At 71.6% G+C, this 114,929-nt stretch carries 97 protein-coding genes and 2 pseudogenes (2 of these 99 only partly in view); 53 read left to right on the top strand and 46 right to left on the bottom strand.

Going from position 1 to position 114,929, the window contains the following annotated elements:
- From RFN52_RS04630 to RFN52_RS04615, 4 genes are all read right to left on the bottom strand, one after another.
- Positions 1-2,785, bottom strand: the 5' portion of a protein-coding gene (locus tag RFN52_RS04630) for a beta-L-arabinofuranosidase domain-containing protein (protein WP_184842701.1). 38 nt of this gene lie to the left of the window's left edge; 2,785 of the gene's 2,823 nt are visible here — the first part of the coding sequence; its start codon is at positions 2,783-2,785; the stop codon falls past the left edge of the window.
- Between the two features lie 109 nt (positions 2,786-2,894).
- The gene (locus RFN52_RS04625; protein ID WP_184842698.1) at positions 2,895-6,830 is read right to left on the bottom strand and encodes a wHTH domain-containing protein; all 3,936 of its coding nucleotides are present in this window, start codon (positions 6,828-6,830) and stop codon (positions 2,895-2,897) included.
- A 139-nt stretch (positions 6,831-6,969) separates the two neighbouring features.
- Positions 6,970-7,656, bottom strand: coding sequence for an HAD family hydrolase (locus tag RFN52_RS04620; RefSeq protein ID WP_184842695.1), 687 nt, complete (start codon positions 7,654-7,656; stop codon positions 6,970-6,972).
- Positions 7,657-7,675: 19 nt separating this feature from the next.
- Entirely contained in the window at positions 7,676-8,152 is a 477-nt protein-coding gene (locus RFN52_RS04615; RefSeq protein ID WP_184842692.1) for an Lrp/AsnC family transcriptional regulator, read from the bottom strand.
- A 198-nt stretch (positions 8,153-8,350) separates the two neighbouring features.
- On the opposite strand from RFN52_RS04615, the gene RFN52_RS04610 reads away from it, so the two are divergent.
- Together RFN52_RS04610 and RFN52_RS04605 are read left to right on the top strand one after the other, a co-directional pair.
- A complete protein-coding gene (locus RFN52_RS04610) occupies positions 8,351-9,841 on the top strand; it encodes an FUSC family protein (protein WP_184842688.1) in 1,491 nt (496 codons plus the stop codon).
- Positions 9,842-10,173: 332 nt separating this feature from the next.
- Positions 10,174-11,199 (top strand): lactonase family protein, encoded by a 1,026-nt coding sequence (locus RFN52_RS04605; RefSeq protein WP_184842685.1) that lies wholly within the window; start codon positions 10,174-10,176, stop codon positions 11,197-11,199.
- A gap of 104 nt (positions 11,200-11,303) precedes the next feature.
- Here the strand turns inward: RFN52_RS04605 and RFN52_RS04600 are convergent, their stop codons facing one another.
- The 4 genes from RFN52_RS04600 to RFN52_RS04585 all read right to left on the bottom strand — a co-directional run bounded on the left by RFN52_RS04600 (position 11,304) and on the right by RFN52_RS04585 (position 15,239).
- Entirely contained in the window at positions 11,304-12,227 is a 924-nt protein-coding gene (locus RFN52_RS04600) for a sirohydrochlorin chelatase (RefSeq protein WP_033307137.1), read from the bottom strand.
- 110 nt (positions 12,228-12,337) lie between these two features.
- Positions 12,338-13,324, bottom strand: a complete 987-nt coding sequence (locus RFN52_RS04595; RefSeq protein ID WP_184842682.1) for an N-acetylglucosamine kinase — start codon at positions 13,322-13,324, stop codon at positions 12,338-12,340.
- On the bottom strand, positions 13,321-13,998 hold the full coding sequence (locus RFN52_RS04590; protein ID WP_184842679.1) for a uracil-DNA glycosylase: 678 nt from the start codon (positions 13,996-13,998) through the stop codon (positions 13,321-13,323). The genes RFN52_RS04595 and RFN52_RS04590 overlap by 4 nt, the downstream gene beginning before the upstream one ends.
- Positions 13,999-14,081: 83 nt before the next feature.
- Positions 14,082-15,239, bottom strand: coding sequence for a WD40/YVTN/BNR-like repeat-containing protein (locus RFN52_RS04585; RefSeq protein ID WP_184842676.1), 1,158 nt, complete (start codon positions 15,237-15,239; stop codon positions 14,082-14,084).
- Positions 15,240-15,452: 213 nt separating this feature from the next.
- On the opposite strand from RFN52_RS04585, the gene RFN52_RS04580 reads away from it, so the two are divergent.
- Positions 15,453-16,037, top strand: a complete 585-nt coding sequence (locus RFN52_RS04580; RefSeq protein ID WP_184842673.1) for an Rv1733c family protein — start codon at positions 15,453-15,455, stop codon at positions 16,035-16,037.
- A gap of 9 nt (positions 16,038-16,046) precedes the next feature.
- Here the strand turns inward: RFN52_RS04580 and RFN52_RS04575 are convergent, their stop codons facing one another.
- Both RFN52_RS04575 and RFN52_RS04570 read right to left on the bottom strand, forming a co-directional pair.
- Positions 16,047-18,062, bottom strand: a complete 2,016-nt coding sequence (locus RFN52_RS04575) for a HEAT repeat domain-containing protein (protein ID WP_184853790.1) — start codon at positions 18,060-18,062, stop codon at positions 16,047-16,049.
- Positions 18,063-18,226: 164 nt separating this feature from the next.
- Positions 18,227-19,912 carry a DNA alkylation response protein gene (locus tag RFN52_RS04570; RefSeq protein WP_184842669.1) on the bottom strand — a complete coding sequence of 562 codons (1,686 nt, stop codon included), beginning with the start codon at positions 19,910-19,912 and terminating at the stop codon, positions 18,227-18,229.
- Between the two features lie 74 nt (positions 19,913-19,986).
- On the opposite strand from RFN52_RS04570, the gene RFN52_RS04565 reads away from it, so the two are divergent.
- On the top strand, positions 19,987-20,745 hold the full coding sequence (locus RFN52_RS04565) for a PaaX family transcriptional regulator C-terminal domain-containing protein (RefSeq protein ID WP_184842666.1): 759 nt from the start codon (positions 19,987-19,989) through the stop codon (positions 20,743-20,745).
- Between the two features lie 74 nt (positions 20,746-20,819).
- On the opposite strand, the gene RFN52_RS04560 is transcribed toward RFN52_RS04565, so the two are convergent.
- Positions 20,820-21,608 carry a pectate lyase gene (locus tag RFN52_RS04560; protein WP_184842663.1) on the bottom strand — a complete coding sequence of 263 codons (789 nt, stop codon included), beginning with the start codon at positions 21,606-21,608 and terminating at the stop codon, positions 20,820-20,822.
- A 356-nt stretch (positions 21,609-21,964) separates the two neighbouring features.
- Between RFN52_RS04560 and RFN52_RS04555 the strand changes: the two genes are divergently transcribed.
- Complete coding sequence (locus tag RFN52_RS04555; protein ID WP_311240889.1) at positions 21,965-23,305, top strand: extracellular catalytic domain type 1 short-chain-length polyhydroxyalkanoate depolymerase; 1,341 nt, start codon at positions 21,965-21,967, stop codon at positions 23,303-23,305.
- A gap of 21 nt (positions 23,306-23,326) precedes the next feature.
- Here RFN52_RS04555 and RFN52_RS04550 read toward each other — a convergent pair whose 3' ends face one another.
- Complete coding sequence (locus tag RFN52_RS04550) at positions 23,327-24,406, bottom strand: NADH:flavin oxidoreductase/NADH oxidase (protein WP_184842657.1); 1,080 nt, start codon at positions 24,404-24,406, stop codon at positions 23,327-23,329.
- Positions 24,407-24,526: 120 nt separating this feature from the next.
- On the opposite strand from RFN52_RS04550, the gene RFN52_RS04545 reads away from it, so the two are divergent.
- Positions 24,527-24,877, top strand: a complete 351-nt coding sequence (locus RFN52_RS04545) for an ArsR/SmtB family transcription factor (protein ID WP_184842654.1) — start codon at positions 24,527-24,529, stop codon at positions 24,875-24,877.
- 173 nt (positions 24,878-25,050) lie between these two features.
- Here RFN52_RS04545 and RFN52_RS04540 read toward each other — a convergent pair whose 3' ends face one another.
- The gene (locus tag RFN52_RS04540) at positions 25,051-26,394 is read right to left on the bottom strand and encodes an FAD-dependent oxidoreductase (RefSeq protein WP_184842651.1); all 1,344 of its coding nucleotides are present in this window, start codon (positions 26,392-26,394) and stop codon (positions 25,051-25,053) included.
- A gap of 209 nt (positions 26,395-26,603) precedes the next feature.
- Between RFN52_RS04540 and RFN52_RS04535 the strand changes: the two genes are divergently transcribed.
- Positions 26,604-27,062, top strand: a complete 459-nt coding sequence (locus RFN52_RS04535; protein ID WP_184842648.1) for a DUF6214 family protein — start codon at positions 26,604-26,606, stop codon at positions 27,060-27,062.
- Positions 27,063-27,175: 113 nt separating this feature from the next.
- Here RFN52_RS04535 and RFN52_RS04530 read toward each other — a convergent pair whose 3' ends face one another.
- Positions 27,176-27,829 (bottom strand): DUF305 domain-containing protein, encoded by a 654-nt coding sequence (locus RFN52_RS04530; protein WP_184842645.1) that lies wholly within the window; start codon positions 27,827-27,829, stop codon positions 27,176-27,178.
- A 190-nt stretch (positions 27,830-28,019) separates the two neighbouring features.
- Between RFN52_RS04530 and RFN52_RS04525 the strand changes: the two genes are divergently transcribed.
- The gene (locus RFN52_RS04525; RefSeq protein ID WP_184842642.1) at positions 28,020-29,522 is read left to right on the top strand and encodes an LVIVD repeat-containing protein; all 1,503 of its coding nucleotides are present in this window, start codon (positions 28,020-28,022) and stop codon (positions 29,520-29,522) included.
- Here RFN52_RS04525 and RFN52_RS04520 read toward each other — a convergent pair.
- From RFN52_RS04520 to RFN52_RS04505, 4 genes are all read right to left on the bottom strand, one after another.
- A complete protein-coding gene (locus RFN52_RS04520; RefSeq protein ID WP_184842640.1) occupies positions 29,510-30,196 on the bottom strand; it encodes a TetR/AcrR family transcriptional regulator in 687 nt (228 codons plus the stop codon). The genes RFN52_RS04525 and RFN52_RS04520 overlap by 13 nt on opposite strands.
- Before the next feature lie 245 nt (positions 30,197-30,441).
- The gene (locus tag RFN52_RS04515; RefSeq protein WP_184842637.1) at positions 30,442-31,110 is read right to left on the bottom strand and encodes a phosphatase PAP2 family protein; all 669 of its coding nucleotides are present in this window, start codon (positions 31,108-31,110) and stop codon (positions 30,442-30,444) included.
- 157 nt (positions 31,111-31,267) lie between these two features.
- Positions 31,268-32,203 (bottom strand): M56 family metallopeptidase, encoded by a 936-nt coding sequence (locus tag RFN52_RS04510; RefSeq protein WP_184842634.1) that lies wholly within the window; start codon positions 32,201-32,203, stop codon positions 31,268-31,270.
- Between the two features lie 172 nt (positions 32,204-32,375).
- Positions 32,376-32,924 carry a DUF5134 domain-containing protein gene (locus tag RFN52_RS04505; protein WP_184842631.1) on the bottom strand — a complete coding sequence of 183 codons (549 nt, stop codon included), beginning with the start codon at positions 32,922-32,924 and terminating at the stop codon, positions 32,376-32,378.
- A 149-nt stretch (positions 32,925-33,073) separates the two neighbouring features.
- On the opposite strand from RFN52_RS04505, the gene RFN52_RS04500 reads away from it, so the two are divergent.
- Together RFN52_RS04500 and RFN52_RS04495 are read left to right on the top strand one after the other, a co-directional pair.
- Complete coding sequence (locus RFN52_RS04500) at positions 33,074-34,738, top strand: FUSC family protein (protein WP_184842629.1); 1,665 nt, start codon at positions 33,074-33,076, stop codon at positions 34,736-34,738.
- Positions 34,735-35,409: a MarR family winged helix-turn-helix transcriptional regulator gene (locus RFN52_RS04495; RefSeq protein WP_184842626.1), complete on the top strand. Its 675-nt coding sequence runs from the start codon at positions 34,735-34,737 to the stop codon at positions 35,407-35,409. The genes RFN52_RS04500 and RFN52_RS04495 overlap by 4 nt, the downstream gene beginning before the upstream one ends.
- Positions 35,410-35,465: 56 nt before the next feature.
- Here the strand turns inward: RFN52_RS04495 and RFN52_RS04490 are convergent, their stop codons facing one another.
- Entirely contained in the window at positions 35,466-36,227 is a 762-nt protein-coding gene (locus RFN52_RS04490) for a VOC family protein (protein ID WP_184842624.1), read from the bottom strand.
- 185 nt (positions 36,228-36,412) lie between these two features.
- Between RFN52_RS04490 and RFN52_RS04485 the strand changes: the two genes are divergently transcribed.
- On the top strand, positions 36,413-37,348 hold the full coding sequence (locus tag RFN52_RS04485) for a GNAT family N-acetyltransferase (RefSeq protein WP_184842621.1): 936 nt from the start codon (positions 36,413-36,415) through the stop codon (positions 37,346-37,348).
- On the opposite strand, the gene RFN52_RS04480 is transcribed toward RFN52_RS04485, so the two are convergent.
- Entirely contained in the window at positions 37,330-37,722 is a 393-nt protein-coding gene (locus RFN52_RS04480; protein ID WP_184842618.1) for a VOC family protein, read from the bottom strand. The genes RFN52_RS04485 and RFN52_RS04480 overlap by 19 nt on opposite strands.
- A gap of 71 nt (positions 37,723-37,793) precedes the next feature.
- On the opposite strand from RFN52_RS04480, the gene RFN52_RS04475 reads away from it, so the two are divergent.
- Positions 37,794-38,339, top strand: a complete 546-nt coding sequence (locus RFN52_RS04475; RefSeq protein ID WP_184842615.1) for a GNAT family N-acetyltransferase — start codon at positions 37,794-37,796, stop codon at positions 38,337-38,339.
- On the opposite strand, the gene RFN52_RS04470 is transcribed toward RFN52_RS04475, so the two are convergent.
- Positions 38,336-39,019, bottom strand: a complete 684-nt coding sequence (locus RFN52_RS04470) for a glycerophosphodiester phosphodiesterase (RefSeq protein ID WP_184842613.1) — start codon at positions 39,017-39,019, stop codon at positions 38,336-38,338. The two genes, RFN52_RS04475 and RFN52_RS04470, sit on opposite strands and share 4 nt — an antisense overlap.
- Positions 39,020-39,268: 249 nt before the next feature.
- On the opposite strand from RFN52_RS04470, the gene RFN52_RS04465 reads away from it, so the two are divergent.
- The 5 genes and pseudogenes from RFN52_RS04465 (at position 39,269) to RFN52_RS04445 (ending at position 43,696) form a co-directional block, all read left to right on the top strand.
- Positions 39,269-40,666, top strand: a complete 1,398-nt coding sequence (locus tag RFN52_RS04465; RefSeq protein ID WP_184842610.1) for a DUF6421 family protein — start codon at positions 39,269-39,271, stop codon at positions 40,664-40,666.
- Positions 40,667-40,707: 41 nt separating this feature from the next.
- A complete protein-coding gene (locus RFN52_RS04460) occupies positions 40,708-41,454 on the top strand; it encodes an SDR family NAD(P)-dependent oxidoreductase (RefSeq protein ID WP_184853789.1) in 747 nt (248 codons plus the stop codon).
- Positions 41,451-42,521 (top strand): threonine aldolase family protein, encoded by a 1,071-nt coding sequence (locus tag RFN52_RS04455; protein WP_184842607.1) that lies wholly within the window; start codon positions 41,451-41,453, stop codon positions 42,519-42,521. The genes RFN52_RS04460 and RFN52_RS04455 overlap by 4 nt, the downstream gene beginning before the upstream one ends.
- A gap of 20 nt (positions 42,522-42,541) precedes the next feature.
- Positions 42,542-42,982, top strand: a pseudogene (locus RFN52_RS04450) (transglutaminase domain-containing protein); the annotation flags it as partial.
- A 12-nt stretch (positions 42,983-42,994) separates the two neighbouring features.
- Positions 42,995-43,696, top strand: coding sequence for a B3/B4 domain-containing protein (locus RFN52_RS04445; RefSeq protein WP_184842604.1), 702 nt, complete (start codon positions 42,995-42,997; stop codon positions 43,694-43,696).
- 19 nt (positions 43,697-43,715) lie between these two features.
- On the opposite strand, the gene RFN52_RS04440 is transcribed toward RFN52_RS04445, so the two are convergent.
- Together RFN52_RS04440 and RFN52_RS04435 are read right to left on the bottom strand one after the other, a co-directional pair.
- The gene (locus tag RFN52_RS04440; RefSeq protein ID WP_184842601.1) at positions 43,716-44,444 is read right to left on the bottom strand and encodes a lysophospholipid acyltransferase family protein; all 729 of its coding nucleotides are present in this window, start codon (positions 44,442-44,444) and stop codon (positions 43,716-43,718) included.
- 188 nt (positions 44,445-44,632) lie between these two features.
- Positions 44,633-45,049: a DUF4395 domain-containing protein gene (locus RFN52_RS04435; protein WP_184842598.1), complete on the bottom strand. Its 417-nt coding sequence runs from the start codon at positions 45,047-45,049 to the stop codon at positions 44,633-44,635.
- A 77-nt stretch (positions 45,050-45,126) separates the two neighbouring features.
- On the opposite strand from RFN52_RS04435, the gene RFN52_RS04430 reads away from it, so the two are divergent.
- The 4 genes from RFN52_RS04430 (at position 45,127) to RFN52_RS04415 (ending at position 48,139) form a co-directional block, all read left to right on the top strand.
- Positions 45,127-45,540: a thioredoxin family protein gene (locus RFN52_RS04430; RefSeq protein ID WP_184853787.1), complete on the top strand. Its 414-nt coding sequence runs from the start codon at positions 45,127-45,129 to the stop codon at positions 45,538-45,540.
- 83 nt (positions 45,541-45,623) lie between these two features.
- Positions 45,624-46,115 (top strand): flavin reductase family protein, encoded by a 492-nt coding sequence (locus RFN52_RS04425; RefSeq protein WP_184842595.1) that lies wholly within the window; start codon positions 45,624-45,626, stop codon positions 46,113-46,115.
- 220 nt (positions 46,116-46,335) lie between these two features.
- Entirely contained in the window at positions 46,336-47,124 is a 789-nt protein-coding gene (locus RFN52_RS04420; RefSeq protein WP_184842592.1) for an electron transfer flavoprotein subunit beta/FixA family protein, read from the top strand.
- Between the two features lie 52 nt (positions 47,125-47,176).
- Positions 47,177-48,139, top strand: a complete 963-nt coding sequence (locus tag RFN52_RS04415) for an electron transfer flavoprotein subunit alpha/FixB family protein (protein ID WP_184842590.1) — start codon at positions 47,177-47,179, stop codon at positions 48,137-48,139.
- Positions 48,140-48,196: 57 nt separating this feature from the next.
- On the opposite strand, the gene RFN52_RS04410 is transcribed toward RFN52_RS04415, so the two are convergent.
- Positions 48,197-49,102, bottom strand: a complete 906-nt coding sequence (locus RFN52_RS04410) for an endonuclease/exonuclease/phosphatase family protein (RefSeq protein ID WP_184842587.1) — start codon at positions 49,100-49,102, stop codon at positions 48,197-48,199.
- Between the two features lie 194 nt (positions 49,103-49,296).
- On the opposite strand from RFN52_RS04410, the gene RFN52_RS04405 reads away from it, so the two are divergent.
- Both RFN52_RS04405 and RFN52_RS04400 read left to right on the top strand, forming a co-directional pair.
- A complete protein-coding gene (locus RFN52_RS04405) occupies positions 49,297-50,598 on the top strand; it encodes a DUF6986 family protein (protein WP_184842584.1) in 1,302 nt (433 codons plus the stop codon).
- Positions 50,599-50,753: 155 nt separating this feature from the next.
- Positions 50,754-52,811, top strand: a complete 2,058-nt coding sequence (locus tag RFN52_RS04400; protein WP_184842581.1) for a serine/threonine-protein kinase — start codon at positions 50,754-50,756, stop codon at positions 52,809-52,811.
- Here the strand turns inward: RFN52_RS04400 and RFN52_RS04395 are convergent.
- Both RFN52_RS04395 and RFN52_RS04390 read right to left on the bottom strand, forming a co-directional pair.
- Positions 52,757-53,572 carry a hypothetical protein gene (locus tag RFN52_RS04395; protein WP_184842579.1) on the bottom strand — a complete coding sequence of 272 codons (816 nt, stop codon included), beginning with the start codon at positions 53,570-53,572 and terminating at the stop codon, positions 52,757-52,759. The two genes, RFN52_RS04400 and RFN52_RS04395, sit on opposite strands and share 55 nt — an antisense overlap.
- A gap of 7 nt (positions 53,573-53,579) precedes the next feature.
- Positions 53,580-54,644, bottom strand: a complete 1,065-nt coding sequence (locus tag RFN52_RS04390; protein WP_374050150.1) for a LacI family DNA-binding transcriptional regulator — start codon at positions 54,642-54,644, stop codon at positions 53,580-53,582.
- A 195-nt stretch (positions 54,645-54,839) separates the two neighbouring features.
- Between RFN52_RS04390 and RFN52_RS04385 the strand changes: the two genes are divergently transcribed.
- The 12 genes from RFN52_RS04385 (at position 54,840) to RFN52_RS04330 (ending at position 67,845) form a co-directional block, all read left to right on the top strand.
- Positions 54,840-55,793 (top strand): ROK family protein, encoded by a 954-nt coding sequence (locus RFN52_RS04385; protein ID WP_184842576.1) that lies wholly within the window; start codon positions 54,840-54,842, stop codon positions 55,791-55,793.
- Between the two features lie 215 nt (positions 55,794-56,008).
- On the top strand, positions 56,009-56,452 hold the full coding sequence (locus tag RFN52_RS04380; RefSeq protein ID WP_184842573.1) for a helix-turn-helix transcriptional regulator: 444 nt from the start codon (positions 56,009-56,011) through the stop codon (positions 56,450-56,452).
- 10 nt (positions 56,453-56,462) lie between these two features.
- Complete coding sequence (locus tag RFN52_RS04375; protein WP_184842571.1) at positions 56,463-56,879, top strand: VOC family protein; 417 nt, start codon at positions 56,463-56,465, stop codon at positions 56,877-56,879.
- 118 nt (positions 56,880-56,997) lie between these two features.
- Positions 56,998-59,400: an ATP-binding cassette domain-containing protein gene (locus RFN52_RS04370; protein ID WP_184842568.1), complete on the top strand. Its 2,403-nt coding sequence runs from the start codon at positions 56,998-57,000 to the stop codon at positions 59,398-59,400.
- A 342-nt stretch (positions 59,401-59,742) separates the two neighbouring features.
- Positions 59,743-59,979: a hypothetical protein gene (locus tag RFN52_RS04365; protein WP_184842565.1), complete on the top strand. Its 237-nt coding sequence runs from the start codon at positions 59,743-59,745 to the stop codon at positions 59,977-59,979.
- Between the two features lie 63 nt (positions 59,980-60,042).
- Entirely contained in the window at positions 60,043-60,243 is a 201-nt protein-coding gene (locus RFN52_RS04360) for a hypothetical protein (protein WP_184842562.1), read from the top strand.
- Between the two features lie 147 nt (positions 60,244-60,390).
- A complete protein-coding gene (locus RFN52_RS04355; RefSeq protein WP_184842559.1) occupies positions 60,391-61,434 on the top strand; it encodes an NUDIX hydrolase in 1,044 nt (347 codons plus the stop codon).
- Positions 61,435-61,740: 306 nt separating this feature from the next.
- Positions 61,741-62,772, top strand: a complete 1,032-nt coding sequence (locus tag RFN52_RS04350; RefSeq protein WP_184842556.1) for an ABC transporter permease — start codon at positions 61,741-61,743, stop codon at positions 62,770-62,772.
- A gap of 79 nt (positions 62,773-62,851) precedes the next feature.
- A complete protein-coding gene (locus tag RFN52_RS04345) occupies positions 62,852-64,528 on the top strand; it encodes an ABC transporter substrate-binding protein (protein ID WP_184842552.1) in 1,677 nt (558 codons plus the stop codon).
- Positions 64,529-64,602: 74 nt separating this feature from the next.
- Positions 64,603-65,595 (top strand): ABC transporter permease, encoded by a 993-nt coding sequence (locus RFN52_RS04340; RefSeq protein WP_184842549.1) that lies wholly within the window; start codon positions 64,603-64,605, stop codon positions 65,593-65,595.
- Positions 65,596-65,620: 25 nt separating this feature from the next.
- On the top strand, positions 65,621-66,721 hold the full coding sequence (locus RFN52_RS04335) for an ABC transporter ATP-binding protein (RefSeq protein WP_184842546.1): 1,101 nt from the start codon (positions 65,621-65,623) through the stop codon (positions 66,719-66,721).
- A gap of 26 nt (positions 66,722-66,747) precedes the next feature.
- Positions 66,748-67,845 (top strand): ABC transporter ATP-binding protein, encoded by a 1,098-nt coding sequence (locus RFN52_RS04330; protein WP_184842544.1) that lies wholly within the window; start codon positions 66,748-66,750, stop codon positions 67,843-67,845.
- A 97-nt stretch (positions 67,846-67,942) separates the two neighbouring features.
- On the opposite strand, the gene RFN52_RS04325 is transcribed toward RFN52_RS04330, so the two are convergent.
- Complete coding sequence (locus tag RFN52_RS04325) at positions 67,943-69,424, bottom strand: non-reducing end alpha-L-arabinofuranosidase family hydrolase (RefSeq protein ID WP_184842541.1); 1,482 nt, start codon at positions 69,422-69,424, stop codon at positions 67,943-67,945.
- A 603-nt stretch (positions 69,425-70,027) separates the two neighbouring features.
- Here RFN52_RS04325 and RFN52_RS04320 point away from each other — a divergent pair.
- Together RFN52_RS04320 and RFN52_RS04315 are read left to right on the top strand one after the other, a co-directional pair.
- Entirely contained in the window at positions 70,028-71,455 is a 1,428-nt protein-coding gene (locus tag RFN52_RS04320) for an endo-1,4-beta-xylanase (RefSeq protein WP_184842538.1), read from the top strand.
- 31 nt (positions 71,456-71,486) lie between these two features.
- Positions 71,487-72,869: an RICIN domain-containing protein gene (locus tag RFN52_RS04315; RefSeq protein WP_374050149.1), complete on the top strand. Its 1,383-nt coding sequence runs from the start codon at positions 71,487-71,489 to the stop codon at positions 72,867-72,869.
- Positions 72,870-73,002: 133 nt separating this feature from the next.
- Here the strand turns inward: RFN52_RS04315 and RFN52_RS04310 are convergent, their stop codons facing one another.
- Positions 73,003-74,358 carry a dipeptidase gene (locus RFN52_RS04310; protein WP_184842535.1) on the bottom strand — a complete coding sequence of 452 codons (1,356 nt, stop codon included), beginning with the start codon at positions 74,356-74,358 and terminating at the stop codon, positions 73,003-73,005.
- Between the two features lie 190 nt (positions 74,359-74,548).
- Here RFN52_RS04310 and RFN52_RS04305 point away from each other — a divergent pair, with 190 nt between their 5' ends.
- Positions 74,549-75,790, top strand: a complete 1,242-nt coding sequence (locus RFN52_RS04305) for a geranylgeranyl reductase family protein (RefSeq protein WP_184842533.1) — start codon at positions 74,549-74,551, stop codon at positions 75,788-75,790.
- Here the strand turns inward: RFN52_RS04305 and RFN52_RS04300 are convergent.
- The gene (locus RFN52_RS04300; RefSeq protein WP_184842530.1) at positions 75,774-76,223 is read right to left on the bottom strand and encodes a nitroreductase family deazaflavin-dependent oxidoreductase; all 450 of its coding nucleotides are present in this window, start codon (positions 76,221-76,223) and stop codon (positions 75,774-75,776) included. The two genes, RFN52_RS04305 and RFN52_RS04300, sit on opposite strands and share 17 nt — an antisense overlap.
- Positions 76,224-76,393: 170 nt before the next feature.
- Between RFN52_RS04300 and RFN52_RS04295 the strand changes: the two genes are divergently transcribed.
- The 3 genes from RFN52_RS04295 (at position 76,394) to RFN52_RS04285 (ending at position 79,098) form a co-directional block, all read left to right on the top strand.
- Complete coding sequence (locus RFN52_RS04295) at positions 76,394-77,086, top strand: TetR/AcrR family transcriptional regulator (protein ID WP_184842527.1); 693 nt, start codon at positions 76,394-76,396, stop codon at positions 77,084-77,086.
- 105 nt (positions 77,087-77,191) lie between these two features.
- Positions 77,192-78,436 carry a sensor histidine kinase gene (locus RFN52_RS04290; protein WP_184842524.1) on the top strand — a complete coding sequence of 415 codons (1,245 nt, stop codon included), beginning with the start codon at positions 77,192-77,194 and terminating at the stop codon, positions 78,434-78,436.
- Positions 78,433-79,098 carry a response regulator gene (locus tag RFN52_RS04285; protein ID WP_184842521.1) on the top strand — a complete coding sequence of 222 codons (666 nt, stop codon included), beginning with the start codon at positions 78,433-78,435 and terminating at the stop codon, positions 79,096-79,098. The genes RFN52_RS04290 and RFN52_RS04285 overlap by 4 nt, the downstream gene beginning before the upstream one ends.
- On the opposite strand, the gene RFN52_RS04280 is transcribed toward RFN52_RS04285, so the two are convergent.
- Both RFN52_RS04280 and RFN52_RS04275 read right to left on the bottom strand, forming a co-directional pair.
- On the bottom strand, positions 79,059-79,343 hold the full coding sequence (locus RFN52_RS04280) for a DUF6332 family protein (protein ID WP_184842518.1): 285 nt from the start codon (positions 79,341-79,343) through the stop codon (positions 79,059-79,061). The two genes, RFN52_RS04285 and RFN52_RS04280, sit on opposite strands and share 40 nt — an antisense overlap.
- Positions 79,344-79,425: 82 nt before the next feature.
- A complete protein-coding gene (locus RFN52_RS04275; RefSeq protein WP_184842516.1) occupies positions 79,426-80,919 on the bottom strand; it encodes an MFS transporter in 1,494 nt (497 codons plus the stop codon).
- Positions 80,920-81,005: 86 nt separating this feature from the next.
- Here RFN52_RS04275 and RFN52_RS04270 point away from each other — a divergent pair, with 86 nt between their 5' ends.
- Positions 81,006-81,398: a MarR family winged helix-turn-helix transcriptional regulator gene (locus RFN52_RS04270; protein ID WP_184842513.1), complete on the top strand. Its 393-nt coding sequence runs from the start codon at positions 81,006-81,008 to the stop codon at positions 81,396-81,398.
- An 85-nt stretch (positions 81,399-81,483) separates the two neighbouring features.
- Here the strand turns inward: RFN52_RS04270 and RFN52_RS04265 are convergent, their stop codons facing one another.
- The 3 genes from RFN52_RS04265 to RFN52_RS04255 all read right to left on the bottom strand — a co-directional run bounded on the left by RFN52_RS04265 (position 81,484) and on the right by RFN52_RS04255 (position 84,439).
- The gene (locus RFN52_RS04265; RefSeq protein WP_184842511.1) at positions 81,484-82,212 is read right to left on the bottom strand and encodes a maleylpyruvate isomerase family mycothiol-dependent enzyme; all 729 of its coding nucleotides are present in this window, start codon (positions 82,210-82,212) and stop codon (positions 81,484-81,486) included.
- Between the two features lie 64 nt (positions 82,213-82,276).
- Positions 82,277-83,155, bottom strand: a complete 879-nt coding sequence (locus RFN52_RS04260) for an SDR family oxidoreductase (protein WP_184842508.1) — start codon at positions 83,153-83,155, stop codon at positions 82,277-82,279.
- 102 nt (positions 83,156-83,257) lie between these two features.
- Positions 83,258-84,439, bottom strand: coding sequence for an MFS transporter (locus tag RFN52_RS04255; protein WP_184842505.1), 1,182 nt, complete (start codon positions 84,437-84,439; stop codon positions 83,258-83,260).
- Between the two features lie 140 nt (positions 84,440-84,579).
- Here RFN52_RS04255 and RFN52_RS04250 point away from each other — a divergent pair, with 140 nt between their 5' ends.
- A complete protein-coding gene (locus RFN52_RS04250) occupies positions 84,580-86,058 on the top strand; it encodes a glutamate-cysteine ligase family protein (protein WP_184842502.1) in 1,479 nt (492 codons plus the stop codon).
- A gap of 2 nt (positions 86,059-86,060) precedes the next feature.
- On the opposite strand, the gene RFN52_RS04245 is transcribed toward RFN52_RS04250, so the two are convergent.
- From RFN52_RS04245 to RFN52_RS04235, 3 genes are read right to left on the bottom strand one after another with little or no spacing between them, the layout of a single operon-like run.
- Entirely contained in the window at positions 86,061-87,170 is a 1,110-nt protein-coding gene (locus tag RFN52_RS04245) for a Gfo/Idh/MocA family protein (protein ID WP_184842500.1), read from the bottom strand.
- Positions 87,140-87,850: a ThuA domain-containing protein gene (locus RFN52_RS04240; protein ID WP_184842497.1), complete on the bottom strand. Its 711-nt coding sequence runs from the start codon at positions 87,848-87,850 to the stop codon at positions 87,140-87,142. The genes RFN52_RS04245 and RFN52_RS04240 overlap by 31 nt, the downstream gene beginning before the upstream one ends.
- A 51-nt stretch (positions 87,851-87,901) precedes the next feature.
- A complete protein-coding gene (locus RFN52_RS04235; protein ID WP_184842494.1) occupies positions 87,902-88,753 on the bottom strand; it encodes a class I SAM-dependent methyltransferase in 852 nt (283 codons plus the stop codon).
- Between the two features lie 77 nt (positions 88,754-88,830).
- On the opposite strand from RFN52_RS04235, the gene RFN52_RS04230 reads away from it, so the two are divergent.
- The 4 genes from RFN52_RS04230 to RFN52_RS04215 all read left to right on the top strand — a co-directional run bounded on the left by RFN52_RS04230 (position 88,831) and on the right by RFN52_RS04215 (position 92,789).
- A complete protein-coding gene (locus RFN52_RS04230; RefSeq protein WP_184842491.1) occupies positions 88,831-89,262 on the top strand; it encodes a helix-turn-helix domain-containing protein in 432 nt (143 codons plus the stop codon).
- Positions 89,263-89,357: 95 nt separating this feature from the next.
- Positions 89,358-90,626 (top strand): MFS transporter, encoded by a 1,269-nt coding sequence (locus RFN52_RS04225; RefSeq protein WP_184842488.1) that lies wholly within the window; start codon positions 89,358-89,360, stop codon positions 90,624-90,626.
- Between the two features lie 261 nt (positions 90,627-90,887).
- Entirely contained in the window at positions 90,888-91,655 is a 768-nt protein-coding gene (locus RFN52_RS04220; protein ID WP_184842485.1) for a carbonic anhydrase, read from the top strand.
- A gap of 114 nt (positions 91,656-91,769) precedes the next feature.
- Entirely contained in the window at positions 91,770-92,789 is a 1,020-nt protein-coding gene (locus RFN52_RS04215) for a LacI family DNA-binding transcriptional regulator (protein WP_184842482.1), read from the top strand.
- Positions 92,790-93,019: 230 nt separating this feature from the next.
- Here the strand turns inward: RFN52_RS04215 and RFN52_RS04210 are convergent, their stop codons facing one another.
- Positions 93,020-96,964, bottom strand: a complete 3,945-nt coding sequence (locus RFN52_RS04210) for a glycosyl hydrolase (protein WP_184842479.1) — start codon at positions 96,962-96,964, stop codon at positions 93,020-93,022.
- A 210-nt stretch (positions 96,965-97,174) separates the two neighbouring features.
- On the opposite strand from RFN52_RS04210, the gene RFN52_RS04205 reads away from it, so the two are divergent.
- Both RFN52_RS04205 and RFN52_RS04200 read left to right on the top strand, forming a co-directional pair.
- The gene (locus RFN52_RS04205; RefSeq protein WP_184842476.1) at positions 97,175-98,461 is read left to right on the top strand and encodes an MFS transporter; all 1,287 of its coding nucleotides are present in this window, start codon (positions 97,175-97,177) and stop codon (positions 98,459-98,461) included.
- 2 nt (positions 98,462-98,463) lie between these two features.
- Positions 98,464-99,927 carry an L-fucose/L-arabinose isomerase family protein gene (locus RFN52_RS04200; protein ID WP_184842473.1) on the top strand — a complete coding sequence of 488 codons (1,464 nt, stop codon included), beginning with the start codon at positions 98,464-98,466 and terminating at the stop codon, positions 99,925-99,927.
- A 148-nt stretch (positions 99,928-100,075) separates the two neighbouring features.
- On the opposite strand, the gene RFN52_RS04195 is transcribed toward RFN52_RS04200, so the two are convergent.
- The 5 genes and pseudogenes from RFN52_RS04195 to RFN52_RS04175 all read right to left on the bottom strand — a co-directional run bounded on the left by RFN52_RS04195 (position 100,076) and on the right by RFN52_RS04175 (position 105,951).
- Entirely contained in the window at positions 100,076-101,182 is a 1,107-nt protein-coding gene (locus RFN52_RS04195; protein ID WP_184842470.1) for a branched-chain amino acid aminotransferase, read from the bottom strand.
- A gap of 37 nt (positions 101,183-101,219) precedes the next feature.
- Positions 101,220-101,780: pseudogene (locus RFN52_RS04190) on the bottom strand (isocitrate/isopropylmalate family dehydrogenase); the annotation flags it as partial.
- Between the two features lie 17 nt (positions 101,781-101,797).
- Positions 101,798-103,588 carry a 2-isopropylmalate synthase gene (gene leuA, locus RFN52_RS04185; RefSeq protein WP_184842467.1) on the bottom strand — a complete coding sequence of 597 codons (1,791 nt, stop codon included), beginning with the start codon at positions 103,586-103,588 and terminating at the stop codon, positions 101,798-101,800.
- Positions 103,589-103,626: 38 nt separating this feature from the next.
- Positions 103,627-104,460, bottom strand: coding sequence for a phytanoyl-CoA dioxygenase family protein (locus RFN52_RS04180; RefSeq protein ID WP_184842464.1), 834 nt, complete (start codon positions 104,458-104,460; stop codon positions 103,627-103,629).
- Between the two features lie 807 nt (positions 104,461-105,267).
- Positions 105,268-105,951, bottom strand: a complete 684-nt coding sequence (locus RFN52_RS04175; RefSeq protein ID WP_184842461.1) for a LysE family translocator — start codon at positions 105,949-105,951, stop codon at positions 105,268-105,270.
- Positions 105,952-106,199: 248 nt separating this feature from the next.
- Between RFN52_RS04175 and RFN52_RS04170 the strand changes: the two genes are divergently transcribed.
- A complete protein-coding gene (locus RFN52_RS04170) occupies positions 106,200-107,210 on the top strand; it encodes a LysR family transcriptional regulator (RefSeq protein WP_184842458.1) in 1,011 nt (336 codons plus the stop codon).
- 4 nt (positions 107,211-107,214) lie between these two features.
- Here RFN52_RS04170 and RFN52_RS04165 read toward each other — a convergent pair whose 3' ends face one another.
- On the bottom strand, positions 107,215-107,733 hold the full coding sequence (locus RFN52_RS04165; RefSeq protein ID WP_229856879.1) for an alanyl-tRNA editing protein: 519 nt from the start codon (positions 107,731-107,733) through the stop codon (positions 107,215-107,217).
- 702 nt (positions 107,734-108,435) lie between these two features.
- On the opposite strand from RFN52_RS04165, the gene RFN52_RS04160 reads away from it, so the two are divergent.
- Entirely contained in the window at positions 108,436-109,881 is a 1,446-nt protein-coding gene (locus tag RFN52_RS04160; protein WP_184842452.1) for an amino acid permease, read from the top strand.
- 98 nt (positions 109,882-109,979) lie between these two features.
- Here the strand turns inward: RFN52_RS04160 and RFN52_RS04155 are convergent, their stop codons facing one another.
- Both RFN52_RS04155 and RFN52_RS04150 read right to left on the bottom strand, forming a co-directional pair.
- A complete protein-coding gene (locus RFN52_RS04155; protein WP_184853784.1) occupies positions 109,980-110,960 on the bottom strand; it encodes a DMT family transporter in 981 nt (326 codons plus the stop codon).
- A 127-nt stretch (positions 110,961-111,087) separates the two neighbouring features.
- Positions 111,088-111,840, bottom strand: a complete 753-nt coding sequence (locus RFN52_RS04150) for an MmyB family transcriptional regulator (RefSeq protein ID WP_229856881.1) — start codon at positions 111,838-111,840, stop codon at positions 111,088-111,090.
- Positions 111,841-112,371: 531 nt separating this feature from the next.
- Between RFN52_RS04150 and RFN52_RS04145 the strand changes: the two genes are divergently transcribed.
- Positions 112,372-114,204: a non-ribosomal peptide synthetase gene (locus RFN52_RS04145; RefSeq protein ID WP_184842446.1), complete on the top strand. Its 1,833-nt coding sequence runs from the start codon at positions 112,372-112,374 to the stop codon at positions 114,202-114,204.
- Between the two features lie 66 nt (positions 114,205-114,270).
- Positions 114,271-114,929, top strand: the 5' end (the start) of a protein-coding gene (locus tag RFN52_RS04140; protein WP_184842443.1) for a type I polyketide synthase. Its footprint extends 2,341 nt past the window's final position; only the first 659 of its 3,000 coding nucleotides appear in the window; the start codon lies at positions 114,271-114,273; its stop codon lies beyond the right edge, outside the window.

Here is a 114,929-nt window from a genome sequence, read left to right as displayed (position 1 = left end):
CCTTGTCCGCGTCCGCCCTGACCAGCAACCCCGCCGACACCCACACGTCCACCGTGGCCCGCACCCGCGCCACCAGCGCCCCCTTGTCCCGGAACGGCGCCCCCGCCCAGATCTCGTCCAGCAGCGTGGTGCCGCCGGACTTCGCCGGATTGGCCACGCCCGCGTCCCGGCCGCCGAACACGACCCTCGGTTCCGTGCGCCGGAAGTAGGCGTGCGTCGGGTCCTCCGTCCCCTCGGCGAAGGGCGCCCACTCGGTCCCGTCCAGTGTGAAGTGCAGCGGCTTGTCCGGCACCGGCGTCAGGGCGGACGAGAGATCGCCGGACAGGCCGGCCCCGCGGTACAGCCCGACCTTCAGGTATTCCGTGGCCACGTCGCGGGCGACGAGGTTGACCGGCCCGTGGAACAGGGTCTGCAGGGACGCGTCGTCCGGCGCCTTCTCCACCCGCGTCCGGAACGGCATGGCGATCCGGACGGTGTCGCCGGCCCGCCAGCTCCGGGACACGTCGAAGTAGCTGCCGGGCTGCGGAGTCCCGGACACCGCCCGCCCGTTGACGGTCACCCGGAACCCCGCGGTCGCCCAGGACGGCACCCGCAGCCGCAGCGTGAAGGAGGCACTCCTCCCCCCGAAGGTCAGCGTGCTGCCCTGCTCCTGCGGGAAGCGGGTGGTCTGCGTGACCGTGACGCCCTTCTCCGCCCAGGTCAGCGTGGACGGGCTGTACAGGTTGACGTACAGCGCGCTGCCGTCGGACTTCGCGAAGTACACCGAGTCCTGGTACTTCGTGGCGCTCTCCATGCCGGTGCCCTCGCAGCAGGTCGTGCCCTGCTTGGGCGTGTAGTCCCGGACATGACCGGGTGTCAGCCCGATGAAGTACGTGACGAGCGGCTTCTCCGCGTCCGGCTTGTCCTGCTTCGAGCCGAGCACCTGGTTGTACAGGGCCCGCTCGTAGTAGTCCATGTACTTGGGGTCCTGCTCGTGGAAGAACAGGGTCCGGCTCAGCTTGAGCATGTTGTAGGCGCAGCAGGTCTCGGCGGTGGTCGCACCGATCGTGCCCGCGATCACGTCCCGGGCCTTCCAGAACTCCTGGGTGCTGGTGCCGCCGATGCCGTACATGCGGTGCGGGACGACCATGTCCCAGAAGTTCTTCGCCGAGTCGAGGTACCGCTCCTCGCCGGTCTCGTCGTAGAGCCGCACATAGCCGGTGAAGATCGGGATGTGCTGGTTGGCGTGCAGCCCGTCGAGGATGTCGGTGTTCGCGGCGCACGCGTCGATCAGCCGGTCCAGGTCGAACAGCCTTGCCAGCGCCAGGTGTTCGGCCTTTCCGGTGATCGTGTGCAGATCACAGACCGCCTCGACGATGCCGCCGAACTCACCGCTGGAGAAGATCCCCCACATGCGCTGGAGCGTGGCCTCGGGCAGCTTCGACAGCCGGGCGTACATCCAGTCGCACATGCCGGACGCGAGGTCGAGCGCCCGGTCGTCGTCCGTGGCGGTGTACGCGTCGAGCAGCCCCCTGAGGATCTTGTGCGCGGTGTAGTACGGCGCCCACACCTTGGTGTAGTCGGGCGTGGTCCTCGATTCCAGGTCGATGAACTGCGTCTCCGGGTACGCCGCGAGGAACCCGGGGTGGCTCGGCCCGCCCCAGGTGCGGCGCAGGACGCCGTTCAGGCCCCGGCCGGAGGCGTCCGCGAAGGTCCCGCCGGCCGTCTCGTCGAAGGCGTACGACGCCAGATCGCCCCGGCCCGTCGACGCGTCGGCGGCCCGGCGGGTCTGCAACTCCGTGACCTCGGCGGCGCTCAGCGCCCGCGCGAAGACGTCGAACTCCTCGAAGGCACCCGCGAAGACCGGGTCGGCGGAGTAGTTCGAGCGGCCGAGCCAGTTGTTCTTGAGTGTGCCGAGGGCCGCCGGGGTGAGGCTCATCGCGGTGTTGCGCGCCACGGCGGCGCCGTTGACGTACAGGGTGCCGGTGCCGTCCGCGATCGTGACCGCCAGGTGGCTCCACTGGTTCAGCGGCAGCGCGGCCGTGCCGTTCAGCGCCTGCTCGCCGCCGGCTCCCGACGTGGTGACGGCGAAGCGCGGCACCCCGGCCTGATTGCGGGCGGCCAGGTACAGGTAGCGGCTGGTGTCGTCGCCGAAGTCGAAGATCCGCGCCCAGGCGGCGTCGTGCGTGGGCCGGACCCACAGGGCGAGAGTGATCGCCGGGGCACCGCCGAGCACGGCGGCCGGCAGGTCCACGTACTGGTAGGAGCCCCGGACCTGATCCGCACCGGTCCCGAACTTCCCGGGGACGCTCAGCACCGCCGGTTCCCGCCGCAGCGCCGAGCGCACCTCGGTCAGCGCCCCGACCATGGTGCCGATCCGGTCGGCGAACACCTGCTCCTTCGTCCCGCGGTACGCCTGCGCCAGCATGGTCAGGAAGTGGCCGGTGTAGTGGCCCCGCAGGTTGCCGTTGGCCTCGCCGTCCAGGCCCTCCCAGCCGCCGGGCGCGACCGCGCCACCGGTGGAGAGGCCGGCGTTGGCGCGGAACACCTGGAGCAGCCGGTTCACGTCGTAGCCGCGGGCGTGATCCAGCATCAGCTTCCGCTTGTCGGCGAACGGTCCGGGCCTGAGGGCCACGTCTTCGAGGGCGAAGGGTCGGACGGTCCATGCGGACGGGGCCGCCGTCACGGCTGTTGCCTCCTGAACAGTGGCCGCGGCTCGGCCGGCCGTGGTGAGAGACACCGCAGGGGTCGCCGCCGCCAGCGCCGCGGCCTGGAGAAGGGATCGTCTGGAGAGGGGCCGGGCCATGTGCTCCTCCACGAGGGGCTTCGTTCGTCATCACGAACAGTGTGCGGGGGGTCGGCCAGACGTTATGCGTGGGGTGAGAGGGCGTCAACGCTGCGGACGGGATTGGTGCTCAGAACTGATCGGGACGGGGAACGCGTGCCAGGGCGGCCCTGACGGTCTCCGCGGGGTCGCGGACGGGGATGCCGAGGTCGTTGAGCAGGGAGACGACGTGCCTGATGCCGGTGCGTTTACGGAGGGCCGTCTTGACCAGGAACTCAAGCGGGAAGCCCTCGGCCCCGGGAACTTCCCCCGCATCCAGCTCATCCGCGCGGATGAGTCGAAGAGCTTCGCTGAACGAGAGACCCTTCGGGAGGCTGTCGTGCGACGTCGCGATGTTGCAGGCGCGCAGACGCTTCGCGATCGTCGTGGGCAGGGCCCCCAACTCCCGTGCCGCCAAAAGGATGTAACTGAACGGCACTGCTGCGTCAGTCGACGTGTACCACCAGTTGATCGGGCTGCTCTCGCGCAATATCTCCCGGTCCAGTGGAGTGGGCCGGCGGGGGACCTCCAGAGCTGTGTCGAACCCATAGGCACGCAGGCGGTGGAGCTTGTAGCGGAGGTCGTCGAGGTCCTCGACACCGCTGAAGACGTCTGCGTAGGACAGCGGCCCCGGGGGGACGAGATACTCGCCGTACGCCTCGTCGTCAAGGGCCCAGAGGTCATCCGTCGTGGCATCCGCCGGAAAGGGTTCCGGCGGGGCGACTCCGAGCGCGGCCAGCTTGGCCACTACTTCTGCCGGTGCCAGTCGGAGTTCTTCCGCCGCACGAAGGATCAGACCGGGTGGCGTCGCCCGCGCGGGGTTCAACCAGGGCGGCCTTCCGTTCACATTCAGGCTCAGCAGTGCGACGGTCTCTGTCGTGGGGCGGTCCGGCAGGCGGCCGGATTCGGCGCGGAGGCCCTGGGCTGCGAGCCGTCGGCACACTTCCGGCACGGAGAGACCGGACCGGAGGCTTGCGCGCGCCACGTGCCCTGGGGGGACCGCCACACCGGGATCCAGGCAGCCTTCTGTCACTCTGTCCGGGTTGAGCCAGAGCAGGTCGTCGTTTTCCGCGGCCTTGCACAGTGCCACCACGCTGTCCGGTACCACGAGCCCGAAACGCCGCAGAAGTTCGGCCGTTGCGTCGATGCTGTCGTTCGCGCGTGCCACCATCTCCATCAGTTCTTCGGTGGACAGAGGTTTCTGCCTGCCCAGAAGGCTTTCACCGTGGAGCGGCCGGAAGACACCGCTGTTCGCCCTCGTGAGCTGAGCATCGGACGACCAGCGCCGGGGATCGGCGTCCGGGTAGCCCAACGCGGCCAGTCGCATGGCTACGTCGCGTGAGGTGCACTGGAGGGTTTCGGCGGCATCGGCGAAGTTCCAGTGGTTGTTCAGAGGGCTGCTGTGCCAGCTGCGTGACTGACGGGCCATCAGTAACCACTGGTCGGACGGCGTCGGCCGCCGGACCGGACGGGTGTCGTCCGCCTCCGGGCACACCTCGACGAGCTTCCGGAGTGCCCGCGCGGAACGGCGGGCGAGGATCCGCCAGAGGAACAAGTGGTCCGGCGTGTCACCGCTGGGGTCACTCCAGGCGCCGGCACCATAACGCGGCTCGCCATGAGGATCGTGTGGGACGAGGGAGAAATCCGCCGGAAAGTATCCGACCTGCGGACTGCCGAACCGTACGCCCCTGAACGCGAGTTCTCGACCACGGTCGGAGAGCGCCTCGGACACGACGTCGGCCAGAACCGCGCTACCGCCGGCCACCTGACAAAGCCAGGGAAAGCCCGGCACGTCGTCATCGCCCTCCGCGAGGACGCTGCCGGCCCTTTCCACCAGCTCCCTCACCGGCACGCTGACATCGTCCAGGACATGCCGCCGGTCCACCGACAGCTTCGCCGGAGACCACGGACCGCGCAGGTTCACCACCGCCCCGGTCAGCCCCGGGCCCGTCGCCGACAGGACACCTTTGCGTACCGTCGGCTCCACGACCAGCCCGTCCACGAGCAGCGCCCCGCCGTTCTCACACCAGACGACCTGCGCGCCCCTGCCGTCCTCGGACCAGGCCACCAGGCTTCCGCTCGCGTTGAGACCGGGGTCGGCAGGACCGGATTTCTGCCGTCCCTTCAGCCGCCCCGGCTCCCACGCACTGCTCAGCACCCCTTTCCGTGCCGTCGTGGGGAACTCCGCGATCGCGAGCACCCGTTCGAGAACGTCGATCACGGACCAGCCCGCCGGTTCGATCTCGGGCCGCAGGTACAGCCGGACCCGGGTGCCGGGCTCGCGCCCGCGCGCGGCCTTGCGCACGATCCTGAAGAGGTGGCCCGGCCCGCAGATGGACACCTCGTGGACGGGCCCGGGAACGCCGTCGGCGTCCATGCGGCAGGTGGTGACCCGGATCTCCTCGGCGAGCATGAAGTAGCTGAGCACACCGATCCCGAACCGGCTGTTCGGATACAGCGTCACCGGTGGGTCCAGGGACTCCCAGCGGGCACGCTCCAGCTTGAACTCCAGTTGCTCCGCGAAGCGCGCGCCGGCGTGGGAGAACACACCGCGCAGCTCGGCCTCGCCCATGCCGATTCCGTCGTCCTGACAGTCCAGATACGCCCGGCCGTCGTCGTCGGTGTCCTGCGTGAAGGAGATGCGGCCGGTGTACGGCGTGCCGGACGGTTCCGTCGTGCGGTCGAGGTACTCCTGCCGGGCGCGCCGGTAGCGGCAGGCGTCGAGCGCGTTCTGGTACAGCTCCCGGACGGCCAGGTCGCGGTCCTTGTACAGCTCGATCCCCATCGCCAGATCGAGGACCCGGCGTCCGTCGCTCCGGAACCTCGCGTACCCGTCGAAGGTGCCGCGGCTGGGAACCACGCCGTCGGCGGAGAGCCGGGTGGGGAGGTCCGGCATGGGCTGGTTGACCCGGTCCCTGACGGTCCGCCGTATCGCGTGCAGCATGGCGTCGGCTCGGGCGGTGTACTCGCGCAGACCCTCCACGACCGCCTCGTGGTGGCATTCGGCGCGGAGCACCGGCAGGTCGCGCGACCCTCCCCAGTGCGCTTCGGCGAGGGTGCGGCGCAGCAGGGGCAGATCCACCGGATACGGGATGGCGAGGTGCTCGGCGACGATGTCCGGCAGCGCGGTCGTCTCGACGGACATGCCGTAGGCGAGGGCGACGAGGAGGCCGACGCGTTGGAAGCGGATCTGCTGGTGACCGGGTCCGCAGCGGACCCGGTCGTCGGCGGGCAGCAGGTTCAGGAACTCGGGATGGCAGATGTCGGGGCCTCGTCGGAGGCCGTGCAGAAGCACGGTCACCCGGTCGGCGGCGAGCGCCGCGCCCAGCTCCGCGGCGGAGTCGCCCAACTCCTCCACGAGCGCGTGGACGGAACCGGTGTCCGAGAACTCCCCGTGCTGGGCGAGGCGGCGGTGACAGAGCCACCAGCCGACGAGCGGTTCCGCCTCCGGGTCCCGCAAGGCCCGCTGGGCGAGGCCCTCGCTCTCCTCGGCGAAGACCTCGAACGCCTGCCTGTCCGGGTCGGCGGTGTCCGCCGGCCGCAGGGACCAGGGACGGACCTGCGCGAGCCGTACCGCCCGCCGCAGGTAGTGGACCCGGTGCAGGAAGGGGAACAGGACGAGCAGGGACGCCTCGGCCGGATACAGGTCGAGGCCCTTCGTCCCGTCCGCGGGCGGCTCGCCGAGCAGCCACTCGACGTTGTCCAGGAACGCGGTCGCGATCCGGGAGTCGCACCAGGGGTCCTGCTCCAGCGACCGTTCCAGTTCGTCCCGCATGCGGGCCAGCCGGGCCGCGAGGGCGGCGACGTGCCGCCTGTGGTGGCCGGTGTCCCGGCCCTGCGGCACGTGCCGCCAGACGCAGGAGTCACCGACCCGGCGCTCCCACGCGTCCACGGCGACGGACGCGGGCGCGGACCCCGTCGCCGGGACGGACGTGTGCACGTGCAGTGCCCCGATCGACCCGGCCTGGACGACCGTGCCCGCCACCGTGTCGCCGCCCACGACGTTGCGGGTGCCACCCTCCGCCACTGTGCCGCTCCCCTCTGGCGCTTCCGATGAATCTACGAGGAGCGCAGCCAGGGTGCGGCCGGTTTCGGCTGATTGAGCAACCGCTGGTCAGCGTCTCGGTGAGGCCGGCGGGGCATGCGTCGTACGGCTGCCCGCGGAGCTACTCCGTCCGGCATAGCCAGTCGAACGCCGCCTGCCCCGTGAACTCCTTCTGGCCGCCCCGCAGCAGCAGGCCTGCGGTCGCGAACTCCGGGGCGTCCACCTGGGCCGGGACGTACGGGATGGCGATGCACCGCATGCCGGCCGCGTGCGCGGCGGCGGCACCCGGAGCGGCGTCCTCCAGTACGACACAGTCGGACGGGTCCGCGCCGAGCCTGCGGGCCGCCTCCAGGAAGACGTCAGGAGCCGGCTTTCCGTGCGTGACCTCGTCGGCGGAGACCACGGTGTGCAGATGTGCGTCCAGTCCGGTTCCGGTCAGCACCGCGGCGATGGCCTCCGGGGAGGAGCCCGAGGCCACGGCCATGGGCACGCCCTCGGCCGCCAGCAGTTCGACGAACGTGCGCATCTCGGGGTAGGCGCGGGTGGCGCTGCGGGCCAGTTCCAGATAGCGGCGGTTCTTGGTGGCGAACAGTTCGTCCACCGAGGCGGGCAGGTGGTAGCGGTCCTTCCAGTCCGCGACCGTCTCCTGCGTGCTGATGCCGACGTACCGCTCGTGGTCCGCCCAGGTGAAGTCCGTGACGCCGTACGCCGCGAGCGTCTGGCGGCCCGCCTCGTAGTAGTTCGGCTCGCTGTCCACGAGTGTTCCGTCGAGATCGAAGATGACCGATATTCCGCGGAGCTTACTCATGCGGCCATGCTCTCAAAGATCATCTGCGAGCCGACCGCCCGATCGACTCCACCAGCGGCAGCATCCGGTGGGACACGCGCTCGCGCAGGGCGACCTCGGTACGGGTGCGCACCACCCCGGGCATGCTGATCAGCTTCTGGACGACGTCCTCCAGGTGTGCGTTGTCCCGCGCCACCACGCGGGCCAGCAGATCCCCGCCGCCCGTGATCGAGAACGCCTCGACGATCTCCGGCACGGCCGCCAGCGCGTCACCCACCTCGTCGAGATGGCCCTGGGTGACCTCGATGTGCACGAACGCCAGCACCGGATGCCCGAGCGCGGCGGGGGAGAGGGCCGGTGCCGTGCCGGTGATCACGCCGTCGCGCTCCAGCCGGTCCAGCCGGGCCTGCAGCGTGCCGCGGGCGACGCCGAGGATCCGGGCGTACTCGCGCACGCTCGTGCGCGGCTGCTCCAGGAGCAGCCGCAGGATGCGGGTGTCGAGCTCGTCCACGGGCATGACGCGTCCTCCTCGTCCGTTGGCTCTGCCGCGGCCGTCTCCGGACGGCTCCGGCTGTACCAATGGACCAGTCTAGAAGTGCCCGGTTGAGCCAGTGGCACCCGAGATGCTGATATGGGTGCGTCGATGGCGCTGCGGACCCCGCGGCGCCTTTTTCATGCGTACTCGTGGCCGGTGTGGCGAAAGGGGCGGTAAGCGGTGCTGAAGAGGGTGTTCATGGCTCCGGATCCGGGGCGGACGCGGTTGCGGTTCGCCGTGCGGGCCGTGCTCGGCATCGCGCTCGCGGTCGCCCTGTGCGGCCTCGCCGGGCACTCCCTAGCGGGCACCGTCACCGGCGGTCTCGCCGCCCTGCTCGCCCTGTTCACCGTCACCGACGCGACGGTGCGCGGCCAGGCCGTCACCACCGCGCTGCTGCCCGCCGTCGGCCTGCCCGTCCTCACCGCCGCGGCCGAGCTGCACGACCACCCGGTGGCGCGGGACCTCACCTTCCTCGCCGTGGTGGGTGCGGGTGTGTACGCGCGGCGCTGGGGCCCGCGCGGGCACAGCCTCGGCGTGTTCGCGTTCATGACCTTCTTCGTGGCGCAGTTCCTGCACGCCACCACCGACCAGCTGCCCCAGCTGTACGCCGCGGTCCTGCTGTCCGTCCTCGCCGCCGCCGCGGTGCGCTTCGGCCTGTGGTGCTACGAGCGGCGCCTGCCCCCGCCCGCAGTGCCCGCCCCGCCCGGCGGCACCGGTCTGGCCCGGGTCACCACCCGCCAGGCGGTCCAGGCGACCGCCGGAGCCGGCTTCGCCCTCGTCGTGGGCCAGCTGGTGTCCGGGCAGCGCTGGTACTGGGCCGTCGGCGCCACCTGGTGGATCTTCGTCAACACCACCTCGCGCGGCGAAACCCTGGTCCGTGGCTTCCGGCGGCTGCTCGGCACGGTCATCGGCATCGGCCTCGGCCTGCTCGTGGCCATGCCCGTGCACGGTGATCCCGCCGTCACGGCCGCCCTCGCCGCCGTCTGCGTCTTCGGCATCTTCTACACGGCCGCCGTGTCCTACACGTGGATGATGCTCTGGGTCACCCTCCTCGCCGGACTGCTCTACGGCCTCCTGGGCGTGCTCGGCCCGGACCTGCTCGCCCTGCGGCTCGCCGAGACCGGTGTCGGGGCGCTCGGCGCCGCCCTCGCCGTGATCCTCGTCCTGCCCGTCACCACCCACAGCATCACCGACGCCTGGATCCGGCGGGCCCTGCGCTGTGTGCACGCCTGCGCCGTCGAGACCGCCCGGCGGCTCGCGGGTGCCACCGACGCCGACCCCGCCCCGCGGGTGGCGGAGCTGGAGCAGCTCCTCGCCCGGGTACGGCTCTCGGTCGCCCCGCTCGTGCACCCGCTGAACCCGATGCTCGGCCGCAAGCGCCGGGCCCGGCACGTCCTGGACCTCCTCGACGACTGTGCCCGGGAGATCCGCGGCCTGGTCGCCGTCGCCGCCGACCCGGAGGCCTCCCACGACACCCGCCTGGCCACGGCCTGCCGACGGGTGGAGGCAGCCGTCGAAGCCCTCACCGAGGGCAGGGACATCGCGATCCACGCGGACGGGCTGCCTCACGCGGAACCCGCCCTGGCCCACCTGCACGGCCTGGAACGAGCCCTGACCGAACTGGCCCGCCCCCTGCGCACGCCCTCGGGTTCGCCGCTGGTGGGGGCCTGACGGACGGGTCAGCGTGCCATGGGGGTTCTGTTGAGCTGACCCGGCTGCGGCTGCGGCTGCCGCCGGTGGGGCGTGGTCAGGTGCTCCTGAGCGGCTTGGGAGCGGCAACTCGTCGGCGCCTGGTCTGACCGGGACCTCCACGCGCCCAGAAGGGGAGCTGTGCCGGGCTGACCGGGTCCCGCGCCCACGGCGGCCCGAACCCCACGGCGGCCCGCGTCCCCCGGCCGGCGGCCCGGGGCCGACCGGACCAACCACCCCTTGACCGCTTGGTCTAGACCTTGCATGATCGGCTGCGCGGTCCTTCCGGGCGGCGCGGGCGAAAGGGGACAGCGGTGGCGGACGGCAGGCGACGGGCGTTCATCGGGTCGTTCACGGCGGCCGGCGGCCCCGGGATCGTGACGGCGGAAGTCGACCCCGGCAGCGGCGCGCTGACGGTGCTGAGCAGCGTGCAAGCCGTCCCGGACCCCTCCTACCTGGCCCTTGCCCACGATGGGGAAACGCTGTACGCGGTCAGTGAGACGGCCGAGGGCACGGTGGCCGCGTACCGGGTGGCCGGGGACAAGCCCGAGCCGGTCGGGCGGCCCGTGCCGGTCGGCGGCGGCGGACCGACCCACCTGAGCCTGTTCGCGGGGCACGTCCTGACCGCCAACTACGGCTCCGGCAGTGTCACCGCGGTCCCCGTCCACCCCGACGGCGGCCTCGCGCGGTCCGCTTCCGGCGTGCTCCGTCACACCGGCGCCGGGCCGCACACGCCCCGCCAGCAGGGGCCGCACGCCCACCAGGTGCAGCCCGACCCGAGCGGACGCTGGGCCGTCAGCGTGGATCTCGGCACGGAATCGGTGCGGGTGTGCACGCTGGTGGACGGCGCCCTCGCCCTGTACCGGGAGACCGCCTTGCGCCCGGGCTCGGGGCCGCGCCACCTGGCCTTCCACCCGGACGGCACGCAGGCCTACGTCGTCAACGAACTGAGCCCCTCCGTCACCGTGTGCCGCTGGGACGCGGCGGAAGGCGTCCTGACGCCGCTGTCCGAGACCCCGGTCCTGGCCGGTGCACCGGCGCGCGACGCCTACCCCTCGGGCATCGTCACCTCGCCCGACGGGCGCTTCGTCTGGACCGCCACCCGCGGTGAGGACGTCCTGTCCGTGCTCGCCGTGCAGGGCGAAGAGCTGCGGCTCGTCACCACGGTGCACTGCGGCGGCCACTGGCCCCGCGCCCTGGCCGCCTCCGACGGCTTCCTGTACGTCGCCAACGAGCGTTCCGGTGACGTGACGTGGTTCGCGGTCGACCCGCTCACGGGCGTCCCACGACGAGGCGGCTCGATCAGGGTGACGGCGGCGTCCTGCGTGGCCCTCGCCTGAGCCGGAGTCACACTCCACCCCACCGGACACCCACCCCCGACGGCGAAGGCCCGCTCCGAACCAACCGGAGCGGGCCTTCACGGCGTTGCGCGCAGCGCCCCGCGTCAGCGCACCGGCGTGCTCTGCGCCTGCTGCGGGGCGATGCCCAGCGCCGTCGTGTACTTGGCCAGGGCGAGCTTGCCGATCGCCGGGTACGCGCCGAGCGACTCGGCGGCGGAGCAGCCGGCCTCCTTCGCGGCCTCCTCGATCAGGCCCTGCTCGATCTCCGGGCCGATCAGATACGGGGCGAGCGCCAGCTGCTGAGAGCCGGAGGAGCGCAGCTGCTCGGCGACGGACGCGATGGAGCCCTCCTGGTCCAGGGCCGCGGCCATCACCGGCACGGCGAGGCGTGCGGCCAGCAGCATGCCTGTGATGCCGGCCGCCTGCACGGCCTCGTCACCGCCCACCGACGCCAGGACGATGCCGTCCGCGGCGGTCGCCACGGTGAACAGCCGGGCACGGTCCGCACGGGCCAGGCCGGCCTCGGACAGCCGCACGTGCAGCGCCTCGGCGAGCAGCGGGTGCGGACCGAGGACGTCGGTCAGCTCGGCGGCGACCCGGCTCTCCATGAGGGCCTGGCGGACCTGGCGCAGCAGCGCGCTGTCCGGGCCGGCGAGCAGCGGCACGACGACGGCGACGGGGCCGTCGGGCATCTTGACGTCCATGCCGGCGGCGCGGGCCTGCTCGAAACGGGCGGTGCGCTCCTCGGCGGCGTGCACGAGCACGGCCTGCAGCGTGGGGAACTCCGCGTTGTCCCCGTCGAGGTAGCCGATGCGGGCATCGAGGCCGGGCAGCTCGGAGCGGGCGATGCTCACGACCTCCTCGGCGAGGCTGCGCGTGGCGCTACTGGGCGTCCCCGGCACGGCGAGGACGAGCGCCGGCGCGCCCTCGGGAGCAACCAGCGGCTCGGGACGGCGGTGCCGTCCGGGCTGGCGGGGGCGCGGCATTCGTACGGGCAGGCCATCCGCGGGCCCAGTGGGGGAACTCATGGCGCCGCATGTTACTGGCTTCTTGGGTTCCCCTGTTCGGGGAGGGTGCAGGTGAGCGGTATCCGTCCTGTTTTGTCTGATGTGTTACGTGCCGATGGGATGTGATCGGATCAATCACCCGGACGGGTGGTCACGGACAGCATCGTCTCGTCACCCGGCAGCGTGAGCGGACCCGTGCTCAGTTCCGCCGCGATGCGTACCGCGCCGTGCAGCGGGTCGCCCTCGGCCGGCACCCGCCGAACCTGCGGGAGCCGCCGCGTCAGTTCCTCGTCCAGTGGCCCGAGCAGCGGGTCGCCCAGCTTGAACAGGCCGCCGGTGACGGCGACACGCGGCTCACCGCCCGCGGGGCACACGGCCGCGGCGGAGTCGGCCATGTGCCGGGCGGCTTCCCGCAGGATGCCCGCGGCGACGGGGTCCTCGCCGGCGCAGGCGGCCACGCGGGGTGCGAAGGAGGCGAGTGCGGCGGGCCGGTCGGGACGGGGATACAGCGCGCCGGGCAGCCCGACGACGGGCCCGAACACCTCCTGGGCACAGGACAGCAGCCGGGCCGAGCCGCCCTCGCGCCCGTCGTGGGCGCGCAGCGCCGCCTCCAGGCCGGCCCGCCCGATCCAGGCGCCGCTCCCGCAGTCGCCGAGCAGATGCCCCCAGCCGTCCGCACGCCGCCAGCCGGTCAGGTCGGTGCCCACGGCGATCAGTCCCGTGCCGCCGGCGATCACGGCACCGGGCCGCGGCCCCAGCGCGCCCATGTAGGCGGTCACGGCGTCGGCGGCCAGGGCGACCCTGCGCACGCCCCACTCCCGGGCCAGGGTGCCCGGCAGTTCGGCGCGCAGTCCGGCACCCAGGGACGCCAGCCCGGCAGCGCCGACGGCGACGGCGGTCAACGTCACCGCTCCCGCCTCGGCGGTCAACGCGCGCACCAGCGGCACGAGTTGCTCCATGAAGTGCCCGGGATCGATGCCCCGGTCACCGGTGCGGACCGGCTCACCGGACGCCCGCCGGGCCAGCGGTCCGCGCTCGGCGGTCCCCACCACGGCCCGGAGCCCGGAGCCGCCGGAGTCCACGGCGAGGAACCCGGACTCCTCCGACGCCCCGCTCACGGCAGGCGCCAGTCCACCGGTTGGCCGCCCTGGCGGATCAGCAGGTCGTTGGCCCGGCTGAACGGGCGGGAGCCGAAGAAGCCCCGGTCGGCCGACATGGGGGAGGGGTGAGCGGACTCGACGGAGGGCAGGTCGCCGAGGAGCGGACGCAGATTGCGGGCGTCACGGCCCCACAGGATGGACACCAGCGGCTTGCCGCGCGCCGCCAGGGCCCGGATGGCCTGCTCCGTGACCTCCTCCCAGCCCTTGCCGCGGTGGGCGGCGGGCTTGCGCGGGGCGGTGGTCAGGGCCCTGTTGAGCAGCAGCACGCCCTGCTGCGTCCACGGCGTGAGGTCACCGTTGGACGGCTGAGGGAGCCCCAGGTCGGTGTTCAGCTCGCGGTAGATGTTGATGAGGCTGCCGGGCAGCGGCCGCACCTCGGGCGCGACCGAGAACGACAGCCCCACCGCGTGCCCCGGAGTGGGGTAGGGGTCCTGACCGACGATCAGGACCCGTACGTCGTCGAAGGGCTGCTGGAAGGCCCGCAGGACGTTCGCCCCGGCCGGGAGGTAGGTGCGTCCCGCGGCGATCTCCGCGCGGAGGAAGTCCCCCATCGCGGCGACGCGTTCGGCCACCGGCTCCAGGGCTTTCGCCCAGCCCGCTTCGACGATCTCATGCAAGGGTCGTGGTGCCACGGGCGTCACCCTACTGCCGTACGGGCAGCGGCGATCAACCGGTGGCCAACGCCTGTGCGCAACTTTCCCCCCGCGTCCGCGCCTCAGCCGACGAGCGCGGCCCGCACGCAGAGCACGTCCGGCAGGTGCGAGGCGAGCTGCTGCCAGCTGTCGCCGTCGTCCGCCGACGCGAACACCTCGCCGTTGCGGTTGCCGAAGTAGATGCCCGCCGGGTCGGCGTCGTCCGTGCACATCGCGTCGCGCAGCACCGTGCCGTAGTGATCCTCCTGGGGCAGGCCCGCCGAGAGCGGCTCCCAGCTCTTGCCCGCGTCCGCCGTCCGGTAGACCCGGCACCGGTGGTCGGCCGGGACCCGGTCGGCGTCGGCGTTGATCGGGAACACGTACGCCGTGTCGCCCCTGTGCGGATGCGCCACCGCCGCGAAGCCGAAGGTGGACGGCAGGCCCTCGCCGATGTCCGTCCAGTGCGCGCCCGCGTCGTCGCTGCGGTACACCCCCCAGTGGTTCTGCAGATACAGCCGGTCCGGGCTGGCGGCATCCCTCGCGACCTTGTGCACGCACTGGCCGAACTCCGGGTTCGGGTCGGGCAGGAACACCGCGGACACACCCGAGTTGGAGGGGGTCCAGCTCGCGCCGCCGTCCAGCGTGCGGAACACACCGGCGGTCGAGACGGCGACCGTCACCGCCCGCGGGTCGCGCGCGTCGGTGAGCACGGTGTGCAGCCCCTCACCGCCGCCGCCCGGCACCCACTTCGACCGCGTGGGGTGCTCCCACAAGGGCCGGACCAGCTCGAACGTCTCCCCGCGGTCCTCCGAGCGGTACAGCGCGGCCGGTTCCGTCCCCGCGTACACCACGTCCGGCTCGGCGGCGGCCGGGTGCAGCTGCCACACCCGCTCCAGGGACGCCCCGGTGTCCTGGGGGAACTTGACCGCCGGGCTGGCCGGTTCGGTCCAGGTGCGGCCCAGGTCGTCGGAGTGGAACACGGACGGGCCCCAGTGCGAGCTGTCGCCGCCGGCCAGCAGCCGCGGGGTCCCGGCCCGGGTGTCGATGGCGACCGAGTACACGGCCTGCGCGTTGAAGTAGGGGCTCTCGTCGAACTCCCAGGTGCCACCACCTCGCCGGCGCCCGATGAACAGGCCTTTGCGCGTGCCCACGGCGAGCAGTACCTCGGTCATGCCGATCACCTCCGCGGCGTCTTCGTCGACGCCTTCGTCCCGGACATCGGCCAGTCTGCACCCCGCCACTGACAGTCACCTCCGGGCCGTGCTCCGCCGCAGGTCAGCGGGGTGTCGGCGGCGCGGGGGCAGAGGCCTGCGCGACCCCGTCCCGCAGGGTGCGGGCACGTGCGGGGACCGTGGGGACCGTCACGCCGGGTAGGTGCAGTGAGCATCCAGGCGCCGCCGTCCGTATGGGGAGGGCGGCGAGATGGTCGTGGGCTCGTGAGGAGGAGGCCTTCGATGGCGTTACGTGGTCCGAAGGTGTGGCTGTGGCGCTGGCGGCGCAATCCGCTCAAGCGCCGTGCCGACAGGGTGGAGGCCTGGGTCGTCCTGGGCGTGTGGACGCTCACCGTGCTCACCGGGGTGCTGGCCGGGACGTCGGTGAGCCGTTCCGTGGAGGACGGACTGGCCCGGGAACGCGTCGAGTGGCGCCCGCTCGTGGCACGGCTCGCCGAGCGCGCTCCGGGGACGGCCACCGAGAACGCCCGGGTGTCCCGCGCCGAGCAGGTGTGGGCGACGGCACGGTGGACCGCCGCGGACGGCTCCCGGCGCTCCGGCCAGCTGCGGGTCCCGGCGGGCAGCGCGGCCGGCGCCCCGGTCACCGTGTGGACGGACTCCGAGGGCCGCCAGGTCACCCGGCCCGTCACCGCGTCCCAGGCCCGCGTGCGGGCGCTGCTGATCGGCGGCGTGGCGGGCCTGTGCGGCGCGGCCGTACCCCTGATCGCCGGCCGTGCCCTGCGCGGCCGCCTGGAGTGCCGCCGGATCGACCAGTGGGACGCGGAGTGGGCCCGCTTCGGCCCGATGTGGGGGCGTACGGCGGGGTGAGGCGAGGCCCTACCGGTGCGCCTGCCCGGCCAGCGCCTCCCGGCACTCCCGCAGCAGCCCCAGGTCCTCGCGTATGCCGTGGCTGCCGGAGCCGGGGCGGTGCCGCCGGGGAGAGGCGAGCTCCGCCCGGAGCATGTCGTGCAGGGGAGCCCCCGCCGGTCCCAGTGCCGAGACGTTCGCGGCGATCGTTCTGCGGGTGCGCGGGTGTTCCGCCCACATGGAGCGCAGCACGGGGAGGAACCCTTCCGGTTCCCCGGTGGTGCGCCACACCGCGCACGCGGCCGTGGCCCGCGCCCACGCGTCCCCGGAGCCGGCCATCTCGCGCAGCCCGGGCAGGGCCGGACGGGCCGCGGGGCCCAGCCGCCCCAGTACGGCCGCGGCACCGCGCCGCCGGCCGCTCGTGGGGCCCGTCAGCTCCCGCAGCAGCACCGGCAGCACGGCACCCGCGTCGCCCGTGACCGACCACAGCGCGTCCGCCGCCGCGACGGCGCAGTCCGTCTCCAGCAGTCCGCGCAGATCCGGTATCGCCTCGCGCGCGCCGCCGCCGAACACGCCGAGGGCACGGGCCGCGGCTTCCATCACGGCATCGCGCCGCCGCAGCCCGTCCGGCAAGCCGCGCAGCAGACGCAGGACCGTGGGCAGGGAGTCGGCGTCGCCCAGTGCGGCGAGGGCCGACAACAGGGGAACCGCCCGCTGGTGGACGTCGGGCGCGTCGAGCGGCACGCGGGCGAGCCGTCGCCGCAGCGCCGGGGCGAGCGGCAGGGCGGCGCGGCCCAGGTGGGGAATCACCAGCCCCAGGTCGTCCGGTACGACCGGGCCCGCCAGCACCTCGGCCAGCACCGGTGTGGCCCGCGGGTCCCCGGTCCCGGCCAGGGCCTTGAGCGGACCGCCCAGGGCGGGAGCATTCCGCTCCCGGTGCCGTATGCGCAGCCCGGGACGGTACGTCACCAACGCGTGCAGGTGGTCGGCGGCGGGTGCGGCCAGCTCGCCGAGCTCCACCAGGACGGTGACCGCCGCGTCGTGCAACCGGCCCTCTTCCGCGCCCAGTTGGCCGCCGATGAGGATGACCGGCTCCACGTGGCCGGCACGCCACTCGCGGAACAGCCCGGCCGACATCCACACGCCGTTGCACCGGTCGAGGGGATCAGGACTGGTCAACTGCCCACACAGCAGAGCTGTGCGGTCGGCCACCCGGCCGCCGAGCGCGGAGTGCAGGGTCCGCAGCAGCCGGGAGCCCTCCTCGTCCGAGGGACGCAGCCGCTGCAGCCGGCCGGCGAGCGTGTCCGGTCCGGGACAGCCGTCCGCGTGTCCCGCGGAAGTCCGCCGCCCGGATCTGTCCCTGAGCAGCCGGACGACGGCCGGTACGAGATCGGCGGGGAGCAGTTCCGGGGCACACCCCGCGAGCTGGCCGAGTGCGGCGAGCCGGAGCCCGGGGCCGTACGGGGGCCTGCTCAGCTCGGCCAGCAGGCGCACCGCCTCGGCGGCGTGGGCATCGCTGGTCAGGCGGTACCGCTGCGCGAACAGGCCGAGGCTCTCCGTCAGGGCGAGCAGGACCCGGTCGTCCCGCTCCACGGTGATCCGCTCCCGCACCAGGGCCAGCACCCGCGCCGGTGGGCCGAGGAACCGCACCAGCGCCCCGGGAACCGCCCCGCGCACCGCCGGGTCCGCGTCCCCGGCGAGCCGGACGAAGACACCGGCCCGCGCGCGCAGCGCCGCGCGGGCCCGCGCGGCGAGATCACCGCGGGCACCACTCGCCTCGCCGATGCTGACGAGGAGCTCCACGATCCCCGCCCGGTCCCGCACTTCCTCCCGGACGGCGAGCGCGAGGAGAATCGGAACACAGGCGAGCGTCGAGTCGTACACCTCGCCCCGGTGGTGCACTGCGCCGTACATCCCGTCGAGCGCGGTCTGCCGCTCGGCCGGGTCGGCGGAGGCCAGTCCCCGCAGTAATCCGGGAACGTCCTCCGCACTGCCGTACGCGTGGCGCAGCGAGGCCCAGTCGACCTCGTCGATCCCCCTGAACACCTTGTCCTCCCCCAGACGATGTGCCATCTGACGGGGAGTCTGCACCACGGCACTGACAACGAAGCGGAACCGCGAAGTGACTGTGCGCGAACTGTGCGCATGATGGCTGGAGTTCGAGTGGGCCAACCCCGCCCCCGTGAGCCCGCCCCCGTGGGCCCGCGTCGTCAGCCCGCCCCGGCGGCCGGGCCTTCGCCGGGCAGCGCCCGCTCCACGATGGTGTCCAGGCCGGCCGTACGGGGCAGCGTCCCGAACGCGTGCCCCCAGTCACCCCCGAGCCGCGTGGCGCAGAACGCGTCGGCCACCGCCGGCGGGGCGTGCCGGACGAGGAGCGACGCCTGGAGCGTCAGCGCCATCTGCTCCACGAGACGGCGGGCCGTCGTCTGCGATGCCTCGGACAGCCCCGTCCTGAGCCGCGTCACGGCCCCGTCCAGCCGGGCGTCCGCCCCCCGGGCGAGATCGAGCTCGTCGAACAGGGCCTCGGCGGTGCCCGGTTCGCGGCTCAGCGCCCGCAGCACGTCGAGGGCGTTGACGTTGCCCGAGCCCTCCCAGATCGACAGCAGGGGAGCCTCGCGGTAGTGCCGGGGCATGCCCGAGTCCTCCACGTAGCCGTTGCCGCCGAGGCATTCCAGGGCCTCCGCGGTGAACGCCGGGCCCCGCTTGGTCACCCAGTACTTGCCGACGGCGGTGGCGATCCGGCGGAAGGCGGCCTCACCCTCGTCCCCGCGGATCGCCCGGTCGGCCGCCCCGGCCAGCCGCAGGGTGAGCGTCGTCGCGGCCTCGGACTCCAGCGCCAGATCGGCGAGAACGTTGCGCATCAGCGGCTGGTCCACGAGCCGTGCGCCGAACGCGCTGCGGTGGCGCGCATGGTGCCCCGCCTCGACCAGGGACGTGCGCATCAGCGCGGCCGACATCATCACGCAGTCCAGCCGGGTGCAGTTGACCATCTCGATGATGGTCTTCACGCCCTGGCCCTCCGGCCCGACCAGCCAGGCCACCGTCCCGTCGAACTCGGGCTCGGAGGAGGCGTTGGACCGGTTGCCCAGCTTGTCCTTCAGCCGCTGGATGCGGAAGGTGTTGCGTGTGCCGTCGGGCAGCACGCGCGGCACCAGGAGGCACGACAGCCCGCCCGGAGCCTGCGCCAGGACCAGGAACACGTCGCACATCGGCGCCGAGGTGAACCACTTGTGCCCGCGCAGCGTGTACACCCCGGGCTCCGCCGAGGGCGTGGCCGTCGTGGTGTTCGTCCGGACGTCGGAGCCGCCCTGCTTCTCCGTCATCCCCATGCCCGCCAGCAGCCCCCGCTTCTCCGTGGGCTCCCTCAGGACGGGGTCGTACTCCCGGCTCGTCAGCAGCGGCTCGTAGAGCTTCGCCAGCTCCGGCTGGGTGCGCAGCGCGGGGATCGCGGCGTAGGTCATCGACGTGGGGCAGCCGTGCCCCGCCTCGGTGTGGCCCCAGACCAGTCCGCCGGCGGTCCTCGCGACATGGGCGCCGGGCCGGTCGTCCGCCCAGGGCGAGGCGGCCAGACCCTCCGCGATCGCCGTGCGCATCAGGTGGTGCCAGCTGGGGTGGAACTCGACCTCGTCGACGCGGTTGCCGTACCGGTCGTGCGTCCGCAGCTCCGGCTCGTGCCGGTTGGCCAGGTCGGCCCACTCCTGCGCCTGGGCACTCCCGGCCTGCCGGCCGAGCCGCCGCAGGTCCTCCTCGGCCCACTCGGCGCCCTCCCGCCGCAGCCCCTCCAGCAGCGCCGTGTCGTCCGAGGCGTCGTACGGGGTGAGGGGCGGGGCCTGGTTGGTGACGTCGTGCGTGGCGGATCCGCCGTACGCCTGATGTTCGTCCGGTGTCGAGACCATGCCCGAGTGTTGCACTCTGGCTGCGGTCGCAGCAATACTGCAACACGGAAGGGTGCCGCGTACAGTACGTGACCATGCCGATGAACGTCCCGGCGCGGTCCGGCGCGCTGGATCTGCGCCCGCTGTCCGCCCGGTCGGCCGTGCTGAGCCTGCTGCTCGGGGCCCATCCCCCGGAGCTGCCGGTCAGGGAACTGGTGCGGCTCATGGAGGGATTCGACGTCGGCGGCTCGACCCTGCGGGCGGCGCTCAGCCGGATGGTGACCGCCGGAGACCTGCGGCGTACGGACGGCGGCTACCGCCTCAGCGACCGGCTGCTGGACCGCCAGCGCCGCCAGGACGACGCCGTGCACCCGCGCACGCGCGCGTGGGACGGCGACTGGGAGATGGCCGTGATCACCGTGACGGGACGCGGGCCCGCCGAACGCGCCGACCTGCGCACGAGGCTGACCGCCCTCCGGCTCGCCGAACTGCGCGAGGGTGTCTGGCTGCGACCCGCCAACCTGACCCGTGCCCTCCCCGGCGACCTGGAGCAGGTGGTCCGGCACTACACGGCCCGCCCCGCCCGGCCCCCGGCCGAACTGGCCGAAACGCTGTGGCCGCTGGAGGGCTGGTCCGCCACGGCACGGGCCCTGCTCGCCCACATCGCCGATGAGACCCGCCCGGCCGGCCGCCTGACCGCCTTCGCCGCCGTGGTACGGCACCTGCTCGCCGACCCCGTGCTGCCGCCCGGGCTCCTGCCCGCAGGCTGGCCCGGCGCCGAACTGCGCGCCGCCTACACCGACTACCAGCGGGATCTGATCGGAGAGGTACGCGCGCGCGTGCGCGGCACCTGACGCGAACGGCCGTGCGCAGCGCCCGCCGGGACGCTCCGCACGGCCGCCTTCACCGTGGGGGGAACCGCTGCGGACTACCTGTAGGTGATGTCCGAAGTGCTGTAGAGGCAGTTCTTGCTGTCGGGTCCCGAGCCGACGGCGCTGTTGTTGTTGTACTTCTGGCAGGGCACGACCTTGCGGCCGGCATCGTTGCGGATCGTGATGTTCCGCAGGGTCGCCACGTCGTTGCGGTTGACGTTGATGCCGACGAGCCGCGCTGTGGAGCCGGTGCCGGTCACGTCGACGGTGTTGAGGTTGACCTTGCGCGTGTACTGCGTGGAGCAGTCACCGCAGGAGCGGTAGAGCGTCTTGAACTCCTGCACCGCGAAGTTGGAGACGGTCAGCGTGCCGCCGCCGTTGTGCTGGAAGACCTTGTCGGCCGCCTTCTTCGCGCCGCCGCCGATCACCTGGTAGGTGGCGCCGTTGCCGCCGCGGAAGGTGGCGGCGTCCTCGCCGACGTCCTCCCACCAGACGTTCTGCAGTGTGCAGCTGCCCTCGCAGTGGACGCCGTCGGCCGCGGGGGCGCCCAGGATGACGTTCTTCAGCACCGCGCCGTCCGCGAGCTTGAAGATCGGGTCCTGGCCCTCCTCCTGGCCGTCGCCGGCCAGTTCCCCCGTGCCGTAGTACCGCTTCATCCCGTAGTCCTTGGTGCCGGACACGGAGATGGTGGAGGAGGTGCCCTGACTGCCGTTGGGGGTCGGCCAGGTCGCGGCGCTCGCGGTGGGCGCGTGGGTAGTCATGATCATGCCAACCGACAGGCCGAGTGTGGCCAGTGCGCCGGTCAGTGCGCGCCTGCGGGCGCGCGGACGTGTCGCAGAAGTCATGTCCCGATTCCTTCTGTCGTGGGGGTGGATGGGGGTCTGGGGCCTCCGGCGCCCGGGCGTCCCGTGGGGGGTGTCGTCATGGAGCCTGGCAGAACATGTACATGAACGTCGTTCACGGATCTGCTGATTGCGCGCGCTGAATGTGCCCCGCTTGCGCTGACGGGTCACACTGCTGAACGGAACGTAGGGGGCAAGCGCTTTCTAGTCAACGCCTCGCGCAGAACACTTTCGGCCGCTCCTGGTCAGGTCGCCGACGGTGTGGGAGCGCTTCCATGCGAGCCATGTCCATGTCACCATGCCGAGCGGACCGCTTCCCTTCACGAGAGGGCGAGTCGATGAACCGAAGGAACCCGGACGTGCCCGCCACCGCCCGCCCCGCCGCGAGGAGACGCCCGTGGCCGGCACTCCTCGGGCTCGTCGCCGCGCTGCTCTCGCTGCTCACGGCCACCGCGCTCACAGCGCCCGCGGCCGTCGCCGACGAGCCGGCCCGCGAATCCGGCCGCGCCGGGGCCGTGCCCGCCGCGGCCCTCACCGAAGTCACGAACTTCGGAACCAACCCCAGCAACCTGCGGATGTACCTGTACGTACCGGAGAGCGTCACGCCGAAGCCTGCCGTCGTGGTCGCGGTGCACTGGTGCACCGGCTCGGGCCCGGACATGTACAACGGCACCGAGTACGACACGCTCGCCGACCGGTACGGGTTCATCGTGCTCTACCCGTCCGTCACCCGCAGCAGCAAGTGTTTCGACGTGTCCTCGCCCCAGGCCCTGCGCCGCGGCGGCGGCAGCGACCCCGTCGGCGTCAAGTCGATGATCGACTGGGTCACCCGCACCTACGACGCCGACACGAGCCGGGTGTTCGCCACCGGCATCTCCTCCGGCGCGATGATGACGAACGTCCTGCTCGGGGTCTACCCGGACGTCTTCGCGGCGGGCGCCGCCTTCTCGGGCGTCCCGTTCGGCTGTTTCGCCACCACCGACGGCTCCGAGTGGAACAGCGCCTGCTCGGGCGGCACGATCACCCGCACCCCGAAGGAATGGGGCGACCTGGCCCGGGGCGCGTACCCCGGCTACACCGGCCCCCGGCCCCGGATGCAGATCTGGCACGGCACCCAGGACGACGTCCTGCGCTACCCCAACTTCGGGGAGCAGATCAAACAGTGGACGAACGTGCAGGGCGTGAGTCAGACGCCCACCGGCACCGACACGCCCCAGTCCGGCTGGATCCGCACCCGCTACGGCGGTACGGGTGACCGGCCCCCCGTGGAGGCCGTCAGCCTCCAGGGCGTCGGCCACAACCTCTACGCCCAGGGCATGGCCTCCCGCGTGCTCACCTTCTTCGGCCTGGACGGCTCGGGCCCTGCTCCCCAGCCCCAGCCCGGCGCGTGCAGGGTGAAGGTGTCGGTGAACGCCTGGAACACCGGCCTGACCGCCTCCGTGACCCTCACCAACACCGGCACGACGACCGTCGACGGCTGGAAACTCGCCTTCACGCTGCCCGCGGGGCAGACGGTCACGGGTGGCTGGGGTGCCACGTACACGCCGTCGTCCGGCTCGGTCACCGCCGCCAACGTCGCGTACAACGGCACCATCGCGCCGGGCGCGAGCGTGAGCATCGGATACCAGGCGAATCACGGCGGCGACAGCGCCGCCCCGGCCGCGTTCACGCTCAACGGGACGGCGTGCGCGGCCGGTTGACGTACCTTGCGGGGTGCGGGATCAGACCGACCGGTGGTACTGGTCCGGCACCCGCACCTCACCGCCGAGTTCCCGTGCCGCGTGCCGGGCCCAGGAGGGGGTGCGCAGCAGCTCGCGGCCCAGCAGGACCGCGTCCGCCTCGCCGTTGGCCAGGATCTTCTCGGCCTGCTCGACGTCGGTGATGAGTCCGACGGCGGCGACGGGCAGGGACGTCTCGTTCCGCACCCGGGCGGCGAAGGGCACCTGGTAGCCGGGGGTCGTGGGGATGCGGACCCCGGAGGCGTTGCCGCCGGTGGAGACGTCCAGCAGGTCGATGCCGTGGGCTCGCAGATCGGCCGCGAAACGGACCGTGTCGTCCGCGGTCCAGCCGCCGTCGTCGAGCCATTCGGTCGCCGAGACACGGAAGAACAGCGGCTTGTCGTCCGGCCAGACCTCCCGCACGGCGTCGACGACTTCGAGGGCGAAGCGGGTGCGGTTCTCGTACGAGCCGCCGTAGGCGTCGGTGCGGTGGTTGGAGTGCGGGGAGAGGAACTCGTTGATCAGGTAGCCGTGGGCGCCGTGGATCTCGGCGATCTCGAAACCGGCGGCGAGTGCGCGGCGGGCCGCGGCGGCGAACTGCTCGACCACATCCTTGATCTGGCCGGTGGTCAGCTCGTCCGGGACCGGGTGCCGGTCGTCGAAGGCGAGCGGGCTCGGGGCGACCGGCTGCCAGCCGTGCTCGTCCGGACCGACCGGGGCCCCGCCCTTCCAGGGGCGGTCCGTGGATGCCTTGCGGCCCGCGTGCGCGAGCTGGATCGCCGGCACCGTGCCCTGTGCGGTGAGGAAGCGGGTGATGCGACGGAACGCCTCGACCTGGGTGTCGTTCCAGATGCCCAGGTCGTAGGGGGAGATGCGGCCCTGCGGGGACACCGCGGTCGCCTCGACGATGATCAGGCCCGTGCCGCCGGCGGCACGGGCGGCGTAGTGCGCGAAGTGCCAGTCGGCGGGGACTCCGGCCTCCGGGCCCTCCGGCGCCGCCGAGTACTGGCACATCGGGGGCATCCACACGCGGTTCGGGATCGTCAGCTCGCGCAGGGTGAAGGGTTCGAAGAGCGCGGTCACGGCGGACTCCATTCGTCACGGGGGGCCGATGTCGACTCGTACGATAGGCATCGTAGTACGGCGGATGTCAAACTACGATGCTTCTCGTACTATGGGGGTTCCCGAGGAAGTGGAGCCGCCGTGTCGTCGCCCGCCGTCAGCAGTCGTGACCTGCCGCATCCCGCGCGTGACGAGATCCGGCTGGAGGGGGTGCTGCACGCGCTCTCGGATCCGATGCGGTTGCGGATCGTGCTGGAACTGGCCGGGGCGCGGGGTGAGTTGTCCTGCTCGGACTTCGAGCTGCCCGTCACCAAGTCGACCACCACCCATCATTTCCGGGTGCTGCGGGAGAGCGGGGTGATCCGGCAGGTGTACCGGGGGACGGCCAAGATGAACGGGCTGCGGCGGGACGAGCTCGACGAGCTGTTCCCGGGGCTCATGGGTGCCCTGCTCGCTGCGGCGGCCCGGCAGGCCGTCCGTCTGGCTGGCTGAGGTACCCGCGGGGCATGCGGCCCAGGTGACTCCGGCATCTTGGGAGCGCGGCGCCACACTCACGCCTTGATCGGGCATCCATGGTGCAAGGGGCCAAGGGGCCAAGGGGCCAAGGGGCCAAGGGGCCAAGGGGCCAAGGGGGCAAAGGGCTAAGGAGCTGAAGATCTAGAGGGCTAAGGGGCCTTGCCCTCCGCGGCCTGCAACAGCGACTGCCAGTCCGGGAGTTTGACCACACCGCGGCCCAGCGAGGCTCCCAGTTCCGCCTCTGCCCGCTCGATCGACTGCCAGCCCTGCCAGGCGACCGGGTCGGTCCCCGCCGCACGCAGGGCCGGGAGGGGGTCGTCGGGCACGGCCCGCAGGGCGAGGGCCGGTGCGTCCTCCAGGAGCGCCGTGGCCGTCTCCTTGGCGCAGGGGCGGTTCGTGCCGATGACGCCCGTGGGGCCCCGCTTGATCCAGCCCGCCACGTACTCGCCCGGAGTCACGACGCCCCCGCGCAGGACGCGGCCGGACCGGTTCGGGACGGTGCCGGTGGCCGGATCGAACGGAAGGCCCTCCAGGGGGACGCCGCGGTAGCCCACCGAGCGCAGGACCAGCTGTCCCCCGACGATCTCGTGGCGGCCCGTGCCCGTCACACCGCCGTGACCGTCCGGGGCCGTCCGCTCGAACCGCACCGCGCTCACGCGGCCCTGCTCGGCGAGCAGTTCGGCCGGGCGGAGGAAGAACCGGAGACGGATGCGGCGCGGGGCGCCTGTCGGGGGTGCCTCGGCCCAGCCGCGCAGGACCTCCACGTTGCGGCGCTGCGGGGCGGGCAGCGCGGAGGGGTCCGTGCAGTCCGGGTCCAGGGCCAGCTCCGCCGGGTCCACGACCACGTCGGTCTCCGGCAGGGTGCCCAGTTCGCGCAGCTCCTTGGTGGTGAACCGGGCCTGGGACGGGCCGCGCCGGCCCACCATGTGGATCTCGGTCACCCGGCTCTCCGTGAGGGTCGTCAGGGCCGCCTGCGGCATGTCGGTCGGGGTGAGTTCGGCCAGTCCCCGGGCCAGCATCCGCGTGACGTCCACGGCGACGTTCCCCACGCCGATGACTACGGCTGACCGGGTGTCCCGCAGGAATCCGGAGTCCACGGCGTCCGGGTGGGCGCTGTACCAGGACACGAACTGCGTCGCCGACCAGCTCCCCGGCAGGTCCTCCCCGGGGATGCCCAGGCGCCGGTCGGTTGCGGCGCCCACGCAGTACACCACCGCGTGGTAGAGCTCCCGCAAACGGGTGACCCGCACACCATCGGGGCCGATCTGCACGCCGCCGAGGAACCGGACCCGGTCGTGCTCCAGGACCGCGCGCAGGGTGTTCTGCAGCGACTTGATCTTCTCGTGATCGGGTGCCACGCCGTAGCGGACGAGGCCGTACGGGCACGGCAGCCGGTCCAGGACGTCGACGCGCACCTCGGAGTCCAGCTGGACGAGGCTCTGGGCGGTGTAGCACCCGCTCGGCCCGGAGCCTACGACGGCGACTCGCAGCACGGCGGAACTCCTTACCCGGGGGATCCGGCGGATCCCAGGAGAGCGCTGACGCCTCCAGCATCGCACCGGGCGGGCTCCGCTGACAGGGTGCAGTGCTCCACCCGCGGCGCGTGTCCGATCTATAGGGAATGTGATCATGCGGTTACGTTCAGTGTGTGCTGGAAGCATCCTTTCTGAATCTTTCTGATCGCTCTCCGGCGGACGGTGCGGTGTCCGTGCGCCCCGCATGGGAAGTGCGGGAGAACGAGGGCGCCACGCGGTGGTTCGAGTTCCGGCTGGCCTTCCCGGACGGCGCCCGCGTCGACGCGCTGGCCGTCGTGGGCGGCGGATGCGTCTGCGTCGAGGAGGTGCGCGCCCAGCCCGCGCTGTCCCTCGACGACCTGGCCGTGCTCGCCGACTGGATCGAGGAGGCGGTGGCGCGGGCGTGCGGTGCCGGACCCGGGCCGGAGGGCTGCGGGGCGCAGCGGCGCCGTGCCCGGCCGGCCTGGCCGCAGGGGGCGGAGGGGCGGCGGCTGGTGGCGCAGGAGTACCGCGCGGCCCAGCGGGGCGGTGCCGACCCGGTCCTCGCCGTGATGGGTGCGACCGGGCACAGCCGCCGTACCTCCCTCAGGCTGATCGGCCAGGCCCGGGACGCGGGCCTGCTGCCACCGCGCCGCGCCCGCCGCTGACCGTGCCGCGCCTGCCGCTGACCGCGCCGCGCCCGCCGCTGGCCGTGCCGCGCCTGCCGCTGGCCGTGCCGCGCCCGCCGCTGACCGCGGCGGGGCCCCGCCCCGGGGCGTGCTCAGAGCATGTTCCGCATCCGCGTGATCTCGCTCGTCTGCTGCGCGATCACCTCGTCGGCCATCTCCTCGACGCGGATGTTGTTGCCCTGCCCCTTCACGTCCGTGGCCATGGTGATCGCGCCCTGGTGATGGGTCGTCATCAGGGTGAGGAAAAGCCGGTCGAAGGCCTTTCCGTCTGCCGCGCGGAGTTTCTTCAGCTGGGCCTTCGTCGCCATGCCGGGCATCGTGGCGTGCTCGTGCCGCTCGGCCTTCAGTGGTCTGCCGTACGACTTCAGCCAGCCCTTCATGGCCTCGATCTCGGGCTTCTGCCCTGCCGCGATGCGCTCGGCGATCCGCTTCACGGCCGTCGACTCGGCACGCCGCGGGGTGAGTTCGGTCATCACCAGGGCCTGGGCGTGGTGCTCGATCATCATGCGGACGTAGGAGACGTCGGCCGAGTTGGGGGAGTCGTTCTCCGAGCGCTGGTCGGCGGCCTCCTCGGCGGACAGGGTGCGGTTCGCCTCGCCGGGCTCGCCCGGCGCGATCACGGCGGGTCCGTCCGCCGCGGCCGGCTCGCGGTCCGGGCCGGAGTCACAGCCTCCGGCCGCGAGCACGGCCAGGGCGACCAGCCCCGTCGTGACGGCGGACGCCCGAGACGCACGGCGGAAGAGCACAACGACCTCCTGTGGCAGGTGGGTTGGGACGCACCTCGTGTTGCGGACGACGTACTGGCACGCTTCCGCGGGTCATTGATCGGGAAACTTCATTGCGATTCTGTTGCCCCCTGTTGGTATGTGCATGGCGAAGACGATACTGCGTGGTGCGTGAACCGTTCCGCAGTGAACGGAACCAGGGAGGAAAACAGTGATCCTGTTGAACGACCGTAGAACACGCCGCAGACGCGTGGGAGTTGTGGCTGCCGCCGGTGGGCTGCTGGCCGCGCTCCTCACCGCGGCACCGGCAGCGGCCACCCCCGACCCGGGGGACGCGCCGTCCGCGCCGAAGAAGGTTTCCAAGAGCGCTCAGGCCGAGGTCCGCGAGGCCATCCAGAGCGGCGAGATACCCGGCCAGGACGAGATCGTCCACTCCGACAACATCCAGCACCTGGCCCACGTCCCCAAGGACGTGCTCCAGGGCACGAACTCGGACCTCGCCTTCCAGGGCAGGTACGCGTTCGCGGGCAACTACGACGGTTTCCGCATCTTCGACATCAGCAATCCCAAGGTGCCGAAGACCGTCGCCCAGGTGCTGTGCCCCGGCTCGCAGAACGACATCTCCGTCTCCGGCAACCTGCTGTTCCTGTCCACCGACTCCTCGCGCAGCGACAGCAGTTGCTCCAGCACCACCCAGCCGGCGACCGAGAAGTCCTCCTGGGAGGGCTTGAAGGTCTTCGACATCAGCGACAAGCGCAACCCCAGGTACGTCGCCGCCGTCGAGACCGCCTGCGGCTCGCACACCCACACGCTGGTGCCCGAGCGCCGGAGCGTCTACGTGTACGTCTCCTCGTACTCGCCGAACGCCGCCTACCCCGACTGCCAGCCGCCGCACGACGGCATCTCCGTCATCAAGGTGCCGCGCAGCGCCCCCGAGAAGGCGGCGGTCGTGGGCTTCCCCGTGCTGTTCCCCGGTGAGGGGCCGGACGGCGGCGGCAACCCGGGCGGACCCACCAACCCGGGCGTCTCCAAGACCACCGGCTGCCACGACATCACCGTGCTGCCGTCGAAGGACCTGGCGGCGGGCGCCTGCATGGGTGACGGCATCCTGTTCTCCATCAAGGACCCGGAACGCCCGAAGATCATCGACCGCGTGCAGGACAACGTCAACTTCGCGTTCTGGCACTCGGCGACCTTCAACCAGAAGGCGAACAAGGTCGTCTTCACCGACGAGCTGGGCGGCGGCGGCGCGGCCACCTGCAACGCGGAGATCGGCCCGGACCGCGGTGCCGACGGCATCTACGACGTGGTCGGCAAGGGCGACAAGCGCAAGCTCGTCTTCCGCAGCTACTTCAAGATCCCCCGCCACCAGGCGGACACCGAGAACTGCGTCGCCCACAACGGCTCGCTGATCCCGGTCAAGGGCAAGGACATCATGGTCCAGGCCTGGTACCAGGGCGGCGTCTCCGTCTGGGACTTCACCGACTCGGCCAAGCCGAAGGAGATCGCCTACTTCGACCGCGGCCCGCTGACCACCGACACGATCAAGTCGGGCGGTTCGTGGTCGGCGTACTACTACAACGGCTACATCTACTCGAACGAGTACGCGCGGGGCTTCGACGTCCTGAAGATCAAGGACCGGCGCACGGACCCGGCCCGCTGGGTCCACCAGCGTGAGCTCAACGTCCAGACCCAGCCGGACTACTTCGACTGACCCCGCGGGTCGCACTCCGGTGCGGCCCCGGTCGCGAAGAACCGCGACAGATCCATGTCGCCCCTCCCGCCGCAGGCTCCGGTCTCCGGCGGGAGGCCCAGCTCCCAGCCGAGCCGGTAGCGCTTGAACAACTCGGCGCGCAGCACCGGCACCGGCATCGGCGCCCCCGGCATCACGGCCGCGTACACCGAGCCCATCAGCAGGGCGCGCAGCATCGGGTAGTCGCTGTCGACGTCCGGAGACCCGTGCCGGACCATGGTGTCCCGCAGCAGCTCGGCCAGCCGCCGCTGCTCCGGGCACTGCATGAAACCCTCGGCCTGAAGGATCCCCGCCATGTGCTGGCGCATCAGCACGGGCCGGTCCCGGGCAAGGCCCAGGATCGCGTCGATGGCCCGGGCCATCCGCTCCCGGCCGTCCTCGGTGCGCGGCTCGCGCTCCAGCGCCTCCTCCAGCGTGCGGTGCATCAGCCGGTGCACGGCGGACTGCACCAGCTGGCGCTTGCCGGGGAAGTAGTACGACACCAGACCACGGGCCGACCCCGCCCGGTCCGCGATGTCACCCAGGGTGGTCGCGTCGTAGCCGCGCTCGCCCACCAGCTCGACCGCGGCCTGCAGGAGCCGCTCCCGGGAACGCCGCCGCAACTCTTCATTGACCGAGGCGCTACGCGGGGACATGCTGTAACTCCTGTGTTGACTGGCTGCCAGCCAACTATACTCAGAGCGTCCGGCCACGGCCTGTCAGGTCTGGGCCGGTGATGCCGTCTGCCTCGGGCGACGCGGGGGATCGTCCGAGGCGGGCGAGCAGGCGGATCCGATGGTGGCCTCGGGCTACTTGCCCCACATGTTCCAACGGGCGCCATGCGGAAATCCTGCGAGGACGCGTCGGGTCGAGCGGTGGGACCGGTGAGGCGCCCCCGGGTTCAGGGCTGCCGGTGGCGGTGCACCCACACCGCTGCGGCCACCACCGTCGTCCCCAGCAGCCAGCCGCCGACCACGTCCGACGGCCAGTGGACGCCGAGCCAGATCCGCGTCAGCCCGACCCCCACCACGGAGACGACGGCCACGGCCACGGCCGTGCGCCACACGACCGGGCCGACGCCGTGCCGGCGCAGGAGCCACAACAGCAGTCCGCACACCACCGTGGCGGTCATGGCGTGGCCCGACGGGAATGCCGAGTAGTGGGCCGAGTCGACGGGGTCGGGCCACACGGGGCGCGGGCGGTCCACCGCGGCCTTGATGCCCTGTTGCAGCACGGTGCCGAGGGCGACGGCCAGCGCCAGCCACAACGCCGTCCAGCGCGCAGCCTGCCGCACCACCAGCCACGCGACGACAGCCGCGCACAGCAGTCGCATCGTCCACGGATCCCACACCCAGTCCGTGAGGATGCGGCACGTCTGGGTGAGGACCGGTTCGTCGACCGCCCAGCGGTGGGTGGTGCCGGCGATGTCCCCGTCCGCGCCGATCAACGGGCTCCATCTGGCCGCGACGAGGGTCAGCAGCAGTACCGAGCACAGGCCCAGGACACCGGCGAAGCGGGCGGCGGTGTGGTGCTCCGGACGGGGCGGGGAGTCGAGGGACGAGGTGTGCATACAGCGATCCTCGCCGAACCGGGGGGTCCGGATCCAGTACGGCGACGATCTTCGGCTCTCGGGCAATCCACTTCGGCCATCGAGAGCCACCGGATCCGGGCCGGGCACACGCCTCGTCCGATGCCGGTCGCGGCCCGGACCCCGGCGGCCCCGTCGGTCATCCCAGCGCCCGCAGCCCCGGTACGAACGCCACCAGCACCGGCATCACCGGCACCAGCGCGGCCGCCGCCGTCAGCCGCAGGCGCCGGGCCGCGGTCAGCCGGTCCGGCGGCGTGAGCAACCGGTGCACCCGGGCCGGGACATGGGCCTGCGGTGTCGGGCAGGGCCCGAACACGCCGCGGTGCTCGTTCAGTTCGACCAGGGCCAGGGCGGTGGTCAGGCGGCCGAAGCGGCGCGATGCCGTGTCGTCGGCGGCGAGTTCGACCAGGCGGTGCATCTCGTCACGGAACGCGGCGAACACCGGAACCTGCGGAAATCCGCCGGCCAGGGCCGAGGAGCAGTTCAGCAGCCAGTCGTGCCGGGCCCGGGCGTGGCCCTGCTCGTGGGCGAGCACGGCGTCCAGCCGGCGGCCCTTCAGCCGGAGCAACGCGGCCGTGGTGACGACCAGTTGCGGGGGAGCGCCGGGCTGCCACCACGCGTCGGGCCGCTCGCTCTCCAGGACGACGAGCCGGCCCGAGACGGCCACCTCGCCCGGCAGCAGCGGAGCCCGGACCAGCAGATCGGCCCGTCGGCGGCGGCGCCCGGCGCGGGCCCGGCCGATCTCGCGGAGCAGCATCGCCGCGCTCCACAGCCCGCCGCCGGCCAGCGCGAGGGCGGTGGTCGCCGCCCAGGGACCCGCCGTGCCGAGGACGTAGGCCTCGACGACCGCGCGCGGGGCCGTCGCGAAGAGGTGCCCGCCGACCGCGTGCCAGGCCGCGGCCGCGCTGAGCGTCATCGACAGTGCGCAGCACACGAGGACGGTCGCCACGACGCACTGCCACACCCACAGCGCCACCACCGGCTCCCGGTCCGGCCAGTCCGCCCGGGCGAGCAACCGGGGGCCGACCACGGCGGTCAGGGCGCCGAGCAGCAACAGCGCGGCGGTGAGCATCATGAGGGCAGCCTATGAGCGCGGCCCTGTTCCGGGGTACGACTCGTGCCGTCGAAGTGACGCAGGCAACGGCTCCGTTGGGCGCGCCGGGCCGCTTCCGCTCACAGGGTCAGCAGCATGGCCACCGTCGCGTTCTCCTCACAGGGTCAGGAGCGCGGCCACCGTCGCGATCCCCTCACAGCGTCAGCAGCATCGCCACCATCGCGATCCCCATGGACAGCCGGCAGGCCCGCGCCAGTTCAGGCCGGTCGCCCCATCCGGCGGGGCCGCCGCCTCCGGCGACGGCGGCGACCGGCACCAGACGGACGCCGGTCAGCAGCACGTAACCGGCGAAGTACAGCAGCAGCGCGCCCGTCAGGAGCGGGACCCCCGATCCGCCCCGACCGTGCGCGTGTGCGGGCGAGCCGGCCATGACGAGGGACATGTAGACCATCGCCGCGGCCCCCACCAGGTGGTGGAGATGGTGCGCGCCGGCCCGTGCCGCCCACAGCGCGTGCACGCCCGCCGCCCCGAACACCGCCGCGTAGACGGGCCACGCCCACGAGGGCGGGGTGAACACCGCCGCCGGCACGGCCATCGCGGCCATCCCGAAGCCCATCAGCGCCTCGCCGCCCGCGGCACTGCGCTGCCCCTCGGCGCCGCTGCGCATCCGCGCCAGGCAGTAGGCGCCGGTCACCGCGCAGAGCGCCACCAGCAGCCAGCCGGACGAAGCCGGTCCGTGCACGCTTACCTCCCCCTTCGGCAGTCGGTCATTCGATGCCCGCGCCGTGCGGCGCGCACGCGAGCGCAAGGGTGTACACGGGGAGCATTCGGCGGAGCACGCCAGGCAAGGGGATACTCTTTACGAGTAAAACACCTGTTAATCTCGTGCTCATGAGCAGTGCGACACCCACCCCCGCCGCCCCACCCGCCCGGCGCCTCCCGCTGGCGGGGGTGCTGCGCCTCGGCAGGCCCTCGGAGATCTGGTTCAAGCCCGCGCTGAGTGTCGTCGCGGCGATCGCTCCGCCCGCCCTCATCCTGTCGGCGCTCGGCCGGCCCGGCCTCGTGATGTACGCGATGGCCGGATCCCTGTGCGCGCTGTACGCCCACAACCGCCCGTACGCCGCCCGGGCCGGCGTCCTCGCGTGGGTGGTGCTGGGCATGCTCGGCGGGGTCGCCGTGGCCCTGGTCGCGGCTTCGCTCACCGGCAGTGCCGTCGTCCTGGTCACCGTCGGCGCGCTGCTGGCCGCCGCGCAGAAGGTGCTGTGCGACGTCACCCTGGTCGGCCCGCCGGGCAACGTCGTCCTCACCTTCGTCAGCTCCGCCTCGCTGTTCGCACCGCAGACCCTCGGCCAGGTGCCCGGTCATCTGGCGCTGACCGCCGCGACGGGGGCCTGGGCCTGGCTGGTCTGCATGGCGCCCGCGCTCGTCCGGCCGCACGGACCGGAGCGCCGCGCCACCGCCGCCGCCCTGAAGGCCGCCGCCGTGTATGCCGACACCGGCGGCACGGGGGAGGGGCATGCCCGGGCCCGCGCCGCCGGTTATGCCGCGGTGCAGGCCGCCCGGCAGTCGCTGCTGTCCACCGGCGCCCCTTCCCGGACCAGGCGTGCCCTCGAACGGCTCGTCGTCCGCGCCGAGGTCGCCCTCGCGGCGCCGACGGAGGCGGACGCGGAGCGACTGCGCGTGTGGGCGGCCTCGCTGCGGGGCACCGGCCCCGTCCCGCAGGCCGGACCGGCGGACGCGGCCGCCGACGAACTGCTCGGAGTGGACGCCGCCCGGCCCCTCTCGGCGCGGCTCGGCCCGCTGACCCCGCTCGCGGTGCGTACCGCCCTCGGGTGCGCGCTCGCCGGCCACGCCTCGCTCGCCCTCGGGATCGGCCGCCCCTACTGGGCGCTGGTCACCGCCGCCTCGCTCTACCAGGCGAACCTCACCCTGACCTGGAGCCGGACCGTCCAGCGGGTGGTGGGCAACGTCGTCGGCGTGCTCGTCTTCCTGGCGGTCGTGCCGCTCGCGCACCTGGGGCCGGTGGCACTCGTGCTGTGCTGCCTCGCGTTCAGCTTCGGAGCGGAGGTGCTGATCAGCCGCAACTACTGGCTCGGCAGCGTCTGCGTGACACCCATGGCCCTGCTCATCACGGAGTTCGCCGGGCATCAGGAGCCCGGGGCGCTGATGACCGAGCGGGTCGTGGACACCGCCGTCGGTGCGCTGGTCGGGTTCGCCTCCGCCCTGGCCGTCACCGACCGGCGCGCGGGCGCCCGCGTCGAACGGGCGCTGACCGCCGCCGACCGGGCCCGCGAACACGCCGCCCGCCTCCTGGCCGGGCCGGACCCCGGCACCGCGGCCCTGGAATCCGCCCGGCGAGGCCTCGCCGTCGCCCTGGCCGAGCTGCGCGCCACGGCCGACGCGGCCGCCGGTGAATGGTGGCAGCGGGCCCTGCCCCAGGAGCGGGTCGTGCTCGCCGAACAGTCCGGACACCGTACGCTCGCCGCGACGGCCCGACGCCAGGGACTGCTCCCGGACCGGGACCCGGCCACCGAAACGGAGGACGCACGGCCATGACGCCGACCGAAGGACCACCGCCCACGGGGAACGACGCCGGCCCGGACCCGCAGCCGGGGACCGGGGCAGAGCCGGTGGCGGAGGGGCGTACGGCCGACGAGGAGGCGACGGCCGGAGGGGGTGCGGTCGAGAACGCGTCCGGTGAGGATCTCCCGGGCGGCGGGCGCCGGGGCGACACCGTCGCCGCCGTCGTGCGGCAATGGCGGGCCGTGCACCCCGGACTCGACACCGGGCCGATGGAGATCATCGGGCGGATCAACCGCTGCGCCGCCCTGCTGCAGCAGGCCGAGGACGCTCCGCTGCGCCGGGCCGGGCTCAGCCGCCCCGAGTTCGATCTGCTGGGTGCGCTGCGGCGTACCGGGCACGAACTGACGCCGGGGGACCTGGCCAGGGAGACCTTCTCCTCGGGCGCGGCCGTCACCAAACGCCTCAAGCAGCTGACCGAGCGCGGTCTGGTCGAACGACGGGGCGACACCCGCGACCGCCGGGTCGTCCACCTGAGGCTCACCGACGCCGGACGCGACCTCGTCGACGCGATCCTGCCCGTCCAGCTCGCCTACGAGACGGCCGTGCTGTCCGGCGTGGACGGCCCGGAGCAGGGTGAACTCGCCGCCTTGCTGGGTGAGTTGCTCAGCCAGCTGGAAGGGCGACTCGGCGTTCTGCGGGCCTGATCGCCCGCGAGCCGGCCGGTGGTGGTCCCGCCCGGCAGGGTGGGACCACCACCGGCTCAGGCCTCGTCGCCCGCCCGGTACACGCCGAACATCGCCCCCTGCGGGTCCCGCAGCACCGCGATGCGCGGCCCGTCGGGCACGGACGTGGGCACCATCAGGACCGTGCCGTGCTGCTGGACGACCGCGGTGGTGTCGTCCACGTCGGCCACGGCGAAGTACGGCAGCCAGTGCGCCGGCACCTCGGGCGGGAACTTCTCGTCCATCGTGACCATGCCGCCGAAGTCCGCGCCGCCGATGCCGAACTGGGTGTAGCGGTCCGACGGGGCGACCGTCCAGCCGAACACCCGCGTGTAGAAGGACACGGCCCCCTCCGGGGCCCGCGTCATCAGCTCCACCCAGCCCAGCGAACCGGGCGCGTTGAACAGCCCGGCGCCCGGGAAGGTCCCCGCCTGCCACAGCTGGAAGACGGCACCGTCCGGATCGGCGGCCACCGCGAACCGGCCCACGTCGAACACGTCCATCGGGCCCAGCAGCAGGGTCCCGCCCGCCTCCGTCACCGCACGGACGGTGGCGTCCGCGTCGGTCACCGCGAAGGACACGTTCCACGCGACCGGCTGCGACGGCTGGTACAACGGGGCGAGCGCGGCCACGGCCGCGTCCCCGAGGTGCGCCACGGTGTAGCCGCCGGCCTCCTGACGCGCGTCCGTCTCGGGCCGCCAGCCGAACAGCCGCGTGTAGAACCGCCGGGCCGCGTCCAGGTCACTGGTCCCCAGCTCGGTCCAGCAGGGACCGCCGGTCACCGGTGCGTCGAGCTTCATGGCGTTCCTTCCGCGAGCGGCGGGGACCTCGCCCCCGAGGCTCCCCTCCAGCACGCTAAGCCGCCCGCAGGGCTCCTTGCCATCCGGGGAAATCCGGTGGTGTGCCGCAGCGGCCCGGGCGTACCCTCGCCCCGTACCGCACCGCGTGGCGGCCTCCCGCTCCTTCAGCCTGCCCGGAGGTACCCATGCCCGCGCCCGAGGTGCGTCCCTTCCGCAAGACCGACCGAGACCAGCTGACCGACCTGGTCAACATGCACGTCGCGGCGGTCGTCCCCGGCGTCTCCGTCTCCGTGAACACCGTCCTCGGCGACCTGGAGCGGCGTCCCGGCGAGTTCATCACCGACCCGTGGGTGGCCGAGCGGACGACGCTCGTCGCCGAGCAGCGCCGATACGTCGTCGCCGCGGCCCACCTGCTGCGCTACCGCGCCGACGCCGAGGTCGGGGAGACCTACCGGGACGCCGCCGAGATCAACTGGTTCGTCCACCGCCCGGCGACGCCCCTCTGGCCGGAGGCCGATCTGGCGGCGGACCTGCTGATGCGGGCGTGCCTCGCACGGTTCGCACGCTGGAACGCCCGCGTCCGGTACGCCGACGGCGCACTGCCCGCCCCGCTCGTCTACGGCCTGCCCCGCAACTGGCCGCACATCCGGGCCCTCTACGAACGCGCGGGGTTCCGGCACACCGGAGACACCGAGGTCATCCTGATCGCACGGGTGGCCGACCTGCCGGCCGCCGGGCCCCGGCCGGGGGTGACGGCCGAGCGCATGCCGGGGGAGTGCGGCACCCGCTTCACGGCCCGGGCCGGTGGGAAGACACTCGGCTTCGTCGAGATCGACACCGCCCTGGCACGCCCGGAACGCCACACGCGCGCCTCCGGCCTCGCCGACGTCGGCAACCTGCACATCGACCCGGCCGAGCACGGCACCGGCCTGGAGCACTGGCTGCTCGCCCGGGCCGCGGACTGGCTCCGGCTGTGCGATGTGGACCGGCTCGTCGCCTACGAACCCGCCGACGGCAGCGCCATGACCGCCCTCCTGACGGGTGCGGGCTTTCGCGAACTCACCCGCACCGAGCGGGGGTGGGAGCACCTCCCGGGCCGGGCTCAGATGCCGGGCCGGTAGCGGATCGGATGGTCCGCCGGCACCTCCACGAGCACGATCGGCGTCCCGTCGGGATCCGCGATCCACATCTCGACCAGCCCCCAGGGTTCCTTCACCGGCGGCCGCACGATCTCCACGCCCTTCGCCCGCAGCTCCTCCTGCGCCGCCGCCACGTCGTCGACCTGCAGCCACAGGCGCACGGCGGGCGCCGGGGGCGTCTCGGACCGGCCCGCGACCTCCAGGAAGCCGCCGCCCAGGAAGAAGACGGTGCCCCGCTCGGCTCCCGTACCGAACTCGCGGTACACGGCGAGACCCAACTGCTCGCCGTAGAAGGCACGCGACCGCTCGGGGTCGGTGGGGCGGAGCAGGATCCGGCTGCTGAGTACATGCACCATGCAGCGGAGCTTAATGGTGGCGTTACGCTCATCCCTGCCCAGCCTCGCAGCCGCAACGGAGACGTACGCCCATGGAGACCGCCGCCACCGCACTGACCTTCCGCGACGCCACCGAAGTCGACGTGGACGAGCTGGTCGCGCTGATCGAGTCGGCGTACCGGGGTGACGACAGCAGGGCCGGGTGGACCACCGAGGCGGACATCCTCGAAGGGCAGCGCACCGACCCCGAGGGCGTGCTGGAAGTCATCAAGTCGCCCGACAGCCGGCTCCTCACGGTGGAGCGGGACGGCAGGATCGTCGCCTGCTGCCAGCTGAAGCACGAGGGTGAGAACGCCTACTTCGGGATGTTCGCCGTCAGCCCCCAACTCCAGGGCGCGGGCCTCGGCAAGGTGATCATCGCGGAGGCGGAGCGGCAGGCCCGCGAAAGCTGGGGCGTGCGGGAGATGCAGATGTCCGTGATCTCCGTGCGCGACGACCTCATCGCCTGGTACGAGCGGCGCGGCTACCGCCGTACGGGACGGATGACCCCGTTCCCGCACGGCGACGAGCGCTTCGGCGTCCCGCAGCGCGACGACCTGCAGTTCGAGCTGCTGGTCAAGGAGCTCGCCCAGCCCTAGGCCGTGAAACGGCCCGTGCGCTTGATGTCCGGGTGGTCGGTGGTCGCGCCGTCCAGGCCGAACGCCCGGACCAGCCGCAGCTGGTCCTGCGTGTTCACCACCCAGCCGATGATCCTCAGATCGGCCTTGCGGGCCCGCTCCACGATCTCCAGGGTGAGCCGGCGGATGTTCAGGCAGACGGTCTCGGCACCGGCCTGGACGGCGCGGTCCACGATGTCGGTGCCGTAGCGGCTGGCGATCAGCGCGGTGCGCACCCCCGGCACCAGTGGCTTGATCTCGGCGATCGCCTCGTCGTGGAACGAGGACACCTCCACCCGGCCCGCCAGCCCGCGCTCGTTCATGACCTGGGCCAGGGCCCGCGCCGCCTGGGCGTCCTTGATCTCCGCCTGGAGCGGCGCATGCACGGCCTCCAGGACCTCCTCGAAGACCGGGACCCGCTCGCCCCGGCCCGCGTCCAGGGCCCGCAGCTCGGCGAGGGTCTTCTCGGCGATCGGGCCGGTGCCGTCGGTCGTGCGGTCCACATCCGTGTCGTGCATGACGACGAGCGCGCCGTCCTTGCTCAGGTGCAGATCGAGTTCGATGGCGTCCAGGCCCGCCTCCTGGGCGGCGACGAAGGACCGGAGGGTGTTCTCGGGTTCCACACCCATGATTCCGCGGTGACCGATGGTGAGGAAGTTCAAGACGCGACTCTCTTCCGTCGACAGGCGGCACTGGGGGCCTGACGGCCCCCCTGACCGTATCGCCTGGACCCACCCTGTGCAGAGAGTGAGGGCATGGTCGCGGCACATCCGGGCAGAAGCGTGACCGGCAGGAAAAAGTGCGGTGAAGCACAGGGTCGGGCAGGATAATTTCCCGGGTTCACCCTTGCTGGGAGGAACCTCGTGTGTATACGGTCTGCATACGTGAGATTCTCCCGTGGAAGGTGGGACATGACGGAAATTCTTGTGCAGGTGGGTTCGGAGGAAGGTCTTCCTCCCGTGGCCAGGGTGGTCGAGCACCCGGCATGGCCCGTGCTCAAGGATGCCGTGGAGCGGATCCGGCCATGGCAGTCCAAGGACGGGTCGATCGACTTCGACGCCGAGGGCGCGCCCGACCCGGCCGACGCCGAGCTCGCGGTCCGCCAGGTCGCCGACGCCGTCCTGGAGCTCTCCCCGCTGCTCCCGCACGACGGCGCCTACCACGAGGCCCTGGTCAAGGACCTGACCCGGTGGGCCGACAGCGGCTTCCAGGTGCCCGACTTCCTCGACTCGCTGCTGGCCTTCCAGCCCGCCGCGAACCGTGCGGACGGTCTCCAGCACCTCGTCGTCTTCCCGATGTACACCCAGAACGGCAACCCGGACCGCAACCTCGAAGCGGTCGTGCTGCGCATGGTCTGGCCGGACTGGCTGGCCGAGCTGGAGCGCACCCGCTACGACAACCCGCTGTTCTGCGGCATCAAGTTCGAGGACTTCACCTCCGGCTACGACACCAACTCGGCCGTCCTGTTCCCCGAGACCATCGCCGTGCGCGAGGCCCCGGAGCGGTTCACCTGGGGCGGCATCTTCTGCGACCGCGAGGCCGCCCGCTTCCGCCGCGTGACCGACGCCGCCGTCGACATCCTGGGCCTGGAGCTGCCCGAGGACGTCGCCGCGATGGTCCACGACCAGAAGCGCTGCGAGGAGGCGTTCGTCCTGTGGGACATGGTCCACGACCGCACCCACAGCCACGGCGACCTGCCCTTCGACCCGTTCATGATCAAGCAGCGCCAGCCGTTCTGGATGTACGGCCTGGAGGAGCTGCGCTGTGACCTCACCGCCTTCAAGGAGGCCGTGAAGCTGGCCGGGGAAGGCGTTCCGCAGGCCCGCGACGTGCAGGTCGCGGTCCTCTTCGACCGCATGTTCCGCTTCCCGGTCACCGGCGAGCGCGTGCGCAACTACGACGGTCTCGGCGGCCAGCTCCTCTTCGCGTACCTGCACAAGCACGACGTCGTCCGCTGGACCGACAACAAGCTCACCATCGACTGGGAGCGCGCCCCGCAGGTCACCAACCAGCTGTGCGCCGAGATCGAGGACCTGTACCGCGACGGCATCGACCGCCCCAAGCTCGTCCACTGGTTCGCCGGGTACGAGCTGGTCTCCACCTACCTCTCCCCGCACCCGGGCTCCAAGTGGGCCAAGGGCCCCGACGCCCTGGACACGACGCAGCCGCCGCGCAAACTCGTCGATGACGTGCTTCCGGACGAGTTTCCGCTGAGCATGTTCTATGAGGCACTGTCCAAGAAGCTGAAGAACGTGATCGCCTCCACCAAGGGCATCACGGCGGACGGCGCCGAGCGGATCGCCGCGTGAGCGATCGGCGTACCGGGAACACTGCTCAGGAGGCGAAGATCATGGGGAACGGGGCGCTCAGCGGTGCGGTGATCGCGGTGGCCGGAGCGGGCGGGCCCGCCGGCCGGGCCGCACTGCTCAGGCTGGCCGAGGCGGGAGCGACCGTCATCGGGTCGGACAACGATCCGGAGCGGCTGGCGGAGGCGGTGGACGCGGCGCGCTACGCGACCGGCGGCGCCACCGTCACCGGTGACACGGTCGATCTGCTGAACCTGGAGGCCACCCGCGACTGGGCCACCCGCATCGAGAAGGACTTCGGCCGTGTCGACGGCCTGGTCCACCTCGTCGGCGGCTGGCGCGGCAGCGAGACCTTCACCCGGACCAGCCTCGACGACTGGGACTTCCTGGAGATGCTGCTGGTCCGCACGGTGCAGCACACCTCCCTCGCGTTCCACGAGGCACTGCAGCGCAGCGACCGCGGCCGGTACGTGCTCATCAGTGCCGCCGGCGCCAGCAAGCCCACCGCGGGCAACGCCGCCTACGCGGCCGGCAAGGCGGCGGCCGAGGCGTGGACGCTGGCCATGGCGGACTACTTCCGCAAGGCCGGGGGCGCCGGGGGGCCGACGTCGGCGGCTGCGATCCTGGTGGTGAAGGCGCTGGTCCACGACGCGATGCGCGCCGACCGGCCCAACGCGAAGTTCGCGGGCTTCACCGACGTCAAGGACCTGGCCGAGGCCATCACCACGGTCTGGGAGAAGTCCGCCGCCGAAGTGAACGGAAACCGTCTGTGGCTCACCGAGAAGCCGTGAACCCGCCGAAGACCGACGCCCGTCGTCATCACGACACCGAGGTCCGCGGTTTCGCCAGCGACAACTACGCCGGGGCCCACCCGGAGGTCCTCGCCGCCCTGGCGCTGGCCAACGGCGGGCACCAGGTCGCGTACGGCGAGGACGCCTACACCGAGAACCTCCAGCAGGTGATCCGCAGCCACTTCGGGCCCACGGCGGAGGCGTTCCCGGTCTTCAACGGCACCGGCGCGAACGTCGTCGCGCTCCAGGCGGTCACCGACCGCTGGGGAGCGGTGATCTGCGCGGAGAGCGCGCACATCAACGTTGACGAGTGCGGAGCCCCGGAGCGGGTCGGCGGCCTGAAGCTGCTGACCGTTCCCGCGCCCGACGGCAAGCTCACACCGGAGCTGATCGACCGGCAGGCGTACGGCTGGGACGACGAGCACCGGGCGATGCCGCAGGTCGTCTCCATCGCCCAGGCCACCGAGCTGGGCACGGTCTACACGCCGGAGGAGATACGCGCCCTCTGCGAGCACGCCCACGCGCACGGCATGAAGGTGCACCTGGACGGCTCCCGGCTGGCCAACGCCGCCGCCACCCTGAACGTCCCGATGCGGACGCTCACCAACGCGGCCGGCGTCGACATCCTCTCGCTGGGCGGCACGAAGAACGGCGCCCTGTTCGGTGAGGCCGTCGTGGTGCTCAACCAGGACGCCGTCAGCCACATGAAGCACCTGCGCAAGCTGTCCATGCAGCTCGCCTCCAAGATGCGCTTCGTGTCGGTGCAGCTGGAGGCCCTGCTCGCCCGGGACCTGTGGCTGCGCAACGCTGGGCACGCCAACGAGATGGCCCAGCGCCTCGCCGAGGGCGTGCGGTCCGTGCACGGGGTGGAGATCCTCTACCCGGTGCAGGCCAACGCGGTCTTCGCCCGGCTGCCCCACGACGTGAGCGAGCGCCTCCAGAAGCGGTTCCGCTTCTACTTCTGGGACGAGGCCGCGGGCGAGGTCCGCTGGATGTGCGCCTTCGACACGACCGAGGACGACGTGGACGGCTTCCTGGCAGCGCTGAAAGAGGAGATGGCCCGCTAGGTGCATAGGTATGCGGCAGAGCGCGGGCAGCCTTCGAGTTCGTTCGCGACACCATCCCGCACTCGCAGGATTCCGGTGATCTCCGCGTCACCTGGCGCGCCTCCGACGTCCTGGAGCAGCGCACCGGCATCTGCTACGCCAAGGCCCACGCGCTGGCCGCCCTGCTCCGTGCCGAGGACATTCCCACCGCGCTGTGCTACCAGAAGTTCGAGGTGGTGCACGGGCTGGTCGCCGTGCGGTTCAACGGCGCGTGGCACCGGCAGGACCCCCGGGGCAACAAGCCCGGTGTCGACGCCCGGTTCTGCCTCGATGGTGAGCGACTGGCCTTCGTGCCCGATCGTGCGTCCAATGAACTGGACTACCCGGTCTTGTATGCTGCACCACATCCGGTCGTGCTCGACACGCTCACGGCAGCGCGCGACCGGCCACACCTGTGGCAGACGCTCCCCACCGCACTCTGAGGCAAGGCGACCATGACGCTCACCCTGACCGTGTCCGACGACGTACGCGCACTCGCCCCCGGTTTCACGTACGTCGCGATCGAGGCGCACGGCCTGGTCAACGGCCCGAGCAGTGACGCCGGTTCGGCTCTGCTGGACGACGCGGCGCGCCGGCTGGCCGTACGACTGGACGGCCGCGCCCCGCACGAGGATCCGCACATGGCCGCATGGCGCGAGACCTACACGGCGTTCGGTTCGAAGCCGTCCCGCACCCGCAACTCCGCGGAGGCGCTGGCCAAGCGGGCTCTCTCGGAGGCCGGGCTGCCCCGCATCAATCTGCTGGTCGACCTCTACAACGCCGTCTCCGTCGCCCATCTGATCCCCGTCGGCGGCGAGGACCTCGACCGCATCGAGGGCGGTATGCGGCTGATCCGGGCCACGGGGGAGGAGGACTTCGTGACCGTCGCAGGGGGCGAGGAGACCGTCGAGCACCCCGACGCGGGCGAAGTCGTGTGGTGCGACGACACGGGCGTGACCTGCCGCCGCTGGAACTGGCGCCAGGGCCCGCGCACCCGGCTCACCGAGCGGACGACGTCCGGCATTTTCCTGCTGGAGAGCCTGGCGCCGATGCCGGTCGCCGAGGTGACGGCGGCCGCGACGGAACTCGCCGAGCTGCTGGCGAAGTTCAGCCCGGGAGCGGACATCGCCGTCCGTGCTCCGGAGTCCTCCGCCTGAGCCCTGGGCCGCTCGGGCGTCAGTGCGCCTCGGCCGCCCGCACCTGCTCCGGCGTGGGCGCCGTGCCGCCGAGGTGGGCCGGCATCCACCAGGTGTCGTCCGGGCCCTTGGGGCGGACGGGGTAGGCGCGCTGGGCGGCCTCCAGGAGCTCCTGGACGCGCTCCCGCAGCTGGCGCGTGATGGCGCCCGCGTACTTGTCCCGGGAGGCCTCGATCGCCTCGCCCACCCGAATGGTGATGGGGATGTGGCTGCGCTTGAAGTTGCGCGGCTGGCCCTTCGTCCACAGCCGCTGCGTGCCCCACACCGCCATCGGGATCAGCGGGACGCCGGCCTCCTGGGCCAGACGTGCGGCGCCCGACTTGAAGCTCTTCAGCGTGAACGACTGCGAGATCGTCGCCTCCGGGAAGACCCCGACGATCTCGCCCGAGCGCAGCGAGTCCAGGGCGTGCGCGTAGGCCGCCTCCCCCTGCTTGCGGTCCACGGGAATGTGCTTCATCCCACGCATCAGCGGGCCGGAGATCTTGTGCCGGAAGACGGACTCCTTCGCCATGAACCGCACGAGACGCCTCTGCGGCAGCGCCGCCAGGCCGTCGAAGACGAAGTCCAGGTAGCTGATGTGATTGCTCACCAGCACGGCGCCGCCCGAGCGCGGGATGTTCTCCGAACCCTGGAGGTCGATCTTGAGGTCCCACACCTTGAACAGCGTGCGGGCGAAACCGACGACGGGACGGTAGACGAGCTCTGCCATGGGCGGGCCGGACCCCTCCTGCTCTGCCTGGGAAGGGATTCCCAGTGGAAAGTTACGCAGCCGTAGGTTTTACGGCTTGTCGCAGATGGTGCCCCAAGAACGGCCGGGTAGCCAGTCCTCGTGCCCGCCGGCGGCGAGATTCTCGTCACGTCGCCCGCAGGTTCCCACCTCGTGCTTTTGCGTCCCCATTACTCCGCGCGGACCGTCACCCGCCGCACGAGCAGGTACAACTCGCATCCCAGGCAGTACCCGAATGCCGCATTCAGGAAGGCGGCGGCGAGTGCGGCGCCGGTCGCCGCGAGTCCCAGCCAGCCGGGCCCGAGAGTGTGGCCGACGAGCCCGAGTCCGGCGAAAAGCAGCCCCACCACCTGGGCGAAGCGCGGCGGTTCGGGCGCCTCGAACTCCGTCGGCGGCCCGAGCCGCGGCCGTACGGCCTTGGCGAACAGCAGGCCGTAGGGGGAGCGGCTCACCCCGCCCGCCGCGCCGAGCAGGAACGCCAGCGTCTGCCAGGCCAGCAGCCAGGCGCTCCCCGTGACCAGAACGACCGCCAGGACGGCGGCCGTGACAGCCGCGCCGAAACGCGGACCTCTCACATCGATGTCCATGGAGCAAAGCATTCCGCAGCGCTACCGCGTTGAGGGGCCGGGAATCTTTGCGGTCTCGTGAACGCTTGCAGCAGGTGATGACCGGACTGGTGGTGTGCGTGGCGGTGCTCGCGGCGGCGAGCGCCTACGGAGTGCTGCAACGGCGGCGGAGCGGGAGAGTACGGGTGCGCGGGCGCGACGACGGCAAGCGGCTCGATGCGGCGGAACTGGGCGCGGAGCTCGGCGAACGGGCCACGCTCGTGCAGTTCTCCAGCGCGTTCTGCGCGCCCTGCCGGGCGACCCGGCGGGTCCTCGACGAGGTCGCCGGGCTGGTCCCGGGTGTGACCCACGTCGAGATCGACGCCGAGGCCCACCTCGGCCTCGTGCGGCGGCTGGACATCCTCAAGACCCCGACCGTGCTGGTCCTGGACGCCGACGGCCGGGTGGTGCGGCGGGCCACCGGGCAGCCGCGCAAGGCCGACGTGATCGCCGCGCTGGGGGAGGCGGTGTGACCGGCGTGACGCCGTCCGTGAGCCATCTCCCACATCACGGAACGAACTTGACTGCGCGTACCAGTTATCGTCAGCCTGACCCCATGCCTGCGGACCTCCTCGCCACTCCCGACCTCCTGCGCTCGGTCTTCCGGCGGCACGCGGCGGGAGTCGCCGTCGTCACCGCTCGTGGCGAGGCGGGCCCGGTGGGCTTCACCGCGACCTCCCTGACGTCCGTCTCCGCCGAACCGCCCCTGCTGTCCTTCGGGGTCGGCACCGGTGCCTCCAGCTGGCCCGCGATCGCGGCGGCGGACCACGTCGGTGTCCACATCCTCGGTGAGCACCAGCAGGAGCTGGCCGCCACCTTCGCCCGCAGCGGCGCCGACCGCTTCGGCCCTCCCACCGCCTGGCGGGACGGGCCCGAGGGCGTTCCCGTCCTCGACGGTGTGCTCGCCTGGCTGGTGGGCCGGGTCGTCGCGCGCGTCCCCGCAGGGGACCACCGGATCGTGCTCGCCGAGGTCGTGCACGGCGACCCCGCGGGCACCGGCCGTCCCCTCCTCTATCACCAGGGACGTTTCCAGCGTCTGGGCGACTGAGCGGGGCGCCCCCCGGGCTGCGTGACCGTCGAGTTCCGGTTACGCTGCGTTGCGAAGGTCACAGTTCAAAGCGCTTGCTTAGCGGGAACGAACTGGGTGTACTGACGAGTAATATTTCGCTCGGGGCGTGGGTTCGCCCCGACCGGGATCGGACGCTAGAGGCGCCTATGCTGCCTGCAAGTAGGCAGCATGGAAATGACGATGCAGTAGGAGAGCCGGCGTGAGCTTGAGGATCGTTGTCACTGTGAAGTACGTGCCCGACGCCACCGGCGACCGGCACTTCGCCGATGACCTGACCGTCGACCGGGACGACGTGGACGGTCTGCTCTCCGAGCTCGACGAGTACGCGGTCGAGCAGGCGCTGCAGATCTCCGAGAACTCCGACGACGACGTGGAGATCACCGTCCTGACGGTGGGCCCCGAGGACGCCAAGGACGCCCTGCGCAAGGCGCTGTCCATGGGTGCGGACAAGGCGATCCACGTCGAGGACGACGACATCCACGGCACCGACGCCATCGGCACCTCCCTGGTCCTGGCCAAGGCGATCGAGAAGGCCGGTTACGACCTGGTCATCTCCGGCATGGCCTCCACCGACGGCACCATGGGCGTCGTCCCGGCCCTGCTCGCCGAGCGCCTGGGCGTCCCGCAGGTCACCCTGCTCTCCGAGGTCTCCGTCGAGGACGGCACCGTCAAGGGCCGCCGCGACGGCGACGCCGCCTCCGAGAGCCTGGAGGCCTCCCTCCCGGCGGTCGTGTCCGTGACCGACCAGTCGGGCGAGGCCCGTTACCCGTCCTTCAAGGGCATCATGGCCGCCAAGAAGAAGCCGGTGGAGTCCTGGGACCTGTCCGACCTGGACCTGGAGGCCGAGGAGGTCGGCCTGGAGGGTGCCTACACCACGGTCGACGGCGCGGCCGAGCGTCCGGCCCGCACCGCGGGCACGATCGTCAAGGACGAGGGCGAGGGCGGCAAGCAGCTCGCTGAGTTCCTCGCGGGCCAGAAGTTCATCTGAGCCCCTTCGCTGACCGCCCCTCATCTTTCGCAAGCAGGAGAGAAGAAGTCCCATGGCTGAAGTTCTCGTCTACGTCGACCACGTGGACGGCGCCGTCCGCAAGCCCACCCTGGAGCTGCTGACCCTCGCCCGCCGCATCGGCGAGCCGGTCGCCGTCGCGCTGGGCAACGGCGCCGGTGACACGGCCGCCGTTCTCGCCGAGCACGGCGCGGTCAAGGTCCTCACGCACGAGGCCGCCGAGTACGCCGACTACCTGGTCGTACCGAAGGTCGACGCCCTCCAGGCCGCGCACGAGGCCGTGTCCCCGGCCGCCGTGCTGGTGCCGTCCTCCGCCGAGGGCAAGGAGATCGCCGCCCGTCTGGCGCTGCGTCTGGGCTCCGGCATCATCACCGACGCCGTCGACCTGGAGGCCGGCGACGAGGGCCCGGTGGCCACGCAGTCCGTGTTCGCCGCGTCCTTCACCACCAAGTCCCGTGTCTCCAAGGGCACCCCGGTCATCACGGTCAAGCCCAACAGCGCCGCCGTCGAGGCCGCCCCGGCCGCCGGTGCGGTCGAGGCCCTGAGCGTCTCCTTCTCCGCGCAGGCCACCGGCACCAAGGTCACCGGCCGTACTCCGCGTGAGTCGACGGGCCGTCCGGAGCTGACCGAGGCCGCGATCGTGGTCTCCGGTGGCCGTGGCGTCAACGGCGCGGAGAACTTCGCGATCATCGAGGCGCTCGCCGACTCGCTCGGTGCCGCTGTCGGTGCCTCGCGTGCCGCGGTGGACGCCGGCTGGTACCCGCACACCAACCAGGTCGGCCAGACCGGCAAGTCCGTCTCGCCGCAGCTGTACATCGCCAACGGCATCTCCGGTGCGATCCAGCACCGCGCCGGTATGCAGACCTCGAAGACGATCGTGGCGGTCAACAAGGACGCCGAGGCCCCGATCTTCGACCTCGTCGACTACGGCGTCGTCGGCGACCTCTTCGACGTCGTCCCGGCTCTGACCGAGGAGATCAAGACCCGCAAGGGCTGATCGCTTCCGGCTGGGGGAGGCCCCCGTGACCGCACGAACGGTCACGGGGGCCTCTTCTCATCCCAGGGTCATCGAGGCCTGCACCGGCAGGTGGTCGCTCGGGTAGGTCCCGTCCCTGCTGAAGGTGTTCATCCCGGCCCAGTGCGTGGTCACCCCTGGCGTGGTGAGGATCCAGTCGATGCGCCGCCCGCCGGGCTTGAGCCTCCGGTAGCCGTGGTGCGTCCCGTACGCCGGACCCCGCGAGGCCGCCGCGTCCCAGGCGTCCACCAGTCCGATGTCCAGCATGAGGTCGTACACCCGGTTGTCGTGGGCGGCCGCGTTGAAGTCGCCGGTGACGATGACCGGTAACGACCGGTCCCACCCGGCGATCGTCTCGCCGATGAGCCCCGCCGAGCGCTCCCGCGCGTACTGGCTGACGCTGTCCAGGTGAGTGTTGAGGACGTAGAACTCCCGCCCGTCGTCGGCGAGATCCGCGAAACGGACCCAGGTCACCATGCGCAGCCAGTCCGCGCCCCAGGTGTTCGAGGCGATCGTGTACGGGGTGTCGGACAGCCAGAAGTGATCGAACTCGATCGGCGCGAGTCTGCGCGTGTCGTAGAAGACCGCCATGAACTCGTCCTTGCTGCCGCCCCCGCGTCCGGTGCCGATCCAGTCGTGGTGCCCGCCGAGATCCTTCTCGATCGCGCGCACTTGCCGGTAGAGCCCTTCCTGGGTGCCGATGAGATGCGGTGGCTCGCGGCGCAGCAGCTCTCGCATCACCGGTCGGCGCACCTCCCAGCGCGGTGTCCTGTCGACGACGGTGCCGAAGCGGACGTTGAACGTCATGACGTCCAGGGCGCCGGGGTGCTCGCCGGCGGAAGCGGGCGGTGTGGGGCCCGCGGTGGTGAGCAGCGGTCCTACGATGGCGGCGGCCGCCGCCGCCTTGAGCCCGTGGCGGCGTGTCACTCCGACCTCGTTCGGCACGTGGTCTCCCTCCCCTTGCACGTCAGGATGAAGCTTGCCTTCTGAATACGGAAGATGAGGGCGGGTCGTCGGTGATCAAGGGTGAAGGATGGGGAATGCCACCGCACGACGGTGTTGACCAGGGCGAAGGTAGGCCGATAACTTCGCTCTACGGATTGTTGATTCCGTACAGCGGAAAATAGGAGGGTCTCGGAATGGGTCAGGGCCAGCAGGAGAAGGTGGCGACCAGCCTCGCGGGCGCCGTCAGCGAGGAGATCAGCGCCTCCCTCGCGCCGGTCGACGCCGAGCTGGAGCGCCGCTACCCCGGAGACCCCGGCACCCGCCAGCCCGTCCACACCGTCTACGTCCCCGGCGACGCCTTCGCCGCCGACACCGTCCGCTCCTGGGGCGACCGCGCCCTCGCGGCCCTCGACGAGCACGCCCCGGACGCCGCGGCCTTCGCCGCCGTCCTCGGCCTCTCCGAGGAACTCGCCGAGCCCGTCCACGCGCGCGTGCGCGCCAAGCTGGAACGCGAGCCGATCGAGGACCTGCGCGTCGACTTCGAGGACGGCTACGGCAACCGCCCCGACGCCGAGGAGGACAAGGCCGCCGCCCGCGCCGCCCGGATCATCGCCGAGGCCTACGCGGAGCGCACCGCCGCCCCGTACATGGGCATCCGCATGAAGTGCATGGAAGCACCCGTCCGCGCCCGGGGCATCCGCACCCTCGACATCTTCCTCACCGGCCTGATGGAGGCCGGCGGCCTGCCCGGCGGGCTGGTGCTCACCCTGCCCAAGGTCACGTACGCCGAGCAGGTCACCGCCATGGCGCGGCTGCTGGACGCCTTCGAGAAGACCCACGGCCTCGAACCCGGCCGGATCGGCTTCGAGATCCAGATCGAGACCAGCCAGTCCATCCTCGCCGCCGACGGCACCGCCACCGTCGCCCGCATGATCCAGGCCGCCGAGGGCCGCGCCACCGGACTGCATTACGGCACCTTCGACTACAGCGCCTGCCTCGGCGTCTCCGCCGCCCATCAGGCCGGCGACCACCCCGCGGCGGACCACGCCAAGGCCGTCATGCAGGTCGCCGCGGCGGGTACGGGCGTGCGCGTCTCGGACGGTTCGACGAACGTCCTGCCGGTCGGCCCGACCGCGAAGGTCCACGACGCCTGGCGCCTGCACTACGGCCTCACCCGCCGCGCCCTGGCCCGCGCCTACTATCAGGGCTGGGACATGCACCCCGGCCACATCCCCACCCGCTACGCGGCCGTCTTCGCCTTCTACCGCGAGGGCTTCGAGCAGGCCGCCGCCCGCCTGTCCCGCTACGCCAACCGCACCGGCGGCGACGTCATGGACGAACCCGCCACCGCCAAGGCCCTCAGCGGCTACCTGCTGCGCGGCCTGGACTGCGGCGCCCTGGACAACGGCGAGGTCGCCCGCCTGGCCGGCCTGACCCGGGCGGACCTGGAGTCCTTCGCGGCACCCCGGCGCGGTGACCTGACGGCGTCCGCCTGACACCGTCCGCCCCGGGGACCGGCGGGCGCGTACCGGCCCTGTCACAGCCGTCGCCGGCGCCCGTCGCCGTCACCGCCGACCCGTAGTCTGTACGCCACGCACTGGCGGTGTCGGCCGTCGGCGCATCCGGGCGGGGCCACAGGAACGAGGCAGCGGTGTCAACGGGGGAGCACGGGCAGGCGGACGGGGCCGGACGGCTGCTGGCCGGCCGCTATCGCGTCACGGCGGCGCTGGGGCGCGGCGGCATGGGCGTCGTCTGGAAGGCCGTCGACGAGGTCCTCGGCCGTGAGGTCGCGGTCAAGGAGCTGCGCACCTACACCGACGCGGCCGGTCCCGAACTGGCGGATCTGCAGCTGCGGATGCGGCGCGAGGCGCGTGCGGCGGCCCGGGTGCGCCACCCCGGCGTCATCTCCGTGCACGACATCGCCCAGGTCGACGGCCGCCCGATCATCGTCATGGAACTGGTCGACGGGCCGTCCCTGGACGACGTCCTGCGCGAGCGCGGCACGCTGGCCCCGGGCGAGGCCGCCGGCATCGGCGCGAAGGTCATGGACGCCCTGGCAGCCGCCCACCGCGCCGGCGTCCTGCACCGGGACGTGAAGCCGGGCAACATCCTGCTCGACCGCTCGGGCCGGGTCGTCCTCACCGACTTCGGCATCGCCACGATGGAGGACCCGGGGGACGGCTCGGCCACGCATCTCACCCGCAGCGGCGAACTCGTCGGCTCCCTCGACTATCTCGCCCCGGAACGCGCGCAGGGCGCCGACCCCGGTCCCGCCTCCGACATCTGGGCCCTGGGCGCCACGCTGTACGCGGCCGTCGAGGGCTCCTCGCCCTTCCGCCGCACGGCCACGTTCTCCACGCTCACCGCGATCGTCACCGAGCCGCTGCCGGAGCCCCGTCTCGCCGGTTCCCTCGCTCCCGTCCTCCAGCGGCTGATGGACAAGCGCCCCGAGTCCCGCCCGGAGGCCGACCAGGCCCGCGAACTGCTCCAGACGGTCGCGGACACGGGCGGCACGGACACGCCGACCTCTTCGCTGCGAAGCCCCGCGGCTCCGCCTCCACGCGCCGAGACGGAACGCAGCGTTCCCTCGGTACCGCCCGGGTTCGGGCCCCCGCGGCCCAGCGCCGCCGGACCTCACGAGGGCACGAACACGCCGGGCTCCGGCACGGCGGCCGCGTTCGGAGCCGCGGGGGTGGCGGGAGGCGCGGGGGTGGCGGGGGCCGGCGGTTCGGGGCCCACCGGCTCTGGCGGTCCGGGGGCCACCGGCTCTGGCTGTTCGGAGCCCACCGACCCCGGCGGTCCGGAGCCCACCGGCCCCGGTCACGCGACGCCGCAGGGTCACGCGACGCCGCACGGCCACCCGGCGCCGCAAGGCATCGGCCCGCAGGCCCCTGGACGCGGTCATGCCCCGCCTCCGGGCCCAGGCCCGCAGGGCCCGGACGCCGGCCCCCAGGGCTTCGGTCCGCTCGATCCCGGCAGCACCGCCCCCGGTGCCTCCGCCGCCACCGCCCCGGCGAACGCTGGCCGTGCCACGCCCCGGCGCAAGGCGCGCGTGCTGCTCGCCGCCACGGCCGTCACCGTCGTGCTCGCCGCCGCCGGGACCACGGTCGCGCTCCTCGGCGACTCAGGCGATGCAGGGGACTCCGGCGGCAAGGACACCACTGCCCGGACCGGCACCGCCGGTGCCGGCACCGGGTCCTCCGAGCCCGGCGGCGCGGACGACGACTCGAACGCGCCGAGGTCCACGCCCCAGGGCGACGACAAGGGCACGGACCCGTCCGCGAAGCCCGGTGGCAAGAAGGCCCCCGAGCCCACCGGCCGGGCGACCACCTCCGCCCCCGCCAAGCCCACCGGCGGCGACACCAGCGGCGCCACCGGCGGAGAGTCCCCGGACGGCGCCGCCTCCGACGGCCCGACCACCGCGGCCCCGGTCTGCCACCCCATCGGCGGCGGCAAGTACAACTGCCACGTCTGGAAGACCGCCGACTCCTACACCGCCTCCGGCGCCAAGGCCGGCATCCTCAACGCGGGCACCAACTACTTCTACTGCCAGCAGAACCTGGGCCGCCGCGAGACCTCCGGGGAGTGGACCAACGTCTGGTGGGCGAAGACCGACGACGACAGCGGCAACACGGACGTCTGGTTCAGCGACGTCTACATCAAGGGCGGTGACAACGACGCGCCGGTCCCGGGGCTCCCACTCTGCTGAGCCCGTGCCGAGGCGGCCACGTACCGTTCGAGACCGGAGGCCGTCACCAGCTTCTCCTCGATGAACAGCCGCGTCCCCCGCTCGCACAGCCGCCGGTCCCCGCGGGCCCGCGCGCAGAACTCCTCGGGCACGACACCGAACAGCTCCCGCAGCCGGGGCAGCCCGACGAGCAGCTCCGTCAGCAGCTCCCGCTCACCCGGGTGCGTGCGCGGCGTGCCCGTGCCGTCGTGGAGGACGCCGTGCCGGTTGACGTAGGCGTACGCCCCGGGCAGGCGCGTGCCGTCCGCGAGGTCGATCCGGATGTCCGGCGACGGCAGCCAGGCCCGGTCGAAGTTGCCGCCCGGCACCGGCGCGCCCTCGCTCGCGTCGATCACCGCGAGCTGCTCGGTGTCGAGCCACAGCACGAACAGCTCCCGCACGGTGTCCGGGGCGCCGACCGGGGAGGCCGACACGTACCCCATGCGGCTCACGTGCGCCGAGACGCCGGCGTCGACGCCCGTCACCCGGGCCTTGACCATCGGCAGCGGCGACCCGATCCCGTACTCCGTCATCTTGTGCCGGAGCTGTCCCGGGCAGCCGTTGGACCCGATGGCGATGACCGGCGTGCGGTCCTCGTACACCAGCCGCTCCAGCGGCAGGAAGCGGTCCCCGGCGAGGAGCCCGGACTCCGCGGGCCACGCACCCGGATACAGCAGCGGGTGCTCGCGAGGCGCCTCGTGCAGGCCCAGGGCTCGCAGCGTGCGATCGGTGGCGTCGTCCATCGGCCGCTCAGTCCGCCGGGGGGATCTCGCCCGAGCCGCGGGTGATCAGCCGGGTCGGCAGCTCGATGCGCTCGGGGGTGGCCAGGGTGCCGTCCAGCTGCCGGAAGAGACGTTCCGCCGCGGTGCGGCCGATGTCCGCCGCGTCCTGGGCGACGACCGTGACGCCCGGCTGGAGCAGGTCGGCGAGCTCGATGTCGTCGAAACCGACCAGGGCGACGCGGCGGGCCTGCTCGGCGAGCACCCGGATCACCGTGACCGTCACCCGGTTGTTGCCGGCGAAGACCGCCGTCACCGGGTCGGGGCCGGTCAGCATCTCCTCGGCCGCCCTGCGCACCCGCTCGGGGTCGGTGACGCCCAGGGACATCCAGGAGCCCGCCACCGGTATGCCCGCGTCCTCCATCGCGGCCCGGTAGCCGCGCAGCCGCTCGGCGGCGGTGTGGATGCGGGGCATGTCGCCGATGAAGCCGATCCGGCGGTGTCCGTGCGCGATGAGGTGGGCGACGCCGCCCCGGGCGCCGCCGTAGTTGTCCGACAGGACGACGTCGGCGTCGATGTGCCCGGCGGGCCGGTCCACGAACACCGTGGCGACACCCGCCTTGAGCTCGGGCTCCAGATACCGGTGGTCGTCCCCGGCCGGGATCACCACCAGCCCGTCCACCCGCCGCGCGCACAGGGCCAGCACCAGTTCCTGCTCGCGCTCGGGGTCCTCCGCGCTGGAGCCGTTGATCAGCAGGGCGCCGTGCGCGCGGGCCACCTCCTCGACCGACCGGCTCAGCGGTCCGTAGAACGGGTCCGCGAGGTCCTCCAGGACCAGGCCGATACTCGCCGTACGGCCCTTGCGCAGCACCCGCGCGCTGTCGTTGCGGCGGAAGCCGAGGGCGTCGATCGCCTCCTGGACCCGCCGCTCCGTCTCCGGGGTGACCCCCGGTTCCCCGTTCACGACGCGGGAGACCGTCTTGAGGCCTACTCCGGCGCGTGCCGCTACGTCCTTCATGGTCGGCCGGGTGCCGTAGCGCGCTGCGGATCGGAGGGGGGGAGGGGCCACGGTGTCCAGTCCTGTCCTGTCGTCCACGGGGGTGCGTCGATCCTGGGTTTGTATGAGGATGTGGCGTCGAGCATAGAGCCTGGACAACGTTGTCAGGCTCGGGGGAGACTGTCCACCGCAATCTCCGGCCCCGCGCACCCTCGCGGGACCGGGCCGCTGCTTGCCCTGCTTGATGGCTGTTCTCGGCGTTTTTCTCATGCCCGACGGGGAGATCCGACTCTGATGTACACCGACCTCGTGGCCGCGCTCGACATCGGCGGCACCAAGATCGCCGGCGCTCTGGTGGACGGCCACGGCCGGATCCTGGTCCGCGCCCAGCGGCCGACGCCCGCCCGGGAGAACGGCGACACCGTGATGCGGGCCGTTGAGGAGGTGCTGGCCGAGCTCACCGCGTCGCCGCTGTGGGGGCGTGCCTCGGGCGTGGGGATCGGCAGCGCCGGGCCCGTGGACGCCTCCGCGGGCACGGTGAGCCCGGTGAACGTGCCCGGCTGGCGCGACTTCCCGCTCGTCGCCCGGGTGCGGGCCGCCGCGGGGAACCTGCCCGTCGAGCTGATCGGCGACGGTGTGGCGATCACGGCGGCCGAGCACTGGCAGGGCGCCGCCCGCGGTCACGACAACGCGCTGTGCATGGTCGTCTCCACGGGCGTCGGCGGCGGCCTCGTGCTCGGAGGCCGGCTGCACCCCGGGCCGACCGGCAACGCGGGCCACATCGGTCACATCAGCGTCGACCTCGACGGCGATCTGTGCCCGTGCGGTTCGCACGGCTGCGTGGAGCGCATCGCGAGCGGTCCCAACATCGCCCGGCGCGCTCTGGAGAACGGCTGGCGGCCGGGTGCCGACGGGGACACGTCGGCCGCCGCGGTGGCGGCCGCCGCCCGCGCCGGCGACCCGGTCGCCGTCGCCTCCTTCGAGCGCGCCGCCCAGGCCCTGGCCGCCGGGATCGCGGCGACCGCGACGCTCGTGGAGATCGACATCGCCGTGATCGGCGGGGGCGTGGGCAAGGCGGGCGACGTCCTCTTCGAGCCCCTGCGCAAGGCGCTGAGCACCTACGCGACGCTGTCCTTCGTCCGGCACCTGACGGTGGCGCCGGCGCAGATGGGGACCGACGCCGGGCTGGTGGGCGCGGCGGCGGCAGCGCTGGCGAAGCGGACGGACGCGGCGGCGGCCGGGGTGTGAGGACGGATCCGGCGGAGGGGGCAGGAACGTTCAGTCTGGGGTGGCGTGACGCGGGCCGGTGCGGACGTCGACGGTGACTCCGGGTGCTACGGACCCGTGTAGAGGTGGTACGGACCGGTGTGGGGCCGACGGTGGCTCCGGGGTGATACGGACCAGTCCGTTCCGGATCGCCGGAAATCGACCGCACGTGCGTGCGATGTGGCACGATCGCGCTTGTGAGCAGCAGACCCGCCTCGGCGCAGCACCTGCGTGACCTCGCCCGGCTGCGCCGTGTCAAGGACCGGATCGACCGGGAGTACGCGAAGCCTCTGGACGTCGAGGCGCTCGCCCGGGGCGTGCACATGTCGGCGGGGCACCTGAGCCGCGCGTTCCGGCAGGCGTACGGGGAGTCTCCGTACAGCTACCTCATGACGCGGCGCATCGAACGCGCCATGGCGCTGCTGCGCCGGGGCGACCTGAGCGTCACCGAGGTGTGCTTCGAGGTCGGCTGCGCATCGCTGGGCACCTTCAGCACCCGCTTCACCGAGCTGGTCGGTATGCCGCCCAGTGCCTATCGGCGCGAGGCGGCGCGCGCGACGGCCGGCATTCCGTCGTGCGTGTCGAAGCAGGTGACCAGACCGGTCAGGAATCGAGAAGCGCCCGCCGCGAGCCGAAACTAGCGTGATGGCCATGGACCTTCACATTCACGCCAGCTTCCTTCCGCACGACGACCCGGACGCCGCCCTGGCGTTCTACCGCGACACCCTCGGCTTCGAGGTCAGAAACGACGTCGGATACGAGGGCATGCGCTGGATCACGGTCGGCCCCGTCGGCCAGCCCGGCACGAACATCGTGCTGCACCCGCCGGCCGCCGACCCCGGCATCACCGAGGACGAGCGCCGCACCATCACCGAGATGATGGCCAAGGGCACCTACGCCAGCATCGTCCTGGCCACCACCGACGTCGACGGCACCTTCGAGCGGGTGCAGGCGGGCGACGCCGAGGTGGTCCAGGAGCCGGTGGACCAGCCCTACGGCGTCCGCGACTGCGCCTTCCGCGACCCCGCGGGCAACATGGTCCGCATCCAGCAGATCAAGGCGTCGTAACAGCCCCAGCACCGCACTTCCCCCCGGCACCGCACTTCCCCCCCCGCCGCCCCCGGGAGCGGCGCGGGGGGCCGAGATCGCCCGAACGCGGCAGCGCCGCCCGGCAGATGGAGACACCATGAGCAAGGCCAAGACGACGGACAGACAGTCGCCCGGGCCGCACGTCGCCGACAGCCATGACGTGATCCGCGTGCACGGCGCGCGCGAGAACAACCTCAGGGACGTCAGCATCGAGATCCCCAAGCGCCGGCTCACGGTGTTCACCGGTGTCTCCGGTTCGGGCAAGAGCTCGCTGGTGTTCGACACGATCGCGGCGGAGTCGCAGCGGCTGATCAACGAGACCTACAGCGCCTTCCTTCAGGGGTTCATGCCGAACCTGGCCCGGCCCGAGGTCGACGTGCTGGACGGGCTGACGACCGCGATCGCCGTCGACCAGCAGCGCATGGGTTCCGACCCCCGCTCCACCGTCGGCACCGCCACCGACGCCAACGCCATGCTGCGGATCCTCTTCAGCCGGCTCGGCACGCCCCACGTCGGCCCGCCCGGCGCGTTCTCCTTCAACACCGCCTCGGTCTCCGCGAGCGGCGGCTTCACCGTGGACCGCGGTGCCGACAAGACCAAGACCGAGAAGGTGTCCTTCAGCCGCACCGGCGGCATGTGCACGCACTGCGAGGGCCGGGGCACCGTCTCCGACATCGACCTCACCCAGCTCTACGACGACTCCAAGTCGCTCTCCGAGGACCCGTTCACGATCCCCACCTACACCGGGGACGGCTGGGTGGTGCGGATCATCGCCGAGTCGGGCTTCTTCGACAAGGACAAGCCGATCCGGCAGTACACCAAGAAGGAGCGGCACGACTTCCTGTACCGCGAACCGGTCAAGGTGAAGGTCAACGGCGTCAACCTCACCTACGAGGGGCTGATCCCGAAGATCCAGAAGACCTTCCTCTCCAAGGACCGCGAGTCGATGCAGCCGCACATCCGGGCCTTCGTGGACCGGGCGGTCACCTTCACCCGGTGCCCCGACTGCGACGGCACGCGGCTCAGCGAGCTCGCCCGCTCCTCGAAGATCGGCAAGGTCAGCATCGCCGACGCCTGCGCGATGGAGATCCGTGACCTGGCGGAGTGGGTCCGGGGGCTGGAGGAGCCGTCGGTGGCGCCGCTGCTGACCAAGCTCCAGCACACCCTGGACTCGTTCGTGGAGATCGGCCTCGGCTACCTCTCCCTCGACCGGGCCTCGGGCACGCTCTCCGGCGGCGAGGCGCAGCGCACCAAGATGATCCGCCACCTCGGCTCCTCACTCACCGACGTCACCTACGTCTTCGACGAGCCGTCCATCGGCCTGCACCCCCATGACATCCAGCGGATGAACAACCTGCTCCTGCGCCTGCGCGACAAGGGCAACACCGTGCTGGTGGTGGAGCACAAGCCGGAGACGATCGCCATCGCCGACCACGTCGTGGACCTCGGCCCCGGCGCCGGCAGGGCGGGCGGCACCGTCTGCTTCGAGGGAACCCTGGACGGGCTGCGCGGCAGCGACACCGTCACCGGCCGCCACCTCGACGACCGGGCCAAGATCAAGGCGACGGTCCGCAAGCCCACCGGTGCGCTGGAGGTCCGGGGTGCCTCGGCGAACAACCTGCACAGCGTCGACGTCGACATCCCGCTCGGCGTCCTCACCGTCGTGACCGGCGTCGCCGGCTCCGGCAAGAGCTCGCTCGTGCACGGCTCGATGGCCCGGCAGGCCGATGCCGAGGGCGTGGTGGCGATCGACCAGACCCCGATCCGCGGCTCCCGGCGCAGCAACCCGGCGACCTACACCGGTCTGGCCGACCCGATCCGCAAGGCCTTCGCCAAGGCCAACGGGGTCAAGCCGGCGCTGTTCAGCGCCAACTCCGAGGGGGCCTGCCCCACCTGCAACGGCGCCGGTGTCATCTACACCGACCTCGCGATCATGCAGAGCGTCGCCACGCCGTGCGAGGAGTGCGAGGGCCGGCGGTTCGAGGCGTCGGTGCTGGAGTACCGCCTCGGCGGCCGCGACATCAGCGAGGTGCTGGCGATGCCGGTGGCCGAGGCCGAGGAGTTCTTCGGCAGCGGAGAGGCCCGCACGCCCGCCGCGCACAGGATCCTGGAGCGGCTCGCGGACGTCGGGCTCGGCTACCTCACCCTCGGGCAGCCGCTCACCACGCTGTCCGGCGGCGAGCGGCAGCGGCTCAAGCTGGCCACGCACATGGGGGAGAAGGGCGGCGTGTACGTCCTCGACGAGCCGACCACCGGTCTCCACCTGGCGGACGTGGAGCAGCTGCTCGGCCTGCTCGACCGGCTCGTCGACTCCGGCAAGTCGGTCATCGTGATCGAGCACCACCAGGCGGTCATGGCGCACGCCGACTGGATCATCGACCTCGGCCCCGGCGCGGGTCACGACGGCGGCCGGGTCGTCTTCGAGGGCACCCCGGCCGACCTCGTCGAGGCCCGTTCCACCCTGACCGGGGAGCACCTGGCGGCCTACGTTGGCGCCTGACGCCGGCGGAACGGTGCCGCCGGCGCGGCGGTCTCGGCCAGCCGGAGCCGTTCCTGGTCCCGGCGGGCCGAAGCATGCGCTGGTGCCGTCGGGCTGAGGTCGTTCGTGGTCCTGGCGGGCCGGTGGTTTTGCCGGTGCCGTCGGGCCGAGGTCGTTCCTGGTCCCGGTGGGCCGGAGCTTTTGCTGGTGCTGTCGGGCCGAGGCCGTTCCCGGCCCCGGCCGACGGGAGCCGCCGGTGGTCCCGGCACCGGTGGCCGTAGCCGCCCCTCGGCAGTCGCGGAGGGGCGGCTGAACGGCCCATCCCGGCGCGCGGCCGGTGCCGTCCCCGCGCACTCTGGTGCCATGGCGTCCGAGAAGCCCGTCGTGGTCTACCCGCCCGCCGCGGACGGCGGCCGGCGGGTCCGTGTGGACGGCCAGTTCCTCGGCATCGCCTACGGGCCGCTCGACGTGGCGGAGTTCCTGCGGCGGGCCGGGATCGAGGACGCGGACGCGGCGTACGTGGCGGCCACGGGGCTGATCGAGTGGCGCGGCGGCGGACCCGGCACGTGGGGAGCCGGCCAGGACGGCGACTCCGCGTGAAGCCGCTTCGCCCGGTCGTACGCGGTTGCGTGACCCCGGAGCGGGTCCGGCAGTTGAGTCGGCATGAAGAAGCGCAGCATGCTCGCCATCGCCTCCCTCGCCACCGGCTTCGTCGTCGCGGCGGTCACCCCGTCCCACGCCCTCGGGGACGGCCTCCGCACCCTGAACGTCGACGAGACCCTCAAGACCCTCGACGAGACCGTCGCCAAGGACAGCCTGTCCCTGGACCGGGAGGACGGCACCCAGGCGAAGAAGAAGGGCTGACGAGCCGCACGGCACCGCAGCCACGGCGCCGGCACCCCCGCGTGAGGGGGCGCCGGCGCCGTCGTCATGTGCGCCCTCAACTGCGGCTGGTTTCCGTGGCAGGGTGGAGCGGGCAAGCCTCAGGGGGCCAACAGAAGAGGGGGACCTGTGACCGTCGTCTGGATCAACGGCGCGTTCGGTGCGGGGAAGACCACCACCGCACGGGAACTGATCGAACTGATCCCGAACAGCACGCTCTTCGACCCGGAGGTCGTCGGCGGCGCGCTCACCCACCTGCTGCCACCGAAACACCTCGCCGAGGCCGGCGACTTCCAGGACCTGCCGATCTGGCGACGGCTGGTGATCGACACGGCGGCCGCGATGCTCGCCGAGCTGGGCGGGACCCTCGTCGTCCCCATGACCCTGCTGCGCCAGGAGTACCGCGACGAGATCTTCGGCGGCCTGGCAGCGCGCAGGATTCCGGTCAGCCACATCCTGCTGGCACCGGCCGAAACGATACTGCGGGAGCGGATAGCGGGCCGTGAGGTCCCGCGGGACCTGCCCGACGGCGACCTGCGAATACGCCAGTGGTCCTACGACCACATCGAGCCGTACCGGGCCGCCCTCGCCTCCTGGCTCACCGCCGACGCCCACCCGGTCGACACCAGCGATCTGACGCCGTACGAGACGGCCGTACGGATCGCCGAGGCCGTCACCAGCGGTTCCGTGCCCGTCTGCGACATCGTGCAGACGCCCGAGCCCACCGCCGAGACCGTCGCCGCCGGAGTGCTCCTCTTCGACGAGCAGGACCGGGTGCTGCTCGTCGACCCCACCTACAAGGCCGGCTGGGAGTTCCCCGGCGGCGTCGTCGAGCCCGGTGAGGCGCCCGCACGCGCCGGGATGCGCGAGGTCGCCGAGGAGACCGGCATCAGCCTCGACGAGGTGCCGGGCCTGCTCGTCGTCGACTGGGAGCGCCCCGCGCCCCCCGGCTACGGCGGTCTGCGCCTCCTCTTCGACGGCGGCCTCCTCGACTCCGCCGAGGCGGGGCGACTGCTGCTGCCCGGCCCGGAGCTGCGCGCCTGGCGCTTCGTCACCGAGGAGGAGGCCGCAGAGCTGCTGCCCCCGGTGCGCTACGAGCGGCTGCACTGGGCCCTGAGGGCACGCGAACGCGGAGCGGCGCTCTATCTGGAGGCCGGGGTGCCGGTCGGCTGACGCCGGGCTCGCCGCCCGCGCCCTTTACCCGGCACGGGGGATTCCGAGGGAAAAGCAAAAGGAAACACCGCAGGAGCCACGGCCAATCACTGCCCAAGGAATCTCCCGCAAAGATTCACGCGGCGGGTAATCACATTCCCTGCTCTCGTCAACACTTTTCCATGACCGCAAACAATCCCTTTTCTCGCCCCTGCGCGGCTTGACCGGACTCGCACGCCGTTGCGAAAGTCCGCAGAGTCTCACGGCGGAAGCAACGACCGCCACCCAATTTCCTTGCCTCAGGGGCAGATCCGGGATGTCCGTACGATGACCACGCAACACCAGCCGGTCGACACCGGTGGCGGCACCACACTGCTGACCGAGCCGTCGACGCAGGACTCCAGACCCGGCGGCACGGTTGTCGCCGGCCGCTCACCGGCCCGGATGGCCTGGCGGCGGATCAGGCGGGACAAGGTCACCACGGCCGCCCTGGCGGTCACCCTCCTGTTCATCGCGATCGCGCTCCTCGCGCCCGTGCTCACCGCACTGACCGGCTGGGGGCCGATCACCCCCGACAACAAGGCGATCAATCCGGACACGGGCAACTTCCCCTACGGATCGCTGGGCGGCGTCAGCGCCCAGCATCTGCTCGGCGTCGAACCGGGCACCGGCTACGACCTGTTCGCCCGCATCGTCTACGGCCTGCGCACCTCCCTCTACGTGGGATTCGCCTCGGCCGTGCTGTCCACCGCGGTCGGTGTCGTCGCCGGGCTCGCCGCCGGCTACTTCGGCGGCTGGGTCGACTCCCTGCTCTCGCGGATCATGGACGTGATGCTGGCGTTCCCGCAGCTGCTGTTCATCATCGCGCTCACCCCGGTGATCCAGAACGCGCTGCAGACCAACACCCACGGCGGCACCGACGAGAACCTCCGGCTGCTCGTCCTGGTCCTCAACATCGCCGTCTTCGCCTGGGCGTACACCGCCCGCCTGGTGCGCGGACAGGTACTGTCCCTGCGCGAGCGGGAGTTCGTCGACGCGGCGCGCCTGATGAGCGCCGGCCGCCGGCACATCCTCTTCCGGCAGCTGCTGCCCAACCTGTGGGCGCCGATCCTCATCTCCTTCGCGCTCGCCGTCCCGCAGAACATCACCACCGAGGCGGCCCTGTCCTACCTGGGCGTCGGCGTCATCCCGCCCAACCCCGACTGGGGCGCCCTGCTGTCGGACGCCTCCCAGTTCTTCCTTCAGGACCCGATGTACCTCTTCGTGCCCGGTGTCCTGCTCCTGGTCCTGGTCCTGGCGCTCAACCTCCTGGGGGACGGCGTCCGGGACGCCCTGGACCCCCGCGCCCGGCGCGGCTGAACCGAGCCACCCCCCGAGTATCGGCCCGACGGCCCCACGAACGGCCGCCGAGCCCGTAGCAAGAAACGGAGTTTCCTCAATGACGCGCAGCACGCGCAGATCGCGCACGGTCGCTCTCACGGCCTCAGCCGTGATGATCGCCCTGGGGGCCACCGCATGCGGAGGGTCCTCCGGCAGCAGCGCCGGCGGCGCCCCCGGCAAGGGCGGCACGCTGACCATCCTCGACAAGGCGGACTTCGACCACCTCGACCCCCAGCGCGTCTACACGACCGAGGGTCAGAGCATGGACCAGGAGATCGTCCGCACCCTGACCGGCTGGGACGAGACGGGATCGGCCCCCAAGCTGGTCGGCGACCTCGCCACCGACACCGGAACGCCGTCCAAGGGCGCCACCGTCTGGACCTTCCACCTCCGGCACGGCGTCAAATACCAGGACGGCACCGAGGTCACCGCACCCGACGTCAAGTACGGCGTCGAGCGGTTCTTCTCCTCCGACATCAACGGCGGCCCGCCCTACGCGGCCCAGTGGCTCGTCGGCGGCTCCGACTACAAGGGCCCCTACAAGGGCAAGGAACTGGGCTCCATCCAGACGCCGGACAAGTACACCATCGTCTTCCATCTGAACCAGCCGGTGGCGGACTTCAACGAGACCACCACGATGCCCGGCTGGTCGGCCGTGCCCAAGTCCCATGACACCGGCTCGACCTACGACACCCATGTATGGTCCGACGGCCCGTACATGATCAAGTCGTACACCAAGAACAAGGAACTGGTCCTCGCCAGGAACACCCACTGGTCGCAGGCGACCGACCCGATCCGGCAGCAGAACGTCGACGGCATGAACGTCCGGTTCGGCCAGGACGAGTCGGCCATCGACCAGCAGATCAAGGCCGACGCGGGCACCGCCCAGACGTCGATCCAGCAGTGGCCGATCGCGGGCTCGGACCTGGCCCAGCTGGCCAACGACCCCTCGCTGAAGAGCCGTTACTACAAGATCCCCGCCCCCGGTATCAACTACCTGGCCATCAACACCACCCGCGTCAAGAACCTGAAGGTCCGTCAGGCGATCGAGTACGCCATCGACAAGACCACGGTCCGCGGCGCCTTCGGCGGCTCCGCCTACGGCGACTACGCCACCACCATGCTGAGCCCCGGCATCGGCGGCTACAAGAAGTTCAACCTGTACAGCGCCAACCCGGCGGGCAACCTGGCCAAGGCCAAGGAGCTGATGAAGCAGGCGGGCAACCCGAAGCCGACCATGTCGATCGCGGTGGAGAACACCCCCACCGAGGAGCACTTCGCCGATGCGGTGAAGACCGCGCTGGAGCGCATCGGCATCACGGTGAACATCACTCCGATCGACGCGGCGAGCTACTTCAGCACCATCAACAACACCAAGAACCAGTACGACCTGACCTGGGGCGACTGGATCGCCGACTGGCCGAACGCCTCCACCGTGCTGCCCACCCTCTTCGACGGCCGGCTGATCAAGAAGAACCCGCAGGCCAACCAGGACCTGTCCTACCTGAACGACCCGAAGGTCAACGCGCTGATCGACAAGGCCGCCAAGACGGCCGACGTCAAGCAGCGCAACGCCACCTACGGCCAGATGGACCAGCAGATCCTGAAGGACGCCGCCGTGGTCCCGCTGATGTACATGAACTTCAGCGAGATGTCCGGCTCCAAGGTCGGCGGGGTCATCCCCGACTCGATCGTGGCCGAGCCGAGCCTGGTCCACGTCTACGTCAAGCACTGACGCCTTTCCTCTAGACCCCGCCGGCGGTCCCGGCCGCCGGCGGGCATCCCACTCACGTCAGGTCCCGGCACCCCATGTTTCGTTACCTCATCAGACGCCTGCTGGCAGCGGCCCTGATCATGCTGGTGATCACCACGATCACCTTCTTCATCTTCTTCGCGCTGCCGTCCGACCCCGCACTCCTGGCCTGCGGAAAGACCTGCTCGCCCTCGCGCCTCGCGGAGATCAAGCACTCGCTGGGCCTGGACCAGAGCTACCTGACCCAGTACTGGGAGTTCCTCAAGGGACTGTTCGCCGGCCGTGACTTCGGCGACCAGAGCGTGCGCATCCACTGCGGCGCGCCCTGTCTCGGCGTCTCCTTCCAGACCGACACCCCCGTCCTGACCACCCTGCTGTCGGACTTCCCGGCGGATCTCTCCCTCGGTCTCGGCGCCGCGGTGGCCTTCCTGGTCCTGGGCGTCGGCCTCGGCACCGTCGCGGCGGTGCGCCGGGGCAGGGCCGCCGACAAGGCGGCGGTGGGACTCGCCCTGTTCGGCGTGTCGGTGCAGATCTACTTCATCGGCCTGCTCCTGCTGTACCTCTTCGTCGACAAGTTCCAGATCCTGCCGACCTCCGGCTACACCTCGATCACCGAGGACCCGGCCGGCTGGTTCAAGGGCCTGATCCTGCCGTGGACCACCCTCGTCATCGTCTACCTCGCGATGTACACCCGGCTCACCCGCTCCTCCATGCTGGAGGTCTTCGCCGAGGACTACATGCGCACCGCCCGCGCCAAGGGCCTGCCGGCCGCCACCGTCGTCCTCAAGCACGGCCTGCGGGCCGCCATCACCCCCATCATCACCATCTTCGGCATGGATGTCGGCTCCCTGATCGGCGGCTCCGCGGTCATCACCGAGTCGGTGTTCGGCATCAACGGCATCGGCAAACTCGCGGTCGACTCCGTGCAGAACTCCGACCTGCCGGTCATCCTCGGCACCACGCTCTTCGCCGCGACGTTCGTCGTCCTCGCCAACGTCGTCGTCGACCTCGTGTACGGCCTCGTCGACCCGCGCGTACGCCTCGCCTGAGCCCTTCTTCGTCCTTAGGAACACCGTGTCCGTTCAGACCTCACCGCAGCCCGCGGACGTCGCACCCGCGACCGCACCCTTCCTCGACGTACGCGACCTGAAGGTGCACTTCCCGACCGAGGACGGCCTCGTCAAGTCCGTCGACGGCGTCTCCTTCACCCTGGAGAAGGGCAGGACCCTCGGCATCGTCGGAGAGTCCGGCTCCGGCAAGTCGGTGACCTCACTGGCCCTGCTCGGACTGCACAAGGGCACCCGCGCCCAGGTCAGCGGCGAGATCTGGCTGGAGGGCAGGGAACTCGTCGCCCTGCCCGAGGCCCGGATGCGCGCCCTGCGCGGACGCACGGTCTCCATGATCTTCCAGGACCCGCTGTCCGCGCTGCACCCCTTCTTCACCGTCGGCTCGCAGATCGCCGAGGCATACCGGGTGCACCACAAGGTCTCCAAGAAGGAGGCCAGGGACCGCGCGGTGGAGATGCTGAAGCGGGTCGGCATCCCGCAGCCCGAGCGCCGGGTCAGGGACTACCCGCACCAGTTCTCCGGCGGCATGCGCCAGCGCGCCATGATCGCCATGTCGCTGGTGTGCGACCCGGAGCTGCTGATCGCCGACGAGCCCACCACCGCCCTCGACGTCACCGTCCAGGCGCAGATCCTGGACCTGATCCGCGACCTCCAGGAGGAGTTCGGCTCCGCCGTCGTCATCATCACGCACGACCTCGGCGTGGTCGCCGACGTCGCCGACGACATCCTGGTGATGTACGGCGGCCGACGCATCGAGTACGGCACCACCCGCGACGTCCTCAAGGACCCCCAGCACCCGTACACCTGGGGCCTGTTGCAGTCGATGCCGCACCTCAGCGGCGACGTCGGCGAACGGCTCAACCCGATCCCCGGCAGCCCGCCGAGCCTGATCAACCTGCCGGACGGCTGCGCCTTCCATCCCCGCTGCGCCTACAAGGGCTGGGTGTCTCAGGGCCGTTGCACGGCGGAGCGGCCCGAACTGCGACTCGTCTCCGGCAGCGAACGGCACCTCGCCGCGTGCCATCTCAGCGACGACGCCAAGCAGGAGATCCGCGTCGGGGACGGTCCGGACGACCGGGGCGCCGCAGCCGCACGGGCCGCGCAGTGACGGCGGCGGACGAAAGGGAACATGCCGTGAGCACCACCGAGCCCCGCACCGGGCAGAGCACCGACCGCCCCGCCGCCGAGAACACCGGCGAGAACCTGCTGGAGGTGCGCGGCCTGCAGAAGCACTTCCCCATCCGGCAGGGCATCATCTTCCAGCGGCAGATCGGGGCCGTCCGGGCCGTCGACGGCATCGACTTCTCGGTCGGTCCCGGTGAGTCGCTGGGCCTGGTCGGCGAGTCCGGCTGCGGCAAGTCGACCACGGGCCGGCTGATCACCCGGCTGCTCGAACCCACCGGCGGTTCCGTCGTGTTCGACGGCGAGGACATCACGCACCGGTCGCCCGGGCAGATGCAGGAGGCCCGGCGCAACCTTCAGATGATCTTCCAGGACCCGTACTCGTCGCTGAACCCCCGGCACACCGTCGGCACCATCATCGAGACGCCGATGCGGCTCAACGGCATCAACCCGCCCCAGGGGCACAAGAAGCGCGCCCAGGAGCTCCTGGAGACGGTGGGTCTCAACCCCGAGCACTACAACCGCTATCCGAACGAGTTCTCCGGCGGCCAGCGCCAGCGCATCGGCATCGCCCGCGCCCTCGCCCTGCGGCCGAAGCTGATCGTGGCCGACGAGCCGGTGTCGGCGCTGGACGTCTCCATCCAGGCGCAGGTCGTCAACCTGCTCCAGGACCTCCAGCGGGAGTTCGGCATCGCCTTCGTCTTCATCGCCCACGACCTGGCCGTGGTACGGCACTTCTCCGAGCGGGTCGCCGTGATGTACCTCGGCAAGATCGTGGAGGTCGCCGAGCGGGAGTCGCTCTACACCCGGCCACGGCACCCCTACACGCACGCGCTGCTGTCCGCCGTACCCGAGGCCGACCCGGACGCCGTGGAGCGGCGCGAACGCATCCGGCTGGCCGGGGACGTGCCGTCCCCGATCGACCCGCCCTCCGGCTGCCGCTTCCGCACCCGCTGCTGGAAGGCACAGGACAAGTGCGCCCTCGAGGAGCCGCAACTGGTGCGCGTCGAGGGCAGTCCGGCCGGTCATCTGACCGCCTGCCACTTTCCCGAGGAGCCGTCCGTCACCGCCCGTGAGGTGGACATCGTCCTGGACCCGGCCCTCGGTTAGACGCCTCGCGCTCCGTCGCCGTACGGCGTGGCGGGCCCGGCCTTTCGCCGAGCCCGCCACGCCGGCTCCTCATCGGAGCAGGACTCGTGTCACGCCGTCAGCGCCGCAGGGTCAGCAGACCCGGACGGTAGGGCCAGTGGCCGTACTCGCCGCCGGAGTTGGGGTTGCGTCCCTGGTAGAGGAACTGCAGGTTGCAGGGATCGACGGTGAAGGTCTGGTCGGCGCTGGTGCGGATCAGTTCGCCATGGCTGATGTCGTTGGTCCAGGTGGCGCCGCTGTTGGCCTTGCCGGCGAAGGGGTTGGTCTCGGTCGCGGCCTGGGGTGTCCATGAGCCGTTCAGACTGGTGGCCGTGAACGAGCGGAAGTAGCGGCCCTGCGCGCCCCTCGCCTCGACGATCATGAGGTAGCGGTTCTGGCCCTGCAGCTTGTAGACCTGCGGGGCTTCGAACAGGTTGTCCGCCGTATCGCTCATGATCGTTGTGTAGGTCGAGCCGAAACTGCCCGGGAAGTTCCCGATCGGCATCACGGCCCGGTAGATCTTGCCGTTGTCACCGGCGAAGAACAGGTACATGTTCTGGCCGTCAGCGATGAGCGTCTGGTCGATGGGGCCGGTGCCGGAGCCGGTGATGCTTCCGGAGAAGAGCACCTTCTGTGCCGACCAGCCGTTGGGGTTGGTGGGATCGCTCGACGTGCGGTAGGAGAACGCGCTTCCACCGCCCCACTGGTAGGCGAGCACCCAGATGTTCTTCGGCGCGAAGTAGAAGAGCGTGGGCGCGACGGTGGAAGCCGACATCGCGTTCTGGCCGGCCGAGGCCATCTCCGGCCAGTTGGTGAACAGGCCGAAGTTCATCGAACCCCAGCCCGCTCCCGTTCCCGCGGCGCCGTGCGTCGTCGCATAGACGAGATGCCTGCCGTTGTAGGGGGCGACGGTGAAGTCCTTGAGCGAGGCCCACCCGGCCTTGGGCTGCGCCAGCGCGCCCGTGGACGTCCAGCGGTAGGTCGACGGGAGATTGCACGAGCCAGGGGGGTTGTCGCCGCCGACCTTGACGAGCTGCCACTGCTGGTTGGTGCCGCCCCAGTCGTCGTACTGGACGATGTTGCCGTTGTCGGCGGTGGAGGCGCCCTGCACTTCGAGGGCCTTGTTGCTGTGGCGCGAGATGAACCTCACGTAGCCGTCCGAGCTGTCGGCCAGCCGCCACTGCTGGTTGGTGGCGTTCAGGTCGGTCCACTGGACGATCGAGCCGCCGTTCGCGGTGGACCAGTTGTGGACGTCCAGCACCTTGCCCGAGTGGCGGGACTTGATGCGGTAGTAGCCGCCCCCGGAATCGACGAACTGCCACTGCTGCTGGTTCTGATCGTTCCTGGTCCACTGGGTGATGCGGGCGCCGTCGTCGGTCGCCATGTTGTAGACGTCCAGGGCCTTGCCGCTGTTGCGGTTGACCAGCACATACGAGGCGTTGGGGTCTACGGTCGCCGCGCGGGCGGGCTGGGCGCCGAGGAAGGTGGCCACGAGCAGCAAAGGCGCGAGGACGGCGAGTAGGCGTCTTGGACGGACGGGGGACGTCTGGCGAAACCACATCAGAGGGCACTCCTTCGGGGGCGGGGGTGAGCCCGGTGAAACCGCAGAGCGGACGGCCAGGAGGCAGGGAAAGCTCGAAACATTTCGAGGAATTCCCGGAAGGTTCGAGGCCACAAGCTAGGAATGCAGGGCCTGCTGGTCAAGGCCTGTCGCCGATCTGGCCACAAACAGTGCCTCGCTCTCCGTCTCCTCCAGCTGTCGCGTCGGCGGGAATCCCTGGAGTGGGGGGATGCGGCGGCCCGTCCGGCTCGCCGGGTGCCGGAAAGTTTCGGGCGAGGATCCGAAACTTCTTGTGCGGAGAGTATTGACGATGCATCGTCAATCCCTCAATCATCCGTGTCTGAGCGCCGGTCGTAGTTCGAGATATCGAACTACCCCCCGCTTGAGCAATCTGTGTTGCACGGCAGATCCACGCACAGCCGCACGACAGAGCGCACCCAAAGCACCTGCGCCACCCGTCACGCGCCGCGCCCCATGACCGCGCTGCCCGGTGATTCCGTGCTGCCCGGTTTCGGCCCACCCCGTCCGTCTGCCGAGTGGGAACGGACGACGCATCGCCGTGCGCTTCAGTCCTTCCGTCATTTCTACTTTGGAGGCACAGTCATGGGCTCGCATGCCCTTCCCGGACCGGCCGTTCGCCGGAAGATCCGCAGCCTGCTGTTGGTGCTGGCAGGCGTCCTCGGTGCGGTCGCCGCACTGGTCGCGCCGCCGACCGCACACGCCGCCGAGAACACGCTCGGCGCCGCGGCGGCGCAGAGCGGCCGCTACTTCGGCACCGCCATCGCCTCGGGCAGACTGGGCGACTCGGCGTACACGACGATCGCGGGCCGTGAGTTCAACTCGGTGACCGCCGAGAACGAGATGAAGATCGACGCCACCGAACCGCAGCGGGGCCAGTTCAACTTCACCGCCGCCGACCGCGTCTACAACTGGGCGGTGCAGAACGGCAAGCAGGTGCGCGGCCACACCCTGGCCTGGCACTCCCAGCAGCCCGGCTGGATGCAGAGCCTCAGCGGCAGCTCGCTGCGCCAGGCGATGAACGACCACATCAGGGGCGTGATGGCCCACTACAAAGGCAAGATCGCCCAGTGGGACGTGGTGAACGAGGCCTTCGCCGACGGCAGTTCGGGAGCCCGGCGCGACTCCAACCTGCAGCGCACCGGCAACGACTGGATCGAGGTCGCCTTCCGCACCGCACGCGCCGCCGACCCGGCCGCCAAGCTCTGCTACAACGACTACAACGTCGAGAACTGGACCTGGGCCAAGACCCAGGCCATGTACGCCATGGTCCGGGACTTCAAGCAGCGCGGCGTGCCGATCGACTGCGTCGGCTTCCAGTCGCACTTCAACAGCGGCAGCCCCTACAACAGCAACTTCCGCACCACCCTGCAGAACTTCGCCGCCCTCGGCGTCGACGTGGCCATCACCGAACTCGACATCCAGGGCGCCTCGGCCACGACCTACGCCAACGTGACCAACGACTGCCTGGCCGTCCCGCGCTGCCTCGGCATCACCGTCTGGGGAGTGCGCGACACCGACTCCTGGCGACCGGGGGACACGCCGCTGCTGTTCAACGGCAACGGCAGCAAGAAGCCCGCCTACACCGCCGTCCTCAACGCACTCAACGGCGGCTCGACCACACCCCCTGCGGAGGGCGGACCGATCAAGGGCGCCGGTTCCGGCCGCTGCCTGGACGTGCCGGGCACCAGTACCACCGACGGCACCCAGCTCCACCTGTGGGACTGCCACAACGGCACCAACCAGCAGTGGACGTACACCGCCGCCGGCGAGCTCAGGGTCTACGGCAACAAGTGCCTGGACGCGGCCGGCACCGGCAACGGCGCCAAAGTCCAGATCTACGGCTGCTGGGGCGGCGACAACCAGAAATGGCGCCTCAACTCCGACGGATCCATCGTCGGCGTCCAGTCCGGTCTCTGCCTCGACGCCGTCGCGAGCGGCACCGCCAACGGCACCCTGATCCAGCTCTACTCCTGCTCGAACGGCGGCAACCAGCGCTGGACCCGCGCCTGATGGGACCTGTCACGGATGAGAGGGAGAATCGATGAAGACCCACGGTGCGGCTTCGCCCGCCCCTCCACGCAGGCATCGCTGGTGGTCCCGGGTCGCCGCCGTGGTGGCGGCGACCCTTGCGATCGGCATGCTCGCCGCGGTGAATCCGGCGCCCGCCGAGGCGGCGACGGTGGACACCAACGCCTGGTACGTCCTGGTCAACCGCAACAGCGGCAAGGCGCTGGACGTCTCCGGCACGTCCACCGCCGACGGCGCGCGGATCAACCAGTGGACGCGCAGCGACGGAGCCAACCAGCAGTGGCAGTTCGTGGACTCCGGCGGCGGCTTCTACCGTCTCAAGGCCCGGCACTCGGGCAAGGTTCTCGACGTGGCCGGTTCCTCGACCTCGGACGGCGCCGCCATCCAGCAGTGGGCCGACCACAACGGGGCCAACCAGCAGTTCCGCCTGGCCGACTCCGAAGCGGGCCACGTCCGGCTGATCAACCGCACCAGCGGCAAGGCGGTGGAGGTGCAGGGCGCCTCCACCGCCGACGGCGGCAACGTCGTCCAGTACAGCGACTGGGGCGGCGCCAACCAGCAGTGGCAGATGGTCAAGCTGTCGTCCGGCGGCGGGGGAGGTGGCGGCGGCGGATGCGGCAGCGCCCCGACCCTGGCGAGCGGTACGCACACGATCCAGAGCGGCGGCAAGAGCCGCAGCTTCATCCTCAGGGTCCCCGCCAACTACGACAGCAGCCGGGCCTACCGGCTGATCTTCGCGTTCCACTGGCGGGGCGGAACCGCCGGCGACGTCGCCTCGGGCGGCTCGAGCGGCAACGCCTGGTCCTACTACGGCCAACAGGAACAGTCGAACAACAGTGCGATCCTCGTCGCCCCCCAGGGCCTCGGCAACGGCTGGGCCAATTCGGGCGGTGAGGACATCATCTTCGTCGACGACATGATCCGGCGCATCGAGGGCGGCCTCTGCGTCAACCCGGCACAGCGCTTCGCCACGGGATTCAGCTGGGGCGGCGGTATGAGCTACGCACTCGCCTGCAGCCGGGCGAACGTCTTCAGGGCCGTCGCGGTCATCTCCGGCGCTCAGATCAGCGGGTGCAGCGGTGGCGGCCAGCCCATCGCCTACTTCGGAATCCACGGCATCAGTGACAACGTCCTCACCATCGGGCAAGGGCGGTCCCTGCGCGACCGGTTCGTCAACAATAACGGCTGCAACCCCCAGAGCCCGCGCGAGCCCGCGCAGGGCAGCCGAACGCACATCACCACCGCCTACTCGGGCTGCCGTGCCGGATACCCGGTCCAGTGGGCCGCGTTCGACGGAGGCCACATACCCGGCCCGGTCGACGGCTCCGGCGGCGAGAGCGGCGTCACCACCTGGACCAAAGCAGAGATCTGGAGGTTCTTCGCACAGTTCCAGTGACATGCGCACCATGGGGTGGAGCCAGGACGACCCTGGCTCCACCCCGTCGACGTCTGCCTCGCCGGCCTCCCGGCCACAGCCAGTCGATCACCGGTCCGGCGGGGGCGAGGGCCTTCCGTCGCGGGCGAGGCGGTCAGCTCGCCGCGTAGTTCCGCAGGAACAGCGCCTCCGCCACCGACAGCCGCTCCAGCTCGTCGGGTGACACGCTCTCGTTCACCGCGTGGATCTGCGCCTCCGGCTCGCTCAGCCCGATGAGCAGGATCTCCGCGCGCGGGTAGAGGGCGGCCAGCGTGTTGCACAGCGGGATGGAGCCGCCCTGCCCCGCGTACTGCATCTCCTGGCCCGGGTAGGCGATCGCCATCGCCGCCGCCATGGCCTGGTACGCCGGGCTGCCGGTGTCGGCGCGGAACGCCTGGCCCTCACCGATCTGCTCGGTGCTCACCCGCGCACCCCACGGCGTGTGTGTCTCCAGATGCGCCTGGAGCAGCTTGGTCGCCTCGCCCGCGTCCACCCCCGGCGGCACCCGCAGACTGACCAGGGCCCGGGCACTCGCCTGCACGGACGGGGTCGCCCCGACGACCGGCGGGCAGTCGATGCCGATGACCGTGACGGCCGGGCGCGCCCAGATCCGGTCGGCGACCGTACCGGACCCGATCAGCTCCACACCGTCGAGCACCTTGGCGTCCTGCCGGAACTGCTCCTCTCCGTACTCCAGCCCTTCCCAGGCAGCACCCCCGGAGAGCCCCTCGACGGTCGTCGAACCGTCCTCGGCGCGCAGCGAGTCCAGGACGCGGATCAGCGCGGCGAGCGCGTCGGGCGCGGCGCCGCCGAACTGGCCCGAGTGGAGGTTGCCCGCGAGCGTGTCGATCCGCACCCGGACGAGGGTCATACCGCGCAGGGTGGAGGTCACGGTCGGCAGACCGGCGCGGAAGTTGCCCGCGTCGCCGATGACGATCGTGTCCGCCGCGAGCAGCTCGGGGTGGGCCTCGGCATACCGCTCCAGACCGCCCGTGCCCATCTCCTCGGAGCCCTCGGCGATCACCTTGACGCCGACGGGGATCCCGCCGTTCGCCTTCAGCGCGCGCAGCGCCAGCAGGTGCATGATCAGACCGCCCTTGCAGTCGGCGGCCCCGCGCCCGTACCAGCGTCCGTCCCGCTCGGTCAGCTCGAACGGCGGCGTCGTCCAGGCGGCCTCGTCCAGCGGCGGCTGCACGTCGTAGTGGGCGTAGAGCAGGACGGTCTTCGCGCCGGCCGGTCCGGGCAGGTAGCCGTAGACCGACTGCGTGCCGTCGGGGGTGTCGAGCAGGGCCACGTCCTGGAAGCCCTCGGCGGTGAGCGCGTCCGCGACCCAGCGTGCCGCGCCCTCGCTCTCGCTCTTCGGGAACTGGTCGAAGTCCGCCACCGACCGGAAGGCCACCAGTTCGGTGAGCTCCTCCTTCGCCCTGGGCATCAGCGAGGCGACGGTCTCGGCGACCGGATTCGACGACATGGGCACGCTCCTCGTGGGTGCGACGTTGTACGGATGCGTACGTCTCGGTACGCGGCGATCGTGTGATGTGGGCGTGGCCCGGTGTAAGGGACACCCACGTCGCCGATCCTCCCACAGCGGCCTGCGGTGACCGCCGCCGTAGGATGCGGGAGACAGCGGCAGGCGGCTTGATCGGGAGCAGTAGACCATCGTGAGCAGCGAGAACTCTTCGGCGGACGACGTGCGGCAGGTGTGGGACGTCGTCGTGGTGGGCGCGGGACCCGCGGGCGCTTCGGCCGCCTATGCGGCGGCGGTGGCCGGCAGACGCGTGCTGTTGCTGGAGAAGGCCGAACTGCCGCGGTACAAGACGTGCGGCGGCGGCATCATCGGCCCCTCGCGCGACGCCCTGCCGCCCGGCTTCGAGCTGCCGCTCAGGGACCGGGTGTACGCGGTGACGTTCTCCAACAACGGCCGGTTCACGCGCACGCGCCGCTCGAAGCAGATGCTGTTCGGGCTGATCAACCGGCCCGAGTTCGACCAGCAGTTGGTCGAGCACGCGCAGAAGGCGGGTGCCGAGCTGCGGACGGGCGTCACGGTCCAGCGGGTCGAGCAGCACGGCTCGACGGTGCCGGACCGGCGCACGGTCGCCGTGGTCCTGCAGGGCGGCGAGGTCGTGCTCGCGCGGGCCGTCGTCGGGGCGGACGGCAGTGCCAGTCGCATAGGGGCGCATGTCGGGGTCAAGCTCGCCCAGGTGGATCTCGGCCTGGAGGCGGAGATCCCGGTGCCGGAGACCGTCGCCGAGGACTGGAAGGGCCGGGTGCTCATCGACTGGGGCCCCATGCCCGGCAGTTACGGCTGGGTCTTCCCCAAGGGCGACACCCTGACGGTCGGGGTGATCTCGGCCCGTGGTGAAGGCGCGGCGACCAAGCGGTATTTGGAGGAGTTCATCGGGCGGCTCGGCCTCGCCGGCTTCGAACCGAGCATCTCCTCGGGGCACCTGACCCGCTGCCGGGCCGACGACTCGCCGCTCTCGCGCGGGCGGGTGCTGGTGTGCGGTGACGCCGCGGGGCTGCTGGAGCCGTGGACCCGTGAGGGCATCTCCTTCGCGCTGCGCTCCGGCCGGCTCGCGGGGGAGTGGGCGGTGCGGATCGCCGAGGCGCACGACGCTGTGGACACGCGTCGGCAGGCTCTCAACTACGCGTTCGCCGTCAAGGCCGGGCTCGGGGTGGAGATGAGTGTCGGCAAGCGGCTGCTGACGGTGTTCGAGCGGCGTCCCGGCCTGTTCCACGGGGCGCTGACGGGCTTGCGCCCGGCGTGGAGGGCGTTCAAGGGGATCACGCAGGGCTCGACGTCGCTGGGCGAGATCGTCCGCACGTATCCGGTGGCCCAGCGTGCCCTGGCCGCGCTGGACCGCCGTCCCGCCGCGGGCGGCGAGGTCAGTTCGTCGGAGTGATCTCGAAGACCGGGTGGTCGGGGGCGATGCGGCGCAGTTCGGCGTCGGGGGAGTCGGGGCCGACTCCGTTGAAGAAGACCCCGACCTCCGCCTTCCAGCGCTTGAGGTAGGCGCGCAGGACCGGGGTCTTGTCGTCGTCGCCCACCTCGGCCGCGGTGAAGGCGTCCACGCGCTTGCCGAGGTGCAGTTCGCCGCCGCCCGCGGCGCGCATGTTGTGCGTCCACTGCACATGGCCGCGGGGCGCGACCAGGTACTGCTTGCCGTCCAGGGTCAGCAGGTTCACCGGGGTGGTGCGCCACTGGCCGCTCTTGCGGCCGCGGACGGCGAGGACGCGGGAGCCCCAGACGCTGATACCGCGGCGGGTCATCCAGGCCACGATGCGGTTGAAGACGTTGACGGTGAACCAGCCGGGCTTCTGGACGTGCGTGGACATGGGGCCCCCTCGGGTGGCGGCGAAGCGGTGCTCTCTTCTGTGAGCACTGCTCTCGCTCTCTGATGCCAGTGTGCACGGGCTCACCCCGTCCGTGCAAGAGCACTGCTCTCGATTTTGTTCAGCGCTCCGTTCTGTGTGCACTGCTCCGTTCTCATGGGAGACTGCCCGGCATGAGCACCGCACAGGGCGCCCGTGCCCGGGCCAGGATCGAAGTCACCGCGGCCATCAAGGACGAGGCCCGCAGACAGCTCGCGGCGGAGGGCGCCGCCCGGCTCTCCCTGCGGGCCGTGGCCCGTGAGCTCGGCATGGTCTCCTCCGCGCTGTACCGCTACTTCCCCAGCCGTGACGACCTGCTGACCGCGCTCATCATCGACGCCTACGACTCCCTCGGGGAGAGCGCCGAGGCGGCCCACGAGGCGGCGGCCCCGCCCTTCGAGCGCTGGATCTCGGTCTGCCAGGCGGTGCGCGGCTGGGCGCTGGACCATCCCCACGAGTACGCGCTGATCTACGGATCACCGGTCCCCGGCTACACGGCCCCCGACACCACCGTCCCGGCCGCCGCCCGCGTCGGCCTGCTGCTCATCGGCATCGCCCGCGACGCCCACCGGGGAGCGGCTCCCGACCGGCCCGCGCTGGCGGACGACCTCCGGCCGGAGGCCGAGCGCATGGCCGCCGACCTCGCTCCCGACCTCCCCCCAGAGGTCGTCACGGCCCTCGTCGCCGCCTGGGCCCAGCTGTACGGACTGGTCGGCTTCGAGCTGTTCGGCCAGTTCAACCGGGTCGTGGAGGACCGGGAGACGTTCTTCCGGCACGCGGTGGGACAACTCGCCCGAGGGGTGGGGCTGGTTCCCGGGCCCCGGTAGCCCGCCGGGGGCTTGCCGTTGATCGCGCGTACTTCCCGGGGAGTACGCGCGATCACCACGCCGGGGTGACGCGGCTGCGGCGGCGTGGCGTCTAGCGTGGCCGGTATGGACGAGCAGCGCGCGCGGAGCGGCCCGCCGCAGGGGTGGCGGCACGGGCCCCCGCCGTGGGACCGGTGGGAGCGCCCCGCGACGCGATGGCCCTGGCGCTCCACGGTCCTCGTGACCGTGTTCGTCCTGGTCGGCTCGGGCTTCGCCGCCCACGGGCAGCAGGGCGAGCGGGCGGAACTGGATCTCTTCGCACGGGTGCTGCTGCTGGTGGCCGCCGGGCTGCTGCTGTGGCGCAAGCGGTATCCGGTGGCGGTGGTGTTCGGCACGGCGGCCGCCGTCATGGTCTATCTGGGGGCCGGGTATCCCTACGGGCCGGTGCTCTTCACCGTCGCCCTGGCCTGCTTCAGTGCCGTCGTCGCCGGGCACCGCCGGGCGGCCTGGGCCGCGATGGGCATGCTCTGGGCCGGGCACGTCCTGGTGGCGCACTGGCTCTTCCGGTGGCTGCCGCCGTCCGGCGACTCAGCCGTCTCCTGGGGCGAGGAGATCGTCGTCGCCACCTGGCTGGTGGCCATCGCGGCGGTGTCGGAGCTGTTCCGCGTCCGGCGCGAGCAGTGGGTCCGCGAACGGGCCGAGCGTGCCGAGGCCGCGCGGCGGCGGGCCGACGAGGAGCGGCTACGGATCGCGCGGGAGCTGCACGACGTCCTCGCACACAGCATCTCCGTCATCAACGTGCAGGCCGGGGTCGGCCTCGCGCTCCTCGACACCGACCCCGAACAGGCCCGCACGGCCCTCACCACCATCAAGGACCAGAGCAAGGAGGCACTCGGCGAGGTGCGCCAGGTGCTCGACACGCTGCGCGCCCCCGGTGACGCGCCGCGCACCCCCGCGCCCGGGCTCGACCGGCTGCCCGAACTGGTGGAGCAGGCCGCGGGCGCGGGCCTCACGGTCGACGTCGAGGGGAAGCCGCCGCGCCTCGCCCCCGGCACGGACCTCGCCGCCTTCCGGATCGTCCAGGAGGCCCTGACCAACGTCGTACGCCACTCGGGTTCGCGGCACGCGCGCGTGCACCTGGCGCACGACGCGCGGGTGCTGCGGCTGCGCGTGGACGACGACGGGCCCGCGACCGGGGACGATGCGGGCGGCAGTGGTAACGGGCTCGCCGGCATGCGGGAGCGGGCCGCCGCCCTGGGGGGCACCATCGAGGCGGGCCCCCGCCCGGACGGCGGGTTCCGGGTGCTCGCCGTGCTGCCGCTCCCGTCTTCCGCCGGCACATCTCACCGACCGATGCAGGAGGACCGGTGATCCGCGTACTGCTCGCCGACGACCAGTCACTGGTACGGGCGGGGTTCCGGGCGCTGCTCGACGCGCAGCCCGACATCGAGGTGGCCGCGGAGGCCGCCGACGGCGCGGAGGCCGTGCGCCGCATCCGCGAACTGCGGCCCGACGTGGTCCTGATGGACATCCGCATGCCCGCCCTCGACGGCCTCGCCGCGACCCGGCAGGTGACCGGTGACGCCGGTCTGAAGGACGTCAGGGTCGTCATGCTCACCACCTTCGAGCTCGACGAGTACGTCTTCGAGGCGATCCGCTCCGGCGCCTCCGGCTTCCTGGTCAAGGACACCGAGCCGGAGGAACTCCTGCGCGCCGTACGGGCGGTGGTCGCGGGCGACGCGCTGCTGTCGCCGGGTGTCACACGGCGGCTGATCTCCGAGTTCGCCTCCCGCTCCAAGGAGCCGGCGGCGGCCGGCGCCCTGGCCCGGCTCACCGAGCGGGAGCGGGAGGTGATGGCGCTGGTCGGCATCGGCCTGTCCAACGAGGAGATCGCCCGCCGCCTGGTCGTCAGCCCGCTCACCGCGAAGACCCACGTCAGCCGCACGATGGTGAAGCTCGGTGCCCGCGACCGGGCCCAACTGGTCGTTCTCGCCTACGAGTCGGGGCTGGTGCGGCCGGGCTGGCTGGGCTGACCGGCCTTGCGGAACCGGACCAGCACACTGACGACCCGGACGGCGAAGAGCACCGGCGCGAGCACCAGACCGGCGAGGGGCAGCAGGCGCTCCGGCGTCTCCGGCAGGTCGAAGAGCAGCGCGGGCCCCGCCACGGCCCCGAACACCACCGCCGCCGCGAAGGCCGCGCTGCACAGCGCGTACCCGATCTCGACGGTGATCGCGTCCCGTTCGGCCTGTGTGCGCCGTCCCCCGTTACTGGTCATACGGCGAGTGAAACAGGGGTGCGCCCGGCGGGCAAGGCAGCCCGCCGGGCGCACGGTCGGAGGCGGTCCCCCGGGTTATGCGCTAGTCGCGGACGGCGACGCGCTCCGCCTCCTTCGGGGTGGACTTGGCGACCACGACGGACGGCCCGGAGGACGGCCGGTCCCGGCGGGGGCGCAGGCCCGTGAGGGTGATCAGCAGGCCCGCGAGGGCGACGAGCGTCACGACCACCAGGCCGGGCCGGTAACTGTCCAGGACGGCCTGCGGCGAGGGGTTGCCGCCCTCGGGGGAGTTCGCGGTGACCACCGCCGTCACCACGGCGAGGAAGATCGCGCCGCCGACCTGGACCGAGGTGTTGAGCAGCCCGGAGACCATGCCTTGCTCGTGCTCGTCCACGCCGTTGGTGGCCTGGACGTTGAGGGACGGGAAGGTCAGCGCGAAGCCCGAGCCGACCAGCAGCATCGTCGGAAGGATCACCGCCGCGTAGACCGGGTCGAGGTCGATGCGCAGGAACAGCACGTACCCGGTGACCATCAGCGCGAAGCCCAGCACCATCAGCCGGGCGGTGCCGAAGCGGTCGATGACGGCTCCGACCTTCGTCGCGGACAGTGCCACCAGCGCGCCCGCCGGCAGGAAGGCCAGGGCCGTGTGCAGCGCGGACCAGCCGAGCAGCTGCTGCATGTACAAGGTGACCAGGAACTGGAAGCCGATGTAGCTGCCGACGAACGTCAACGCGCCCAGCTGGGCTCGCACTTGCGGCCCCGAGCGCAGCACGCCGAGCCGGATCAGCGGGCTGGGGCTGCGCCGCTCGACGGCGACGAAGGCCGCCAGGAGGACGGCCACCGCGGCGAAGGACAGGACGGTGCGGGCCGAGCCCCAGCCCACCTCGGGCGCCTCGACGACGGTGAAGACGAGCAGTAGCATCGAGGCGGTGCCGAGGACGGCGCCGGGGACGTCGTAGCCGCCCTTGCCGCGCTCGCGCTCGGTGCGCGGCAGCAGCTTCATGCCCACGAACAGGGCGATCAGCGCGACGGGGGCGGGCAGGAGCATGGTGAGCCGCCAGCTGGCCTCCGTGAGCAGGCCGGAGAAGACCAGGCCCATCGAGTAGCCGGTGGCGCCGCAGGTGGTGTAGATGGCCAGGGCGCGGTTGCGCAGGGGGCCTTCGGGAAACGTCGTGGTGATGATCGACAGGCCGGCGGGGGCGGTGAAGGCCGCGCTCAGGCCCTTGATGAAGCGGCTGGCGATGAGCAGCGGCCCGGAGTCGACGAGACCGCCGAGCAGCGAGGCGAGTGCGAAGACGCCGAGGGCCACGAGGAAGACCTGGCGCCGGCCCAGCAGGTCGGCGGCACGGCCGCCGAGGAGCAGCAGTCCGCCGTAGCCCAGGATGTAGCCGCTGACGATCCATTGCAGCGCCGAGGTCGACAGGCCGAGGTCGGCGCCGATGGACGGCAGGGCGACGCCGACCATGGACACGTCCAGGGCGTCCAGGAACATCGCGGCGCAGAGCACGAGCAGGGTGCCCCAGAGCCGTGGCGTCCAACGCCCGTCGGACGTGGGGGAGATGAGCGGAGAGGTCATACCCGGGACACTACATGCGCATGCATGAGATGCAAATGCATTTAATTCAGGTGCAACAATCTCGGTTCTCTGTTACGGTGCGGCGCATGGCTCAGCAGGCCGAGCAGGCGCTCGCGGAACAGTGGCGGGACATTCTGGCGCTGCACGCGCGGACCCAGTGCGAACTCGACCGTGCGCTGCACGGCCACGGTTTGTGCGCCAGCGACTTCGAGGTGCTCGACGTCCTCGCCGGGTGCCGCACGCCGAAGGGCACGCCCTCCTACCGCGTCCAGGAGATCTCCGAGCGGGTCCACCTCAGCCAGAGCGCGTTGTCGCGGCTGATCGCCCGGCTGGAGAAGGAGGGCCTCGTCGAGCGCGGCATGTGCTCCGAGGACCGGCGTGGCGTGAAGGTCTGCCTCACGGCGAAGGGGCGCGCGCTGCACGGCGAGGTGCTTCCCGTGCAGCGCGCGGTGCTGGCGCGGATGCTCACCGACGGCTGATCGCCTGCCGCGCAGGTACGCCGTCCATGTCATCTCGGTGTCGGGGTCGGCACCGATGTACCGGTGGACCCGCGTCGGCGGCTGCTCAGATCGCCGACGCCTCCCGCCACAGCGCGGCGAGCGCCTGGTCGCCCGTGGCGTTCGGCAGCGGAGCCCGGTTCCACAGCGCCAGGTACAACTCCTCGGCCGGACCGGACAGTTCGCACTCGGCCTCGCCGGAGGCGTCCCGCGTCGTCACGGGCGGCTCCGTTGACAGCCGTACCGTCCACACCGCGCCGGTGTCCTCCGCGCGGACCCGCAGAACACGCGGCTCGGGGGTGCGTACCCGGCTCCTGGAGCGGGCGTGGAAGCCGCGCAGCAGTTCGTCGATGCCGTCGGTGGCGAACTCGGGGGTGACGCCGGTCGGGCTGCCCCCGCGCGCGGACTCGGCGTCGACCCGGTGCACGGCCGTCTCATGCGCCTGCCGGCGGGCCCAGAAGGCCAGCGGTGACGGCGCGGGCAGGAAGGTGAAGCACTCCACGTCGGGCGAGGCGCCGGCCAGTGCGCTCACGAGGTGCCGGTGGCTGTCGCGGTACCAGGCCACGAGCTCCGCGCCGTCCAGGTCGGTGGGTTCGACCAGCGGACGGCCCTCGGTGAGCTGCTCCGCGACGAACGCGGCGGCCCAGCGGTGCACGGCGCCCGTGTGCCGCAACAGGTCGCGCACCTGCCATCCGGGGCACGTCGGCACCTTGGCGTCGGTCCCGGCCTCCTCGGCGGCCGCGGCCAGCAGCCTGCCTTCCGTCTGCAGTGCCTGAAGGAACTCGGCGGTCTCCATGGCGCCGAGTCTGCCGCATGAAGCGCTCTCGAAGCCCGGTGATTTCCGGCGGCCGCCCCGGGGGCTACGGCAGCGGCGTCCCGCCCGTCGCGTTGACGATCTCGGCGGTGATGTACGACGCCTCCTGGGAGGCGAGGAAGACGTACGCCGGAGCCATCTCGGCCGGCTGGGCGGGCCGTCCGATGGGGGCCTGCTCGCCGAACGTCCGGGTGTCCGGGAGGGTCGCCGGGATCAGCGGCGTCCACACCGGGCCCGGCGCCACCGCGTTGACGCGGATGCCCTTCTCGATCAGCATCTGCGCCAGCCCCTGCGTGAAGGTGACGATCGCGCCCTTCGTCGTCGCGTAGTCCAGCAGATGCGGACTGGGCTTGTACGCCTGCACCGACGTGGAGTTGATGATGCTGCCGCCCTCCGGGATGTGCGGCAGGGCCAGCTTGCACAGCCAGAACATCCCGTACAGGTTGGTGCGCAGTACCCGGTCGAACTGCTCGGTGGTGATCGCCTCGATGCCGTCGGGCTGGGACATCTGGTACGCGGCGTTGTTCACGAGGACGTCGATCCGGCCGAACTCCTCCACGGCCCGCTCGATCAGCGCCCGGCAGTTCTCCTCCTCCCGCACGTCGCACGAGACGGGCACCGCACGGCGGCCGGCCCCCTCGACGAGCCGGGCGGTCTCGGCGGCGTCGTCCTTCTCGTCATCCAGATGGGTGAAGAGCACGTCGGCTCCCTCACGGGCGAACGCGAGGGCGACCGCGCGGCCGATGCCGGAGTCCCCGCCGGTGATCACGGCCTTGCGGCCCTCCAGCCTGCCGTTGCCCCGGTACGACTCCTCGCCGTGGTCCGGGGGCGGGTCCATCGGGCCGGTCCAGCCCGGGTGCGGCTGGTCCTGGGAGGGAAACTCCGGGGTCGGGTGCTGCTCGACGGGGTGCTGCTGTTCGGTCACGGGTCTGCCTCCTTGTACACGTCGTACGGCCCGGTGATCACCACGGGCGTGGCCACGGGTACCCAGCATCACCGGCATCCCCCCTGGCAGCGTGTCTCCTCCTCAGCCCCCGGCCGTGCGCCGGGCAGCCGCCCCCACCAGCGCGCCGACGGCCGCCGCCACCGCCGCCAGCACCGCCACGCTGGTCAGCGCGGCGGGCAGGGTGAACCAGTCCGCCATGAAGCCGATCGCGGGCGGGCCGAGGAGCATGCCCCCGTAGCCGAGCGTCGAGGCCGTGGCGACGCCGCCGGGGCCGGCGAGTGCGCCCGCGCGTTCGACGGCCACGGGGAAGAGGTTCGCGAGGCCGATGCCCGTGATCGCGTATCCGAGGAGGGCCGCCCAGAGGGAGGGGGCGAGGGAGCCGAGCAGCATTCCGGCCGCCGCGATGGTGCCGCCGGCGACGACGGTCCGGGTCCGCCCCAGGCGCTCCAGCAGCGTCGTGCCGGTCAGGCGCCCCACCGTCATGGCGAGCGCGAAACAGGAGTAGCCCGCGGCCGCGGCCCCCGCCGAGGCGTTCAGATCCTGTTCGAGGTGCAGGGCGCCCCAGTCGGCCAGCGCCCCCTCGCCGTACGCGGTGCACCCCGCGATCACGCCGAACACGATCACCAGCCCCCGGGTGCGGCGGTCCGGACGGCGCGGGGCGCCTTCGGCGGGCAGGTCCCGCTCCGGAGGCGCCGGCGGCTCGTGCCGCAGGAGCGTGGGGCCCGCCACTGCGGTCACGACCAGGCCGACGAGGGTGAGCAGCAGCAGGTGCCGCGTGGGGGAGAGGACCCCCGCGACCAGCCCGCCCAGCCCCGCTCCGACCATGCCGCCCAGGCTGAACGCCGCGTGGAAGCTCGGCATGACCGGCCGCCGCAGCGCGGCCACGAGCTCGACGGCCGCGCTGTTGAAGGCGACGTTGATCCCGCCGTACGCGGCTCCGAAGAGCAGCAGGACCAGGCCCAGCGCGAGCACCGAGTGGGTCAGCGGGGGCAGGGCGACGCTCAGGGAGAGCAGGACGGCGCAGACGACGGTGACCCGGTGGTTCCCGAAGCGGCGGCACAGGCGCCCCGTGAGGGTCATGGTGACGACGGCCCCGGCGGAGACGCCCAGGAGGGCGAGGCCGAGGGCACTGGCGGAGGCGCCGGTCTGCGCCTTGACGGCGGGGATGCGCACGACCCAGCCGGCGAAGACGAAGCCGTCGAGGGCGAAGAAGACGGTGAGGGCGATCCGGAGCCGGGTGAGGGAGTCGCTGTGGCCCGGCACGTCCTTGTGCGTTCGGGGTTTGTTTATTTGCGGCACAAACTCAGGCTAGGTGGGTGCGGTGTCGAGGACAAGGTGCGACTCTGGGACGAGACCATCCGCTGAGGCGCGGACGAATCCGCCGCAGGAGCGCAGGAGGGCACATGGGACGTGACGTGCCGGCCCTGGTGTTCACCCGTGAGGACCGTCGTCGCTACCGGGAGAAGATGCACACCGACCTCGAAGTGCTCGCCCGGATGCTCCACGAGTCGGGGTTCGAGAGCGAGCGCCCCCAGGTCGGTCTTGAGATAGAGCTCAACCTGGTCGACGACGCCGGGCTGCCCGCGATGCGCAGCACCGACGTGCTCCAGGCGATCGCCGACCCCGCCTGGTCGAGCGAGCTGGGCCGCTTCAACCTGGAGATCAACATCCCGCCCCGGCAGCTGACCTCCGGCGGCCCCGGCTCCTGGGAGCAGGCGATCCGGGACGCCCTCAACCACGCCGAGGACCGCGCCGCGGCGGTGGGCGCGCACCTGATCATGGTCGGCATCCTGCCGACCCTGGGCGAGTCGGACGTCAGCGAGGCCGCGCTCTCCGGCGACCCCCGGTACCGGCTCCTCAACGAGCAGATCTTCGCGGCCCGGGGCGAGGACCTGCGGATCAGGGTCGACGGTGTGGAGCGCCTGTCGACGTACGCCGACACGATCACTCCCGAGGCGGCCTGCACCAGCACCCAGTTCCATCTCCAGGTCGACCCGAAGGAGTTCCCGCACTACTGGAACGCCGCCCAGGCCATCGCGGGCGTGCAGATCGCCCTCGCGGCGAACTCGCCCTTCCTGTTCGGCAAGGAACTGTGGCGCGAGACGCGCATCCCCCTGTTCGAGCAGGCCACCGACACCCGCCCCGAGGAGATCAAGGCCCAGGGCGTACGGCCCCGGGTGTGGTTCGGGGAGCGCTGGATCACCAGCGTCTTCGACCTCTTCGAGGAGAACGTGCGCTACTTCCCGGCCCTGCTGCCGCTGTGCGAGGACGAGGACCCGCAGCGGGAGCTGGACAGCGGCGGCGTCCCCCAGCTGGGCGAACTGACCCTGCACAACGGCACCATCTACCGCTGGAACCGCCCCATCTACGCGGTCACCGACAGCGGCCCGCATCTGCGCATCGAGAACCGGGTGCTGCCTGCCGGCCCGACCGTGGCCGACATCATCGCCAACGGCGCCTTCTACTACGGCCTGACCCGCGCCCTGGTCGACGAGGACCGGCCGGTGTGGACGCGGATGTCCTTCTCGGTCGCCGAGGAGAACCTGCACACCGCGGCCCGCGACGGCATCGACGCCCGCCTGTACTGGCCCGGCGTGGGCGAAGTGCCGGTCACGGAACTGGTGTTGCGGCGTCTGCTGCCCCTGGCCCACCGGGGACTGGAACTGACCGGCATGGACGCCGCGTGGCGCGAACCCCTGCTGGGCATCATCGAGCAGCGCTGCGTCACCGGCCGCAACGGCGCCCTGTGGCAGGTGGAGACGGTGCACCACCTGGAGAAGGCCGGCATCTCCGACCGCCGTGAGGCACTGCGGCAGATGACCAGGACGTACATGGACTACATGCACATGAACGCGCCCGCGCACACCTGGCCCGTGGACTGACCTCAGGCGGGCCATGCGTGCCACTGGGCGGCGGCCGTCAGAGGCACGGGTGCGGGCACCCGTGCCGACGTCGTCAGCTCGATCCGGCGTCCCTCGGCCGCCGAACGCAGCAGCGCGGTCATCGTCTCCAGTACGTGCAGGGCGAGTTCACCGTCGGCTCGCGGTGCCCGCGACGCGTCGGCGGTGAGGAAGTCCAGCAGTCCGAGGCCGCGGGAGCCGTCCGCGTAGCCCGCGGACACCGGCAGGGCCCGCCACCTCGTGTCGCCCAGCGCGTGGAGACGCACCTCGCCGTCGAAGCGGTTCGGGTCGGGCACCGACAGGGTGCCGCTCTCGCCGTGCACCTCGATCGGGGCGGCCGTGGTGGCCACGCCGTCGAAGCTCGTCGTGAGCGTCGTCAGCGTCCCGTTCACGTGCTCCAGCACGCCGGAGACATGACTGTCCACCTCGACCGGTATGCGCTCGCCCGCGCGCGGCCCGGAACCGATCACGCGCTCTTCGCGCAGCCGCCCGGCCGCCCCGGTCACGGCACGCACCGGCCCCAGCAGGTGGACCAGGGACGACAGGTAGTACGGCCCCATGTCCAGCAGCGGGCCGCCGCCGGCCGTGTAGTAGAAGTCGGGGTGGGGATGCCAGCGTTCATGCCCCGGGGTGACCATCACGGCGGAGGCGAACTGGGGGCGTCCGATCCTCCCCGCCTCCACGGCTGCCCGCGCGGTCTGGATGCCCGTGCCCAGCACGGTGTCCGGGGCACAGCCCACCGCGGTGCCCGCGCGCTCGGCGGCTTTGAGGACGGACCGGGCGTCCGCCAGGTCCGCCGCCAGCGGCTTCTCCCCGTAGACGTTCTTGCCGTGACGGATCCCCCCGAGGGCTATCCCGGCGTGGGCCGCGGGGGTGGTCAGGTTCAGCACCGTGTCCACGTCCGGGCTGCTCAGCAGTTCGCCGACCGACAGCGCCCGGGCGTCCGGCAGTTCGGCGGCGGCCACGGCCGAGCGAGAGGCGTCGAGGTCGGCGACCGCGGTGACGCGCACCCCGGGATGGCCGGCGAGGGTGTCCAGGTACGCGCGGGAGATGACGCCGAGTCCTACGACCCCGACGCGGTGCGCGTCGCCCACAGCATGCCCCTTTCGATGATGGTGCGGACCTGGGGGTGCTCCAGCACGTCGACACTGTGCCCCGGTGTCGTCACCACGATCCGCCCGGCGCCCCACCGGCGGGTCCAGACCGCCGGTGAGGTGACCGGCCGGTGCCAGGGCTGCCACGGCCGGGTGGGATGCGTGGTGGTGGCCAGGACGTCGATGAGGTCGTCGTGCAGCACCCAGTACTGCTCGGTGTCCAGGGCGAAGTCCTCGATGCCCGCGGTGACCGGGTGCGCGCGGCCGGCTTCGGTGAGCGTGATGGTGTGCGGCAGGAAGTTGTCGTCCGCCGCACCCCGGCGCTCGCACGGTTCCTTGCCGGGGTGCGTGGCGAACTGGCCGCCCACCAGGTGCAGATAGTCCGAGGAGGCGCGGAACGAGTCGGCGATGCCGCCGTGCCAGCCGGTGAAGCCGGTCCCGGCCACGACCGCGGAGGTCAGCCCCGCCAGCTGTTCGCGCGTGATCTCCGACATCGTCACGCACTGCACGACCAGGTCGGTGGCGGCCAGTTCGGCGGCATCCGCGTAGATCTCGGTCGACTCCTCGACCCGGACGGCGTACCCGTTGCTCCGGAGGAAGGGCAGGAACAGTTCCGTGGCCGCGACCGGCTGGTGCCCTTCCCAGCCGCCCCGGACCACCAAGGCTCTCTTCTGCGTCATCGTGATCTCACTATGCGCCGGTCGCCGGCGATCGGAAAAGAGGGCCGGGCATCACGAAAGTTTCGCGGCGGCGGCCCGCGCCGAGACCATCCAGCAGGCTGCGGTGTAGCGGACCTCCGTGCCCTGCACGAAGGGGTCGAAGGCCGGCCGGACCGCCTCGACGATCTCCGCCCGGGTCCGCTCGTCGGCCCCGGGCAGGACCATGCCGAGCGGACCGAGCCGCGTGAAGTAGGTGACGAGGTCCTTCTCGGGCAGGGCGCAGACCACGTCCACCGGCTGGATGTCGATCCCGGCCCAGCCGCTCTCCGCCAGGATGCGGCGGACGCGCTCCGGGTCAGCGAACGCGAACTGGCCCGGCTGGTCCGGCCGGCGGGCGGGCAGGTCCGGCAGGAACGGGGCCGCGGCGCGTTCGGCCGTCGTCATGAACGGGTTCTCCCCGGGCCCCCGCCACACGACGCACCGCAGCCCGGCCCCGTCCCTCACCGCGCTCCGCAGATTGCCGAAGGCCCGCACCGGGTCGCTGAAGAACATGACACCGAAGCGCGAGACGACGGCGTCGAAGGCCCCTGGATCGAACGCGTACTCCTGCGCGTCGGCCTGAATGAACGACGCCGGTACGCCCTCCCGCTCGGCGTGCGCCCGGGCCGTCTCGATCATCGGCCCCGAGATGTCGACACCGACGCAGTGACCTGCCCTGCGGGCGACGGCCCGGGTGACGCCGCCCGTGCCGCAGCCCACGTCGAGCACACTGCCCGCGTGCTCGGCGGCCACCGCCTCGACGAGCAGCTCCTCGAACGGCCTGAACATCTCGTTCAGCAGCTCCTGGAGATCCACCCATGCGTTGCCGGCCGGCCCGTTCCAGCGGGCGGCCTGCTCGTCGTCGGTCCTGCGTGAGGCGTCCATCTTCGTCTCTCCCTCTGCTTGCCTTCGTCGGGACGGGATGACAGCGTTCTACTTCAAGTCGACTTGAGGTCAAGACAATGACAGACCTGGACATCGCCGAAGTGGCGCACCGCGCAGGCGTACCCGCCTCGACGCTGCGCTTCTACGAGGAGAAGGGGCTGATCGCCTCGACCGGCCGCCGCGGGCTGCGGCGTCAGTACGACCCCGGCGTGCTGGAGCGGCTGGCACTGATCGCGCTGGGGCGGACGGCCGGGTTCTCGCTCGACGAGATCGCGCAGATGTTCGCGCCGGACGGGCAGCCGCGGATCGACCGGCGGATGCTGTCCGCCAAGGCGGACGAACTGGACCGCAGGATCCGCGAACTGGGCGCCCTGCGCGACTCCCTGCGGCATGCCGCCGCCTGCCCCGCACCCAGCCACCTGGAGTGCGGCACCTTCCGCCGCCTGATCGACGCGGCGGCGTCCGGCGGTGTCGCCTCGCCCGGACGGCGGGTGCCCGGCCGCCGTTGACGGGCCCTCACGCTCTTGGTCCAAAACTGGCTCGCACTTTGCCCGATTCCCGTCGTCGCGTCCCTAGCGTCGGCAGCGAACTTCGGGAGGCCACCGTGCTGAAAACCGTGAGAGGGCAGGCAGCGGGTCTGACCAAGGACCAGCGCAACGCCTTCGTCGCCGCCTATCTCGGCTGGGCCATGGACGCGTTCGACTACTTCCTGGTCGTGCTCGTCTACAGCGAGATAGCCGACGACTTCCATGTCTCCCTCACCGACATGGCTTTCCTCACCACCGCGACCCTGGTGATGCGGCCGGTCGGCGCCCTGCTCTTCGGCATGTGGGCGGACCGCCGGGGCCGCCGCGTCCCGCTCATGGTCGACGTCGTCTTCTACTCGATCGTCGGCTTCGCCTGCGCCTTCGCGCCCGACTACACCGTGCTGCTGGTGCTGCGCCTGCTCTACGGCATCGGCATGGGCGGCGAATGGGGTCTGGGCGCGGCCCTGGCCATGGAGAAGATCCCCACCGAACGGCGCGGATTCTGGTCGGGCCTGCTGCAGAGCGGCTACTCGCTGGGGTATCTCCTGGCCGCCGTGGCGTTCTTCGTCATCGAGCCCGTCTTCGGCTGGCGCGGCCTGTTCGCGTTCAGCCTGCTGCCCGCCCTGGTCGCGCTGTGGGTGCGCAGCAGGGTGGAGGAGAGCGAGGTGTGGGAGAAGAGCGTCGCGCTCAACCGCACCCCCGCGCACCAGGTGTTCAGGAACCCCGCGGTGCTGCGGCGCTTCGTCTACCTGGTCGCGCTGATGACCGCCTTCAACTGGATGTCGCACGGCACCCAGGACATCTACCCGACCTTCGTGAAGAAGGGCCTCGACCTGTCGGCGAACACGTCGATCGCGATCGCGGTGGTCTACAACATCGGCGCCATGATCGGCGGAGTGGTGCTCGGTGCCTACTCCGAGCGACTGGGCCGCCGCCGGACCATCATGATCGCGGCGGCCGCCGGCCTGGTCGTGGTGCCGTTCTTCGTGCTGTCGACCACCGTCGGCTGGCTGATGCTGTCGTCCTTCCTCATGCAGGTGTGCGTGCAGGGCGCGTGGGGTGTCATCCCGGCGCATCTGACCGAGATGAGTCCGGACGCCGTGCGGGGCTTCTACCCGGGCGTCACCTACCAGCTCGGCAATCTGATCGCCGCACTCAACCTGCCGATCCAGGAGGCACTCGCCGAGCGCCACGGCTACCCGTCGGCGATGGCGTGGACCATCGTGCCCACCCTGGCCGTGGTGATCCTGCTGAGCGCGCTCGGCAAGGAGGCCAAGGGAATCCGCTTCGGGACCGGCTCGACGACCGCGCCGAGCGGTGCGGCGAGCGGCACGGTGCAGTCCTGAACGAAGGGGTGCTGTCCGGAAGTACCCGACGAACGGCAACTCCCCGATCCGGTCCACCGGGCCGGCCGACGGCGTGCCCGCCATGGTCCACCACCACCGCAGCGCGGACGGCCGAGGGTCCGGACCCGGCCGCGTCCCGCGTTTTGGATCAGTCCTTCTCCTGCGCTGCACGAGGGTTGTACGGGCGCTAACCGGCCTCCCACGAGAGTGGAATCACCGCTTCCCGCCAAGGAGAAGCGGCCACCGAAAGGGGACGGCCACATGGGTACCGCCAAGACACCGCAGCGCAGGGCCATACTCACCGGTGGGCTGGCTGCCGGCGCAGCGCTGCTCACCGCCTGCTCGTCGAAGGACACCGCCGGCACGGGCGGGGCAGCGGCCGCGGCGGGCACGCCCTCGCCCTCTCCCGCGGCGGCCGCGCGACCGGACTCGCCCTGGTCCGCGTTCGCACGGCTGATGGACGGCAACAAGCGCTGGGTGGACGGCACTCTCCAGCACCCCAACCGCGACCCGGAGCGGCGCGAGTTCGTCGCCGAGGCGCAGGACCCGTACGGCGTGATCCTCTCCTGCATCGACTCCCGCGTGCCGCCGGAGCTCGTCTTCGACACCGGCCTCGGCGATCTGTTCGTGATGCGCACCGGCGGGCAGGTCGTCGGACCGGTCGTCGTCGGTTCCGTGGAGTACGGCCCGATGACGTCCGGCACGCCGCTCGTCGTGGTCCTCGGCCACCAGCGATGCGGCGCGGTCAAGGCGGCGTACGAAGCATTGAGGGACCGCAAGCCGCTGCCCGGCAACCTCCAGTCGATCGCCGAAGCCCTGCGGCCGGCCTACCGGGAGACCGTCAAGCGGCAGCACGTCGACCCCGTCGACGCGATGGTCCGGATCCACACCAAGCAGACCGCCGCCGACCTGCGGACCAACAAGGACCTCGCGCCGCTCGTGAAGAAGGGCGACCTGGCCGTCGTCAGCGCCTACTACTCCCTCGACACCGGCCGTGTGGAGGTCCTCACCGGCGCGCCCTCCGCCTGACCGGGGGCCCGTGGAGACCGGGCGGGAAAAACGTTCCACGCCGGGTCACGGTATACTTGCGGCGCCCATGAAGGCCATCGTCGTGCCTGGTCGCGCGGCCGCAACAGCGAGGGGGTGGACGCCGTTCCGGCACGCCCCGCCCGCATCCAGGACGTCGCAGCCGCCGCCGGCGTCTCGGTGTCCACCGTGTCGAACGTGCTCAACCGGCCCGAGCGGGTCACCGCGCAGACCGCCGAGCGCGTCCGCGTCGCCGTCGCCGCGCTCGACTACGTCCCCCACCCGGGAGCCGCCGGTCTGCGCACCGGTCACTCCTCCGCGATCGGGCTGGTCCTGCCCGACGTCACCAACTCCTTCTACGCGCGCATCGCGCGGGGCGCCGCCGACGCGGCCTACGACCACGGCTACTCGCTCGTCCTGTGCCACAGCGGGGACGCCCCCGAGCGGGAGCAGGGATACTTCAGCATGCTCGTCGAGCAGCGGGCCGTCGGCGTCGTCGTCGTGCCGCTCAGCGCCGACCCGGGCCGGCTGGCCCGGCTGCGCGAGCGGGGCATCCCGCTCGTCCTGGCCGACCGCGCGATGCCCGACCGGGAGGGCTGCTCGGCCTCCGTCGACGACATCGCCGGCGGCCGCATCGCCGTACAGCACCTCCTCGACAGCGGGGCCCGCGACATCCTCGTCGTCAACGGCGAGCGCGGCATACGCCAGTGCGCCGACCGCTACCAGGGCGCCCGGCAGGCCGTCCGCAGCCGCCGCGAGGCCCGGCTCGGCCAGGTCGTCGCCGAGCGGATGACCGTCGCCTACGGCACGGAGATCGCCCGCGGGCTGAAGGAGCTGCCCGACGGGGTGTTCTGCACCAACGACTTCCTCGCCGCCGGCCTGTGCCGGGGGCTGACCGAACGCGGCGTGCGCATCCCCGAGGACGTGCAGGTCGTCGGCTACGGCGACCTCGACGTCGCGACCTTCGGGGCGACGACCCTGACCACGGTCCGGCAGCCCGTCGAGGACCTCGGCCGGGCGGCGGTGGAGATGCTGCTCGACGAGATCGAGGCCCGCGCGGACCACCTCCACGAGACCCGCGTCTTCGCCCCCGGCCTCGTCCTGCGCGACTCCACCCGGCCGCTCTCGGACGACTGACCCCCGGCCAGGGCCTGTCGTTTGGATCAGGTCGCGGGGCATCGGCGGTGCCTCTCGACGCCGGTGAGCGGGGCCTGGTGCGTGTGGCTGCAAGGCGGAGGCGGGAGGCGACGCGATGGGCGCCCCTCCCGCGCGAGCGCAGCCGAGCGTGGGCGTGTCGGTGACCGACGACAACGCCGCAGATGCGCGTGCCGGGCCCCGCGTCCGCGACCTGGTCCAAACGACAGGCCCTAACTCCCGGACGCCACCCGCAGCGTCACCGGCCCCCACAGCCCCGACGGCAGCTGGGACGGGAAAGCCCAGGCGGTGGGAGTGGCCTCCGCGAAGTACGGCGCCAGCGTGCCCCGGACCGTCACCTCCAGCCGGACGGTCCGCCCCGCGGTACCGCGCAGGGGGAAGCGGTACGGCGCGCAGAACGCCTCCCCGGCGGACTCCCCGTCGACCGACACCTCCACACTGCCCCGGACCCGCCCCAGGTCCAGCACGGGATCTGGCCCGGGCGGCACCTCCACCGACCGTGCGTACGTCACACCCCCGCTCCAGCCGCCCAGCCCCCGCTCGCGCCAGTCGCCCAGCGCCAGCGGTGCCGCAACCGTCCGCACCCGGACCGGCCCGTGCCAGGCGGAGCCGCCCCGCAGGACGGCCGTCGGCTCGGTGACCACCTCGACCCGGGTGGGTGCCGGGAGCGGCTCATGAAGCCTCAGCAGGTCACCCGCCAAGGACAGTTCCTCTCCGTCCCCGACCCGCACGCGCGCGTGCAGCGCCAACGGCAGCTCCAGCGACACCGTTCCCGGAGGCACCGTGAACCGGAAGCGCTGCGGCGATGCCCGGACGTCATCGGTGGACCGCGACGGCCGTACGGCACCGCCGAGCACCGGACGGCCGCCCAGCCACGCGGTGTCCGGCAGCGGGTGCGGCCGTACGGCGGCGTGGCAGTGCTGCAACTCGCCCCGCCTGCGCTCGTCCTCGACGGTTTGGCCCCGCCACGCGCCCGTCTCCGCCTCCCAGCCGGCGCCGCCGGCCAGGGCCGTCACCGCGTTTCCCGAACGCGCCACCAGATCGACGAACACCGCGTCCCGGACATCGGCGCTGTCGGCCACCACCTCCAGCGTGTGCTCGCCCGGCCCGAGTTCCGGCTCGTGACGGAAGAACACCGGCACGGCGCCCCAGTCCGCCTCGTAGTACTCCGACTTCTCCTGGCGCGCCACCACCTCACCGTCGAGCAGCACGGTCAGGGCCGAGGCGGCACCCACGACGAGCGCCGCCCGCGCACCGCCGGCCGGTACCCGGAACCCCGCGCGGTAGGCGACCCGGCCGTCGGGGAGCACTCCGTCCGGCGGGCGCATGAACCGCGGCCGGGGCCCGAACCCGCCCGGTTCGGACAGGCAGAAGAAGCTGCCGAGCGGTGTGCCGACGGCGGCCGAGATCGACGAGGGCCGGTCCTGGGCGTCCGACAGCTCGTATTCGAGCACGTTGCGGCCGCGGTTCACGGTGACCGGGGCGGAGGCCAGGTAACCGCCGTCGTACGGGCCCAGCGACTCCCCGTTCCACCAGACCCGTTTGACCGCCTCCGCCCCGACGTGCAACTCGGCGGGCCCCCGGTGTCCGGTCTCCACGATCGCCCGGACCCGGGCGACAGCGCCGTCGGCCGGCACGGGGACGCGTACGAACTCCTCGTTCACCAGCCCCTTGGTGCCCAGCAGCCCGCCCTGGTCGGGAGTGCCGCGGCTCGACGAGTACACCGCGGCCTCCCAGCCCGAGTCCGGCGGCACGAGCGGCACTCGACCGGCCAGGATCCGCTCCACGGTCGCCGCGTCCAGCGGCTCGGGGACATGCCCGGGCGGCATCGGTGGCAGGATCCGGACCCGGTTGCCGTAGGTGACCCGGCTCGGCTCCCACGCCGCTCCCTCGGTCCACTCCATGGTCCAGATCTGCGGCTCCGCCACGGACGCTCCCGGGGGCAGTGCGAGATCGCCCCAGGTGTTGTCCATCGTGGGTACCAGACGGCCCTGCCAGCCTGCCGAGACGTCGAGCACCCGGACCGCCGTCCCACCCGTGGCAGGCGCCGGTCCCGGACGGCCTTCACGCCAGACGACCAGGGCCGCCGGGGCGCCGTCCAGCGGCACCTCGATGACCGAGAGGGCACCGTCGTCGGAGACCGTGACGCGGGCCGGGCCGCGGGAGCCGGTCGCCGGGTTCCAGACCTCGGCCTCCGCGACGCCCGCCCGGACGGTGACGGACGAGGTGCGGACGGGCTCGGGGGCGGAACCGGGCGGGCGCAGCGGATGCGCGCCGATCTCCGGGAAGGAGGCCGTGACCAGCGCCACCGCCTGGTTCCCCTTCCGGCGGACGAGCAGCGGCACCTCGCCCGTGGCGTGCCCGGCCGCGTCGGCCACCGCCTCGGCGGCGGCCCCGGGGCCGCGCACCCGCTCCAGCCGGGGATGGGCGAGCAGGGCCGCCACCACCGAGTCGTCACCGGACCGGCCCGCGGCCGTCCCGGGCGGGCGGCCCACGACCACCACCCGCCCTCCCGCGTCGAGCAGTTCGGCCAGCCGGCGCGCGGTCTCCTCCTCCAGCACACTCGCCGAGGGCAGCAGCACCGCGCCGTACGCCAGGTCCCTGATGCGCAGGGCACCCTCGGTGGCCTCGGCGCGCTGCACCGAGTCGTCGTCGACGACGTCGAAGGAGATCCCGCGCCGGTCCAGCGCTCCGGCGTGCGGCCCCAGCCAGTTGTTCGAACCGCACAGGTCCAGGTAGTGCCGCTGTGTCTCGTCGGCGAGGGCGTGGCCGTCGCCCAGCCGGCCGTCGCCGAAGTGCCGGACCGGCGCGTCCAGCGGGACGAGAGCCTGCATGGTGGCGGTCGGGTGCAGCACCGCCACGTCGGCCGCGTAACCGCCCCACGACATGATCGAGCAGATCCGGGCCACGGCCCGGGAGAACGCCGGGTACTGCTTCCAGTAGGGCTGGCGCCAGTCGGTGGACGGCGGCGCCCACTCGAACCAGCCGGCCGCGGTGCCGAAGTAACTGGCGTGCGGGTTGTAGAGATTGGCGCCGCTGCGCAGGAACGGCAGCAGCCAGCCGTAGGTGTCCTCCAGCGTGCCGCCCCAGCCGGAGGAGTGGAACGCCTCGATCCAGACGCGTTCGTGGCCGTAGAGGTGGGCCATGGAGGAGTGCACCTTGGCGTCGCCGTGGTGGTCGCTGCCGGCGGCGCCGTACCAGCGGTGGGTGCGGAAGTAGTCGGTGTAGATCTGCGTGGACTGGGCCGGGTAGCCCGCGCGGGCGGGGTGGCTCTGGTCGCTGCCCAGCAGCAGACCGCGCTCGCGGTGCCAGGCGGCGAGCGGCCGGAACAGGGCCTCCTCGGTCAGCTCCGCGCGGACCCCGTAGTAGTCACCGCGGATCTTCCCCTCCGGCACGCCGGCGTCCGTGCCGAACAGGGCCGGCAGGTGGTCGAGCAGGTCGTAGCCGCGCCGGGCGCGGAACTCGTCGGCGAAACGGTGGCTCCAGGCGTTGGTGCCGGGCAGTTCGTCCTGGAAGCTGCCCGCGACAACCGTGCCCAGGTACTCGGGTACGCGGCGGTCGTACTCGTGGTGGACCGTGTCCATCAGCAGGCCGACGGCGTGCGGGTCCAGATAGTCGAACGCGGTGGGCACGGCGGTGACGAGCCGTACTCCGGTCCCGTCGGCGGCCGCGACGCGCCCGTCCACGGCGAGGTCGAGCCGCCGGCCCTGCCGGGAGTACGCGGCCAGCGGTGTCTCGGCGTCCCTCAGGGCGACCCTGCCCCCGGAGACGCTCACGTCACGGCAGCGCAGGGCGAGTCCGGCCGCCTCGGGATGCCGCCGTGTCACAGCGCCCTGCACATTGGCGCCGGAGAACCCGATCTGGTCGTAGAACCACAGCCGTGTGCCCAGCTCCGCAGCGAGCGCGCAGGCGTCCGTGAAACGCTCCCACCACTCCTCGCCGAACCACGCCGGATCGTCGGCCCGGGCCCCGAACGTCGGGCCGGCCGGGGCCAGATTGATGACGACCAGGTTGTGGATCCCGCCCTCCGCGAACGCCCGCAGCTGCCAGGCGAGTCGCTCCCGGGTGACCTTCGCACCCGACCACCACCACAGGGGAGCAGGGCCGAAGGCGCGGGGCGGGTCGTCGAACAGCTTCCGGAGCTCGGGGGAGATCACGCACACGGTCCTTCCCCTGAAACGTTTTTAGACCCTCTTCACGGTAGGCGAGCTGGAGCGGCCACGCCATATCCCCGTACGGAGTCGGAGGATCCGACGTGATGTCACCCATACGTGCGGGACACCTTGTTGCAACGTTTTTCCCGCCCTATATTCGCCTCGACCAGGCACCCGGAACCGCGCGATGTCACCAGACGACGGAGTCGCATCATGGCCGGTACCCGTCCCATCCCCCGACCGCTCTGGAAAGCCGCCGCCCTGTCGGGCATGGCCTCCTATCTCGACGCCGGGCTGATCGTGAGCATCTCCGTCAACCTGGCCGTCTACCGCGACAGTTACGACATGGGCGTCTGGATGGCCGGGGCGATCAGCGCGATCGTCACCGGCTGCATCGCCGTCGGATCCCTCGTCGGCGGGCGGCTCGCCGACCTCTTCGGCCGCCGCCGCGTCTACAACTGGGACATCTTCTGCTTCGCACTGGGTGCCCTCGTCATCACGCTCGCGCCGGACGACATCACCCTGCTCGTCGGTGTCCTCGTCGCCGGGCTCGCGGCCGGCGCCGACCTGCCGACGTCCCTGGCCGTGGTCTCGGACGCGGCGCCCTCCTGGGCCCGGGGCCGGCTCGTGGCGTTCACGCAGGTCATGTGGATGCTGGGCATCACGGTCGCCATCTTCCTCGGCTTCGTCCTGTCCACCACGGGCATGACCGGGGCCCGGTTCATCACGGGACAACTGGCGGTCGCCGCCATCGTCACCTGGGCCCTGCGGTCCCGGCTGAAACTGCCCGACGAGCCGCCGGAGACCGAGACCGGCGCCGCCCCGGAAGCCATCTCCCTGAAGGGCGTGTGGACACGCGCCGCCCTGCTGCCGATGACCGCGACGTTCGTCTTCTACGTGACCTGGGGCCTCGGGGCCAACACCTTCGGACAGTTCGGCACCTACCTGCTCGTCACCGTCAGCGACGCCTCACAGAGCCTCGCCACCGGGATCAACCTGGCCTTCATCCCGATCGGGGTGCTGCTGACCTTCGCCTTCGTGCGCGTCGCCGACAGCCCCTGGCGCGACCGGTTGTTCCACGTGGCAGCGGTGGTCCAGATCCTCGCCTTCGTCATCGCGTCCCTGACCGCGGGCGCCCTCGTCGGCATGCTCGTCTTCTTCGTGCTCTACCAGCTCTCCAACCCCTTCGCCGGAGAGGCCAACTACAAGGTGTGGTCGCAGCTCACACTGCCCGCCGACACCCGCGCCACCACCCAGGGCCTCACCTACGCCCTCTCCCGGGGCGTCTTCGCGGTCGCCGCCTTCTTCACCCCCGCCCTCGCCGACCACAGCCCGTCCGTCCTGCTCTGGACGATCACCGCGTGCATGACGGCGGCGGCGCTGGCGGGCGTGTTCATCATCCGCGTCCTGGTCCCGCGCTCCGCGAGAGACGTGCCGGACGGAGCGGACCTCCGCGTCCCCAGCACCTCGCCCGCCGGCCTTCCCGACAAGGAGCACTGACCATGGCAACGACCGCGGACCGCACGGCCGTACGGACCGCCGCCCTGCACGACCTGCTCCCGCCGGTCGCCCGGCGCCGCACCCGGATCGGGCTGGTCGCCGGCGGACTCGGCACCTACTGGCCGCAGTTCCCCGGACTCCTCCCGCAACTGAAGGAGTCGGCCGCATACGTCGCCGAGCGGTTCCGGGCCATGGACGCCGAGGTGACCGACGCCGGATTCGTCTCCGACGCCCAGGAAGGCGCCCGCGCCGCCGAGCAGTTGAGGCGCGCCGACTGCGACCTGATCGTGCTGTTCCTGACGACGTACCTCACCTCCTCGATGGTGCTGCCGATCGCACAGCGCTCGCACACGCCGGTCCTGGTCATCGACCTCCAGCCGTCCGAGAAGATGGACCACGCCGCCTTCGACACCGGGGCCTGGCTCGCCTATTGCGGGCAGTGCCCCGTCCCGGAGGTCGGCAACGTCTTCCGGCGCGCCGGCATCCCCTTCCGGTCGGTGTCGGGCTGGCTGCGCCAGGAGTCCGCCTGGCGGCGCATCGAGCAGTGGATCCGGGCCGCGCACATCCGTGCCGCGCTCCGGCACGCCCGGCACGGCCTCATGGGGCACGTGTATCCCGGCATGCTCGACGTGCAGACCGATCCGACGCTGCTGGCCACGACGTTCGGCTCGCACGTGGAGGTGCTGGAGTTCGACGACCTGAGGCACCGTGTCGAACGGGTCACCGAGGCCGAGACCCGGGAGCGGATGGCCCTCGCCCGACACATCTTCACCCTCGACGGGAGCGTGGTGGAGGAGGACTTCGCCTGGGGCGCGACCGTGTCCGTCGCCCTGGACCGGCTGGTGGCCGACTTCGAGCTCGACAGCCTCGCCTACTACCACCGCGGCCTCGACGGCGAACTGCACGAGCGGCTCGGCGCCGGCATGATCCTCGGTGCCTCCCTGCTCACCGCCCGGGGCGTGCCCGCGGCCGGCGAGTACGAACTGCGCACGTCCGTCGCCCAGCTCGCCTCCCAGAGCGTCGGCGCCGGAGGATCCTTCACCGAGATCCAGGCCCTCAACTTCGAGGACGGCGTGGTGGAGATGGGCCACGACGGACCGGCCCACCTCGCCGTCGGCGCCCGTGACCCGCTGCTGCGCGGCCTCGGTGTCTACCACGGCAAACGCGGCTGGGGCGTGAGCGTCGAGTTCGACGTCCGGCACGGGCCCGTCACCCTGCTCGGCCTCGGCCAGGACGCAGACGGCAGCCTGGCCTTCGTCACCTCCGAGGGCACCGTCGTACCGGGACCGCTGCTGGAGATCGGCAACACCACCAGCCGGGTCGACTTCGGCCGCGACCCCGGCGAATGGGTCGACGCCTGGAGCGCCACAGGCGTCGGACACCACTGGTCCCTCTCGGTCGGGCACCACACGGCGGATTTCCGGGCGGCGGCGAGCCTGCTGGGCATCGACCACCGGGAGGTGTGAGAGGCGGCGGCAGGTGTGAGTGGCATCGGCCGAACCGGCGTCGGCAGCGGCCGGAGCGCCCGCCGCACCGGCACTGACGAGCTGTCTGAAGCCCCGCCGGTCGTCCGGGTGCCCGGGGCGGCGCTCGCCCCGGGCACCCGGACCGGTGTCAGCGGACGCGGTGCACCCAGCCGTGCCGGTCGCCGGCGAGACCACGCTGGATGTCCAGCAGCATCCTGCGCAGCTTCAGGGTGACCCTGCCGGGCGCTCCGTCGCCCTGGGTCCACTCGGCGCCCGCCCGCTTCACGACACCGACGGGCGTGAGAACCGCCGCCGTGCCGCAGGCGAAGACCTCGGTGAGGGTGCCCTCGGCGGCATCGGCCTGCCACTGGTCGACGGACACCGGCGCCTCGCGCGTGTCCCAGCCGAGCTCGCGGGCCAGGGTCAGCACGGAGTCCCGGGTGACGCCCGCGAGCAGCGACCCCGTCAGCGGCGGGGTGACGATCGTGGGCGGTTCCCCGGCCCGGCCTTCGTACACGAAGAACAGGTTCATGGCACCCAGTTCCTCGACCCACCTGTGTTCCACGGCGTCGAGATAGGCGACCTGGTCACAGCCGCGTGCCGCGGCTTCCGTCTGGGCGAGGAGGGAAGCCGCGTAGTTGCCTCCGGTCTTGGCGTCGCCGACACCGCCGGAAACGGCGCGCACACGGTCCTCGCACACCCAGATCGACAGGGGTTCCACGTCACCGGCGAAGTAGGCCGCCGCCGGTGAGGCGATCAGCGCGAAGAGGTACTCGGCGGCCGGCCTCATGCCCAGGCCCGGTTCCGTCCCCACCATGAACGGGCGCAGGTAGAGGGACTTCTCGGTGCCGTGTTCCGGCACCCAGGCGTGGTCCTGTCGCAGGTGCGCTTCGCAGGCCTGGAGGAAGGTCGTGACCGGGAGTTCGGGCATCGCCATGCGCCGCGCGGAGTGCTGGAAACGGCGCGCGTTGGTCTCGGGCCGGAACAGCGCCGTCGTGCCGTCCGGCAGGCGGTAGGCCTTCAGACCCTCGAAGACCTCCTGGGCGTAGTGCAGGACGTTCGCCGCGGGATGGAGGGAGAGCGGCCCGAAGGGGACGAGCCGGCCGTCGTGCCAGCCGCGTCCCTCGGTCCACGTGATGGTCACCATGTGGTCGGTGAAGTGACGACCGAAGCCGGGGTCCGCGAGGATCGCCTCCCGCTGCGCGGCGGGCAGGACGTCGACCGTCGGCTTCTTCTCGATCGTGAGCAGTGCCATGAGGCCTCCCGCCGGGTCAGCCGGCTGCTCGGGCGGCGTTCTTGTGGATCAGCGCCAGCTTCTTGCGCGGGCGGGCCTGGGCCCGGGCGAAGGCGTCCCGCACCACGCGCTCGACACCGAAGGCCGTGTTCACGGAGACCTCGGTGGCGACCTCATGCTCGGTGCCCTTGCGGATCGTGCCGCCGTTGCCCGTGTAGGGGCCCTCGGTGCCCTCGCGGACCACGACGAAGTCGATCTCCGGCTCACCGGCCAGCGGGGTGGCGACACCCGGCAGGAGCTTCGACGGACGCAGGTTGACGTGGTGGTCGAAGGCGAAGCGGAGCTTGAGCAGGAAGCCGCGCTCCAGGACGCCGGACGGCACGGACGGGTCGCCGATCGCGCCGAGCAGGATGGCGTCGTGCCGCTTCAGGGCGTCGAGGTCGGCGTCGGTGAGGGTCTCACCGGTGGCGTGGTAGCGCCGGGCACCGAAGTCGTACTCCTCGGTCTCCAGCTTCACATCCTGCGGAAGGACGGCGGAGAGGACCTTCAGACCTTCGGCCACGACCTCCTGGCCGATACCGTCACCGGGGATCACCGCGAGATCGATGTTGCGGGACATGTGAACGTCGCTCTCCTTCACAGGGCGGCGCCGGAAGCGTCCTGGAGGGCCGGCGCGGCGACCTGCCGCGCCGCTGGGCCCGGCCGCAGCCGGTTGACACCGCCGACGACCGCCCTGAGGGCCGCCGTGTCCGGGTCGGTGTCGATTCCGACGCCCCAGGTGGTGCGGCCCTGGTGCGCAACCTGGACGTAGGCGGCGAAGCGGCTGCCGTCGACGGAGGTGAGGGCGTGCTGTGCGAAGTGACGCAGTTCGTAGCCGGTCAGCCCCGCGTGGACGAGACCGTCCAGCAGCGCGCCGGGCGTTCCCTCGCCCCTGCCGCGCAGGGAACGGGGTTCCCCGCTGAGGCTCACGGTGCACTCCAGCGACGTGCTGCCGTCGCCGTCCGCCGTGCCGATCCGGTGGTCGAGGAGCTCGATCGGAGCGTCGGCTCGCAGGTACTCGCGCTCGAACACCGTCCAGATCTGCTGGACCGACAGTTCCTCTCCCGTGGCGTCGGTGTGCTGCTGAATCGTTCCTGCGAACTCGATCTGGAGGGGGCGCGGCAGGTCGAGGTGGTACTCGCTCCTGAGCAGGTACGCCGCCCCCGCCTTGCCGGACTGGGAGTTGACGCGGATGACGGCCTCGTAGTCCCGGCCGATGTCCCGGGGGTCGATGGGCAGGTAGGGCACCGCCCAGGGGACCTCGGAAACCGGCTTGCCGGCGACGGCCGCCTGGCGCTCCATCGACTCGAAGCCCTTCTTGACGGCGTCCTGGTGCGAACCGGAGAAGGCGGTGTGCACCAGTTCCCCCGCGTACGGATGCCGCGGGTGGACGGGGAGCCGGTTGCAGTGCTCCACCGTGGCGGCGACCGAACCCAGGTCGGAGAAGTCGATCATGGCGTCGACGCCCTGGGTGAACAGGTTCAGGCCGAGGGTGACCAGGTCGACGTTGCCGGTCCGCTCTCCGTTGCCGAAGAGGCATCCCTCGATGCGTTCGGCACCCGCGAGGCAGGCCAGTTCGGCCGCGGCCACGGCGGTACCGCGGTCGTTGTGCGGATGGATCGACAGCACCAGGTCCTTGCGGCGTTCGAGGTTGCGGTGCAGGAACTCGATCTGGTCCGCGTAGACGTTCGGTGTCGACATCTCCACCGTCGCGGGGAGGTTGAGGATCATCTTCGCGTCCGGGCCGGGTCCCCAGACCGAGGCGACGGCGTTGCTGATCTCCAGGGCGAAGTCCAGTTCGGTGCCCGTGAAGGACTCCGGTGTGTACTCGTACTGAATGCACGAGTCACTCATGTCCAGCGCGAGTTTCACGGCCAGTTCCGTCGAGCGCACCGCGAGGTCCCTGACCTGGTCCCTGGTCATGCCGAACACCACCTCGCGCTGCAGGCACGACGTGGAGTGGTAGAGGTGGACGACGGCGCGGCGGACTCCCCGCAGGCTCTCGTACGTGCGCCGGATCAGTTCCTCGCGGGCGGGCATGATGACCTGGATCGCGACATCGTCGGGGACCAGGTCCTCCTCGATCAGCAGCCGGACGAAGTCGAAGTCGGTCTTGCTGGCCGCGGGGAAGCCGACCTCGATCTCCTTGAACCCCATGCCGACCTGCAGGTCGAACAGCTGCCGCTTGCGGTCGAGGTCCATAGGGACGGGCAGCGCCTGATTGCCGTCCCGCAGATCGACCGCGCACCACATCGGGGCCCGGTCGAGCGTCCGGCCGGGCCAGGCCCGGTCCGGCAGGACGACGGGCGGGTACAGGTCGTACCGCCACGTCGGCATCCCGGAAGGCAACTGCCGGAGCTGGTCGGACGGGGTGTGACGAACCGCCATCGGTTTCTCCTTGTCGGTGTCGGGAGTGGGGCGTCAGTTCATGACCAGATGGACAGCTCGCCGGAGGACGTGATGCCGATGAAGAAGGACAGCGTGACGCGCCGGCCCTCGGAGGTGTTCGGGCGCACCAGGTGGTAGTTGCGCGGGTCGAAGAAGATCGCGTCGCCCTGGGCCGCTTCCACACGGGCGTACGGCTCGTCGGCGACGATGCTCTCGGCGTAGCCGTATCCGTCGCGGTGCTGTTCGTCCGAGGGCTTCCAGGCGCGGCGGAAGACCAGCGACTCCCCTCCGGAGGAGGGCATCGACAGGTGGCAGTTGAAGGCGATCTGGCAGACGGGCGTGTCGTCCACGACACCGGGGAACTCCCTGACGACCTCGTCGAAGTGCATCTTCGCCCCGGCGTTGATCTCCCGGATCATGCCGGCGAACATCGGCCGCCCCTTCGATGTGGCACGGGCCACCCGTCCGCCCCACACCTTCTCCAGCTTGCGGATCGCCTCGTCAAGGGGGTCGCCCCCGTGCAGCAGACCGGACCGTGACGCGTCGGACTGCTCGGTGTGCTCCCAGTAGGCGGGCGGCAGTTCGACGTTGCCGTAGTAGTCGTAGGTGGCCGGTCCCAGCTTGGCGATGCGCGGCTGGACCAGCTGCTCGTCGTAGCTGCCCATGTCACATGTGTCGAGCCCCTTGGTGACGGCGTCGCACTGCTCGGTGGTGAAGAAGCCGGGGACGCGAGCGGCGCCGAGCGTTCCGGCGCCGATCCTGGCCAGGATGTCCCGGTCGAGGGTCTCGGTGACCACCGATTCGAAAAGCGTGTAGACGGGGGTGGCCGTGGAGGCGACGTTCTCGAGCTGCTGGTTCTGAATGGTGCTCATTGCACAGTCCTTTCGGAATACGTCGAGCAGATGTCCGGTCAGGCGTGACGACGGCGCACCCGTGCGGAACGGGCTGCAGGCCGGCGAGCGGAAACGGAAGAAGCGCCTGAATCACGGTGCGCGTGAAAAGGCCGGAAAGGGCCGACATGCTGGAGCGGTCGGCCATTGGCAGATGCTTTGCGCAGCCAAGCCCTTGTGGGGCGGTGTGAACGCGTTCCTCACTTTCACATGGGTCGCTCGCCGGGTGAAGTCACTTTTTCTTAAGTCGCCCCGCAGCACCTTCTTTCGGCTGCAAGGGCGCCGTCGGCTCGGCGGATCACTACGGCCGCACCGAAGAGGTGGATTCGATGTGTGCGGCAGAATTCTGCCGCACAGGTCAAACTCCCGCTTCACCGATTACGGGGTGACTTTCCCGCGAAAGAGGTCACCCGGTATCCCGGAATATGAGATGCGCTCCGGCGGTGCCCGTCCCGGCGGATGGCTCGAAGTCGATGACGTCGTACGTCGCACGGCCGCTGAGGCCGGGGCAGGGCGGGCAGGCCGGGGTGCCCCAATACTGCGCTTTGTCGGTGGCCCTCGCTGCCGCCCGCCATGACAATTCACCACCATCCACGCCCTCCGGCAGCCGAGCCCGGGCCGCAGTGCGGTCCGGGCTCTCGGCGTGGGGCCTGGCTCATTCCTTTCCCCGGCCCCACACACCCAGGGGCCGCATGACGGCGACCCCCTTGCGCGGGGCGGATGTGATCAAGAGGATGCTCGCATTGCGCTGCGTTTCCGCCGGTGCTCACGAGAGCACGGCTCGGACACTCAGACGGCAGACTCCATGAGGAGCATGACGGCAAGGAACATGAGGACGATGCCGATGACCCCCTCGACGAGCCGCCCGGCCCGAGGGGAAGCGAGGAACCTGCCGGCCGACGCGGCGGCCATGGCGACCGACGGGAACCACAGCAGGCCGCAGACGATGACGATCGCGCTGAGCGACAAGGTCATCGGCACGAACGGGGCGCCCCGGGGGATGAACTGCGGCATGAGACTGAGGAAGAGCACGGGCGCCTTCGGGTTGGCCGCGTTGGTGATGAACCCTTGAAGCAGGAAGGGCCGCAGCCCGGTCTTCCCGGCCACCATGGTGGCCGTGCCGCCGCCGACGGCGCCCGGTGCCGGGGTCTCTTCCCGGACCTCCTGCGACGGGGGAGCGGGCCGCGGGCCGCGGACACAGGCCGCGAGTGCCTTCCCGCCCAGATAGAGCAGATATCCCGCGCCGACCAGCTTCAGCGCTGTGAACAGCAGGTCCGAGGTGACCAGGAGCGCCGCGAGGCCGGCCGCCGCGAGCGCCGTGTGCAGTGCCAGTCCGCAGACGATGCCGACGGCCGTCGCCAGCCCGGCCCGACGCGAGGCCAGGGCATTGCGCAACACCACGGCGAGGTCGGCCCCCGGCATCACGATGATGCCGGCGGCCACTCCCGAGAAGGTAAGGATTTCGCTGATCATCGGCACCTCGCGAAATGCGGCTCCGGGGCCGCCGCGGGCTTCACTCCGTGTGCGGCCGGCCTCCGGGAAGACGGAAGATGGAAGAACATGAAGAACGGGGCGTCTCGCGCGGGTCGCCGGGGGCCGGGGCTCCGAAGAGCAGGCCCCGCCACGACTTCGACGCGTGATGACGTCGGCCGGGAGGCCCCCTGTTCAGCCGGCGGCGGCTGCAAGGCACCGGCCCGGACGCAGGAGAGTGGGAGCTTTTCATGCAGGACCTGAACCGCCTGCTCGCGCTGGTGGCGGTTGCGGAAACCGGTTCGATCTCCGCCGCGGCGGCCAGACTCGGATACACACCGCCCGCCCTGAGCCAGCAGATGGCCAAACTGGAGCGGGAGGCGCGCATGCCGCTGCTGGTGCGGCACCGCAGGGGCGCGCGGCTCACCGCGGCCGGTGAACTGCTGGTCCAGCGGACTCGCGAGATCGACGAGATCCTGCGCACCGCGGAACTGGAACTCATGCAGTTCCAGGACATGTCCGGGGGCCACCTCCGCATCGGGAGTTTCACCACCGGTGGTATTCATCTGCTGCCGCCGGTCCTCGCGGAACTGCGCGGACGGCATCCCGGAATCGCCATCTCCATGCAGGAGTTCGAGCCGCCCGAAGGGTACGACCCGCTCGTGGAAGGCGAGATCGATCTCCTCCTGACCCACTCGTACCTGCACGGCCACCAGCACCCCGTGCCGGCCGGGCTGTGCTCCGAGACGCTGCTGGACGAGGAACTGGTCCTGGTCGCGGAAGCCGGGCACCCCCTCATGTCCGACGACTCTCCCTTGCACTGGTCGGAGCTGGCGGGCGTCGCGCTGATCAGCGGACGTCCCGGACTGGCGAATCGTGAGGCGCTGGAGGCCCTGTTCTCCAGCAGGTCCATGGCGCCTCCCCTGGTCGCTTTCGAGACGTCGAACTACTCGGTGGCGTGCGCGCTCGCCAGCAGCGGAGTCGGTGCGGCCTGTGTGCCGCGCATGGCGGCGGACGCGAGTCCCGCCCCCATCAGCACGCGCCGGTTCGCCTCTCCCGCACTGCACCGCACAGTCAGCCTGTTGTGGCGTTCCTCGGACAACACTCCGCTGCTGCGCACGGCACGCCGCATGCTGCAGAAGGCCTTCGCTCAGGCGCCCGGCGATCACCGCCCGGTCCCGGACCCGGTCCCGCCCGGCCCGCCTTCGGAGGGACTCCACCGGCGGCCGGACACACCTGTCGGCAGCGAGCGCGGCAGCTAGGGCCCTAGATCGCGCTCTCGGCATGCTCCGCGGTGTAGCCGATCCGCAGGCGCCCGGACTTCACCTTGACGGAACGGACGGCGACGTCCGTCAGGAGCCCGAGATCGGTGACGTGAGTGCCGCCGCAGAATTCCGTAGCAAGGCCCTCGATGGTGATGGTGCGTCGTCCGTCCTGCTCTCCGGCGGTGACGGGCAGAGCTTCCGCGATGGCCTTGTCCAGCCCGGTGGTGAGGGTGGCCGCCAGCTCGTCCTTGTCGAACTCGGCGCCGTCGACCGCGTATTCGATGCGGGCCTGGCCCGGGAAATGATTGTTGCCCGTGTGCTGGAAGCCGTGCGGGCGGGCCAGGGCGTCCACCAGATGTCCGGCCGTGTGCAGGGCCGCGTGCAGTCGACGCAGGCCGGGGTCGATGCGGCTGTGCACCTCGACGCCCTCGGCCGGCTGCCCTGCCGGCCATTCGGTACCGGCCGGGAGCGTCAGCCAGACCCATCCGGATGCCGCGTCCTTGCAGGGGGTGACCTCCATGCCCGCGACTGTGCCGCGGTCATGGGGCTGCCCCCCTCCCTGCGGATGAAAGATGTTCCGAGCGAGAGCAATCCGTACTCGCGCGGAGGACGCGTCGATTCCGATGATTTCGGTGTCGGCCTCGTACGCGTAGGTGTCCGCCAGGTAGATCTGGCTCTGCTCGGTCACAACAATCGCCTCTATCCACGGTTCTCTTTGAGCGTGCGAGCCCGCGCCGTTGCATCAGAAACGGAGCGGGCTACGGGAGTTGTGGTGCACGCCCGGCCCATCTTTTCAGAGGACCCAGGATTTCCTGTAGGTCGCTTTTGTTTAGGGGGGCATAAAGAAAGAGTGCATGCACAGGTTGTCATGGGATGTCCCGCAGTGCCTGCCTCTGCGAAGAAACTGGCCTTCCAGATCGATGCGCAGCCCTCCTAGGCTGGTTGTCCCCCCGGCACGGCCCACCGCCGCCGCACAAGGAAGACGACGGGGCCGCCCCGTCGGCAGCACGCCGCGCGGGGACCGGCAGGCCGGTCCGCAGGCCGCGCGGGAGACCGGTCGGCCGGTCCGCACGCCGCGCGGGGGCCCGACCGGCCGGGCCCCCGCGCAACCACGGTGCGCGGCCACGCCCTTGATCCACCCGACGGCCGGTTGAACCACCCGGCGGCCGGAGTCGACCCGCCGGGGCGCACCCCACCCCAACGACGCATCCGAGGACGTTCCATGACCGCTTCACCCGACAAGGTCGCCGCTCAGCCCGGCGCGCCCCCGCACGAACCGGCCGCTCCGGCCCTGAAAGCCGGGCTGAAGAACCGCCACCTGTCGATGATCGCCATCGGCGGTGTCATCGGCGCCGGTCTCTTCGTCGGCTCCAGCACCAGCATCGCGATCACGGGGCCCGGCATCCTCCTGTCGTACGCCCTGGTGGGTCTGCTCGTCGTCTGCGTGCTGCGCATGCTCGGCGAGATGTCCGCGGCCCACCCCGCCTCCGGCTCCTTCTCCGCCCACGCCGACCGGGCACTCGGGCCCTGGGCCGGGTTCACCATCGGCTGGTTGTACTGGTTCTTCTGGGTCGTGGTCCTCGCCATCGAGGCGACCGCGGGAGCCGTGATCCTGGAGGGCTGGATACCCGCCGTGCCCCAATGGGCGTGGTCGCTCGTCGTGATGGTGGTGCTGACCGCCACGAACCTCGTCTCGGTCGGCTCCTACGGTGAGTTCGAGTTCTGGTTCGCCGGCATCAAGGTCGTCGCCATCGGGGCGTTCATCGTCATCGGCGCGCTGGCGGTCTTCCACGTGCTGCCGGGTGTCGACAGCCCCCAGGCCGGGCTCGGCAACCTGACGGGGCACGGCGGCTTCCTGCCCAACGGGCCCGGCGCGGTCCTCACCGGTGTGACCCTGGTCGTCTTCTCCTTCATGGGCAGTGAGATCGCGACCCTGGCGGCTGCCGAGTCGGAGGACCCGAGGCGGGCGGTGACCACATCGACCAACAGCATCATCTGGCGCATCGCCGTGTTCTACCTCGGGTCGATCTTCGTCGTCGTCTGCCTGGTGCCCTGGGACAGCGAGGCGGTCACGGACAAGGGCTCCTACGTGGCCGCCCTCGACAGTCTCGGGATCCCGCACACCGGCCAGATCATGAACGTCATCGTGCTGGCATCGGTGCTGTCGTGCCTCAACTCGGGCGTGTACACGGCTTCCCGGATGGCCTACTCGCTGGGGGAGCGCGGGGACGCGCCCGGCGCCTTCGCCCGCGTCACCGACCGCGGAGTCCCGCGAACCGCGATCATCGCCTCCGTGATGTTCGGGTTCGTCGCCGTCTTCCTCAACTACCGGTTTCCGGAGACGGTGTTCCTCTTCCTCGTCAACTCCAGTGGCGCGGTGGCCCTGTTCGTCTGGCTGGTGATCTGCTTCTCACACCTGCGGATGCGCAAGATCCTCCAGCGGGAGGCACCGGAGAGGCTCGTCGTGAAGATGTGGCTGTACCCGTATCTGACCTGGGCGACGGCGGCGGTGATCGTCTTCGTCCTCGGGTACATGCTCACCGACGCCGAACACGACGGGCGCCGGACCGTTCTGCTGTCCCTGCTGGTCGCCGCCGTGGTGCTGGCCGTCGCACTGGTCCGCAAGCCGGGCCGCCCACGGGCCGGCACCGACGGCACGGCAGACTGAGCTCGTCACGAGGGCAAGGGAAACGCCAACGTGCCCACCGGCTGCCGAAGCTGCCTGGTGGGCACGGTCGCGGAAGGACCCGGTTCAAGCGGGAACCGTCACCTCGCGCCCCGGTCGTTCCCATCGGTACCGGGCGCGCTCGACCCGTGGAGGACGGACTCCTGCGGGGCCCCGTCGGCCGTCCGGCTGGGCGGCACCTCTCGCGGAGACCGGTCCGGCGCACTTCCCCCCATCCGCGACACCGCGACCCCGCACAGGCACAGCAGACCACCCAGCAGCGAGAGCCAGTTGGGCACCTCATCGAGGAACAGCCACGACATGAAGACGACGATCACCGGCACTGCATAGGTCGTGGCGCCCATCTTCCCCGCCGTGGTGCGCGATATCGCATAGGCCCACGTGCTGAACGCGAGAGCCGTCGGGAAGATGCCCAGGTACACCACCTGCAGAGAGGCAGCCGCAGGAGCTCTGCTGACCTGCGACGCGAACTGGCCGGCGAACGGCAGGCAGGCCAGCGCCCCCACGAGTGCGCCGAACGTCGTGACCTGCAAGGGAGTCGCGTGCTTCAAGGTGGGCTTCTGCACCACGACGCCCACCGCGTACACCACCGCCGCGAGCAGGCACAGCAGCACGCCGAGGACGGACGTGTCCTCCCCGCCGGACGTGGCCACGCCGACGATCACGGCGCCGGCGAACGACACCGCCACGCCCGCCATCAGCCGGGGCGGGAACCCCTCCTTGAGCAGCCAGCCGCCCAGCAGAGCCATCAGGATCGGGCCCACGTTGACGACCATGGCGGCCGTGCCCGCGTCCACCTCCCGCTCACCCCAGTTCAACGCGACCATGTACGCGCCGAACCACAGGACCCCGGAGGCGGCGATGCCGGGCCACGCCTCGCGGGGCGGGAAACCCGCGCGCCGGACCAGCGCGATGGCGCCCAGAACGATCGAGGCCACCGCCAGTCTGCCGAAGGCGAGCGGCCCCGGGTCGAAGTGCGCGGCGGAGCTGCGGATCGAGATGAACGACGATGCCCACAGCACCACGGTGACGGATGCCGCGACGAGTGCCCGCCCGTCCATCGTGCCGGAGGGCGGTGCCCCACCGGCCGCCGAAGTGGTTCCCGGCTGTCGGCTCACGATGGTGTCCTCCTGATGTTCTTCGCGTGCTCTGTGCGCGCGTGTTCGACGTACGGGCCGGCCACCGTCCTCAACAGCGGCACTGCGCGGGGTCGTGCTCGATCCGGCTCGCCCCCGGCGCCGAACCGGACTCGGGCAGCAGCAGGACGTAGCGGAGTTCCTGCTGGTGCGCGGGCAGCAGAACCTGGGACGTGACGGTGATCTCATGTCCGGCGACATGCGGGAGCCGAAGGCGGAAACGATGCCCCTGCCGGTAGGCGACGACCTTGGTCTCCAGGTCCCACAGCCTCCGGCACTCGGGGTCGGCGAGCGCTTCGTCGAGTATCGCGCCGAGTTGCTCGTGGTCTTGGCTGCTGACCAGGGCGAAGCGCAACTGGGCGAGATAGAGAGCGGCATGCCTGGGCCAGTCGCTGAGCTGCTCGCGTGCCTCCGGTGCGGTGAGGGCCCAGCGCAGGAGGTTGGCCTCCGGTTCACGGACCCAGGGGAACCAGGACGCCATGGGGGCCGTGCAGTCGAGCATGTTCCACGCGTGGTCGACGACGTAGGCCGGGTACCGCTCGTGCGTGGCGAGCAGGTGGGTGAGCGCGTCGCGGGCCTCTTCCACTTCCTCCGGTTCCGGCGCACCCAGCTTGGTGTTCGCGTGTACGTGTCTGTACAGGGCCAGGCGTTCGTCCGGGCCGAGTGCGAGCGCGGTGGAAAGGCGTATCAGCGCTTCGGGGGTGAGGGGGGCGCCGACGTTGCTCTCCAGGTTGCGATACCAGCGCTCGCTCACTTCCATGCGCTGGGCGACTTCCTTCTGGGGGAGCGGCTTGCCGCGCTGCATTTTCTTTCCCGCCGCAGCCCGCCAAGCGCGGAGTAAGTCGGGAAGCCTAGTGGGGTGGTGCACCGGCTGGAATTACCTCTCTGTATTGCAGTCAGAGGCCGAACTCCGTTGGCGGCCCGCGATAGAGGAGCGTCGCGACTCCACTGCATGCTACCGGACCATTCGCATGGCGCAAGATGATCTCCCGTCCCGGCCACCTCACGGTTCCGTCGATGAGCGAGTGAGCTTCGGGACAGTCGAACGACCGGCAAATATTTGCCGGTTGACGCGGGATGAACGGAGTCTGCCCGCGGGCTGTCCGCTTGTCGGGTGCTGGGCAAATGAATTCAGAGGGCGTGTTGTGTGAGGCCGCTTCTCCGCCTGGGCGGCACATTATTGCCGCTTGACGGTGCTCCCTTTCCGCTGGAAGCATCTCGATCGGAGTCGCGGAGCTCTGCGGCAGAGGTATACACCCGCCCATTGTTTCCGCGGTATTTCTCATCTCCGAGTCCTCCCTCGATTTAAAACTCACCAGATGATGGAGAGTCATCCGTGCAAAAGGCCGACACCCTGTTACAGCAGGCCTGTGAGAAATTCGCTGACGCGACCGCGATCCGCTGTGCCTCGGAGTCCGTCCGGTTCTCCGAACTGTCCGCCCGCGCCGGGGCCTTGGCGGACGACCTGCGGGCGCGGGACATCGGGGCCGGCGATGTCGTCGCTGTGCTCGGCAGGCGCAGCGCGTCGGTGATCACGGCCGTGTTCGCGGTGTGGAAGGCCGGCGCGACCGTCATGCTCGTCGATGACGCGCTCCCCGAGGTGCGCCGCGAGACCATGCTGGCCTCCGGCCGCGCGCGGGCGACCGTCGACTGCGCGAACGGCCACCGGATCGAGTCGCGGCCCGGCTCCGAACCCCTGCCGGGAGGCGGCCCGGCCGGGGCGCTCCACCATCACGACGACTACGCCTACATCGCCTTCACCTCCGGATCCACCGGGAAGCCCAAGGCGATCGTCGGAAGCCACGAGGGCCTGTCCCGGTTCCTGGAGTGGCAGTCCGGCGAATTCGGCATCGGCCCGCAGGATCGCTTCGCCCATTTCACCAACCTCTCTTTCGACGTCTGGTTCCGGGACGCACTCACGCCGCTGATCTCAGGGGCCACGCTGTGCATCCCGGATGGACGGCACCTGGACGGCACCGCGGTGCGGGACTTCCTGCGCGCGGAGGAGATCACCGCATTCCACCTGGTCCCGTCACTGGGCAAGGTGTGGCTGTCGGGCCCGGAGGAGAGCGAGCCGATACCGGGAGTCCGCCTGTCCTTCTTCGCGGGGGAGCCCCTGGACGGCGCCCTGGTGAACAGGTGGCACGACCTCTTTCCGCACTGCCAGGTGGTGAATCTCTACGGGCCGACCGAGACGACCCTGGCCCAGCACTTCCACCGGGTGCCCCGGCCCCCGGCCCCCGGGATACAGCCCGTGGGACACAACCTTCCCCGGTCGCGCAGCCACGTCCTGGACGAGAGCGGCCAACCCTGCGCGGACGGAGTCTCGGGCCAGATCCACATCGCGGCTGACCACCCCTCGTACGGCTACCTCGTCGACGGCCGGATCGTCTCCCCGTTCGTCGAGCTCCACCTCGGCGGTGAGCGGGTCCTCGCCTACCCGACCGGGGACCTCGGACGGTACGGCGCGGACGGCGTCCTGGAGATCCTCGGCCGGGCAGACGACCAGGTGAAGATCGCGGGCGTCCGGATCGAGCTGCAGGAGGTACGGTCCGCCGTCCAGTCCCACCCGAGCATCCGGGACGCTTTCGTCTGCGCGCCGGAGGACCGGTTCACCAAGACCATCGTGGCGATCGTCGAGGGGGACGCGGCGGCGGAACGGGCCCTGCGGGACCACCTGAGCGAGCGGCTGATGAGCGCCATGCTGCCCTCGGCCTTCCTCTACCTCCCCGAGTTGCCGAAGCTCCCCAACGGCAAGACCGACCGCACGGCACTGACCGAGATCGCCCGCGGCCACGTGCAGGCACGGCGCGCGGACAGCGATCGGCGCGCCGGTGCCAGGAGCGGGCCGGCCGCCGCCCGGCTGGAGCGCATCTGGCTCTCCGTGGCCGGTGGCGGGACCTCGTCCCTGGCCGACCGTGAGTCGAACTTCTTCGACATCGGCGGGACTTCGCTGACCATCGTGGCTCTCCACTCGGAGATCCAGAGCGAGTTCGACGTGCGCTTCCCGCTCGTCCGGCTCTTCGAGTACGCCTCCTTCAACGCGCAGTGCCGGTTCCTCGACTCCCTGTCCGAGGAGCCGTACGGCCGGGTGCCCGGCCGTACGGCGGCGACGGCCCGCGCCGCACGCAGCCGTGTCCTGTCGTCCCGGCGCACCTGCCGGCGCTGAGCCCGGCCGCCCCTCCCCGACGCGCCCGCTGCGCGCCCGCCCCACTGGCACGACCCAAGGATGACCATGGAAAACGATGACGAGCTGATCGCGATCGTCTCGATGCAATGCCGCCTGCCCGAGGCGCCGGACGTCGACGCGTTCTGGCAGAAGCTGGTGAACGGCGAGACCGTCATCAGAGACCTCTCGGACCCGGAGGTCGCGTCCGCCGGGGTGCCGGCCGAGCAGCGGTCGCGCCGGGACTACGTCAACAGGGCCGGAGTCCTCGAAGGCGTCGCCGAGTTCGACTCCGCGTACTTCGGATACTCCCCCCGCGAAGCGGACGTCCTCGATGTCCAGCAGCGCCTCATGCTCGAATCGTCGGTGTCCCTGCTGGAGCGGGCCAACATCGATCCGCAGCGCACCGAGCAGCGGATCGGCGTCTTCGCCGGCTCCGGGATGAGCACCTACCTCTTCGGTGCGCTGCGCCGCAGTGACCTGGTCGAGTCGCTGGGCGAGATGGTCGTCCGGCACGGCAACGACAAGGACTTCCTGGCGACCCGCATCTCCTACAAGCTGAACCTGCGCGGACCCAGCGTGAACGTGCAGACGGCGTGCTCGACCGGGCTCGTGGCCGTCCACTCGGCGGTGCAGAGCCTCCTGCTGAACGAATGCGACGCGGCCATCGCCGGAGCGGTCCACATCCGCGTTCCGCAGGAGTCCGGGTACCAGTACCAGGTGGGCGG

Source organism: Streptomyces collinus (assembly GCF_031348265.1).
Lineage (GTDB): Bacteria > Actinomycetota > Actinomycetes > Streptomycetales > Streptomycetaceae > Streptomyces > Streptomyces collinus.
Note: the sequence above shows the minus strand (reverse complement) of the source record. Positions and strands in the feature narration are given on the sequence as shown.

Bases quoted from the DNA above. Each gene is read 5' to 3' on its own strand.
- RFN52_RS04290 (WP_184842524.1), top strand. From the start codon at position 77,192: ATGGACGAGCAGCGCGCGCGGAGCGGCCCGCCGCAGGGGTGGCGGCAC.
- RFN52_RS04510 (WP_184842634.1), bottom strand. From the start codon at position 32,203: ATGATGCTCACCGCCGCGCTGTTGCTGCTCGGCGCCCTGACCGCCGTG.
- RFN52_RS04350 (WP_184842556.1), top strand. From the start codon at position 61,741: ATGACCACGCAACACCAGCCGGTCGACACCGGTGGCGGCACCACACTG.
- RFN52_RS04485 (WP_184842621.1), top strand. From the start codon at position 36,413: ATGCCCGCGCCCGAGGTGCGTCCCTTCCGCAAGACCGACCGAGACCAG.
- RFN52_RS04250 (WP_184842502.1), top strand. From the start codon at position 84,580: ATGGGACGTGACGTGCCGGCCCTGGTGTTCACCCGTGAGGACCGTCGT.
- RFN52_RS04375 (WP_184842571.1), top strand. From the start codon at position 56,463: ATGGACCTTCACATTCACGCCAGCTTCCTTCCGCACGACGACCCGGAC.
- RFN52_RS04205 (WP_184842476.1), top strand. From the start codon at position 97,175: ATGGCCGGTACCCGTCCCATCCCCCGACCGCTCTGGAAAGCCGCCGCC.
- RFN52_RS04270 (WP_184842513.1), top strand. From the start codon at position 81,006: ATGGCTCAGCAGGCCGAGCAGGCGCTCGCGGAACAGTGGCGGGACATT.
- RFN52_RS04580 (WP_184842673.1), top strand. From the start codon at position 15,453: ATGGCGTTACGTGGTCCGAAGGTGTGGCTGTGGCGCTGGCGGCGCAAT.
- RFN52_RS04315 (WP_374050149.1), top strand. From the start codon at position 71,487: ATGAAGACCCACGGTGCGGCTTCGCCCGCCCCTCCACGCAGGCATCGC.
- RFN52_RS04320 (WP_184842538.1), top strand. From the start codon at position 70,028: ATGGGCTCGCATGCCCTTCCCGGACCGGCCGTTCGCCGGAAGATCCGC.
- RFN52_RS04220 (WP_184842485.1), top strand. From the start codon at position 90,888: ATGGGTACCGCCAAGACACCGCAGCGCAGGGCCATACTCACCGGTGGG.
- RFN52_RS04325 (WP_184842541.1), bottom strand. From the start codon at position 69,424: ATGTGGTTTCGCCAGACGTCCCCCGTCCGTCCAAGACGCCTACTCGCC.
- RFN52_RS04275 (WP_184842516.1), bottom strand. From the start codon at position 80,919: ATGACCTCTCCGCTCATCTCCCCCACGTCCGACGGGCGTTGGACGCCA.
- RFN52_RS04480 (WP_184842618.1), bottom strand. From the start codon at position 37,722: ATGGTGCATGTACTCAGCAGCCGGATCCTGCTCCGCCCCACCGACCCC.
- RFN52_RS04165 (WP_229856879.1), bottom strand. From the start codon at position 107,733: ATGGAGGTCACCCCCTGCAAGGACGCGGCATCCGGATGGGTCTGGCTG.
- RFN52_RS04465 (WP_184842610.1), top strand. From the start codon at position 39,269: ATGACGGAAATTCTTGTGCAGGTGGGTTCGGAGGAAGGTCTTCCTCCC.
- RFN52_RS04395 (WP_184842579.1), bottom strand. From the start codon at position 53,572: ATGGACGACGCCACCGATCGCACGCTGCGAGCCCTGGGCCTGCACGAG.
- RFN52_RS04600 (WP_033307137.1), bottom strand. From the start codon at position 12,227: ATGAGTTCCCCCACTGGGCCCGCGGATGGCCTGCCCGTACGAATGCCG.
- RFN52_RS04360 (WP_184842562.1), top strand. From the start codon at position 60,043: ATGAAGAAGCGCAGCATGCTCGCCATCGCCTCCCTCGCCACCGGCTTC.
- RFN52_RS04310 (WP_184842535.1), bottom strand. From the start codon at position 74,358: ATGTCGTCGAATCCGGTCGCCGAGACCGTCGCCTCGCTGATGCCCAGG.
- RFN52_RS04295 (WP_184842527.1), top strand. From the start codon at position 76,394: ATGAGCACCGCACAGGGCGCCCGTGCCCGGGCCAGGATCGAAGTCACC.
- RFN52_RS04560 (WP_184842663.1), bottom strand. From the start codon at position 21,608: ATGACTTCTGCGACACGTCCGCGCGCCCGCAGGCGCGCACTGACCGGC.
- RFN52_RS04170 (WP_184842458.1), top strand. From the start codon at position 106,200: ATGCAGGACCTGAACCGCCTGCTCGCGCTGGTGGCGGTTGCGGAAACC.
- RFN52_RS04475 (WP_184842615.1), top strand. From the start codon at position 37,794: ATGGAGACCGCCGCCACCGCACTGACCTTCCGCGACGCCACCGAAGTC.
- RFN52_RS04340 (WP_184842549.1), top strand. From the start codon at position 64,603: ATGTTTCGTTACCTCATCAGACGCCTGCTGGCAGCGGCCCTGATCATG.
- RFN52_RS04500 (WP_184842629.1), top strand. From the start codon at position 33,074: ATGAGCAGTGCGACACCCACCCCCGCCGCCCCACCCGCCCGGCGCCTC.
- RFN52_RS04515 (WP_184842637.1), bottom strand. From the start codon at position 31,110: ATGCACACCTCGTCCCTCGACTCCCCGCCCCGTCCGGAGCACCACACC.
- RFN52_RS04425 (WP_184842595.1), top strand. From the start codon at position 45,624: ATGCCTGCGGACCTCCTCGCCACTCCCGACCTCCTGCGCTCGGTCTTC.
- RFN52_RS04365 (WP_184842565.1), top strand. From the start codon at position 59,743: ATGGCGTCCGAGAAGCCCGTCGTGGTCTACCCGCCCGCCGCGGACGGC.
- RFN52_RS04345 (WP_184842552.1), top strand. From the start codon at position 62,852: ATGACGCGCAGCACGCGCAGATCGCGCACGGTCGCTCTCACGGCCTCA.
- RFN52_RS04230 (WP_184842491.1), top strand. From the start codon at position 88,831: ATGACAGACCTGGACATCGCCGAAGTGGCGCACCGCGCAGGCGTACCC.
- RFN52_RS04405 (WP_184842584.1), top strand. From the start codon at position 49,297: ATGGGTCAGGGCCAGCAGGAGAAGGTGGCGACCAGCCTCGCGGGCGCC.
- RFN52_RS04180 (WP_184842464.1), bottom strand. From the start codon at position 104,460: ATGAGCACCATTCAGAACCAGCAGCTCGAGAACGTCGCCTCCACGGCC.
- RFN52_RS04415 (WP_184842590.1), top strand. From the start codon at position 47,177: ATGGCTGAAGTTCTCGTCTACGTCGACCACGTGGACGGCGCCGTCCGC.
- RFN52_RS04570 (WP_184842669.1), bottom strand. From the start codon at position 19,912: ATGGTCTCGACACCGGACGAACATCAGGCGTACGGCGGATCCGCCACG.
- RFN52_RS04240 (WP_184842497.1), bottom strand. From the start codon at position 87,850: ATGACGCAGAAGAGAGCCTTGGTGGTCCGGGGCGGCTGGGAAGGGCAC.
- RFN52_RS04150 (WP_229856881.1), bottom strand. From the start codon at position 111,840: ATGCAGCGCGGCAAGCCGCTCCCCCAGAAGGAAGTCGCCCAGCGCATG.
- RFN52_RS04460 (WP_184853789.1), top strand. From the start codon at position 40,708: ATGGGGAACGGGGCGCTCAGCGGTGCGGTGATCGCGGTGGCCGGAGCG.
- RFN52_RS04265 (WP_184842511.1), bottom strand. From the start codon at position 82,212: ATGGAGACCGCCGAGTTCCTTCAGGCACTGCAGACGGAAGGCAGGCTG.
- RFN52_RS04160 (WP_184842452.1), top strand. From the start codon at position 108,436: ATGACCGCTTCACCCGACAAGGTCGCCGCTCAGCCCGGCGCGCCCCCG.
- leuA (WP_184842467.1), bottom strand. From the start codon at position 103,588: ATGGCGGTTCGTCACACCCCGTCCGACCAGCTCCGGCAGTTGCCTTCC.
- RFN52_RS04440 (WP_184842601.1), bottom strand. From the start codon at position 44,444: ATGGCAGAGCTCGTCTACCGTCCCGTCGTCGGTTTCGCCCGCACGCTG.
- RFN52_RS04490 (WP_184842624.1), bottom strand. From the start codon at position 36,227: ATGAAGCTCGACGCACCGGTGACCGGCGGTCCCTGCTGGACCGAGCTG.
- RFN52_RS04565 (WP_184842666.1), top strand. From the start codon at position 19,987: ATGCCGATGAACGTCCCGGCGCGGTCCGGCGCGCTGGATCTGCGCCCG.
- RFN52_RS04385 (WP_184842576.1), top strand. From the start codon at position 54,840: ATGTACACCGACCTCGTGGCCGCGCTCGACATCGGCGGCACCAAGATC.
- RFN52_RS04200 (WP_184842473.1), top strand. From the start codon at position 98,464: ATGGCAACGACCGCGGACCGCACGGCCGTACGGACCGCCGCCCTGCAC.
- RFN52_RS04280 (WP_184842518.1), bottom strand. From the start codon at position 79,343: ATGACCAGTAACGGGGGACGGCGCACACAGGCCGAACGGGACGCGATC.
- RFN52_RS04235 (WP_184842494.1), bottom strand. From the start codon at position 88,753: ATGGACGCCTCACGCAGGACCGACGACGAGCAGGCCGCCCGCTGGAAC.
- RFN52_RS04620 (WP_184842695.1), bottom strand. From the start codon at position 7,656: ATGAGTAAGCTCCGCGGAATATCGGTCATCTTCGATCTCGACGGAACA.
- RFN52_RS04155 (WP_184853784.1), bottom strand. From the start codon at position 110,960: ATGGACGGGCGGGCACTCGTCGCGGCATCCGTCACCGTGGTGCTGTGG.
- RFN52_RS04520 (WP_184842640.1), bottom strand. From the start codon at position 30,196: ATGTCCCCGCGTAGCGCCTCGGTCAATGAAGAGTTGCGGCGGCGTTCC.
- RFN52_RS04300 (WP_184842530.1), bottom strand. From the start codon at position 76,223: ATGTCCACGCACGTCCAGAAGCCCGGCTGGTTCACCGTCAACGTCTTC.
- RFN52_RS04615 (WP_184842692.1), bottom strand. From the start codon at position 8,152: ATGCCCGTGGACGAGCTCGACACCCGCATCCTGCGGCTGCTCCTGGAG.
- RFN52_RS04175 (WP_184842461.1), bottom strand. From the start codon at position 105,951: ATGATCAGCGAAATCCTTACCTTCTCGGGAGTGGCCGCCGGCATCATC.
- RFN52_RS04430 (WP_184853787.1), top strand. From the start codon at position 45,127: ATGACCGGACTGGTGGTGTGCGTGGCGGTGCTCGCGGCGGCGAGCGCC.
- RFN52_RS04370 (WP_184842568.1), top strand. From the start codon at position 56,998: ATGAGCAAGGCCAAGACGACGGACAGACAGTCGCCCGGGCCGCACGTC.
- RFN52_RS04435 (WP_184842598.1), bottom strand. From the start codon at position 45,049: ATGGACATCGATGTGAGAGGTCCGCGTTTCGGCGCGGCTGTCACGGCC.
- RFN52_RS04445 (WP_184842604.1), top strand. From the start codon at position 42,995: ATGACGCTCACCCTGACCGTGTCCGACGACGTACGCGCACTCGCCCCC.
- RFN52_RS04195 (WP_184842470.1), bottom strand. From the start codon at position 101,182: ATGGCACTGCTCACGATCGAGAAGAAGCCGACGGTCGACGTCCTGCCC.
- RFN52_RS04495 (WP_184842626.1), top strand. From the start codon at position 34,735: ATGACGCCGACCGAAGGACCACCGCCCACGGGGAACGACGCCGGCCCG.